This window comes from Arthrobacter sp. 05T45, from assembly GCF_056395875.1.
On record NZ_JBFTKI010000002.1, the window covers coordinates 1 to 109,438 of the forward strand.

The window sequence follows — 109,438 nt, forward strand, 5'->3', positions numbered from 1 at the left end:
AAGCGGCATTAGCGTGAGACATTGAGGACCTCCTGGTCGCTGCAGCGGTTGTCTAAGCAACTCCACTGTGCAACCGGAGGTCCTCACCTTTAGGTCAACGACTCCAGCGAGTCATTACATTCACCGAACCAACGTCCCTGGGCAGTACAGCTAGCCGCGCCCTTCCCTTCGGCGCCGGATGGCGCTTCGAATGACCGCTGGGATTGAACCGATCAAGGTGGCGAGCAGGAGGCCGAGCGCGATCAGTCCGGGAACCCGGCCAGAAGCTTCTCCGGCCGGAAGGTTGAGGTGCGCCGTCGGGTAGTCGATCATCTTAGCTGCCGATACAGCGGTTGTACGGTCGGTGTGCTGCGCCAGATACGTGATGGCGCCGTCGAACCCGAGCACCCCGCCGGCGCCAGCAAAAGCATCCACGGGAATGTCGCGGGACGCGGCCCAGCCGCGCAATTGCGGATCAATGCCCTCGTCCCCAGCCGCGCCAGGGGCAATGACGTTGTCCACCGGAGGTGCCTCGTGTTCCGGGACGGTCAGGAGAATCATCCCGTGTTTGGTGGTGACCGTTTCCGTGGCGGCAACCGCCACCGTCCGGGCAGCGAATGACATGTTGTAGACCTCGAATGCGCTGGCGACGTCGATTTCACCCACCCCGTTGAAGAGGCCGACGGCGATCGTCGGCCGGAACCAGGGGAGGAGGGCGTTGAGCCCGACGGGAATATCCGAGGCGGCGAAGGACTGGTCAGGTATCTGGGCTGCCGCCGCCACGTGCCAACCAGGGTAATTCATCAGCCGGCCGACTCGCTCGGCTTCGGCCGTGCCGGCCAGGTCCTCCAAGACTTTCAGGGCGCCGGGGATGCCGGAGGACACACCGGCCGTGGTGGTGATCCTGCCGTCCTGAACGAATCGCAGGCCTCCCATCCATTGGACCGGGGGGCGGCTCCGCTTGAGCGCACCCAGGCGGGACCAGTGGCTCGTAGCCTTACGCCCGTCCAGCAAACCGGCTTCGGCCAGGACCATTGATCCGCTGCACACGCCAAGGATGCGGGCGCCGCGCCCCGCTTGTTCCGCGATCCAGTCCCGCATGGGTGCTTCTTTTGCGCTCCCCGGGGCGCCGACGGCCGGGACCACCACCAGGTCAGGCTGCCGCGCCCTGCCCGAACGGATGTCCTCGAACGTGTACGTGGGCACAATCGCCGGACCCCCGTCGACGGCGGCAGGGACGGCCCGCGCTGCGATTGTGTAGACCGAAAAATCCGGGGAACTGGCAAACACTTCGTAGGGGGCCAGAACGTCACTTCCCACGGTGCCTGACGATCCCAGGACAACGGCGACAACTATCGCGCCGGAAGAGGAGGGCCGGTTCGTGGGCAGGTTGGTCAGTTCTTGAGCGGCGGGGCGGATGTGACTTTGCGCGTCCGCCACCACCGCGCCCGCGAAAGCCATCGCGGTCACAGCTAAGAGGGACAGGCCAACCGAGAGAGCGGCGTGAATGAGTCGTCCAGAGAGGGGAGCCATGAGTGAGTCTCGATTCCGTGTGAAGTTGCGGGGCTTGTGCCGTCCATGTCCCCAGCGTTGTTCTTTCACGCTACGGATCGCCCAATCCACACACATCGGCCCCGAGGACACTCCTGAACAGGGACAAGTGGTACCTGGGTACTACCCGGGCGCTCCATCGGATGCTTCCTGTACGCCGCAGGTTGCACGTCCCACTCCGCGGTGACCGACAAGAATCTGGCATCACCTGTAGGGCGCGCCTTTGATCCACGGCCTGTGCGCAGCTGGAAACAGGGGTACTGTGAGCCGCATGGAGATGCGCCTCGAGGTAGTGCAAGTACCGGTCAGTGATGTGGACCAGGCCAAGTCGTTCTATACGGACCGGCTCGGGTTCGTTCTGGACCACGACGTCGAATACATCCCGGGAATGAGGGTCGTGCAACTCACGCCACCGGGCTCCGCCGCCTCTATCGTCGTCGGTACCGGAATGACCAGCATGCCGCCGGGCAGCCTGGAGGGCCTGCAATTGGTGGTCCCCGATATGGCGTCCACGCGGGCTGAGCTGCTTCGGCGGGGAGCCGAAATCAGCGAAGTCCAGGACATGGGTGGAATCGCCTTCGCCTACTTCAGCGACCCGGATGGCAACCGCTGGGTGCTGCAGGAAGCCACGCGGCCGGACGTGAGGGAAGCCGGCTCCTAGGGCTGGACGATCGAGGGCAGCGCGCCCCGCCAGGGCAGGTTTTCCGAAGCACGCGTCGCGTTATTCATGTTTAGCCCCTAAAATCTAAATAGTAGGGTGACTATTTAGACTTCCGGAGGATCCATGACCCGCTGGCCCGCGCACGGCAGCAAGATGATGCCCTGGAAGTCGTCCGGGCGGCCGCCGCGCGAAGACCGGGAATTCACCGAGGTGGTGGTCTCGCTGCCACCCTTGATCGCCGGGAGCTGGTTCGATCCGGGGCGTGAGACCATCGTCGCCCTGGAAGAGGCCGCCGTCGCCATCGCGTCCCTGGACGTCACCGCCGGCACGCGGATGGCCGCCATTAGCGGGTTCCTGCTCCGCAGCGAGGCGGTCTCCTCCTCCAAAATCGAGCACGTCAACGCCAACCGCGACGACTACGCCCGGGCCATGATCGGGCTCAAGGCCAGTGACGACGCCCGCTCCATGGTGGCGGCCGCCGACGCCGTACAAGGAATGATCGACGACGCCGGGCGAACCGGCGAGATCCGGCTGGAGGCAATGCTGGCCGCCCATCGCACGCTCATGAAGGACGACCCGATGGACGGCCCACACGCCGGCCGGTTCAGGGAGGTTCAGAACTGGATCGGTGGCAGTGACCATTCACCACGCGGCGCCATCCACGTCCCGCCCCCGCCAGAGCTCGTGCCGGACCTGATGGAAGACCTGATGGTCTTCTGCAACCGCCGCGACGTGCCGATCATGGCGCAGGCGGCAATCGCGCACGCCCACTTCGAGTCCATCCACCCGTTCACGGACGGCAACGGCCGGATCGGGCGGGCACTCATCGGTGCGATTTCCCGGCGTCGTGGGCTCACCAGGAACACCGTTACCCCTATCGCGTCGGCGATGGTCGCCGACGTCGACACCTACTTCAGCCTGGTCAATAACTACCGCTCCGGTGATGCCGATCCGTTCGTGCTCTACCTGGCCCGTTCCGCTGTCCGTGCCTCGGATGCTGCCCGCGAATCCGTCGCCGCCCTCGATGCGCTGCCGGCGATGTGGCTGGAGCTGGCCAGGCCACGCAGAGGATCCGCGGACGAGAAGATCATTCCGTGGCTGCTGGAGCGGCCCGTGTTCGAGGCCCACAGCGCAGCCCACATTGCCGGCGTCGCCGAAAGCTCCGTGTACGCCGCACTGCAGCGGCTCTCCGCCGCCGGGGTCATTACCCCCGTCACCCAGTCCAAGCGCAGCCGTGCCTGGGCGGCGACCGAAGTCCTCGACGAGGTGGACCGGCTGAACAACCGGCTGGCCGACGTCGGGAAGGCTGGCTGACGCCGGGAAGACGGGCTGACCGGACGGGACGGGGCCGGCGGCCGGCACGCGGGGCCGGCGTAGGGTCTTGATCCTCACGCGGGGTGAGGATCTACGGTTGTTCCCATGACAGAGACGAGCGGTGCCGCAGATCAATGGAGCATCGGCGAGCTTGCCAAAGCGTGTGGCGTAACGGTCAGGGCGCTCCATCACTACGACGAGATTGGGTTGCTGCCGGCAGGCCGGCGGACGGCTTCCGGCCACCGCCGCTACACCGAGGACGACGTCCGGCGGCTCTACCGGATCCGGTCGCTGCAGATGCTCGGCCTTCCGCTGGCCGAAATCGGCGCCGCACTGGGAACCCCTGCCGAGGACATGGGCTCGCTGCGCACGCTCCTGGAAAGGCAGTTGCTGCACCTGCGCCTGCACGCCGAGCAGGTCCGGGCGGTGCAGGACCGGATACGCGACCTGCTTTCACGCATCGACGGGGCCGCCATGCCGGCGCCGGAACAGTTCATGGCAACTTTGGAGATGATCACTATGCTCGAAGACTACTTCACCCCAGAACAGCGCCAGGAACTGGCCGGCCGCAGGGCCGAACTTGGCAGCGACAGCATCGAGGCCGCCAAAGTCCGGTGGGCCGCATTGGTCGAGGAGGGTCTCAGGCACGTCGAAAACGGGACGCCGGCATCCGATCCGTCCATCCGGGAATGGGCCACGGCATGGGACGAGATCGGATCCATGTTCCACGCAGGCGAAGAGACCAAAGCCGCTGCCCGTTCCATGTGGCAGGACAATAGGACTGCCCTCAGTGCCGGTCTGCCCTGGACCCCTGAGCAACTGGCCGGACTCATGGCCTACCTGCAAGAGTCCAGGACGCAGCCCTGATGGCCCGTGCTCTCTGTCGGAGCTTTTCAGCGGTGCTTTTTGATGGTGGCGGATGCAGAATGGAAGGAAGCCGGGCTGATTTCTCAGCCCCCTCCAGCGTCGAGGACGGCACATCATGACGAGCAACAAGACACGGACTGCACTTGTGTTGGCGACGGTACTGATCGGGTTGAGCGGCTGTGCCGGAGGCGGCGGAACGCAGGCGTCGGCGCCCGCCACGACCGCCGGGACCTCGCCCAGCATGTCGATGGAACCGTCTGCCCCGGCCGGCTCCACCGCTTCGGGGCCGGGAAGCGGGGCGGCAAACGCCGCCGCCGCCGCAATCACGATCAGCAACTTCGCCTACGAGATACCGGGTGCGGTGGCTCCCGGCGCGGAGGTGAAGGTGATCAACATGGACACCGCAGAGCACACGGTAACCGCAGACCAGAATGCGACCCTCTTTGATGTCGAGGTCAAGGAAAACGGCGGGACGGCCACATTCAAGGCACCTTCCGAACCGGGGACCTACGCCTTTCACTGCAACTACCACCCCAACATGCACGGCTCATTGACGGTCAAATGAGCGCGACGCCGCCGGCCGGCGCGCGTCCTTGACGATCTCGAACGAGAAAGGTGCCGTGGCGTGGCTTTCGGGACCCCCGCACCGTCGCTTGACCCATCCGCCGTCGATGGCCTCGGCTCAGCGCTCCGGGGCCGGCTGTTCCGGCCCGGAGACGCCGGCTACGACGAAGCCCGGAAGGTCTTCAATGCGATGATTGACCGCCGTCCGGACGTCATTGTCCGCCCTGCCGACGCCGAGGATATTCGCCGTGCCGTGACCTTAGCCCGGGAAAATGATCTCCCTGTCTCCATCAAGGGCGGCGGCCACAACGTGGCAGGGAACGCCGTCGGCGCCCATGGGCTCATGCTGGATTGCTCCGGCATGAAGAACGTTCAGGTCGACGCCGAACGGCGCGTCGCCGTGGCCGGAGCGGGTGCGCTCCTGGCCGACCTTGACGTCGCCACCCAGGCGCACGGCCTAGCCACGCCGCTCGGAGTCGTGTCGGTTACCGGCATCGCCGGTTTGACCCTCGGAGGTGGCATCGGCTGGCTCAACGGCAAACACGGGCTCGCTTGCGACAACGTGCTGGCCGCCGACATCGTGACTTCGGATGGCAGGCTGCTGACGGCGAGCCCCGACCAACACACCGACCTCTATTGGGCCATCCGCGGAGGCGGCGGCAACTTCGGTGTTGTCACGTCTTTCACCTATCGTTTGCATCCGGTCGGACAGGTTCTTGCCGGAGCGCTCTCATTCCCGGCCGAACGGACAAGGGAGGTCCTGGGCTTTTATCCCGGATTCGCCGCTTCGTGCCCCGACGAACTCTCGATGTCGGCCAGTCTGGGGTGTGACACCTCAGGACGCCCTGTCTTCGGCGTCGGCGTCTGCTGGAGCGGCGGGCATGATGAGGCGGAGCTGGCGCTCCGGCCCCTGCGCGACCTCGGCCCGGATGTGGACGCGGTGGTGCCCGCCAACTATGGCGTTTGGCAAAGCGCCCACGACGGCGGCTTTCCGTCGGGCCGGCACCACTATTGGAAATCGAGCTTTTTGACTGACCTCACCGCCGACGCCATCGATGTCCTGCTCCAGTTTGCGGCCGAGATGCCTTCAACGGCGAGCGGCATCGGAATGCAACAACTGCACGGTGTGGCCGCTCGGGTTCCCCCTGCGGCCACGGCATTTCCCCATCGCCGGTCCCAGAGCGAACTCCTCATCCTGGCCCAGTGGTCCAATCCGGCAGAAACGGAGCGACACGTCGGCTGGGCCCGCGCCTTCTTCGAAGCGATGCAGCCCTTTGCTGCTAGCGGGGTGTACGTCAACGATCTTGGCCAGGAAGGGGAGGAGCGGGTGAGGGCAGCCTACGGCGCCAACTACGACCGGCTGGCCGCCGTCAAAGCCGCATACGACCCCATCAACCTCTTCCGGTCAAATCAGAACGTGCGTCCGACCGCATAGGAAATGATGATGATCCGACGTGTGCTCCCGGCACTGCCTGCCACGATCAGGCGTAGCTGGCTGTAACCCTCCTGGCTTCGCCGTCGAGTTGGATTCGACCGCCGTAGGGGAGGATCCACTGCGGTCGGGTGTGTCCGAAGGGGACACCGATGCACACGACGGCGTCCGGGTTGTATCGTGCGATTTCGGTGCTGACCACATCGCGCTGTGCGGTGCGGAGCCGAGCCCGTTCGGCGGCAGGCGGAACCTGCCCGTGGCTGCTGACTGGAGGCCTGGCGACCATCACGCCGTCGACCGCCCCCAGGACACCACGCTCGCCGAGCGCTCGAACCCATCGCTTGACCCAATCGGCGGGAACCAGCAGTTCGCTGGATTCGAGGATCAGGATTGTGCCCCGGAGCGCGTCGACGGAGGGCAGCCTGTCGGCGATGGCGAGCTGGTCGAGGACTTCGATGCAGCCACCCCAGGTGTATCCGGAGACCGTGCGTTCGGGACCTGTCCACGTCCAGGGTTCGGTGGGTTCGCGGTCGCCGTATTCGACGAGTGCCCGCGGCTCGAGCCAATCCGGCCCGAAGTCCTCTGACTCCCCGGGATCGGTGATCTCGAGCTCGCCTCCAGTGAGCAGCGCGGCCCGCAGGGAAGCGAGGTGGACGTCGTCAGCACCCGGTCCGGCGCCGAGGTGGACCTGGGTCGAACCGCCATAATATCCGCGTATCCCGAGTGACCACAGCCAGTTCAGCAGGTTGGTGTTGTCGCTGTATCCGACGAAGATCTTTGGATTCGCCCGGACGGCCGCCTCGTCGAGATGAGGTACGACCGTGATCTGGTCGTCGCCGCCGATCGTGGCGAGTATCGCGTGGATGCTGGGATCGGCGAACGCCGCATTGATGTCCGCCGCCCGTTCCTCGGGACTGGATCCGAGCTTGCGCGTCGTCGGGAATTCCACAGGAATCAAACCCGTAGCCGATGTAAGCCGCCGCATTGCCTGCTCATGCACGGCCGGGGCGAACCCGGGGGCGGCGAACGACGGGGAGAGAACCGCGACTCGATCGCCCGCATTGAGTTTCGGGGCGGACAGCTTCAGTTGCGAATGATCCATGCACTCATCGAACCAGACGGGACGTGGTTCGAGGCAACTCGACGACCCGACGTGTCGGTGCAGGATCCTTAACGTGCTGCGGAGAGGAGCAGACCAAATAGCGGTGCCGATGACACGCCCGATAACTCCGTGATTCAGAAATGGTGTGGGTCAAAGCCGTATCTGGCGCGCACCCATTTTCGGTATTTGGTGCAGCCAGTGCTGTAGGCTCCGATTCGAACCTTGGGGGACTGATGCTGAACTACTTTCGCGAAACGCAAGAGGCACGATTTGCAACCCGTGCACGCCGGATCTATGGCTACGTCTCCGTCGGCTTCGTTGTTGCTGTCGGGGTCTTGGTGATTGCCGGACTGGCGCCGGTTTGGACTTCCTGGACGATCCTCGGCGTTTCTTGCGTTCTGGACGCTTTCCTGGCCCGAAAGTGGATCAGAGAAGACGCACTCAGGGCTTATCGAAGCGACCGGGCCGGCTGACGCCGCCCCGGCGGTGGGCAACGGGCAATGCATTCACGGCGGCCGCAACGGCCACGGCCGACACTAAACGGGGGAAGCTATGGACAAACGTCCGTTAAGCCACAAGGGAAAGCCGTCAGTATGGTCCGTCGTCCAGCTGGCCGTCAGCCTCTGCGCGTTGGTGGCAACCAGTGTCGCGGCCATCCTGTGGAATCCGATCGACGCAGACTTCATCAATCGCGCCGACAATGCAGGGTGGGACGAATCCATGCTTCTCCCGCACCAAATGGAACTCTCGCTCGTCCTCAACGCGTCAGTTTTGGCAACGTTTGTCGTCGTCGTGACCGCGATCATTGGCGTGCTGGCCTCACGCCGGCGGACCAACGCCACGCAGCCCGGAAATCCGTCCGCTATCGCCTGATCCTTGCCACTTGGGGCTCCAGCCTGCGGCGTGCTGGTCAGCGGCAGTCCAGAATTCACCACGTAGTTTCGAGTCGACGGAGGCCGGCGCCTGACTGATTCCAGATGGCTGGAATACTGGGGAAATGACTCTCGCTGAACTGGAACTGCCTGGCGGCCCATTCACCATCAGGAAAGCTGAATCATGTGATGTGGCTTCGATTGTTGGGCTTCTGGCTGCCGACCAGCTCCGAGCCTCTGTCGACTCGATTGCAGTCGAGCACCGGCGTCCCTACGATCTTGCTTTCCAGGCAATTGATGCGGACCCCGCGCAGCTTCTTCTCGTCGTTGTCTCAACCGAAAATGAAGTGGTTGCGACCATGCAACTGACATTCATTCCCGGCCTCGCCAGAGGCGGAGCTACACGACTGCAGATCGAGGCAGTGCGGGTCCGGTCTAGCCTTCGGAGCAACGGCCTTGGAGGGGCGATGATTACGTGGGCGATCGCTGAAGGGCGCCGGCGTGGCGCAAGGCTGGTTCAACTTACGTCAGACGAGTCCAGGGTCGCAGCACACCGGTTCTATGAGCGTCTTGGCTTCGAAGCGTCGCACGTGGGCTTCAAACTGCCCCTCTGAGATTGCGTCTCGACGGTATGCGGCGCAGTTTTGGCGTGGGTAGTGGCCTAGGGGAGGGCTCTCGAACGGCCTCACTCGTCCCGCTTCACGCCTCCGCACATGGGGGCGCCCCGATGCTATTGGGGGATGCATCGGGGCGCCACCCACAACCATAGGCGGAGGCCTGTTCAAGTTCAAACATGACGGCGGCGGCCGCCGCCGTCACGTTTGGATCGCCATGGTGGACAGTCCAGGCCAGGGGTCCGTGCCGGCGCCCCCCAAAAAATGCGCGCCGACACAGCCGCTCTCCGAGCGGAGTCCCCAATGGATCCGAGACAAGAATAAATGACCACTCACCCTAAAACAAGGCGGTCATCCGGTTTATGGGAGTTGGACTCGCTGAAAGTCCCGCGGATGGCAAGCAAGGCGCCACCTGCCCGGGGCTGCAGTACTCGGTGGCCGTGTGAGCCCGTCACGGTGCCGGTGGGGTGGGATTCCACGGCGGGTTGGGGCTTCCAGCGGAAACCAGTCCGGATAGAGCATGGGGGTCACCGTTGAAATCGTCATGCATGATCCCCGGCAGCACGATCTCCCACATCTCTTCGATCCGTTGCATGACGTCCGCTCGGTCGGTAAGTACTCCGGAGACCATCTGAACCCCGGTGAACGAAGCAACAAGGTATCGGGCAAATGTCCCGGCGTCGACGGAGGGCCGGACCTGCAATTCTGCCTTGGCCCGTTCGGTAAGCTGCTCCATGACGGCGATCCAGTCCTCGTAGGGGCCGCGCACGGGCGGACCAAAAGCCGTCGCTTCAAACGTCAATCGGATGCCGGCCCTGACAACTGGCTCGTGCACGAGCTGAAGACCGAAAGCGCGGCACAGCAGGATCATTGCCGTCAGGCCTGGCCAATCCCCGGCAAGGATGCTCTCGCTTTCGGCCACGACGATCCGATGCTGCTCCTCGATGACCGCCCTGGCGAGATCTTCCTTGGACTGAAAGTGGAAATAGAGGGCGCCCTTGGTCACCCCGGCTGTCTCAGAGACCTGGGTCAGGCTGGCACTGCCGTAGCCGTGCTCCTCAAAGACCGCAGCGGCACCGACGACAATGGCACCGCGGGTGGCCTTCGCGCGATCCTGAATGACCATCTGTGAACCTCAACTTCAACTCTGGGATGTGGAAGCAGGATCTTTACCCACCCGCTGCGCGAGTTGATCGGGAGTTCCGCTGGCCTTCTCTGAAGCACCCTGGCGCGCATTTCCGGGATCCACCGGCCGCCAACTGAAAGGTAGGGGACGAAAGACTGGTCCGATCCTAGCAAAACGGTCAACCGTCTTGGTGCGCCAGCCGAGGCCCCAGCTGCCGAGGGTGTACTGGGACCGAGGTTCCACGATTTCTCCTTGACAGGTATTTAGTCCTCACTATAGGAGTTGCAGAACGTATCACTTTTAGGAAGAGGAGATGATGGGCCGCATCGACCATTGGATGAATGTCTCCGCCGAGCTGCGGGTCGAGCAAGTTCCGGGGGACAACCACGCCACCCGCGATGTAAACGAGGCCAGCTCGTGTTGAGGCAGGTCGCGGAGGGTGTCCTGATCCACGAGAGCGAGTTCTGCGAGAGTAACGCCGTCGTCATACAGGGCCGGGCTGGCGTGCTGCTCATCGACGCCGGGGTGCACGGCTACGAAATGGACTGCCTCGCGAAGGATCTGTCCGATTCGGGCCAGACCGTTGTGGCAGGCTTCTCGACGCATCCTCATTGGGACCACCTGCTTTGGCACGCCGGGCTCGGCGCGGCTCCCCGTTACGGCACCGCGCGCTGCGCGGCTACCGCCCGGGATCGGCTGTCGGGCGGAGTGGACGCGGTCGCGAAGGCGGCCGGCATCCCCGAACAGGTACCGCTGGACCTCCTCGGCCTTCTTACCGGCCTGCCCGTCGGGACGGTGCAGATTCCTTGGGATGGGCCCCAAGTCCGCATTCTCGAGCATCGAGCACATGCCCCGGGCCACGCGGCGCTGTTGATTGAGGAACGTGGGGTTCTCGTCGCCGGCGACATGCTTTCTGATGTTTTGATCCCGATGCTCGACTTGAACGACACCGAAGACCCGATCGAGGACTACCTCGCCGCGCTGCGGCTGCTCGGGGGCGTGGCGGGCGACGTCGATGTCCTTGTCCCCGGACACGGGTCCGTCGGCGGAGCTGAACAGGTACACGCACGGATCGACCAGGATCGGGCGTACGTGCACGCCTTGCGTGACGCCCATGAGCCCAGCGACCCGCGGGTCGGCCCATCGGCCGCTCCCGGGTGGGACTGGGTGAGCGGCGTTCACGCACGGCAACTCCAGCGCCTCGCCCAAAGGAAGTCGGGAAAGCTCGACACATGACCTGAGCGTTGACCGCGGTCGGCGGTTCGTTTTTCCCCTGTGGCGTTGTCTGGCATTTTCCGTTCGGGGACGCCGTTAGTTCAACCCCGACCGGGCCGGCCTTATAGGTGTCTCAGGTATCTTTCGGGGGAGTCCATGAATGATCGCCAGTTGGAAACCAGATCGAGGTCCGACCATTCCTGCTGCCGAAGTCCCCACGGGCCGACTTCGAGAATCTGCGCGCCTGGAAGCGCTGCAAGAACTGGGGAGTGCGTGGACATGATGACTTGCGAGGAGCCTTCGGCGAGGAGATCTTTCAAGACCGCAAGGAGGCTGAGGCATCCCGCGAAGGACAGCGCTGATTCCGGTTCATCGAGCACCCACAATCCGTGTCCCCGGAAACGATCCACGGCCAGCTCCAGGAACGATTCACCGTGTGACATGTCGTGGAACGAGATGTCCGGACCCGCGGTGCTCGGGTTCTTCTCGAGGTAGGTGAAGAAGCCGTGCATGGTTTCCGCGCGCAGGAAGTAGCCGCGTCTTGTGGCGCCGGCGGTGCGGACAAGCTGCAGGTGATCGGCAAGTATGGACTCCGTGGATCGGGTGCTGTGGCGGGCGCCTGTAGATCCGCCTTCTGGAGACAAGCCATAAGCCAGTGCAATGGCTTCCACGAGAGTGGATTTTCCCGACCCATTTTCGCCTACGAAGATTGTGGCCGGGGTCAGGTCGAGCCCTTGGTCCAGAACCTGTGCGACAGGGGGCAGGTTGCCTGGCCACCGACGCCGGTCGAGGACGTGGGCCGGGTCTTCGGCCAACCGTCTGATCGGAAAACTATGCGGGGGCATGCCCCATTCTTACAGGCACCTCTCGCGGTCCTGCCCCACCGGGCAGGGTCACTGGGGAGTTCGCAGCGGCTCATTACGAAAGGTCCTGGAACATACCAGTCATTTCGAACTGAAACTCCGGGACTACCGAAATAGAGCGAAGACACGCACGGGTTCCGGAGCGAAGTTCGACCCCTCCGTAAAACCCATGGCTTCGTAGAAGGCGCGTTGCCCCGGTTCATTGTCAGTGATGAGTACTGTTTGCCGGACATGCGCGTATCGTGCCGTGACGTGCTCGACCAGAGCCCGGCCTACGCCCGTGCCTTGGAAAGGCGGCCGTACAAGGATGTCCTGCAGATAGCAGATGGTCGCATCGTCGGACACAACCCTCGCGAGGCCAACAAGCTCACCATCCGCAGTCCGGGCCGTCACGACAAACGAGGAACTTCGGATCGCTCTGGCGAGCAGTTCCGGATCCCGGGTATAGGCGGCCCACCCCACAGATTCGTACAACGAGAGAACCTCGGCATCGGAAAACTCGTTGGATGTGAGGATGCTGAACGCCGGCATCCGACCAGTGTTGCATGGCCTTGCCATTTGTTCATGGACACCGTGCGCAACTCCGATTACGGCGCCGACGAGAACGATCCGAAGGTCGCCCAGATCGAGCGCGTGGACCCGCTCGGCGGGTCCGGAGCATCCACATTCTGATTAGCTGGAACCCTCGGCGCTGAGAGGCACCCGGTGGCAGACTTTCTGCCATGGAGCCCATGGATTGTCTGGTCATTTACGTCCCCACCGACGCTGCGCCCGCGGTCCGGCAGGCCATTGGCGACGCCGGGGCGGGCAGGCTCGGCAATTACTCCCACTGCTCGTTCAGCCTCGACGGCACCGGGCGTTTTACCCCGTTACCCGGCGCGACCCCGTTCGTCGGCGTCGTCGGTTCCTCCGAGGAGGTGCCGGAAACCCGGATCGAGGCAATCTTCCCCCGCTCCCGGCGTAACGCCGTCGTCAATGCCGCGTTGTCCGTTCATCCGTACGAGACGCCGGCGTTCATGACCTACCCGGTAGATGCCAGCCGGCCGGACTGAGCAACACCGGGGGTGCAGCGCGGCGGAAACTGTGAGGTCACCCGCGCCGGGTGGCACGCACGACGACGTCGTGCAGCGGCAACGCACGGTCACCGGGTCCGGGGAGTGTCCGCGTGATCTCCTCGGCACTCGTGATGCTCCATACGGCAGCGTCGAGACCCCCGGTGATGTCCGCGAGGGTGACAGTCGCTTCCGGGGGAGGGCGGTGCCCGTGCCCCGGGGAGGCGGGAGCGTGCAGGTGCCCGACGATCAACAGCGTGCCGCCGGGGGCTACCCAATCCGAGATGCGTTCGTAGAAGGCAAGCTGCGGCATCGCCGGATGAGCGTAGTGGGTGGTCACAAGGTCGAACCGATCTCCCGGTTCCCATGACGTCAGGTCCGCCTCGACCCAGGTCACCTTGCCGGACATAGGCTGCCCTTCGGCACGCTCGGCCGCTTGGGCGAGGGCAGCGCCGGAGATGTCGGCGCCGGTGACCTGCCAGCCGTGCGCGGCGAGCCAGGTCGCCTCTGCCCCTGTCCCGCACCCGGCATCCAGCGCCGTTCCCGGTGCGATTCCGCTGGTTTCGCGGATGAGATGCGGGTTCGGGGCAGCCCCTCCCGAATCTGCCTGGGCGGGATCGTGGGCATGCTCCCAGTGCTGTTGCCAGTAGTCCTTGTCGAAGCTGTGCGTCATCGCGTCACCGTCGCGTCCGCCCGCTGCTTCCCCTGGCGATGTCTTTGCCGTCCCGGCCATGTGGAACCCCTTGCGATCTGATGTGCCTTCAGATTCCATGCTCCCGGGCCGGCAGGTGGATGTGCAAGCGGTATTGCCGAATGGCAAAATAGCCTCATGAATGACGATCTCGACCACACACTCAGCGCCGTCGGGCCGCGCCTCAAGCGCCTGCGACTCCGCCGGGACGTCACCCTCGCAGACCTCGCCGAGCAGACAGGCATCTCCGCCAGCACACTCTCCAGACTCGAAGCAGGCCTGCGGCGGCCCACTCTCGAGCAGCTGCTCCCGCTGGCCCGCGTGCACGGGGTAACCCTCGACGAACTCGTCGATGCGCCGCCGACCGGCGACCCCCGGCTCAATCTGCGTCCCGTCGCCGGTCCGGACGGGTCGACGATCTTGCCTCTCACGCGCCGCCCGGGCGGCATTCAGGCCTACAAGTTCATCCTCCCCAAGGGCAGGGATGGGCAGGAGCCTCAGCTGCGTACCCACGAAGGCTACGACTGGGCCTATGTCCTCAATGGCACCTTGCGCCTGGTCCTCGGTGAACATGACCTGATCCTGAGGCCCGGCGAAGCCGTGGAGTTCGACACCCGAACCCCGCACTGGTTCGGCGCAACCAGCGCCGGTCCGGTCGAATTCCTCAGCCTTATCGGCAAACAAGGTCAGCGCACCCATGTCCGGGCGGCACCCAAGCGCGATAGCTAGGCGCATCCTCTGATGTGCTCTCCTTAGGACCCTGCCGGCGCCATTCGGAGGGCCAGCATCCCGCCTTCGAGGAGTTCAAGTTCGACGATCCGCAATGTGTGCCGGGTTCCGTCCTCCGGCAGCATTTTCTTGCCACGCCCGAGCACGATGGGGGAGACCAGCAGGACGTACTCGTCCACGAGGTTCTCCTCCATGAGCGTCTTGGTCAGCGTCGGGCTTCCCCACACGAGCACGTTCTCCCGCTCGCGAAGCTCGCGGACCTGGCCGGGTATGTCGTCGGCGATAATCGTGCTGTTGTTCCAGCCGGCGTGGTCCAGTGTGGTCGACACGACATACTTCGGCATCGCGTTGAAAGTGTCGGCGGTGAAGTCGCCCGACCGCGACGGCCAGGAGGCGGCGAAGCCGTCATAGGTGACCCGGCCGAGCAGCATCGAATCCGCCCCGGCCAGAACTTGTTCGTTGTAGGCCACGGTGGCGTCGCTGAAGAACGGGCCCGACCAGAGCTGGGGCTCCTCGGCGACGTTGTCCAGAGTGGAAAAAGCCGTCACTGTCAGCTTGCCCATGAAGATCTCCTTCAGGTTGCGGCGCCTGGCTGTTATCCGCGGTTTCGGAGCCGGAGTGTTCGGGCCTCGTGGATGGCGGCCAGGGCAACTGCGCTGGCGGCGAGCCTGAGGGCGTGGACCCTGTACCACCGCTTCAGCAGGGGGTTGCGGCGCGTCTCACTGAGCGGTTGCGGGCTGAAGAACAGGTCGGGGTTGATGGACCGGAGCAGATAGGCGGTCGCGGCCGCACCCGTCGTCGAGCTGGCCGCAGCGACTAGCAGCCATGGCCTGCTGTCGGCATGATTCCAGCCTGCCACGAGGGCACCGATTGCCGCCGGCGCATTGATCGGTGCAATCGGTGCGTAATAACGGCCCGGGCTTCCCGCCCCAAAGGGCGAGCGGGGCAGTTCACGGCTTGCTTCCGCCGCCGCGACGCGGTGCGGGATTTTGACGAGGACCTCATAGAGATTGCCGAAAAACCAATGCGCGTGACTGAACTCCGCCACGCCCAAGATCCGATCAGCGAATAAATCCCGGCGGCCCGAGGAAGCCTGTCCCATGCCCACAATCTACCGCCGATGCCCACCGCCGGGCCATGGTGACCAGCTCGCGCGCCCCGGGGCGGAGAGTGCAGAACCCCGCGCTGTTGCCGTCAGTTCTGCTGAAATTCTGGCTGGCCTCCGTGGTCGGCGGAACTCGGGGAACTGTCCTGAGAACGCGGTCAGTCTGCGACCGTGACGGTGCCGGCGTCGCCGTCAACGCGGATCCGTTGGCCGCTGGTGAGCCGCTGGGTGGCCACGCCTGTGCCAAGCACGGCCGGGATGCCGTACTCGCGGGCCACGATCGAGCTGTGGCTCAACGGCCCGCCGACGTCGGTCACCACGGCGGAGGCCATCGCGAACAGCGAGGTCCAGGCCGGGGTGGTGATGCGGGCTACCAGGACGTCCCCGGGCTCCATCAGACCGAAATCCTGCGGGCCCCTCAGGACGCGGGCCGGGGCGGTGACCCGGCCGGCGCTGGCGCCGACGCCCTTGATGGCGTCGCCGAGCTGGTCCTGTGGGCCTGCCGGCATCATTGAGCCGAAGGCCCGCTCCATCCACCGGCTCTCCGGCAACAGCTGCGGGGCAGCGGCCTTGGCCTGGCCCCGCCACAGCATCTTGCGCTCCTCGACGGCGCCGGCGCGGACGGGCCGGTCTGCCCCGGTAATTGCCACGGCTGCCGGTGTGCCCGACCCGGCAAGGCCGAACTCGACGGCGCTGCGCAACTCCCGGTGGCGCAGCCAGAAGACGTCGGCGGGCTCGGCGATGACAGCGGAGCCGACGAGCCGTCGTCCGAGCTCGAACAGCATCCGCCGCAGCAGCGGCCACGCCAGTCCGACGTCGGCAAGGGCGTCCTCGCGGATCGGAGCCGCATTTTGCGCCCACCGAAGCAGCCGGAGGAATGCGGCCCGGCGCCGCGGCCCGAGCCGGGCGATGATTTGGCTGGTTTCATCTTCGCGGCGGGCGGCCGAGAGCCGCTGGCGCTCGTATGGCTCATTGCCATGTCCCCGCAGGTAAAACTTCACGGTCTCCAGCAGCGGCGAGGGATCGTCAGCAGGCACCGGACTGACGAAGTCCAGGTTATAGACCGCATGGCCGAACCGGCCGAGGTGCTCCTGGAAGCGGGCCTGCCATTGCTGCCAGGGTGCCGGGTCCACTCCGGCAGGCGTGGACCCGGTGCGTTGCGGCCCGGCCAGCGCAGCGGTGGGGGCGTTGAGGATCGCCGGGGCCAGCCCCGGGACGTCCCGGGCCCAGGCCGCGAGGTCGTACAGCGACTTCTCTGCGCGGATGGGTTCGCTGTCGTAACCAAGGAGGAAGGTCTGGGCGGGGGGATCGCCGTCGCGCCGAACGAACTTGTCGTAGTAGGCCCGGAAGGAGATTTCGCTTGTTGCGGCGATCGGAATGATGGACTGCACGGCCGTGTAGTACACCGTGCCGGCGTCAAGCAGCGTCTGAACACCCGCCAGCAGTTCCTCTCCGGAGAGATCCCCGACGGGCTTCGCGGACCAGTCCTTGATCACCTGCTCGTAGCGGGGGTGCGAAAATTCCCGCCAGCCGGCCACTCCCATATGCGCCTTGCCACGGGCCAGCGCACGCATCGCCGTCAGCGACTTGCCCATCACCCGCCACATTCCCGAGTTGCGGTAGTAGTAATAGGCGTAGCCGTTGATAGTGGGCAGCCCGACGTCGTCCTCGCGGATGACCTCCTTGCCGACGGCGCCGGCCATCAGGGCCCTCAGCGACCGTGACACCGAGCCGTCAATGAGGTCGGCGAACAGCGGTGAGAGCGGATCGGGCAGCTGTTCAACGATGCTTGCCCGGAAGTAGAGCCCGTGCCGGTAGGGCACTGGCCAGGTGTCCGGGATGTCGGCTGCCGGTTCGGGCAGAGCGGTGATGGGCCGGGATTGCAGGATGAAGAACTCGCCACCGGCGCGTGCCCACTCGATGTCCTGCGGCGTCCCGAAATGCTCCGCGATCCGTGTTCCGTAGCCGGCCAGCTCAGCCGCCGCCGGGTCGTCCAATACGGCCTGCCGGCGGCGCGTCGCCGGCACCGGCTGCTCCAGGGTGCCGCGCTCCGCGTAGACGGTCATGACCTCCTTGTCAGCTGTCCGGCGGGACAGTACACGGCCCGTCCCTGCTTCGACGACGACGTCGTCCGTGGTGACCAATCCGCTGACAACGGACTCGCCCAGGCCCCACGCGGCACTGATCACCGTCTGGTCGCGGCGCCCGTTGGCCGGATTGGCGGTGAACATCACCCCGGCAGCCTCGGCGTCGACCATCTGCTGGACCACAACGGCGAGGCGCAACGTGTCCGGGTCGATGCCTTCACGGGCGCGGTAGGCCATGGCACGCGCCGTCCACAGGGAGGCCCAGCACTCAGTCACGGCCGCGGCCACAGCCTCCGTCCCCCGGACGTTGAGGTAGGTTTCCTGTTGGCCGGCGAAGCTGGCTGAGGCGAGGTCTTCGGCCGTGGCGGAGGAGCGCACCGCCACGGCTGTGTCTCCGTCGCCGAGCCTGCCGTAGGCGGCGCCGAGTTCCGCCGCGATGGTGTGTGGCATGGTGCCGCTGGTGAAAAGGGCGCGGATCCGTTTCGAGGCTTCCTCGTACTCCTGCGGCGCCGCGTGCGGCGACAGTACAGCCAGTTCATGGATGCCGGCCTCGAGATGGTTGGCAGCCACATAATCCGCGTAGGCTGCGGTGTTCAGCACGAACCCCGGCGGGACCGGGAGCCCTCCCTGGCTGAGGCCGCCCAGTCCGACGCCCTTGCCGCCTGCCACGGCGACGTCGCCGCGCCCCACATCGCCGAAGTTGTTGATGTAGGTCATGACCTCGAGTCCTTTCCGCCCGGAGCCAGGCTCCGTGGTTCAGCCTGATTCCCAACATACTGGCACTGCCGCAGGCGAGAGGCCATAGCCGTACCGGTGGGCAGGGGATCCAGTTAATCCAACCGGCCGAGGGGTGTGGCCGGGGGGCCACCAATCGCTCGCACCCCCGTTCCGACAACAAAATGCCCGGGGCTATGGGTCGCAGCCCTTGCCCCGGGCATCTAAAACAATCCGCATGTTCAGCCGCGGCTGGCGTCGGTTCCCTCGGAGCCCTCTGATCCCTCGCTGTCCTCGCCGTCAAAGTGTTCCTTGTGGACCTTCTCACGGATGGTGACTTCATCTGCGACCGTTTCAGTAACGATGCGGACCCGTTCAACCGGGACGGTCTCCTTGGTCACTATGACTCGCTCTTCGTGAAGGATTACCTCGTCGTCGCTGGCCGGACGGTTCGAGACCTCGTCGCGGTCTTCCTCGGCAATCGGTTCCCGCTCGATACGAACCTCTTCGCGCTGCACTGGCACCGTCCTGGTGACGGTTTCCGTCGTGACGTATTTGCGCAGGCGCCCCCGGCCCGTGGCGTCGCGGGTTTCGGCGCGGTCCTTATCGGTGTCCTGTGGTGTGGCTGGGGTAGGGGCGGTGTCGGTGGCCGGCGTGGTGGTGCCGTATCCGGCTGTGCCGGCGGCGTCGCGGGTTTCGGCGCGGTCGGTTTCGGGGGTTTCCTGCCGTGTCGTGGGTGGCGTTGCGGCGTCGGTGGTGGGTGACGCTGTGCCGTATCCCGCTGGGCTGGTGGCGTCGCGGCTTTGGGCGCGGTCGGTTCCGGTGGTGTCCTGTCGTGTCGTCGGTGGCGTTGCGGCGTCGGTGGTGGTTGACGCTGTGCCGTATCCCCCTGTGCCGGTGGCGTCGCGGGTTTGGGCGCGGTCGGTTTCGGGGGTGTCCTGCCGTGTCGTGGGTGGCGTTGCGGCGTCGGTGGTGGGTGTCGTTGTGCCGTATCCCGCTGGGCTGGTGGCGTCGCGGGTCTCGGCGCGGTCCGTTCTGGAGGCGTCCTGTCGTGTGGCGGATGCTTCGTCAGCTGTATCCGCGTCGGTGTAGGCGCGTCCGCTGTCCATCCGGTAATGCTGGTAGAGCCGGTCTTCCTCGGCAGGCTCCAGAGGCCGATCGGCGTCGATCCTTGGCGCGTCCTTGACCTGATTTTTGTTGTACGGGACGACGATGTCATTGCCCTGCAGCCGAGCACCCTCGAGGGGAACAAATGATTCGGACATCCCGAACAGGCCCGTACGGACGGTTACCCAGCTGGGCTGGCCGGCTTCGTTGTCTACGAACACCTGGCCGATGGAGCCGATCTTTTCTCCGTCTCCCGACAGGACATTTGCGCCTTGGCTGAGCAGACGGTCAATTTGTTCGGTGGTGAGCATGACGTCTCCTTGGATCTCTTAGGTTGAAATAGTGGGTCCGATCGGGAGCCCTTGATGGGTCGCCCGACCGGTACCGGACAGGTCGCTTTGGTGCTGTCCGGTGCTTGGGAAGCGTACGCGGCAATGCGAACCACGGGAGGGGGCGATGATTAGTCGGCAGTGCGCTCAGCTGAGGTTTTCCGAGGCCGACCCGCAGTTCTGGCAAGGTTGGGGTCCTGCGCGAGACCTTCGCGAGCGGGGGCCTGAAGTCGAAAGGGAGCGCAGACTGGGGATGAACGTTGTCGCCACCGCCAGTCCGGCTTGGAGCCGGTGGGAAATGTCCAATGGAATGCGCCGCCATTCGATGAGGAGGCTGGGACCGGTCCCGTTGCGCAGGGAGTTCTCCTGCGCCGTTTTTCGTGTTATATCACGAGCCCGGTTAGCTTAGGAAGCCCCCTTATGAATAGGTGGGCTCCCGGTGGTTGGGCTCCGCCGGAGGGCGCGTGGGGAAGCCCGGGCGCCCAAGAGACGGCCCGGTGAGGACACCCGCGGCGGGCATTCCGGGCCGTACAGGTGGGGTCCTTGCGCGAGGCGATGGCGGAGAGACAATGGTGAACTGGACCAGGTCTAGTCTTGGTCCAGTTCGTCGAGCAGAGACTTCGCTGCGGCGGCGACGTCATCGTAGTTATTCTGGGCGGCCCGGCTCTGGATGGCGAGAATCGCGCAGCGATGCAGCCGGCGGAAATCACCGAAGGGAAAGCTGTAGCGCCCCTTCGTGTCGTGCGTCTTCTCGGCGTCTTCGCCCAGATGCCACGTGCCGTACTCCTTGTACCCGTGCTTGTCGATGAATGCATTTTCTGTCGCAGCGTCGGGCGCGTGCTCGCTCCAATCGTCACGGGTATCCCGGGCAAACCTCGAGTCCTTGATGAGCTGCCGAGCATGACGCAGCGCCGCGTCGTTGATCTTGATAGTCATGAGATGGTTTCCGCTCTGTGGCAATTTTCGGAGGCGGGGGCTGCGGAGGCCGCGGCGAGGCTGGGCACCGGTGAACCAATACGGATCGCCACCTTTGCCATTCCAGGAGGTGCCCGCGGTCGCTGGTGGGTGCCGGGCGAGTCAAGTACCGGATATGCCGTTCAGGTCACGAAGTTCTCTGGTGCTTCCGGTGACTGGTTTCCACCGCGGGAGACGTGGACTTTCGTGGCGGACGGTCCGGACTGCTCCGGGATTTGGGCGCGGATTTCCAAGACACCGTCGATGTAGCTGGCCTCGACGGTGTCAGGGTCCGCGCCGCGGGGCAGCGGGACGCTTCGCGAATATTCGCCGTACCGCACTTCGCTTCGGTAACCCGGTTGATCCTTGTGCGGGGGCTCGGTGCGCCGGGCAGCGATATTCAGGTTGCCCTCGGTGACGGTGATATCGATGTCCTTGTCCGGGTCGATGCCGGGGATATCGGTTCTGACCACCAAGGTGTTTCCGTCCCGGTATTCTTCGACCCTGAGCCAGGTGTCCGTCTCGCCTTGCAGGAAGCGCCGGACTGGTTCGGGCACGTCGATGCCCGTGCGGCGGAATAGGTTGTCCATGTCTATCTCCTTGCTGTCTAGCATCTCTGGTCGCATGGTGTCGGATGCGCGCGGAGCAATGACTTCTGCCGCTTTGGCGACGACTACTAACGACGGCGACGCCAGAACCGGCCGCCGGAGCTGCGCTCGGAGGCTTTCAAAGCTTGTTCTCGACGAAGCATTGCGGGCGGTCGCCCGGCATGAGGTGAAACGTCATGAGGTTGGACTCGGCGGCGCGGGCCGAGAAACGCCGGGAGTTTCCTCCCGGGGTGTTCCAAGACCGGCCCGGCACCGTCTGACAGAAGTCGCAGGGCGTCCTCAGCGGCAACCCTGCACCCGTAGTGTCGAGGCTGCTACGCCCTGGTCCTGCGACCGGCAAGAGCCCCATAGATCAGGAGCACAATAACGGCCCCGAGGATGGAGAGGAGCCAGGTCCGCAGGTCAAAGAAGTCAGCGAGCCCTCCGCCGAAGATCAACGAGCCGATCCAACCTCCGAGGATTGCGCCCACGACGCCAACAACGAGTGTGATCAGCCAGCCGCCTCCTTGACGGCCGGGAAGGACCGCCTTGGCGATAGCTCCAGCGATAAGGCCGAGAATGAGAAAAGCGAGAATTCCCATCTTTGTACTTCCTTTCGGTAGACCGGTCGTGGAATGCGGCCGTAACGGCGATTTAATCAGCATGCATAGTAACGCGCAATACCCGGCTCATGGGCCTTCTGTCTTGCTCGCCCCTTGCCGGTCCGAACTGCAATGGAAGCGGCGACTGCCCGTGGGCGCCGGGCGGGGGAGGCCCAGAGGCACCCAGCCGCGGGCGGCTAGTTCATTGGCGCCGGAGGCCGTCTTGGGCAGGGGAGGGCACGTCGAGCCTGGAGTTCCCGGTCGTGGAGCCTTGGGTGCCGGGCCGTGGAGCCTGGAAGAAATCCACAAACCGGGCGAGTTGCTCAGACAGGGCCTCCCACCCGTCGAAGTCGGCAGGAACGGCTGCGCGCTCAGCCTGGGAGGCTGCTTGCAGTGCGGCTGTGCCGGCGTCGGTAATCTCGACCTGAAATTGGCGCCGATCGTCCGGGTTGCGCGTCCTGGTGACCAGACCCGCGTCCTCGAGCCGGGCAAGGACGCGGCCGAGCGTTTGGCTTTGGACATGAACTCTTGCGGCGAGCTGTTCCTGGTACATGGGGCGGGGAGCCACGGCTTCCAGTGCGATGACGGCGGCACGCGTCAATCCCAGTGGCGCCAGGGCATCGTCGTGGAGGCGTTGCACTAAACGGGCCGCTGCGGTTAGAAGCCGGTAAACGTCCCGGGCGTGGGGCTCGCGGGCGAGGATCACGAAGACGACCTTCCTGATTGGGTGGCAACGAAAGTCACGCTACCTGCGACGGCGGCACAAAGCGCCGACGCTGGACCCCCACCATATGCATGCCGGACTCCTTTTTGGCAAGTATGCTTACTATTTTTCACGCGCGGCTTGCAGTGCGCGCTGCGCGTCACCAGACGGGCGGGAGGCGGCCCGTCCGATTTTCGATCGAGGCCTTGCGCGACATATAGCAAGTGTGCTTAGTATTTAGTTAGTAACCGTGCTTACTAATTTCATCCGGTAGCGCTAGTCACGATCCCAAGCGGACCATTCCTGAAAGAGAGCAACGATGACACAGAACCCATGGGCCCAGGCAGCACCCGAAGCTTCCCCGGACCGGTACGCCGGCGTTGGAGTTGTGCCCCCACAAGGCACGGGACGCGCTGACTCCAAACAGGAAGCGGCCAAGGACGAAGCTGCGGACGTAACGCGGCACGCGGCAGATGCTGCCCAGAACGTCGCCGAGACGGCTAAGACGGAGGCAGTCAACGTTGCCGCCGAGGTCAAGACCAATGCCCGGGACCTGCTTCACCAGGCCAAGTCCGATCTCACCGAGCAGGCAGGAACCCAGCAGCAGAAGGTCGCCGAAGGTCTGCGGTCCGTCGCCGGCGAACTGCATTCCATGGCTGCCGCCTCCGACCAGCCCGGCGTGGCCACCGACCTTGTCCGCCAAGCTGCCGAGCGGTCCTCCGCTGTTGCGTCCTGGCTCGATGGCCGGGATCCGGGTTCGCTGCTGACCGAGGTTAAGTCCTTTGCCCGCCAGCGCCCGGGAACCTTCCTCCTGCTCGCGGCCGGAGCCGGTGTTCTGGCGGGGCGTCTCAGCCGCAGCTTGAGCGCCGGCGCCCCCGAAGCGACGGGCGCTACCGCTACGGGCACGTCCACTGGCGGCCGGATCCCCGATACCGGGGTAGCGGTTCCGCCGCCGCCGGTACAGATGCCCGCTCCGCAAACCACGACGGCGGGCCTAGCCGACACCTACCCGCCGAATCCGCTGGACTCCGATTTGGGAACCCCCGATCCGCTCCGCGACGCCGGGCAGGGCCGCCGGTCCTCAGAGTCCGTGGCCGGTGAGCCATTGCAGCAGGCTGATCCGCTGCGCGATGACCCCTTTGACGGTGGCCGTCGATGAGCAGCGAAATGCCTCCCACAGCCGCGCAGGCAAAGGCTGAATCGACTTCCCTGGGTGACCTCCTCGGTGAGGTCACACGGGACATGTCCACCCTGATGCGACAGGAAGTGGAACTGGCCAAGGTCGAACTTAAGCAGTCCGCCACCCGGGCAGGCAAAGGCACCGGCATGCTCGCCGGCGCCGGCGTCGCTGGCCATTTCGTGCTCCTGTTTCTGTCTTTGGCGCTCTGGTGGGCGCTGGGGATCGTGATGGGACTGGGCTGGTCCGGCGTTGTTGTCGCCGTCATCTGGGCAGTTGTAGCCGCCGTTCTGGCAGCCATGGGCCGCAAGGAACTGAACGCGATCAAGGGCATGCCGAGGACGGCTGAAACCCTCCAGGAAATCCCGCCCACCCTAAAACCCAACTCCTAGATTCAGCGAGGAAACACGATGAGTGAAAACCCGGATGTCATCCGAGCAGATATTGAAGCAACCCGTGCCCGCCTGGGCACAAACGTGGACGCCGTCGCTGACAAAGTCACGCCGTCGCATATCGTCCAGCGGCAGACGGACAGAGTCAAAGAGAACGTCAAAGACGCCGTCTTCGGAGTGAAGGATAAAGTCATGGGAGCCGCAGACCACACCGCCGACCACGTCCACTCCACCACCGGAAGCGTCGGCTCGCATGTGATCGACGCGGGCTCCGCAGTTGCGGGCGCGCCGGGCCAGCTGAAGAACAGGACACAGGGGAACCCACTGGCTGCCGGGCTGATCGCCTTTGGTGCCGGCCTGCTCGTTTCCTCCCTGATCCCGGCCAGCCAGAAGGAGCGTGAAGCCGCTGATGCCCTCAAATCGGCGGCCGAGCCACTCACCACGGAACTGACGGACGCCGCCAAGCAAGTAGCCGAAGGCCTCAAGGCGCCCGCCCAGGAAGCCATGGAGAACGTCAAGGCCACTGCCGCGGACGCAACCGATCACCTCAAGGCAGACGGGCAGGCCGCTGTGGGGGACGTCATGGATCGGACTGCCGAAGCCAAGGACAACGTTCAGCAGGCCTGAGGCCGCGTCTGAATAAGGCCGGCTGCCCTCGCTGATGCGCTGGGCGGCCGGCCATTTCCCTTAACCCCACGAAGGAATTTCCAATGGCCAAGAACCCAACCAAGGCAGAAAATGAATCCATGACCGACGCCGAAACGGACGAGAGCAGTACCGCCAAGGCCCGGACGGCACCTGCCCCGGACGACTCCCGTAAACCGGACAGCCCGGCCGACGTCACTAAGCCCTCGTGGAAGTACATCGTCAAGAAGACCCTGCGTGAGTTCACCAAGGACCAGTGCCCGGATCTCGCCGCAGCCCTGACCTACTATTCGGTCCTCTCAATTTTCCCGGCGCTGTTGGCCCTCGTGTCTTTGCTGGGCATCTTCGGGCAGGCAGAGAAGACCACGTCCGCGCTTCTGGAGATCGTCCAGGGTTTCGCGCCTGGTGACACTGTGCAGGCGATCAAACAACCAGTCGAGCAGCTCAGCAGTTCCTCCGCTGCCGGACTCACCCTGGTACTCGGCATCCTCACCGCCCTCTGGTCCGCCTCCGGTTACGTCGGCGCGTTTGGCCGGGCCATGAACCGGATCTACGAAATTGACGAGGGCCGGCCGTTCATCAAGCTTCGGGGCACGATGCTCGCGGTCACCATTGCCACCGTGCTGATCGTTCTTGTGCTTTCGGCCATGCTGGTGCTGAGCGGGCCGGTGGCCGAGGCCGTCGGCAACGCTATCGGCTTGGGCGGGGCCGTCCTGACGGCGTGGAACATTCTCAAGTGGCCGGTGATTCTGTTGCTCGTGATTCTGGCGATCGCCATCCTCTACTACGCTACGCCGAACGTAAAGCAGCCCAAGTTCCGCTGGATGAGCCTGGGTTCCGCTATCGCCTTGGTCATCTTCCTGCTGGCGTCCCTGGCCTTCGCTTTCTATGTGGCCAACTTCAATAGCTACGAGAAGACCTATGGTGCGATCGGCGGCGTCATTATCTCGCTGCTGTGGCTCTGGATCCTGAACATGTCGTTGCTGTTCGGTGCCGAGTTCGACGCCGAGATGGAGCGTGGACGCCAACTCCAGGCCGGCATTGAGGCCGAAGAGACCATCCAATTGCCGCCACGGGACACGAAACAGAGCGATAAGCTCCAGGCCCGCGAAGAAGAGGACATTCGCCGCGGGCGCGAGCTGCGGGAACGGCACGGGATGCAGCCTGAACGGCAGGAAGGCGATACCCAATCCCGGGACACGGACGGAGTGGGGCGCCCCTAACCCGCGGAAATGTCAGGCACCACTGACGGCGGCGAGTTTGACGTTGTCCTTCTGACCTTCCCAGGTGCCGGTCAGCGCGAGCGGGCCGACCGGTTGCTCATCCAGGTCCAGCCGCCGGATAACAAGCAAGTGAAGGTCAGCAGTCTCGATGGCGGTGCCGGCGTCGGTGGCGCGCGGTGCCGCTGAAGAGACGTCAGGGACTGCCTCGAGTTTCGGTCCGGTGCTTCGCACGAAGACCGTCTGGGCCAGAAGTTCCAGATTTTCCCCCTTTTGGAGGTATTGCTCTGCTTGCGGCCGGCCCAGCATGATGCTCGCCGCCAGCGCTGCCACGTAGATTGGATCGGCGCAGGCATCGTAAACCCACCTCGGGCCGAGAACCGAGTGCTGCATGGTTCCGACCAACCAGGATTCCGCTCCGGCCAAGGGCTGGGCCCTGTACGTGAGTGGGACTTGAAAAGTGGAGTTGCCCACCGACACGATGATGGTTTCTATGCCGACCTCGCCGGCGGGGTCGTCGAACCGGTAGGAGCCTACTTTGTGCAGCGCTGCCGTGCCGGGTTGCGTGAACCACGGCTGGCGGGGCAGCCACTGTGCGAGAAGTTCAAGTTTCGTCGGCTGCAGTTCTGCCTGGTGGATGATCGCCATGACTGCAAGCCTAACCGTGCACTGGCGACACGTTGATCAAATAACTAGAGGAAAGGTACTGACCACTGGTTGGCGATCGCCCGGCCGAGTGTCGTTGTTCCAGATCCACTGGCTCCCATGATGAAGGGTTGAGAGTGTTCAGCATCGTCGCAGGCTACCCCTTCACGCCCCCTGCGGTCTTGAGCACGCCGGGGTGCGGATAGCAGAGCAGCGCGTTAGGTCTCCCGGTCGATCTGGAGGTAGCTGAGTCCGCTGACATCGAGCCAGAATTTAGTCGGAGTCTCTACGAGACGCAGCAGGACGCCCCCGCAGGAACTGCAGCGCACAACCATTCCCGGGGCATCGGCATAGACCGCTGCTTCCCCGAAGACCCTGACAGCGCCACAATTCTTGCACCGACCGATCGCTGCAATGATGTCGATGCGGAACAGTTCCCACAAGGGTCCCGCTGCCGCGTTCCCGTCAAGATGAGGTATTGGATTGCCGCCGGTCCCGGCGATGTCCTGGTCCTCGAGGCGCGGGTCCTCAGCACCAGGGGAAGCGGAGCCGTTGTTGCCAGTCACCGTATTCCTCCCGTTCCGCCAAAGCGTTCGGTCTTGATCGAGGCGGCCGGATAGCCCGCCTGCACCATCCACTCTGTGACCGTTTCGACAAACATCGTCTGACCGCAGATGAAGATGTCGGGTGCCATGTCCGCCGGCAGGATGCTTGCCAACAGTGTTTCAGCGGTGAGTCGCTGCGGGACCATTGGCCAGCCCTCCGGGACTTTGCGTGTATAGACATAGTCGACCGTCAGCTTGGGAGATCCCTGGTTCAAGGTGAGCAGCTCCTCCCGATAGAACCCTGCCTCGGGCGATTTCAGCGAGTACAGCAACCGGAACTGTGAAGGATTCCCGGATGCCTCGTGGGCGCGGATCATGGACATGAGCGGGACAATGCCGGATCCCCCGGCGATCAGCTGAACCGGGTTGGGGTCGGTCGGAAGCCAGACGAACCAGCCGCCGACGGGCCCCCGGATCTCCAACTGGTCCCCGACCATCAGGTCTCTGACCAGGTAGGGGGAGACCTCCCCGTTGGCCAGTTCGTCGACCGTGATCTCCAGGAGTTCGTCCATGCCGGCTGTGGCCACTGAGTAGGACCGCACTGCCGTGTATCCGTCGTCCGCCGTGAGCCGGATATCGATGTGCTGGCCGGGAAGGTTGCCGTTCAGCCCGTCCACGCGCAGGCCGATGGTTCTGGAGGATTCCGTTTCTGGAACGCCACGAATCACCTCGGCGACGCGCCACAGGGTGCTCATCTGTCCTGCCTCATGAGTAACGCTCCTCGCGCCACGGGTCGCCATAGATGTGGTACCCGTTCGATTCCCAGAAGCCGGGAACATCGTGCGGCATCAGCTCGATGCCATTGATCCACTTCGCACTCTTCCAAAAGTAAAGATGGGGTATCAGCAGGCGGGCAGGGCCACCGTGGGCCCGTTCCAATGGCTCACCGTCGAATTGCCAGGCCACCCATGCCTGGCCGTCCAGCAGGTCCTGCAACGGGACATTGGTCGAATAGCCGCCGTAGGAGTGAGCGGTAGTGAACTCGGACGTTGTTTCCACATCCGCGAACAAGGTGTCCAGGGACACCCCGCGCCACGAGGTGCCTAGCTTGGACCAGCTGGTCACGCAATGAATATCGGTCCGGATATCAATCTGCGGTAGCGCCAAGAGCTCGTCCCAGGACCAGGCGCGGCGCTGCCCAGTCTCCGTTGTAATAAAGAATTCCCAGTCAGCCCGGGCGATATAAGGTGCAGGGCCCGCCGTCAGTACGGGAAAGCTTGGCGTCTCGTATTGGCCGGGTGGTAAGGCTGGATTGCCGGTGCGCCGTTTTCCATGAAAACCAGACGAGATGATTCCCATCATGTACCTCCGATGCGGAGCTCCGCCGGTCGAATGTAATCGGTGCCCCAACGATAGGGCAACGGCGGGACAGAGACCAGACATAAAAATATACTCCGGTGCCGCCAGGATACGCCGAGTACGTAAACGCAGCCGACGGCGTCGTCTGTCGCCAGAGCGACGGGCTGAACGTCCTTCCATAGGTGAGTCCGGCAACCGCCGGGGCGGGTGTAGCTTGAAGGATGAGTTCCCTACCGTCGGCGCGTACGCAGAGGCTCGTGCTGTGGATCGCGATTCTCGCTTCCTTTGTGTCGTTTCTCGACGGCAGCGTCATCAATGTAGCGCTGCCGGCCATTTCCCGTGAACTGGGCGGCGGACTGACAACGCAGCAATGGGTTGTCGATGCCTACCTGATCACCCTGGGTTCACTGATCCTTGTCGCCGGTTCGCTCTCTGATTTGCTGGGCCGGGTTGTCGTTCTCCGGGCAGGCCTGATCGGGTTCGGCGCGACATCAGTGATGTGTGCGCTGGCACCGACAGCGGACTGGCTGGTCCTGGCCAGGGCGCTTCAAGGCGTCGCGGGCGCCTTGCTGGTGCCCAGTTCCCTGGCTCTGATCACATCAAACTTCGACGAAGCGCCCCGGGCGAAGGCAATCGGCCAGTGGACTGCCGGTACAACCGTGGCTTTCATCGCGGGACCCCTGCTCGGCGGAGTGCTCGTTGATTCGGTGGGCTGGCGTTGGATCTTCGGAATCAACGTCCTGCCCATTGCCGTGACCTTGTACCTGCTAGCCGTGTTGCGGGTCAAGGATGTTCGCAAGGAGGGCGTGCGGATCGACTACGCGGGTGCCGTGCTCTGTGTGCTCGGGTTGGCGGGGCCGATCTACGCGTTGATCGAACAGGGCAACTATGGCTGGGGGAGTCCGCTCATTCTGATGCCCCTCGCCCTCGGTATCCTGTGCCTCGCCGGGTTCATTTGGCGGGAAAAGACCGCGAAGTACCCGCTCCTGCCGCTCAGCCTCTTCTCCGTCCGAAACTTTGCCGTAGGCAACGTGGCTACGGCCTTCGTCTACGCCGCGCTGTCGATCGGCGGGTTCATCATCGTGCTTTTCCTGCAGCAGGTTGCCGGGTTTCCGGCGACGTCGGCCGCTCTGGCCTTGCTTCCCGTCAGCCTCGTCAACATCCTCTTGGCGTCATGGTTTGGCTCACTGGCCGGGCGGTTCGGCCCGAGGTGGTTCATGGCCTTCGGACCTGCCCTCGCCGGGGGCGGCTATCTCCTGATGCTCGCGTCGGAAATCCCGGTCGATTACTGGACCCAGCTGATGCCCGGGATCCTCCTGTTCGCAGTCGGGCTCTCGGCGACAGTCGCGCCGCTAACCGCCGCCATTCTCGGTTCGGTGTCGGAACAGCAGGCAGGTATCGGTTCGGCAGTGAATAACGCCGTCAGCAGGGTTGCCGGTCTGGTCGGCATCGCGCTGGTGGGCCTCGTCATGGGCGGCAAACTTGATCTCGACGGATTTCACCGGGTGGTGACCGTGACGGCGGTGTTGCTCATCCTCGGGGGCATCGTTTGCGCCGTCGGTATCCAGAACCCGCCTAAGCGGCCTGCACTTCGGGCCAGGCAGAAAGTCCCATCCCAAGGCACCCGGAGCTACCGTATTTTCAGACCGGGCCGATAGGGCTAAGGGATTCCATCGGACCGACCGAACGTACCGGCCGAGGCCCTCGGGTATCTGTGCCGTCCAGGGCAGTGGGTGATGTAACAGCTGTTACTTACCTTGTTGTAGCAGTATATGATTGGCGCATGGATTGGTTGGTTCTTGTTGTCCGGTTGACTGGTGAGGCCTCACGGACGAGGGTCGGTGTGTGGCGGGAGCTCCGGAGGATCGGTGCTGCGCCAGTGGCCTCAGGGGTGTGGACCGTTCCGGACACGCCGTTCTTCTCGGAAGCCGTGCCGAGGGTCGTGGAGCTGGCCGGCCGCGGAACCGGCAGCGTCCTTGTCCTGCCCACGCCGGGCAGCGGCGATGCGGGAGTGGAAGGCCTGCGCTCGGCATTCGAGGAGCTCAGGTTGGATGAGTGGAAGGAATTCTCCGGCGATTGCGGGGCGTTCGAGGCCGAAATCGCCAAGGAAACCCGAAGCGGCAAGTTCACTCTGGCGGAGCTGGAAGAGGAAGAGCAGAGCCTGGACCGCTTGCGGCGCTGGTACCGTGATCTGAAAAGCCGTGACGTTCTGGAACTGCCGGAAGCGCAGGCCGCCGACGAGCGGTTGCGCGAGTGCTCCGCTGTATTCGACGAGTACGCCGAGAAGGTCTACGCGACTCTGCATGCCCCGGCAGGCCATGGCCTGCCTGAGGCCGGGGAGTAGGGGCCGTGCAGTGGTGGCAGACGGCGCTGGGTATCCTGGCCGGGCTCGTTGGCGTCTACGCGGTTCTTCTGCTGGGGTTGTGGGCCTATGCGAGGTCCCATCCGGAGACGGTGGGTATGCGGGACGCGTTGCGGCTGCTGCCGGATGTGTTGCGCGTGCTGAGGCGTTTGGCGGCCGACCCGGCGGTATCCCGCGGCGCCCGGATCAAGCTGTCGCTTTTGCTGGGATATCTGCTCTTGCCGCTGGATCTAGTCCCGGACTTCCTCCCGCTGATTGGCTATGCCGATGACGTGATCGTTATAGCCCTGGTTCTTCGTTCCGTGATCCGCTCCGCGGGTCCGGAGTCTTTGCGGCGGCATTGGCCGGGCACCCCGGCCGGGCTTGCCGTCATCGAACGGCTGGCCGGCCTGCCGGCACCCATCGCCGGAAACGCCGGGGGCGCCGGGGGCGCCGGGAAAGAGAGCACGGATGCTGCCTGAAATCTTGAAGCGCCCTGAGATCGCGCGCCTGAGACGTCGCGGGTTCATCCTTGAGGGCATCACGCTGGGCTGGAACGTCGTCGGCGTGGCAGTTCTTGCCGTCGCTTCCATCACAGCCGGATCGGTGGCGCTGGCCGGCTTCGGCCTGGACAGCCTTATCGAGATCGGTGCCAGCACCGTGGTGATCTGGGAACTCTCCGGGGCCGGGGAACGGCGTCAACGGTTCGCGTTGAAGCTGATCGCCGGGGCGTTCGTTGCCCTGGCCCTCTATCTGCTCATCCAGTCCGGACTTGCCTTGGCGGCCGGGCACCACGCACGGCCGAGCCCCGCCGGAATTATCTGGACGGCTGTCACGGCAGTGGTCATGTTCGCTCTCTCAGCCGGAAAGGCCCGCACGGGCATGGCGCTGGGCAATCCCGTTCTGATAGCAGAGGGCAAGGTGACGTTTATCGACGGTCTTCTGGCGGCCGCCGTGCTGGCCGGTATCTTGCTGGACACCTTTGCCGGTTGGTGGTGGGCCGACCCCGTGGCCGGTATGGTCATCGTCTACTACGCGGTCCGCGAAGCCGTGGCCATCTTCCGCCACGATCACTGATCGTTCGGAAGCAGCCACCTGGGTGGCTTAGGCTTTCCGTATGGGACTAATAATCACACTGCTTATCATTTGGCTTATTCTTTCGATCCTTGGCTTCGCTGTGAAGGGTCTGCTCTGGTTGGCCATCATCGGACTGGTGCTCCTGGTGGCTACGGCTGTATGGGGCTGGGTGAAGCGCAAGGCCAAGGCCTGACGCAACCCTGATCTTCATTCGGCGGCGGCCGGTCCTCTTCAGGACCGGCCGCCGTTTTCGTGAAATTCGCGGAGTCAATGAGCCAACTCGGGGGTGGCGTCCTCAACAGGAGTGGGTTGGCTTTCTGCCGCATAGGGAACGGCACGTGTCCGTCGAGGTCCGGCGCGCCGCTACGAGCTGGTGCTGGATGCCAGTACACCCAGGCCGAGCGCGGCGATGATGCCGCTGCTGCCGCGTTCGAGCCAACTGCTCACCCGGGGGCGCTGCAGCCAGGCCATTGCCTTCGCTGCCGCGACGGCTACAGCCGCCAGGTAGAGGAATCCAATGGCGCTTTCGATGGCACCGAGCACCATGGCTGTGTCCAGCGTGTTGCCGCCGTGTGGAATGAACTGCGGCACGACGGCGAGGTAGAACAGGCCGACCTTGGGGTTGAGCAGTGTGGAGAACGCGCCGGCGCCGAAGCCGGTCCTTCGGCTGTAGCTCCGGCGGGGAGCGTGCCCGGCCGCCGGGGATGCAGTTGTGCGGCGCGCCCGGATCAGCGACGAGATTCCCAGATACAGCAAGTACAACCCGCCTGCGATCTTCAGCCAACGGAACACTTCCGCCGAGTCCTCCAGCACGGCGGCGAGCCCCACTCCCACCAGCGCGGCCCAGACCAGGGATGCCAGAGCTGAGCCCAGCGCCGCCGCCAGGCCGGCCCCGGCACTTTGCAGCGAGATCCTCAGCACCAGGAAGGTATCCGGGCCGGGGGTAACGGAAAGCAGCAGGCACAGCCCGGCAAAGGCCAGGAGGGTCACGGCGGTCATGGGCACCATTGTCCTTTCGCTGGCCGCCCGACTGCAATCCGTCGCGATGGTTTGCTGCTTACCGGGCATTGCATGACGCCGGTTGGACGCCGCGGACGCATCGCCTTGCCCTTCTTCGGCGGAGCCATGACACAGGGATTCCGTCCGCATGCGGGCGCCACTGCCCGCTAGCTTTTGTCGTCTGACGCCTCACGCACGCGCATGAGCCAGTCGGCGGCAAGGGCTCGCACGAGGTTGGGTTGCTCATGGATCAAGGCGTGGCCGGCGCGGTCGAGTACGGCCAACGTAGCGCGTGGGTAGTGCAGGATCAGCTCCGACGGTCCTGTGTGCCCGGCGGTGGCATCCTGTCGCCCGGCAACGACCAACACCGGATGAGGATAGGCTTTCGCGGCTTCCGGCCGATCCCGCAACTCCCAGTGCGAAAAGATCCGCATCAGGCTCGACTCGTCAGCCAGGGACGTTGCGGGAGCCACATACTCCTGGAACCGACGCAGCGTTTCAGGCGTCTGCACAACGAAGTAGCTGCGGTAAGTAGCCTCGAGATCCGAGCCGAGTGCACCGGTCAGATCGACCGACGAAACAAGGACCTCGTGCTGAGGCACGTCGCGCGTCTGTTGGCCAACAGGGCAGATTAGCGCCAGCCCGACGGCCTGATCAGGTCGCAGACTCGCAATCGCACGGGCCAGGTAGCCGCCGTAGGACTGACCCACGATAAGAAACGGTTCATCACCAATAGTGCTGGCGATAAGGCCGAGCAGAATGTCCACGACGTCGTCATTGCTCGTGATCGTCTCAGGCGCCGGGGTCCGGCCCATCCCGGGCAGGTCCGGATACAGGCGCCGGTAGCCAGGCACGTCGTCGAAAATCGGTTCAAGGGCACCGGCGATCTCGCGATGATCCACACCGGCGCCGTGCAGAGCGAGAACCGGCGTGCCACTGCCGTACTCGGCGTAATGCACAGAAACTCCGCTAACCGTGGTCTCCATCACGCTATGGTAAAACGCGTTCCGACGATACCCGCCATCATCGACGGCACCTGAGACCGCTCCAGATAAAGCTGCGCTGTGGTGGGAGGATGATCTGATGACGCCAAGTGTGGACGTATTTCTGCGGGGGCCCCGGGGGCGCCGTCTGTGCCTCGAACTGGCGATGCAGCTGGATCCGGAGGTCAAAACGGCGGCCTTCTGGTTGGGATACGAACTTGATAGTGGACCGGGGACCTCGCGGGTCCTGCTGAGCGCTGCTGCCTCCGGGGAGACCGCGATGCCGGCCTTTGCCGCGTCACCAGAACAGCTGGCTGCCAGGCTCGCCTCACTGGATTTTACCGACCTTGACAGCGACCTGGTGCAGGCGGCCCTCGAGCGGTCCGTGGACGCTGCAAGGTACTGGCAGGCACCCGATGGAGAGGACGTGCTCGCGGATCTCCCGGGTGTGACGGCGGCCCTGTCGCCCGTCGCGGAACAGGTCATGGCGCTGCCCGACATCCAGTGGTTCTGGCAGCCTCGCCGGGCGGAGCAGTGGGCCATCGACTGGCGATCGACAGACGGCCAGGCACTGCTGCCGAAGAATCCGCGACAAACACTGGCTGGGTGGGGCCGAGACGAACGAGCCGGTGAATTGCGGGCCGCGCGCGAACGCCCGGGCGACCCTCGCGCCAACTGGTCAGGAACCTGGTGGTCGATACCGCACGGGCTAGTCCACACCGTTGGGCAGGTCCCGGCCGCACTGAGCCTCGTGGAAGATTCCCTGGGGTGGGAGCAGGCGACCACGGTTCCAGTTCAGGGAGCGGGCCGGACACTTGAGATCGGCACAGCAAAAGACTGGATAACGCTGTGCCGCAGGTTCCCAATGGAGGTCACTGCATCCCGGCGACACGACTGGTTCCGCCTGACTGGACGCGACGGCCGGTGGGTCATCCCGGATTGGGAACAAGTGGCAGGGGAGTGGGACGCCGCGCACCTCTCCGTCCTGGGTTACCTCGACGGCGCGACGCGCCCACTACAGGTCGACGCCGAAACGGCGACGGTCATCGCCGGATGGGCCCCGGACAGCACGATCTGGCTGACAGATGTCTCGCACGAATCGGGTGGCCCGCGGCAGGCATGGCACCGCGCCTCGCACGGCGACCCCTGGACTCTCGCGCCGTAACAGTCGAACACCGACAGGTTTCGGCCGTCACCGCCAGATTTCGGCGACCAGCTCCGCGAGGGCTCTGCCCTGGCTGTAACCAGCTCGAGCCGCAGGCGGACGCAAGGACAGATCCATCGCATTGGCGCCGAACATGTGCTCGGCGGCGCTATCCGGGAAGATAGTTTGGACCCTGCTGCCCCCGGCGCGCAGTTCGTCGACTTGGGTGGCGAGATCCATGCCCCACTCGAGCGGCATCCGCGACCTGCCGCCGAAGGGTGACAGCACCAGCACAAGCCCGTATCCCGCCGCCAGGTCGGCGTTCTCACTGCGTCGATAGCCGCCGTTAATGTACCGGCTCCCGCCGATGCGGTAGCCGTTGCTGGTGCTGGCGGCGACGGCGTCCACCAGATCGATTCCGCTGTGGCGGTCGAACACGACCGGTGCCCCGGTATCCGCATCAACAGCCGCGATCAGCACGGGCTGTTGCGGCCAGTGCCGGCTGGGAAGCCGGGCCGCGACGATGTCGCGCCAGCGCATCTGGGCAGAGCCGTCCGAAGCTTCCATCTCGAGTGCCGCGGCGCCCATCCTGCGGCGCATGTCGGTGGCATCCGCAGCAGAACCAATGATTCCGTTGGACCAGTCCAGATAGGTCTGCCCCGAGAAATTCGGAGCGCGTCCCCTGTCCGGTCCGGAGTGGCCGGCTTGTGGCCGAGGCACCTCGGCGAGGATGGCGGCGTACAGTTCGGCCGGCCGTGTCCCGCTGGTGATCTGGGCAGCCACTGTCGATCCTGCCGATGTCCCGATGATGAGATCGGCCTCGGTGACATCGATGCCGGCATCGGACAGGCCGGCGATGAGACCGAGTTCCCACGCATTGCCTGCCGCTCCGGCGCCGGCGAGCACCAAGGCCCGCGTGTGTGTGTTGCCGGTCCGTCGTGCGGCGCCGGTCTGTTGGCCGGGAACGGGCCAATTTCCGGGCTGTGGTGTCCGCGTCACTGCAACGGCACCGGATGCGGTCGTCGAACGGATGCGCGGAGTTGAAGAAGATGTTGTGTTCATGGGAGTCGCCTTTCGCGAATTTGCCTTGCGGCACTCCCGGAGACGACTACTTCAGTCGCGCGACCGTGGACTTCGGGGGAGCGCCCATTACGGAAACTGCGTTCATGGGTCTCACCTCCTGAAGATTGATCACGATCACCGGAAAGCTATCACGCCGGCAAGGCGGGGCACAACGGGCTTCAAGCCGCCAGAGCGAGCACCGGCTGAGTCGCCACACGCACCGGCAGCAAGTCTTGCCGGCGTAAGCGCGATGTGCTCACCACCCGGCCGTGCCCGGGCCGCCCTTGAAAGGACCAACGATCTGCGTGGTGATCCAACCGCCGTAGAAGTCACCTTCCTGGAAGGTCACCTGCTCGCCGTCGACTTGGCAGGAGTCCATGTGAGCCGGGTAGAGGGCCACCCGGGAGCTGAGCGCCCCGAAACCCAGGGTGGGTTCGGGATAGGTCCACCCGCCACGGGGAACGACGACTCCGCCGGCAACGACGTCGAAGTAGTGCGCTTCTCCCTTGAACTCGCAGAAGCTGGTGCCCCCGACCGGGACGAGTACACCGGCAGGGAATGAGTCCAATGGCAAGTAGTAGACAGGCGGGTGACTTGTCTCCAGGACGCGCACCGCATCGGTGGTGTCGGCAATCACCTGCCCGCCAAGCCGCACGATAACCCGTTCGGATCGGGGCTCCACCCTCGGCGGCCGCGGATAGTCCCACACCGATTCTTGGCCCGCCTTGGGTTTGATGGGCTGGGGACGCCGGAAAAGGCCTGAAGAACCGTGTGCAGGAGTCATGTCCCCATGGTGCCATCTTCTGCTGGGATCCCACCGTGAGCGCGACGCAGCCGTGCGTTCGCGCATCCGCCGACCGCGAGCCAGCCGCTAGTCGCCGGCGGCTTCGCGGCCGCGGCGCACGATCAGCCGGTCGGGGCTGTGGACCACTGACGTGTCCTTGTCCTCGTAATCGAACTGGTTGAGGAAGTAGCGCATGGCGTTGATCCGACCCCGCTTCTTGTCGTTGAACTTGATGGTGATCCACGGCGCATGGTCCGTGTCGGTCCGCAGGAACGTCTCCTCCTTGGCGGCCGTGTACTCCTCCCACCGGTCCAGGGAGGCGAGATCGATGGGCGAGAGTTTCCAGCGCCGCACCGGGTCGATCTGCCGGATCGCAAAACGGGTGCGCTGCTCGTGGCGGGTCACCGAGAACCAGAACTTGGTCAGGTGGATCCCGGAATCCACCAGCATCCGCTCGAAGAGCGGGGCCTGAACCATAAAGGTGTCGAACTCCTGCTCCGTGCAGAAGCCCATGACCCGCTCCACATTTGCCCGGTTGTACCAGGAGCGGTCGAACATCACGATCTCCCCGGCCGTCGGCAGGTGCTGGATGTAGCGCTGGAAATACCACTGGCCCAGTTCACGGTCAGAGGGTTTACTCAATGCCACTGCCCGGGCCGAGCGGGGATTCAGGTGCTCGGTGAAGCGCTTGATTGTTCCGCCCTTGCCGGCCGCATCCCGGCCCTCAAAGACGATCACGTGCCTGAGCTCCTGGTCCTGGCCCCAGTACTGGAACTTCAGCAGTTCAACCTGCAGCCGGTATTTCTCCAGCTCGTACTCTTCGCGGGACATCCGTTGCTCGTAGGGGTAGTCTTCCCGCCACGTCTGGACGGCCGAGCCGCCGGGGTGAATCAGTTCCGGATCTTCGCCTTGCCCCCCGCGCACCGTGTACCCCATCTCCACCAGGTGGTCGATGGCCTCACGCAGGTTTTCCCGGAGCCAGCCCTGGTCCTCGGGTGTCCATGTCCTGTCCGCCGGCGTCATCCCGGCCCCCTTCCGGCCCCCTCGAACCAGCTGCCGGCCTTCCAGATGCCGGCGGTGTTCGATGCTCAACTGCGTTCATAGAATGCGACCAGCCTAAGCCGACAAGTGGAGCTCACGATAGGGACGGGCTGGGGGATACTTTCCGCCACCTGACCCGCCGGCAGGGACTACCTACCCTTGCGTGCCGGTCGGGCCGGGTCGATGGTTCGCTTCAGAAGAGCGTGATGCCGGTGAGTTCGGCCAGTTTGTCGGTGAGCTTGTCCTGGAAATCAGCGTCGGTGACCTCCGGGGCCGGTTTCCGCGGCCGGCGGTGGTGCCAGTACATTCCGGAGACCTGGGCGACCGGGTCAGGGCTGACGGCGAGCCAGCCCTGGGTGTCCTGGCCCAGGGCGAGGTCGTCGGGGGCGCCGGCGCCGCCCATCTTGGTGGGCACCCAGCCGGGGTCAACGGAGTTGCTGAGCACGTTGGTCCACTGCCGGGCGACGGCAGCGGAGAGCGCGGAAACGTAGAGCTTGCTCTCGGAGTAGGCGGCGCTGGCGTCCCAGCGCCGTCGGGTCCAATCGATGTCCTGAAGGTTTCCGCCGGCCGCGCGGTGCATCCCGCTGCTGAGGTAGATCAGGCGGTGCGGCCGCTCGATCAGCGCGGTGAGAATGTAAGGGGCCAGAACGTTGATGGCCAGGGTGCGGGAGTGTCCCTCCGGGGTCGCGACGCGCCCCGGCGAGAGGTAGACGCCCGCGTTGTGGATGACGGCGTCCATCCGCCCGTGAGCGTTCACCTGCGCGGCCAGTTCCCGGGTTTCGGAGGCCCTGCTGAGGTCACCGATCACGATGCCGATGGCAAGCGGCGCGAGTTCTTCGAGGGTGGCGGCGCGTTCCCTGGAGCGGGCGTGCAGCAGGACCTCGTCGCCGCCGTTCAGGAGCGTCCGGGCGGTGGCGAGGCCAAGTCCGTCGGTGGAGCCTGTGATGAAAATGCGAGCCATGAGGATGGTCCTTTCTTCACCGTTACGTATGAAGGTTGCTGCTTGCCACTTGATGGCCTTAGCTGGGACGGGTCACACTCAAGAATGAACGCCCTGCGCCCTCATCTAGGCGGATTCGAGAACGTTCTTGAGATTGGTCAACTGAGCGACCTCGGCATTCATGGTGCGGACAATCACCGGGCCCACGAGCTTCATGAGTCCCTTGGGCTCCAGGTCCAGGCTGAAACGAACGGTCGTTCCGCCCGGCGCTTCACTGAGCCGGTACGCACCGGCCGGACGGGCCGGACCGGCCACCACCTGGAAGCCCAGGAGCTTTCCGGGGTCCGCCGCGGCGATTTCATAGTCCCCGACGATCGGCCGGCCGCCGGGGCCCGAGAGGGTCTGGCTGTACACGGCACCGAGGTCCCCGGGTGTTCCACTCTTCAGTGCTATGTCCTGAACCCCGGAGCGCCATGCGCGGTTATTCAGCCCATCCGCGAGGAACGCATAGACGTCCTCCGGTGATCGGGTGATGGTGGTCTCGTTCTCGGCGTGAGCCATTGCTACCCCTGCTGGTTTTAGTCCGGACGCGTCCAGGCCGGTCGATCGATGTTGTCCATACAGTCCGGCGTGCGCCGGCATTTAGCGGATTGCTTCTTCAGGCTCTTCAGCCATGGGGCTCAGGGTCATCCGGGTGGTGACCAGGAGAGATCCGAGCAGGGATCGGGCGGCCGCGAGCAGCACATTAACCTCAGGGCTGGCCAGTTCATAGAACAACCTGCCCTCGCGCCGTGAGGGGACAATCAGGCGCTGTCGGCGGAGAATGCTCAAATGTTGGGAGAGGTTCGACGGCTCAAGGCCCGTGTTGTCGCGCAGTCGGCTTACGGCAACTGGTCCGTCGGCGAGCATTTCCAGCAACTGGATTCGGGCAGGGTGGCCCATGGCCTTGAAAAGTTCTGCCTTCACATCGGTCTGGACCGGACTTGCAGGAAGATCATCCGGCATCGGGGCCTCCCTCCTTCACATTCAACTATTCTGAACCGCGCGTCTGTGCAGACCCCGGCGACAGGAAAACTAGCACGTGCAAGACAGAAAAGTCTGTCTTGCACACCCCTGATTTGGTCAGCCCGCTTACATATCGTAGCGCCGGACCGCTGCAGTGTCGTCGCCGCCGCCGGACAGGGTGGTACCTCTTGCGCAGGTGAGTTGCATAGTTCAGACTTTCATGAATTCATCAATTCGATTCGGCCGGTACGAGTGACTGGCATCGTTCGGGTGGATTCAGGCTGTTCCCGGTGACAACGGTGTCGCCGGGAACAATCGGGTCCCGGCTTCCAGGAGGGTTCTATGACAGGCATGTTCGAACTGTTCACCGATTCCGACACGTCCTACCGATTTCGACTGACGGCCCCGGACGGGACCGTCATGGCCCTCTCCAGGCCCTTTCCAGACCTGCCGGCGGCGGTGGCCGGGATCGCAGCAGTGCGGGAGTACGCCGGCATGGGGCTGGTCTCGGAAATTTCGGCACCGCGAGATGACGCGCTGCTCCAGTCCGCAGCCGAGGGCATTCCCGTGGAACCCAGCGCGCAGAGGCGCGGAGTTCACGAGGCGCACGTGAAGGGCCAGCGCGCCCGGGCGAGACCGGCCCGCGGCTGGGCGCCCAGGTCTCCTGAAGGGCCGCCGCGCCTCCGCATCCCGTCCGCAGCGCGCTTCTTGGGCCGACTCGCAGGGACCCGGAACCAGCAGCTGATCGTGCGGTGGCGGCAGGCGTTGGAGACGCGGACTGCGCAGGTTGGGCTCAGCTCGTGCTGACCGTGTCCCGGGACAGGGCGCCCGCCGCCGCCGGCGGGCCGGGCAGGCAGGCCCGACCATGACTGAGTTGAAGGCGTTGCAGGCCTATTCCAGCGCGCTGGCCACCGAGGGCTGCCTCGCCGGGACCTTTCGCTACGATGCTGCCTCGGCGGAGCTGCAGTGGTCCGAGCAGATGTACCAGATCCACGGTTATCACCGCGGCGAGGTGGTGCCCACGGTGGGTGTTCTTATGCAGCACGTGCATCCTGACGACCGGAAGCCGTGCAGGGAAATCTTTGAGGATGTGTGCCGTGGCGGAGGTTTTTTCGCCAATTATCATCGTCTCTTCGACGCACGCCGGCGTGAACGCCGCGTCCTGACGGCGGGGGAGGGCGTGCTGGACAGTGACGGGAAGCTGCTGTTCGTCGACGGGTTCATCCTGGACCTCACCAGAACAGTTCAACTTGAAACGGACCGGTCCGCCCGCGAGGCCGTCGCCGGAGCCATCGGCACCCGAGGCCTTATCGAACAGGCCAAGGGCATCCTGATGGGAATACTCCACATCGGTTCCGACGACGCCTTCGAACGGCTTTCCGCCTACAGCCAGCACCACAACATCAAGTTGGCCCACACGGCTTCGGCCATCGTCCGGCTGGCCAACAGCACGCACGAATCCGCGACCCTCCGCAGCTTCGTCCACGCACTGGACGGTCGTTTCTCACAACGCCGCGATGGCGACCGGGTTCTGCATCCCTAGGTGGGGGTAAGGCGCCGGGCGGATCCTCGGCCGGCCCGCCGGCGTCGTGCTGGCCGAAAGCGCCGGGGGGAATCCTGGGGAGACTGATAGCACACTCCGAGGCAGACCGGTCTGTACGCCTCGGTCCGGTGTAAAATTTTTTTATCATGACTGTCAACGACGCCGAGGGTCCTACGCTGCTGCCCGCCACAGCCATGGCCGGACGCGACGAGCCGGTGGACCGTATCCTCGCCACTGCTTACGAGTTATTCTCCCGCCGCGGCATCCGCGACGTAGGGGTCAATGAGCTGATCAGCAGTTCAGGGGTATCCAAGGCAACCTTCTACCGGCACTTTCCGTCCAAGGACGCCCTGGTGCTGGCCTTCCTGGAACTCCGCGACCAGGTGTGGACCGTGGACCTGATCGTGGCCGAGGCCAGCCGGCGGGGCAACACCCCCGAGGAGAGGCTGCTCGCCGTCTTTGACGTGTTCGGTGACTGGTTCCAGCGCGAGGATTTCGAGGCGTGCTCGTTTATCAATGTGCTGCTGGAAATGGGCGCCGGGCACCCGCTGGGCAAGGCGAGCATCGATTACCTCAGCCGCATCCGCGGGCATATCCAGGCACTGGCCGAGGAAGCCGGGCTGGACCGCCCCGAGGAATTTGCCCGGTCCTGGCACATCCTGATGAAAGGCTCCATCATTTCCGCCACCGAAGGGGACGCGCTGGCCTCCAAGCGCGCCCAGCAGATGGCGCGATGGCTCATCGAGCACCACCGGGGCCTCTAGCCGCTGCGCCCGGGGGAGTCCCCGTCCCGGTTACCGGCATCTCTTTAACCCGGGACGCGGTAACCCGGCACGCGCCATAGCGCCCTGACAAACCGCTCCGACAACAGCTGCGCCATGCCCGGGCCGCGATCCGCAAGAGTGCCGGCCTGCATTCCCTGACCCCTCTGACTGCCGGGCACTTGCGGAATACGTTAGTGATCACTAACGTATTAGTTGTGTTGGATGCCTTGGAGATTGCTGCGGAGCCGAATCGGCGACGCCTGCTGCATCTTCTCGCCAGCCACGAACAGGCTGTCGGGGAGCTGGCCGCCCATTTCACGGTCAGCCGCTCCGCGGTGTCCCAGCACCTGCTGCTCCTGGAGCAGGCCGGCCTGGTATCTGCCCGCAAAGAGGGCCGGAACAGGTACTACCGACTCGACCCGGGCGGCATGGGCCGGCTGCGTGACCTTGTCGAACAGTTCTGGACCTACGAACTGGACCTGCTGGCATCAGATGCGGCCGCACTTGCCGCCCAGCGTCACCGGCCCCCTCAACATCACACGACCACTTTCGATGCTTCGCCTCAAGACAAGGGACCACTCTCATGACGTTCGATAAAACCATTCACCTGCCCGTCAGCGCCGACGAGGCCTTTGCGCTCATCACCGAGCCGGAACGTCTGCGCCGCTGGCAAACGGTGGCGGCCCGCGTTGACCTTCGGATAGGCGGCGACTACCGCTGGACCGTCACTCCCGGCCACCACGCCGCCGGCACATTCCAGGAGATCGAGCCGGGCAAGCGCATCGTCTTCACTTGGGGCTGGGAGTCCGGAATGGACCTGGCGCCGGGCGCGTCCACCGTGACCATCACGCTGGAGCCCGACGCCGGGGGCACCACGCTCCGCCTGGTCCACGCCGGCCTCAACGCCGAACAGGCCGCAGCACATGCCGAAGGCTGGAACCACTACCTGGACCGCCTGATCGCCGAGACCTCCTCCCCGGACGGCGCCGGTCCGGACGCATGGTCGGCCGCCCCGGACCCGATCGATCACCTCAGCTCGGCCGAGGCTTCGCTCGCCCTGCTCCTGGGCGTGCTGCGCAAGCTCACCCCGGAGGACCGTGAGAAAGCCACTCCCTGCGAAAATTTCACGGCCCACGAGTTGCTGGAGCACCTGGCCGGTTCGCTGAAGCAGATCGGCGGGGCGCTGGGCGCGGACGTAAGCGACGACGCCGGGGCGGGCCCGGAAGTTCGCATCGCCGGACTCGCGCAGGCCACCCTGGAGGCGTTCAGCCGCCGCGGCTTCGAAGGCACCATCGACATGGGCTTCGCCGAGCTGCCCGCGACCGTCGTCGCCGGGATCGTCAACCTCGAGCTGCTCGTCCACGCGTGGGACTTCGCGAAGGCCACCGGCCAGGAACTTGTAGTTTCCGACGTCGTCACGGATCACGTTGAGGCCCTGGCCTTGGTGACCATCTCGGACCAGGTCCGCGCCAGCGGCAGCTTCGCCGCTGTCCAGCCGGTCGCGGAGACTGCGAGCAGCCTGGAGCGCCTGATCGCGTTCACCGGCCGGACCGTCGCCGTCTGAAGTTTTCCAACCTAAGCCCGTCAAGACCGCCAGGAAAGCAGGAGCAACATGACCAAGTTCGTCTTCCTCTATCACGCCCCGATGACCCCCGCCGAGGCCGCGCCGCCCGCGCCGGATGACATGGCAGCCGCCATGGAACAGTGGAACAACTGGGCCGCCAAGGTCGGCAACGGCCTGATCGACTTCGGAACGCCGCTGGCCAACGGTGTCCGCGTTTCCGCGGGCGGAGCCACTGCGCCAAGCCAGCGTGAAGTCGCCGGATACAGCATCATCGAGGCCGACAGCCTTGAGGCGGCCGTGGAACTGGCCAAGGTGCACCCGCACCTGAACATGCCCGGCGGCTGCGAAATCGAGGTTCACGAGGCGCAGCAGATCCCCGGAATGTAAGCAGCGGCTCGGCCCGATGATCAAGGCGTGTTCGCCGCTGCTTAAGAGCAGCGGCGGACACGCCTTTATTCGTCCTGTTGTGCGCCTGGTCGTGCTGGGCCCTGACCGCCGGTACCGCGCCGGCGCGCAACATTCGGCCACATCTCCAGCAATCTTTCGTCCCATGCACGACAGTGGCGCGGCGCCGGCCCCTTCACGCGCCGTCGCCGGGCGTCACCAAGACTTCACAGTGCCGGGCCGGTGTGGCACGGGTGTGTCCCAGGATGGGCGCAAATGACCGCGTGAGTCTTGCCCTGTTACGGACTGCTTCGCGCTGCGTCCGATCGGGTACCGGGGGTGCGTCCATGGCTGTTTCCGTCGCCGGATTACGCGCGGTTTCCTCGGGTGTCGAGGCACCTGCGGAACGGATTCGACTCTGCTCTGATGGTGGGCACGGTCCGGTAGCCCCGGTCCGCACCATCGAATCCAGAAAGAATCCGCTATGAAAAACCGACACTTACCCGCAGGACTTTTCTCCACCTTGGGCGTTGCTGCCGCCGTGGCGGTCTCGCTGGTGGTCTCCGGTTGCGGCGGCCCTGCGAGCGCCCAGTCCCCGGCCGGAAATACCCCCGGGGCACCCGAAGTGACCGAACTCCGCTACGAGGGCTCGGCCAACAACGTGAGCCTGCCGGAGCTGGCCGAGGACCTCGGCTACCTCGGCGACGTCAAGCTGAACTGGGTGGGCAACACCATCAGCGGGCCGGCGAGCATCCAATCAGCCGCCACAGGAGCCACCGACTTCGGCGGCGCCTTCTCCGGGGCCGTGGTCAAGCTCATCGAAGCCGGCGCGCCGGTCACTGCGGTGATCAACTACTACGGCGAGGACGAGAAGACGTTCAACGGCTTCTACGTCACCCAGGACAGTCCGATCCGGACGCCGCGGGATCTGATCGGCAAGAAAGTCGCCGTCAACACCCTGGGCGCCCATGCGGACGCCGTGATCAACAGCTACCTGAAGAAGAACGGACTGTCGCAGGAGGAAATCAGGCAGGTCCAGCTCGTCGTCGTTCCGCCCAATGACACCGAAGAGGCCATCCGCCGCGGCCAGGTCGACGTCGGTGCGCTCGGCGGAGTGCTGCAGGACAACGCTGTCGCCACGGGCGGCCTGCGGTCCCTGTTCAGCGACTTCGAACTCTTTGGAACCTTCGCCGGCGGCCAGTACGTCCTGCGCAAGGACTTCATCGAGAAAAACCCGGAAACCACGAAGATCTTCACCACCGGTGTGGCCAAGGCCATCGAATGGGAACGCACCACCCCCCGCGACGAGGTGATCGCGCGGTTTACGAGCATCATCAACAAGCGTCAGCGCTCCGAAAGCACCGCGGCGTTGAAGTACTGGAAGAGCGTCGGAGTCCCGTCCAAGGGGGCCATCAGCGACCAGGACTTCACCCGCTGGTCAGCATGGCTGAACGACACCGGCATCGTCAGCGGCGGGATCACCCCGTCCAAGTACTACACCAACGATTTCAACGGACTGCTGAACGGGGCGGCATCATGACCCGCGGTACCGGACCGACGCCGAAAATCAGCCTCCGCAACGTCGGGAAACAGTTCACCGTCCGGCCCAGCAAGGACCAGCCCGAGGGCTCCACCCTGACGGCGCTGGAGGGCATCACCCTGGACGTCGCCGCAGGCGAGTTCATTACTCTGGTCGGACCGAGCGGCTCCGGCAAAACCACCCTCCTGGACCTCCTCGCCGGGCTCACCCGGCCGGACGCCGGCCAGGTGCTCGTGGACGGCAAGGAGGTGACCGGGCCAGGCCGCGACCGTGCAGTCGTCTTCCAGCAGTACGCCCTTTTCCCATGGCGCACCGCGGCCGCCAACGTCGCCTTCGGCCTCGAAGGAACCGGCAGCGACGGGCGCCGCCCGAGCCGGAGGGAACGTGCCGACAAGGCCCGCCACTACCTCGAGCTCGTCGGCCTCTCCGGGTTCGAGGACCGGTATCCCCATGAGCTATCCGGCGGCATGAAGCAGCGGGTTGCCCTCGCACGGAGCCTCGCGTACGAACCCGACGTCCTGCTCATGGATGAACCGTTCGCAGCGCTGGATGCCCAGACCCGGGAACAGCTCCAGGAGGAACTCCTGCGCATCTGGCGCTCCACGGGCAAGACCATCATCTTCATCACCCACGGCATCGACGAGGCCGTGTACCTGGGCCAGCGGGTCGCCGTGCTTAGCTCCCGACCCGGCCGGCTCAAGCAGATTGTCGACATTGACCTGGGGGAGCGGAGCGGTGACCGGGACGTCCGCTCCGACGCCGTCTTCGTCGAACACCGCCACGAAGTCTGGTCGCTGCTGCACGACGAGGTCCGGAAGGCCCAGGAAGCCGGGCACGCCAAGATCCGGCCCGACGGGTCCGCGCCCGACGAGGCACCCCAGCTCAGCAAGATCGAGCTCAGCAAGGGAAGGGCAGCCTGATGACCGCACCAACACTGACCAAAGAGACCACCGCGCCTGCCGCTCCTACCACCCCTGCCGCGCCCGCAGCCGACGCCGGGCGGCCCTTACAGCCCGCCGCAACCCGACGCCTTCCCGCCCTGGCCCGTTCCGGCGCCCGCAGGGTCGGGCGCGGGATCTGGGCCTCGGGCGCCATTGTGCTGTTCCTCCTGCTCTGGGAACTGGGGCCCACCTACCTCGCCTCGGCCTCGACCAGGGTATTCCTCCCGCCGCTGCACGAGGTCCTGCGGGCACTGGGCTCCCTCATCGACAAGGGCCACCTGCAGAACCATCTGGCAGCCAGCCTGACCCGCTCCGCCAGCGGCTTCGGCATCGCCGTCGTGGCCGCCGTCGCCCTTGGCCTGCTGGTCGCCTGGTACCGGTCCCTTGACCGGTTCCTCAACCCACTGCTGGAGGTCTTCCGGAACACCGCAGCACTGGCGCTGCTCCCGGTCTTCACCCTCCTGCTGGGGATCGGGGAGACCTCCAAGATCAGCATCGTCGCTTACGCTGCGTTCTTCCCCGTGCTGCTGAACACCATCGCCGGCGTCAGGACCGTCGACCCGCTGCTCGTCCGGGCCGCCCGCTCGCTGGGACTCTCCAACTTCCGGCTGTTCCAGAAGGTCATCCTTCCCTCGGCGGTGCCGACAATTTTCACCGGAATCCGGATGGCCGGAACGTCCTCGATCCTGGTGCTCATTGCGGCGGAGATGGTCGGTGCCAAGGCCGGACTCGGGTACCTGATCGTCAACGCACAGTCCAGTTTCCTGATCCCGGACATGTACGCCGGGATCCTCACCGTCTCGCTGCTCGGCCTGCTGGTCAACTACCTGCTGGTCGCCGTCGAACGGCACTTCTCCCGGTGGCGGACCGCCGTCGGATCCCAGTCCAATTAACCCCCACAGACCAAAGGACACAACCACCATGTCGACAACCACCGAAACCCGGCTCGAATTCCGGCAACTCAGCGCCCGCATCGGCGCCGAGATCCGGGGCCTGGACCTCAGCAATGACCTCAGCGACGCCACCATCGCCCAGATCCGTGCGGCCCTGAACACCCACAAGGCCCTGGTCTTCCGTGACGCCAACGTCCACGACGACGAAGCCCAGGTCCGCTTCGCCGCCCGCTTCGGCCCGCTCACCCAGGCACACCCAACCGTGGCCTCCGTCGAGGGCAAACCTGCCGTCCTGCCGGTGGACAGCGAAAACGGCAGCGCGAACAACTGGCACACCGACGTCACGTTCGTCGTGAACCCGCCGCAGGCCTCCACCCTGCGCAGCATCACCTTGCCGGCCTACGGCGGCGAGACCCTGATCGCCTCGGCCGCCGGAGCCTACACCGATCTGCCGGAGGAGCTGCGGAACTTCGCCGACACCCTGTGGGCCATCCACACCAATGATTACGACTACTCCGTGCCGAAAAACCTCGAGCACGCCAACGCCGGTGAGCGGCGGAAGGAATTCACCCGGATCCACTTCGAGACTGCCCACCCCGTGGTCCGGGTCCACCCACTGACCGGCGAGCGCGGCCTCTTCATCGGCGGCTTCGCCCAAAGGCTGCGCATCGTGGGACTGTCCAACACCGAATCCAAGGACATCCTGCGGCTGCTCCAGGCCTACGTCACCCGTCCCGAGAACGTGGTCCGCGTCAACTGGGAACCGGACCAGCTGGTGCTGTTCGACAACCGCATCACCCAGCACTACGCCCCGGACAACTATGACGGCCAGCCCCGGCAGCTGAACCGGGTCACGGTGGCCGGCGACGTACCCCGCGGCGTCGACGGACGCAGCAGCACGTCCATCCAGGGCGATTCATCCGTCTATTCCGAGACGGTGGAACTGCGGGCCGACGTTCCCGGAGTTCAGCTGTGAGCGGGGCACGGCAGTTGCACCTGAACGCGTTCCTGATGAGCACCGGTCACCACGAGGCCTCGTGGCGGCTGCCGGAAAGCGACAGTTTCGCCGGGACGGACGTCGCGCATTTCCAGCAGCTGGCCCGAACGGCGGAACGCGGCACGTTCGATTCGATCTTCTTGGCGGACTCACCGGTGCTGCACGGCGACGTCGGCCAGCGGCCCTACGGCACACTCGAGCCGACCGTCCTGCTCGCCGCCATCGCCGCCGTCACCGACCGCATCGGGCTGATCGCCACGGCGTCCACAACCTACAACGACCCCTACAACCTGGCCCGCCGGTTCGCTTCCGTGGACCACATCAGCGGCGGCAGGACCGGGTGGAACGTGGTCACCACCGCCGGAGACGCCGCCGCGAGGAACTTCTCCCTGCCGGACCAGCCGGCCCACGCGTTGCGGTACGAGCGGGCCGCGGAATTCCTCGACGTGGCCCGCAAACTCTGGGACAGCTGGGAGGACGACGCCGCTCTCGGCGACAAGGAAGCCGGGACCTGGGGAGACAACACCCGGGTCCACCCGGTCAACCACTCCGGCACGTACTTCAGCGTCCAGGGGCCGCTGGACGTGCCACGCTCCGCCCAGGGCCACCCGGTGATTGTCCAGGCCGGCTCCTCAGAGGACGGCAAGGACTTCGCCGCCCGCTACGCCGAAGCGGTGTTCACGGCGCAGCAGACGCTGCCGGACGCTCAACGCTTCTATGCCGACCTGAAGCGGCGAACCGCCGCCGCCGGCCGTGACCCGGGAACGATCAAGGTGCTCCCGGGCATCGTTCCCGTCATCGGCTCCACCGAGGCCGAGGCGCGGCGGCTGGAGCAAGAACTCGACGAGCTTATCCACCCGGAGCACGCCAGAAGGCAGCTTGCCGGGGTGCTGCGGGTCCCCGCAGCATCCCTGGCCCTGGACGCCGAGCTGCCGGACGACCTGCCCTCCGAGGACGAGATCGAAGGGGCCAAGAGCAGGTACACGCTGATCGTAGACCTCGCGCGGCGGGAACGGCTGACCGTGCGCCAGCTCATCGGCAGGCTCGGCGGCGGCCGCGGCCACCGCACCTTCTCTGGCACCCCTGGGCAGGTGGCCGACGCAATCCAGGAATGGTTTGAGGCCGGGGCGGCGGACGGCTTCAACATCATGCCGCCCGTGCTTCCGTCCGGCCTGGACGCCTTCGTGGACCACGTCATCCCGATCCTGCGGGACCGCGGACTCTTCCGGCGCGCATACAGCGGACGGACGCTCCGCGAACACTACGGGCTGCCCCGGCCGGCCAACACCTTCGCCTCGGCTGCCCGCAGCAGTCCGGCGGGCCCGGGCCCGGCGGGATCCCAGGACCCCACGCCGGTGCCGGTCGACGAGGTCCCGGGACTCCGTTCGGCCTGAAGGACTTGGTTCACATGAGGCAGCGACGCGCGCAATGGTGTACGTTGGCTTCCCGTCAGAACTAAACACAGGAATGAGAGTCACCCCCGTGGCAACCGATTACGACGAAGTCCGATCCGACGTCAAGGAGTCGCAGGATAATTCCCTGCAGGCACTGCAATCCGCCAACGCCCCGGATGCCCGCAGCGTTGTCCGTGAACTGGATGAAGCCGACGCTTTTGACGATGCGATCAGCCCGGGCGGGGAAATTGTCGCCGAGGAACTCGTCGTGCAGGTCATCCCGCAGGCGCAGGACGAATTCACCTGCTACTCCTGCTTCCTGGTCCGGCACCGGTCCCAGGTTGCACGCGAAAAGAACGGCCACGCTTACTGCGTCGAGTGTGTTGGCTAGGGCCATGGCCTCCCGCGTGTCCGGCGCCGGGGCGGTTTTCCGTGCCGCGCCGGACACGCGGGCCAGCACCGTCGCCGGCCGGCCCGCTTAGTCCATGCTCCGTCTGAAACGCCTTGCCGTGCTCGGCCTGTTTGTATTTTGCGTCATCACCGGGTTCTTGTTTTGGGTCTTCCGGTTCTCCGGGGCGGAGACCCGCGTGGCCCTGCCTGCGCCACCGCGGGCAGAGGCGAAACTCGAATCGCTGTCCGCCGGCATCACCTCCGCCGTGAACATCACCCGGAGCGCGGACGCCGAGTGGCTCACCCATGCCGCCGCGCAGACCGGCATCCCCGCCCGGGCGCTCCAGGCCTACGTGGCGGCGGCCACTGCGGCCAACACATCGGCCCCCACCTGCGGGATCGGCTGGAATACGGTGGCAGCGGTGGGCTTCGTCGAATCCGGCCACGGAACGTACGGCGGCGGCAGCCTGACCGCCACTGGTCAGGCGAGCGGGCCAATTGTCGGTCCGAGCCTGAACGGTGACGGCTTCGCCGCGATCCCTGATTCGGACGCCGGAGCCCTGGACGGTGACGCCCGGTGGGACCACGCCGTCGGACCCATGCAGTTCATTCCCTCCACGTGGCAGATCGCAGGCCGGGACGGGAACGGGGACGGAACAGCCGACCCGTTCAACATCGATGACGCCGCGCTAAGTGCCGCCTCGTACCTGTGCGCACACGGTGGTGACCTGACCACCGCCGCGGGCTGGGCCGACGCGATCTACTCCTACAACCAGTCCGATCCGTACGTGGACCATGTCCGCGACCGGGCCACTGCCTACGCAGCACAGTCGGGCACTCCCGGATAGCGCCACCGTGCAACTCGACTTAGTCTCCGGACACCTTGCCGGCTCCCATAGTGATTGGCAGCGGCCGGCCGCGGTCCGGCCGGGCCCTAAGCCCATGCCCTGGCAACCAGGTCTCCTGTAGGACCGAGAATGAAGTCCACATTGAGGGATGCGCTGGGCCCCTCACCCATAGAGATCTTCTGGTCGAAAGACCCAAAGGTTGCCGGCAAGAAGTACCCCACGTTGTCCCAGTAATACTGGAAGACATACAGGAGGGGATCTTCGATCGTATCCAGGTCCTCCCCAAGGCGGTACACAACAATGGCCTTCCGGCGGACCTCTTGCGAATTCGAGCACCAGGGCAGAATCAGCCCTCCCGCATTAGCCATATTTCCAGGCGGAACCTGATCCGTTTCCCTTGGAATGATCCCCGAGGGATCGCCCGGGCCAAAGAGGGGATTCCACTCAAGGTCCTCGTAGAACAGGTTCACGCCCACATCGGCTGGCTGTCCCGGCAGACGGGTTCGGTTGGTGAGCCTTTCCAAGCCTGAATTCCACAGTAGTGGTCCTCTGCGGTCCTGGGCACCGTACGAAACTTTCTTCCGCGACGCGGAAGTGGACGCCAGCGCCGCCTCTTTGGCGGCCCTGGCCGCAGTTACCGTCTTTGGGCCTGGGGGCGGTTGCTCGAGATCCATCCTTACTTCTCCTGTCCAAGAGGTGACCGGAGCGCTCCCGTTGTTGACCGCAAGCGGCTCCGCCTGGGAGGGGCTCAAGGGATGCAATATGCTCCGCCGTGCAGCGGTTGTTGCGGCATGAGGGCTGGGCCCGGACGGCTATCGGCCATCTGAGGAATGACTCTCGTGTGAACTTTGCGTCCGGTGCTTGCCATGCGTCAAGGGACTATGCGAAGTGGCGGTGTATTGTGATCGCTCTTTGCCGCTCTTTGCCGATGACGAGGATGCTCGCGGCGGCTCCCAGACCGGCGCCTCTGTCATCGCCAGCCTGCCGTCAGGGCAGAATGGAAGGCATGACATCTACGACGTTCGCCCTCATCCGCCATGGCCAGACGGACTGGAATGCACAGCGCCGGCTGCAGGGATCCACCGACATTCCTCTGAACGACGTCGGCCGCGGTCAGGCTCGCGACGCCGTCGCCGTCCTGTCCGGCTATGAATGGGACGCGATCGTGTCGTCACCGCTGAGCCGTGCCGCGGAAACCGCCGATCTCATCGCCGCCGGGCTCGGCCTCAGCGTGGCCCGGCGCGTGCCGGAGCTCGCCGAGCGCAGCTTCGGACCCGCGGAGGGCCTTCAGGACGGTCCTGAACTGGACGCACTGCGCATCCCCGACGGGTTCCGCGGCGCAGAGAGCGAGGACGAGGCCGCCGGCCGAGGGTTGGCCGCGCTTGAGGCGCTGGCCGAGGAGTTCCGTGGCCGCCGCGTCCTGGCCGTCGCCCATGGCACGCTCCTGCGCGTGAGTCTCAGCCGCGCCGTCGGCCGCACCCTGGACAGCATCGACAACGCTGTGCTCAACCTGGCCCACCACCATGCCGTCGACGGCTGGCAGCTCGAATACTTCAACGGCGAGCGGGCCATGGCTGCCGTTTAGGGCTGCCGCTCAAGGATATGTTGGTATCGCGATGTACTGGTTGATGTTCGTTGACTGGAAGGTCGCAAAAGCCAGCGTGGTGTGGCCACCCTCCGGGTCACCTACCACAACCGTTTGGTCGGAGGGATTCAGACCCAGCAATGCGTAGGAATGGTCGGAGACCAGCTCGCCGTCGGAGTTGGACGTCCCAAAGGTCACGAGGCCTTTCGTGAAATCCTGCTGCATCTGCTCAAAGCTCACTCCCGTCATGGGGCCGCCGGGGTTGCGGTCGACGCCCACTTCGCCGGTGATGGCATAGAGGGCATTGTGTACATCATGATCCTGGGCGTTGCTGAGGTCGGTGCCATCGATGCCGTTGTAGCTGTTGCCGTTCGCGGCCGCCCACCCTTTCTCGATAATCGCGGCCCATGACACGTTTTTGCCATCGATATTTTCGATGCCGTTTTCGAAGGGCTTGCCGCGGCGGTACGGAAGATCACCGTTGACCGTGACCGTCACCGGATTGGACACCCCGTCGTACTTGCTGTGGAAGGAAATGGTGTAGGTGCCGTTGCCGTTGTCATGGACCATGTTCAAGACGGTCGCAGGGGCCCGTGACGCCACTGTCATCAACGCTGCGAGGAAATAGCAATCGCCGGCGTCACCCTGCTTGATATTCGTCAAGTCTCCGGAGAGATCCGGGTTTCCGGAATCATCAAGCGCAAACAGAACCTGATTCGGGACCTTCTGGAAAGCCGCACGTCCCGATACCGAAGGATTACTCACCGGGGCCCCGGACGCTCCCGGAGGCGGCGTGACCGGTGACCGGGTAGTCACGATCCACGCAATTCCAAGAATTACCATCACCGCCACCACTGAGAAAATGACGGCGGCGCGAATTTTTGCCGGCCTGGATCCTGCACGTTCCATGTTCCGAGCCCTCCCGTCCTGCGGGGTTCCAGCCCCGCAACGGCACCGCCGCGGCAACCTTCCGGGGGCTGCCGCCGTCGGGTCTCTCCCGGTTGATCAATTCATCAGCTGATCAACAGCTTGCCGCAGGCAACCAGTCTGGGGCAAGGGGCAGCGGGCGATTCACAGGTGAGCACCGGACGCTCACCGGCGTGCGCGGCCACGGTGCAGTCGTCTGTTTTCGTCGCCAAGCCGCTTATTGCCGCGGGCGGCCGAACCGCCGACGTATGCTGAATCGCACAAGCAACGGACAGGAGGCCGAGGTGGCCCAGACGATGGAAACCGGAACGACGGCGGCCGAGGTGATGGCCGAGCTGGCTGACCTCGAGGACCCGAGGATCCGGGACGTGAACGCCAAGCACGGTGACGACCACGGGGTGAACCTCGGCAAGCTGCGGGCGTTGGCCAAGCGGCTCAAGACGCAGCAAGAGCTGTCCCGTGAGCTGTGGGGGACCGGTGATACCGCGGCGCGGCTCCTGGCGCTCCTGATCTGCCGTCCGAAGGCTTTCGACCGTGATGAGTTGGACGCCATGTTGCGCCAGGCGCACACTCCCAAGGTGCAGGACTGGCTCGTCAACTATGTGGTGAAGAAGAACCTGCATGCCGAGGAACTGCGCGTGGCCTGGTTCGCCGATCCGGACCCGCTGGTGGCAAGTGCCGGCTGGGCGCTGACCACCGACCGCGTTGCGAAGAAGCCGGAGGGCCTCGACCTGCCAGGACTGCTCGACATCATCGAGGCGCAGATGAAGGACGCCCCGGACCGCTTGCAGTGGGCGATGAACCACTGCCTGGCCCAGATCGGGATTGAGCACCCCGCACACCGCGCCCGCGCGATCGGCATCGGCGAGCGCCTCGAGGTGCTCAAGGATTACCCGACGCCGCCGAACTGCACCTCTCCGTTCGCGCCGATCTGGATCGCCGAAATGGTGAACCGACAGGACGCCAACTAGGACTCAGGGCGGGGGGCCTTTTACCCGCTCACCCTCATCGAGCCGCCGCACCAACCTGCGGATCACCCGTGACACCACGAAGGCTTGACGTGACACCACCGTGGTGTCACTATGGTGGCATGGAACTCGGACAATACGTCAACGACCTGCAGCGGCAGCTAGTGGATGCCGCGGAGAACGGCTCGGAGGACACCCGCGCCGTGGCCGAGCGGCTCGCCGCCGGACTGGACGCCGCGACCCGGCTCGTGCTCCTCGACGTTCTCTCGGCTGCAGTCGGCGAGATCACCCGCGACCTCGCACCCGGATCAGTCGACATGCGGCTGCGCGGACGCGACGTCGAGTTCGTGGTGACCCAGCCGAACCCGGAATCTGACACCGACGAGCGGCCGGCCGCACCCCTCGACCTCGACGACGCGAGCACCTCGCGCACGACGCTCCGCCTGCCGGATGCCCTCAAGACGCGGGTGGACGAGGCCGCGGCCGCTGACGGCCTGTCCGTCAACACCTGGCTGGTCCGCGCGGTCGCAGCCGCTCTCCAGCCCAAGCAGCGACGATCCGCGCAGCGCACGCTGCGCACCGGCGACAACTTCGCCGGCTGGGCGCGCTAAACCGCCCACCGCACCACACCCACCAACCACGCGGACCCGCGGGGTCGATCAAACACACCCAAAAGGAAGGCGCCAGCATGCCCACCTACGACACCCCCACCCCCATCGACCTCGCCATCAAACTGCAGGTCGGCGCGATCGAAATCATCGCCACTGACCGTGACGACACGGTCGTGACCGTCTCGCCGACGAACCCCGCGAAGGCAGTCGACCGCCGGGGCGCGGAAGAGACCAAAATCGACGTCGACGGCCAGCGGCTCATCATCACCGGCCCCCGGCCCCGCATCAGCTGGATCGGCCCAACCGAGTCGGTCGATGTGAAGGTCGAGCTGCCTGCCGGGTCGCGGCTTACCGCCGAGATCGGGGTCGGCGGCGTGCGCGCCGTCGGACGCCTCGGCGCAACCCGGATCAAGAGTTCGATGGGCCGCGTTGATCTCGACTCCACCGGCGACCTGTGGCTGCGCGCCTCGCACGGCAACGCGACCCTCGGCACCGCCGAGGGCGGGATCGAGATCACGGCCGACCACGGTCAGATCCGGATCGGCAAAGTCACCGGCGACGCGATCCTCAAGGCGTCGCACGGCACCATCCTGATCGGGGAGTCCGGCGGCGACCTTGAAGCGAAGCTCTCCTACGGCGACCTCGAGATCTCGAAGGCACTCGGCTCTGTCGCGGCGAAGACCGCCTACGGCAGCATCCAGCTCGCAGAGGTCTCGAGTGGTTCCATCCAGGTCGAGAGCGGCTTCGGTCAGGTCACCATCGGCGTGCGGCCCGGCGTTCCCGCCTGGCTCGATCTGTCCTCGAAAGAGGGGCACGTCCGCAACCAGCTGGACAGCGACCGCGCTCCGGACGCGTCCGAACAGACCGTCGCAGTGCGTGCACGCACCCAGCACGGCGACATCAGCATTCAGCGCGCTCAATGACTCCGGGCCACCAACAGAAGGGAACCAAGCACATGAACACGCCAGCAATCGACGTCCGCGGGCTGCGGAAGTCCTACGGCGCAAAGGCCGTGCTCGACGACGTCGACCTCACCGTGGACGCGGGCACCGTCACCGCGCTGCTCGGCCCGAACGGCGCCGGCAAGACGACGACCGTGCACATCCTGTCCACCCTGGTGCGGCCCGACGGCGGCACGGCACTGGTGAACGGATGCGACGTCGTGCGCGACCCTGACGGCGTCCGCGCCGCGATCGGCCTCACCGGCCAGTTCTCCGCGGTGGACAAGCTGCTCACCGGCGAGGAGAACCTGCTGCTGATGGCCCGGCTGCGCCATCTTGGAGCGAAGCGCTCGAAGGCCCGGGTGGCCGAGCTGCTTGAGCAGTTCGACCTCGTCGAGGCCGCCCGTAAGCCGCTCGCCACCTACTCGGGTGGGATGCAGCGCCGCCTCGACCTCGCCATGACCCTCGTCTCGGCGCCCAGCGTCATCTTCCTGGACGAGCCCACCACGGGCCTGGACCCGCGCAGCCGCCACACCATGTGGGACATTGTCCGCAGCCTGGTCGCGGACGGCACCACCGTGCTGCTCACCACCCAGTACCTGGACGAGGCGGACGAACTCGCGGACCGCATTGCGGTGCTCGACGGCGGCCGGCTCGTGGCCGAGGGGACGCCGGACGAGCTCAAGCGCCTGGTGCCCGGCGGACATATCCGGCTCCGGTTCGCCGACGCCGGGCGGCTCGACGCCGCCTCCCGCCTGCTCGGCGAGTCCGCCCGCGACGACGCCGGGCTCTCGCTCACCGTGCCGAGCGACGGCGGTGTCGGCGCGCTGCGGACCGTGCTGGACCGCCTCGACACGGCCAACCTGGAGGTCGACGACCTCAGCATCCACACCCCGGACCTCGATGACGTGTTTTTCGCGCTCACCGGCCGGGTCGAGACGAAGGGAACCGAATCATGACCACCATCGCCGCCAAGCGCCGGACGGCCCCGGGCACCCGCCAGCAAGCGCACGTCATTGCCGACTCGGTGACGATGCTGCGCCGCAACCTGCTGCACATGCTGCGCTATCCGGGCCTGTCGGTGTTCACCATCGTGGGGCCGGTAGTCCTGCTGCTGTTTTTCGTGTTCGTGTTCGGCGGCACGCTCGGGGCCGGCCTGCCCGGCGCGGATCCGTCCGGCGGGCGCGAGGCGTATGTCGCCTACGTCATGCCGGGCATCCTGCTGTTGACCATCGCCGGCAGCGCAGGCGGCATCGCGACGACCGTGTCGATGGACATGACCGAGGGCATCACCGCGCGGTTCCGGACGATGGCGATCTCGCGGGCCGCGGTGCTCGCCGGGCACGTGCTTGGCAATACCATCCAGGCGATTATCGCCGTCGTGCTTGTGCTCGGCGTCGGCCTCCTGATTGGCTTCCGCCCGACCGCCGGGTTTGTCGAATGGATCTCCGCCGCAGGTCTGATCGTGCTCATCGCGTACGCGATCAGCTGGCTCGGGGTGGCCATGGGCATGCAGGCGAAGTCGGCCGAGACCGCCAGCAACCTGCCCCTCGTGCTGACCTTCCTGCCCTTCCTCAGCAGCGGCTTTGTGCCGACCGAGTCGATGCCGGAATGGCTGCAGTGGTTCGCGCAGTACCAGCCGTTCACGCCGTTCATCGAGGCCATCCGCGGGCTGCTGCTCGGTACCCCGCTCGGCTGGAGCCCGGTGCTGGCAATCGGGTGGTGCGTCGTGATTGTGGTCGCCGGGTACGCCTGGTCGATGGCGATCTACGAGCGCAAGTCGGTGCGCTGAGCCCGGGTGCCCCCGTACCGGCGGGCGGTCGCGAGCGCATCGCGGCCGCCCGCCCTGTGCTTCAGCCGAGGTGGCGTTCGGCGTCAAGGCTGCCGCGCTGGTGAGTGCCGGCCGGGCCGTCGTCGTCGCACTGGCGTTGCAAGGCTGGATCCCGCAAGTGTCGACGGCGCGGTGCCCGGGGAATCTGTCACGAGGGGTCAGCGCCAGCCGAGCTGCGGCGCCACATACTTCAGGATCGACTCGATGACGTGGGCGTTATAGTCGACACCGAGCTGGTTCGGGACCGTGAGGAGTAGGGTGTCTGCCGCGGCGATCGCCTCGTCCTCGGCCAGCTTCGCGGCCAGCTCGTCCGGGGCACCGGCGTAGGAGCGGCCAAAGACCGCGCGCGTTTTCTCGTCGATGTTGCCCACCTGGTCGGAGCTGTGGCGGTCGCGGGCGAAGTATTGCCAGTCGCGCTCGTCCGTCAGCGCGAAGATGCTGCGGCTGACCGAGACGCGCGGCTCCCGCTCGTGCCCCGCCTCCTTCCAGGCCTGCCGGTAGAGCTCGATCTGCTCGGCCTGCTGGACGTGGAAGGGCTTGCCGCTCTCATCATCCTTGAGCGTGGAGCTCTGCAGGTTCATGCCGAGCTTCGCAGCCCAGATGGCCGTGGCGTTCGAGCCGGAGCCCCACCAGATGCGCTCGCGCAGCCCCCTCGAGTGCGGCTCCACGCGCAGCAGGCCCGGAGGGTTCGGGAACATCGGGCGGGGGTTCGGCGCCGCAAAGCCCTTGCCAGTGAGCACCTCGAGCAGACGCTCGGCGTGCCTGCGGCCCATGTCGGCGTCCGACTCGCCCTCGGCGGGGGCGAAGCCGAAGTAACGCCATCCGTCGATGACCTGCTCGGGTGAACCCCTGCTGATGCCCAGCTGCAGCCGGCCGCCCGCGATCAGGTCGGCCGCGCCAGCGTCTTCCGCCATGTAGAGCGGGTTCTCGTAGCGCATGTCGATCACGCCGGTGCCGATCTCGATGCGGCTTGTCCGGGCCCCGATCGCAGCGAGCAGCGGGAACGGGGAGGCGTATTGCTGCGCGAAGTGGTGGACCCGGAAGTAGGCGCCGTCCGCACCCAGCTCCTCGGCCGCGACCGCGAGGTCGATCGCCTGCAACAGCGCGTCCGACGCGGTGCGCGTGCCGGAATCCGGGTGGTCGGTCCAATGGCCGAAGGACAGGAATCCGATGTTCTTCACACCGGAAACGAACATGATGGCGGCGGTTCTTATTCCCACTGGATCGTGTCAGGTATTTCTGGCCCCCAGCCTCGCACCCCTCCCGCGGCACGCCTGGCGCCCTTAGGCGGGACCGGGGGATCAGCCGGCCGAGTAGGGGGTCCGGAACGGGGTGATTCCCCATTCCGGGTTGTGCAGCACGATTCCAGTCTCCCGCTGTGCAAACTGAAACGGAGCCTGAAGGTATCGATTCATCCGCGCCTGTTCCTGGTCCCACGGGAAGTTGCACGTGCCCAGGGAACTTTCCAGTGTCCCCACATCCGGCGTGATCGTTTCGCCGGCAATGCTGACCGTGACCGCATACGAAGCGCAGGGGATACGCACGGACATCACCGTGCGGCCGCCAACGCTGCCGAACCGTACCGCGTAATCGCCGGAGCTCATTCCCGGATCACGGGGCACAGAAGCCGGCGTCATGGAACCGGATGTGAAGTACTGGCACTCCAGCGCTCCATTGCCTACGACTTTCTCTGCACGCTGTGGCCGGCATTCATCTAAACCGTGCCCGGGGGCAGGCGGAATCGGCGGAGCCGGGGCGAGGGTCATGCCTGGTGACAGTCCGGCGCCCGTCGATGGTGCGGCCGTGGCGGCGGGCGGTTTGGTGACGGTTTGCTCGCCTGCCGACGTGCTGAGTGGGGGAGTTGACGCGCGGGCCGCGGTTAGCGCGACGACGGCGAGGCATACTACGGACAGCAGTGTCGGCGTCGTGTGCAATCCATAACGAGCGGGTCCCCCGGGCGCGGCCATGATCCGAACCCTAGGGGTTCGGGGCTTGTCCGTGCAACAACCCCCAGGCTAGGGGACCGGGGCCGGTGAGCTCTGCTGAACGTGCTGGTCCAGGACGTCCCGGGCGGTGGTCCACGTCCGGCTCCCGTACCGGTCGTTGCTGACGTAGTTCAGGGTCGCGTCGCCGCTGAACATGCTGGCGAAGTACTGCATGCCCTGCCACGGCGGGAACGGCTTGTCAGAGGCCGGCATGAGGGCTTTGACGGCCCGGCTCATAGCAGTCAAGGAGCCGACGCTGCCCGCGTAGAGGAGCCCGAATTGCGTTCCGGTCAGGTCGGACATGGTGGCTGCCAGGGTCCTTGCCGTGACCTGGTCTCCGGCGATCTGAAGGACGCGGGGCGCCCGCTCGTCGAGGGCGGCGGCGGCGGTGTAGGAGGCAGTGTCATCCTTCGTGGTGAAGTCGAGCACCTGGTCGGCGTCGGACCAGAAGAGCACCCGACGCCGCGAGAACAGGATCATGGGAGCCTGCCCGGAGAGCATGTCGGTGAAGGCGCCATTGAGGATGGAAGTGGCCCGGATTTCGGTGGCATCCAGCCGCTGTGCAAAGTCTCGGCGGAACTGTAAGTTCCGGTTGCTTCGGGGGCGGATTCCGCGGTAATCGATGGAGTAATCGGAAGGGATGAAACGCGGTACGCCCACCGCGGCCGCCGCCTCCAGCAAGCGCGATTGGGCGTCGAAAATTGCGCTGTCCACGCCGTTGATCGCGGAGACTACGCAGTCAACATCCGCGCAGGCCCTTCGGAGGGCCACCGGATCGTCGTAGCCCGCCTGGATCACTTCGACGCCTTGGGCGCGGAGCTGCGCAATGCGCTCCGTGCTGGTCCCAGGCCGTGTCAGGACCCGAACGGTGGCCCCCAGGGCGACCAAATTCTGCAGGATACGCCCGCCGAGATCGCCGGTGGCGCCGGCCAGAAGGACAGTGCCCGGAGTGGGAGTCGTCGGGATCATGGTTCGCACCTCAAGTGTCGGGCGGAAAGGGATGGTGGGCTAAAGACTACCAACGGCAGGGCAGCTGCGATTCCCGCGTGTGACTCAATGCATCCCGGGCCGGACTGATCAGCGGAACCGTTGGACGTCGGTTCGCGGGTCGGCCTCTACTGCCAGCGGTGGGATTCCAGCGCGCGAAACAGGGGAGCGCGGCCGCTTTTCAGATGGTCAACGGGGCGGGACCCGCCGAGTTCCCGGCAGGGTGTAACCATCCAGGCCGTGAAGTAGTTGTGCGGAACCTTCAGTTCTATGGCGCGCTGGAAGAGGTCGACGACGGTCGGGTGGAGGTGGCCGCCGGCGACGAATTGGAATCCCGGGCAGAACGTGCCGTCGTCGATGAAGACGCGGACGAGCTGCTGCATTACAGGGTCGGGGTCGTCCATCAGTTCGGCGAGGCGGCGGCGGACCTGTTCCAGGGCGGGCAGCGTGAATTCTTCCCTGATCCCCGCCCAGATCTGGTCGTTGATCGGCTGACGGTTCAGTGTCACCGTTGCCTAGCCGCCGTCGCTGATGTCGTCCAGGAGCCACTGGACGGAGCGTGGATTCCGGCGCAGCGTGAAGGTGCGCAGCGCTGAATTAGCCCCCAGCCGGGCCTCGACGCGCCAGTATTCGGTACCGGCCGGGTTGGCGCCAGCGGCGGCCGTGCATCGGGTGCCCCGCCCGGCGTCACCGCCGATCCAGTGCCGGGATTCGGTGGCCGGATCGACAAGCCAGATCCGTCCGTCGTGCCGGATGGCAAGGGGCTTGCCTGCCGGGTCGAGCCGGACTTGAAGGTCAAGGGTTCGTGTGGGGTTTTCGGTGCTGAGGGTCATGGGGGTGGTCTTTCGTGGTGCGGTGCTGCGGGGGCGTGTTGGCGTTAGGCGGCTTTGACGAGGGGGAGTTCGTCCCAATGGGTGGTGTAGCGGGGGGAGAGCATGTCCCGTTTCATGGTCCAGTCCGGCCCGCCCCGTATGCCGGCGTGGCCGAGGCCGATGGAGCCGCGCCCGTATCGGCGGGTCACATCTTCCAGGAGGGTTCCGATGTGGCGTTCCTCGTGCGGATTTTGGAACAGGGCCAGCGGTGCCTGGTTGCCGGTGGGCCGCAGGTCGGTGACCATGATGCCGGCCCGGGCGTATTTGATGCCTTCCTGGATGTGGGGCAGGAGGGCGTGGGCGGCCCGGGTGAGCAGGACGGGATCGGCGGTGGGCATCGGCAGCGGCACGCACACCGAGGGGTAGGAGGTGTCGTTCGGGTTGAAGTGCGAGGTGCCGGCGAAGGCGGTGAGGACCTTGGCCTGGAGGCTGTATTTGGCCAGCCGTGCCGATGCCTGCTGGCCGTAGACGGACAGGACCTGCCGCATGCCGGCGGCGGTGGTGATGGGGGTGGCGAAGGAGCGCGAGAAGATGAGCTGGTCCCGGCCGATCCGTTCTTCCTCCATCGGGATGCACGGCGTGCCCTGCAGCTCCAGGACGGTGCGCATCATGACCACGGAGAAGCGGTCCCGGATCATCACCGGGTCGGCCCGGGACAGGTCAAGGATGGACTGAAGCCCTAAGGCGTTGAGGCGTTTGGTCAGGCGCGTCGCGACGCCCCAGATTTCGATCACAGACAGCCGGCCCATCAGCGCTTCTCTGGTGGCGGCGGGCACGGAGTCCCAGTGGCAGACCCCGTCGAAGGCCGGGTTGTGCTTTGCCCATTTGTTGGCCAGTTTCGCGAGGGTCTTGGTCCCGGCGATCCCGACGCAGACCGGAACCCCCACGTTGCGCCGCACGGCTGCCTTCATGGTCTGGCCCAGGACCAGCAGGTCCTCCGGCGCGCCTTTGACGCCCAGGAAGGCCTCGTCGATGCTGTAAACCTCCAACCAAGCGCTGTAGCGGCCCAGCAGTTCCATCACCCGGGCGCTGATGTCCCCGTAAAGCTCGTAGTTGCTCGAGAGGGCAACAAGTCCCCACTCCTTCGCCCGCGGGGCGAGTTTGAACCATGGTTCACCGAGGCCGATGCCGAGAGCCTTGGCTTCCGGGGACCGGGTGACGGCGCACCCGTCGTTATTGGACAGTACGACGACGGGCCGGCCTTCGAGGGACGGGTCGAATGCCCGCTCGGCCGAGGCGTAGAAGCAGTTCACATCCACGTGCGCGATCTGCGGCATCCGCCGCATCGGGGAGGGCTTAGACATGGTGTGCCTCAAACATGGTGCAGGCAGCGGGTCGCGACGCCCCAGATGACCAGATCCGACAGGGACGGAACGCGGATGTCCGGGTAGGACGGATTCTCCGCCTGCAGCACGACGCCGGCGGCCGTGATCCGCAGCCGCTTGATGGTCAATTCTCCGTCCAGGACGGCTATGACTACGGACCCGTCCTTGGGTTCCACGGCCCGGTTGACGATCAGTTCATCCCCGTCGCTGATGCCGGCGCGTTCCATCGAGTCTCCGGAGACCCGCACGACGTACGTGCTGGTGATGTCCTTGATCAGATGCTCGTTCAGGTCAATCCGCCCATCAAAGTAGTCCTGCGCCGGCGATGGATACCCGGCCGCGACGGGGACCGGAGAGATCAGCACCGACAGCAACGACATGCCCGCGTCTATCACGCGGGGACCGACAACAACGCCCACAACACACCCTTATTCGAATATATGTTCGATACATTCAGTGTAGCCGGATGGGCCGACAAAAGTTGGACTCTGCCCATATCCCTCGGCTGCGTGGGCAGCGCGGTTTCTCCTCAACATCGCAACACCTGACTGAAGGGGTGCTGTATATGGGACGCTCGGCGCGTCGTCTGCGGAAGGTGGGGCCTGCGGGCTTGGTTGAGCGTAGGCGCTGTTATCGGCGTTTGGGCAGCCAAATTTTGACAGTTGAGCCGCAATTCCCTTAGAACAGCGGCCAGGGCACCGCCGACATCTCACCGCTCGGAGCCGGAAACCGCCCTGCCAAGCGCAACCGTGCGCAGCGCGCGGCGAGCGATGCGATTTCTTCGGCGCTGAGCAAGTCCGCCAGGTTTCGGCCCAGCCCACCGTGCAGTCCTTCGCTGACACGATCGATGCCGTCGCGTTCCTCGGCGGTCAGAGCGTCTCCCAGCCATCCCCACAGCACCGTGCGCAGCTTGTGGTCACGGTGAAAGGTGAGCCCATGGTCCACGCCGTGCCGGTGTCCGTCCGTCATGGCAAGAATGTGGTCGCCTTTGCGGTCGGCGTTGTTGACGACCATGTCGAACACCGCCATGCGTCTGAGCGCTGGCGAGTCTTCGTGAACGAGGGCGACCATCCGTCCGTTCTCATCCCGTCCCTCGAGAACATGTTTCCAGCCCGTCTCCGGCACCTGGTCCGTCGCGACCAGGTTCACGGCGCTTTGGGCGGGGTCTTGCTCCTGCCAGAGCTGCACCATTCCTTCGCCCAAAGGACCATCGCGCAGCCAGGTGCGCGGCACCACGTCCCAGCCTAAGACTTGCGAGACCAGGTAGGCGGCCACCTCCCGGTGAGCCAGGGTGCCGTGGGGAAAATCCCACAGCGGACTTTCGCCTGCTATCGGCTTATAGACGACCACCACGTCGCCGATGCTGCCCAGAAATGTAGCGTTTGAAGCCGTCGTGATGCGGCCGGTGAGCGTCAGCTCGGCGGTCACTAGGTCCGGCGCTGGCATCAGACCTCGGGAAGGGTGCAGATGTGCCCGTCGGCGTCTATGGGGTAACCGCAGAGCGGACACGTCGGACGCCCGGCGCCCACGATCTCACGGGTGCGCTTGGCGAATGCGCGGGCGGTGCCGACCGGCATTCGCACCAGCAGCATTTCGGACTCGTTAGCGCCGCCCTCATTAAGCGGTTCCTCGTTGTCATCAGCATCGACATCGGCGATGGGGTAGGCCTCTATTACGACCTGGGCCGTGGTTGGGTCCCAACCTAAGCTCATGGCGCCGGTGCGAAACTGCTCCTGAACGGCCTCGAGCTGGTCATTGTCGACAAGTTCAATGGGAGTGCTCGTGGGAACGCTGAAGGGGTTGCCCTCGACGGTGATGAGCTGGTCGAGAATTTCGTCGATCTTCTCCGCGAGCAGAGCCGACTGCTGCTTCTCCAGGGCAATACTCACGATCTGCGTCCCTGCGCGCACCTGCAGGTAGAACGTGCGCGCCCCTGGAAGGCCAATGGTGCCGACGACGATTCGATCAGGCCAGGCAAACTCGTGAACACGTGTAGGCATGTCAGTATTTTAGGCACATGAGGTTCATGGCGCCTTTTGCCCTGCACCGCCGCCCACCGGCGCATCGCCAGAGTGGATGCCGTTCGACAGCCACGACAGGTCACCCGCGTCGGTGTTGGTCGCGTAGACGCTCGGCCGACTAGCGCCGTAGCGCACGATCGATACGGAGGCGGGGCCTACGTTAATACGCTGGAACAGGTCAAGGTGCATGCCGAGCGCGTCGGCGAGGATTGACTTGATGATGTCACCGTGACTCACCGCCACCCACACGGCCCCTGGCCCGTACTCGGCTTCGAAGGCTGCATCGTGGCGTCGAATCGCTGCCACCGACCGAGCCTGCATCGCGGCCATGGATTCACCGCCGGGAAAGACGACGGCGGACGGTTGCGACTGCACAACCGGCCACAAATCCTCGGTCGCGAGATCACTGAGCGTGCGGCCCTGCCACTGGCCGTAATCGCACTCGGTGAGATCGAGATCGACCGGCGCGTACGGCGTGCCAGCCTGGCGATCGAGGATGAGCTGGGCGGTCTGCTGACAACGCTCAAGAGGGCTCGACACCACCCCGACTACGGGCACGGCCGCGAGCCGGTCTCCGGTCAGAGCCGCCTGGTCGCGCCCGATCTGGTCCAGGCTGACGCCGACGGCCCGCCCGGCCAGCAGTCCAGTGGCATTGGCTGTGGTGCGGCCGTGCCGCACGAGAATAACTGTCGCCATCCACCCAGCCTAACCACCCGATCGACGGCGGTGTGCACCGTACCGGGTCGCGCGCCGAACAGGCAGATAAAGCCCTGGCGGAACTCTTCAGGCGCGCCGACGCGCTCAAAGCCGCCCAGACGGACTCGGCACGCAGTGAACAGCTCATGGCCGACGCAGCAAAACCGGCGGAACCGGGACAGCCAGAACCCCCGGCCGAAACCGCCCCCCGCATGGAGGACGTCCGGTACCCGCTCCGCGCCGGATCCAGTAGTTCCCGCCCTCTCAGAGTGGTTGCGTCAAGTAATTCTGGCCCCCGTAGGACGGTTATCGCTGGCCCCATTTCGTGCATGGAAAGAGACAGTTCCGGCAACGTCAAGTAGCGCGGTCAGATGGTTCGCGGTTCGACGGGGATGCTTCGTTGTCCGGACAGAATGCCGATCGTCAAATTTTGATGAGAAGCAGTCCTGGGACCATGGTGGCGCTTTGGTCAGGCCCACTTGGACAGGAGGGCCGCGTTGGCTTCTCGCAGGAAGATTAGATCCTCTTGTGGTGGGGCTTGCGGAGGGGCTGTCCACCACTCGGTGAGGTTGTCCGCAGTCACTAGCCTCCGCCCAGCATCGAGAGGAGTTACACGCCAGCGGTCGGTGGGCTGGAGGTCTGGGTGGTCGGGTCCGAGGACCTGAATCGCGAAGATGCCGGGCAGCTACCCGTCGATGCCCGACGCGCTCGCGGTCCACCAGGGCGCGAACGGCGCTCCCAACCGGCTGGCAGCCAAGTCGGTGGACTCCGCGTTCTCTCAGGTGTTCGTGCAAACCGGTGTGACCGGGTTGCTAGTGGGTCTCGCGGCGGCCACCTTCCACAGCCGGCCCGACCTCGACCCGGCGCGCCCGCTGGCCTCGGCGCGCTGGTACCGGCAGTACATGTCACTGGGCGTCAAAGCGCTCCTCGGGCTGGTCGCGATGATCGACGTGGGGATGCTGGGCTCGTCGCCGTTGATGTGGACCGGGACGGTCACGCCGTGGGCAGTAGGCGGGACTGGTGGTCACGCTCCCGATCCCGGCCGCCGTCGTGGTTGCCGTCGTGGTCCTGGCCAGGAACAACCGCGAGCGCGATGAGGGTGAGAAGGACACAGTGCTGACCCACCGGGACGACGACAAGTACTGGCGCGGTGGCCTGGTCTACATCAACCTCGAAGACCACTCGCTGATGGTTCCGCGACGGTTCGGACTGGGGTGGACGCTCAACTTCGGCAATCCAAGGTCAGCGATGCTTCTGGACGGCGCCGCGGGCGCCCCAGCGTCCGGCGAGTGACCTCCGAGAACTAAGGGTCAGCCTGTCAGCGGATTACCCGATAGCGCACGTGGGTGACGAGGCGGGAACCGCTCACGTCCGTGGGCTCAAGTTTGAGGTCCGTCACGCCGTCCAGCAACCGCTCGCCCGCTCCCAAAACTATGGGCGCAATGTGGAGCCGCAGTTCGTCGATCAGCCCCGCCGAAAGGAATTGTCGGGCGGTCTGCGCTCCTCCGGCTATGGCCACGTCCTTACTGCCAGCGGCCTTCCGCGCCTGGGCCAACGCCGATTCGATCCCATCGGCCACGAAGTTGAACGTTGTGCCGCCCTCCATCTCCAAGGGCTCGCGGGGGTGATGGGTGAGAACGAACACAGGTGCGTGATAAGGCGGGTCCTCACCCCACCATCCCCGCCACTGCTCATCCCATGCCCCGGGACCGGCGTACATGTTCCGGCCCATGATGTAGGCGCCAGCGGCGAGGATGCCTTCGAGCTCCGCAGCGTTGGACTCGGCTTCTTCGAACATCCACCTGTGGAGGAGTTCTCCGCCCCGGCCCAAAGGCTCCGTCATGCTTTGGTTTGGGCCCGCAACGAATCCGTCGAGGGAAATAGTCAGATCGCATGTGACTCTGCTCATGCGCCCATCATGCCAGCACTCGGCGGGGCCCTGACATATCAAGGCGCAGGCGTGCTAGCGGGTTTGGAGTTGGCGGGTCAGCCGATCCGCTCGGCCAGGGACACGATAATCCCCTCCGGACCGCGCACATAGGCCATGCGCCAGATATGCTCGTACTGGCCGATGTCGCCGACCAGCCCGTAGCCGTCCGCGGCCAGCCGGTCGACGACCGCCTGGAGGTCGTCGACCTCGAAGGCGACGCTGCGCAGCCCCAACTCATTTGCCATCGCCGCGGGCGATCCAGGCTGGTGGTCGGGCCGGACAAAGCTCGAAAGCTCCAGCCGGGTACCTCCGTCGGGCGGCCGGAGCATGACGATTTCCGTACGGGAGTCGGGGATGCCGATCACCGTGTCGAGGAACTCGCCCTCGACGAACATCGGCGCGCCCTCGACCTCGAGGCCCAGCCCGACGAAGAACGCCGTCACCTCTTTGAGATCGGCAACGGTGATACCAACATGATCGAAACGCCGTACCTGTGACATGAGATCAATCCTCCGTTGTTCATCTTGTCGATCCATCGGAATTGCTGAGCCGACGGGGATTCTTAGCACAATCATCGTCGAAATCCTTCAGCGCCCCGATTGAACAATCCCAAGGGTTGGCAGAGCGGGTCAACGTTGTCCCGGGTCGAGGAGGCCATCGACCATGTAGGGAATTCAGGTCCAGCGCCTCTTTGGCCGGCGGCCGTACGATATTTTCGCCGCCGCATCGCCGTCGTCCTCTGCGATGAAGCACTGACCGTTGATGAAGCACTGACCGTTGGGGAGGAAGCCGTCCAGGTAGCCGGGGTCCCGTTTCCACCCTGAGGGGAACATACTGGGGTGGTGAGCATCGACGCCCGGTCAGGGGCGGAGGGGAGGCGGCGGCCCGGGGCCGGCACGAGCCCGTATCCGCCGATCGCCGACTATGGGTTTTTGTCTGACTGTGAGGCCAACTGCTTGATTGCATCGAGCGGGCAGGTCGAGTGGATGTGCGTGCCGCGTCACGACTCACCGAGTGTGTTCTCCACTATCCTCGACCGCGCCGCGGGTGGCTTCAAGGTGGCACCCTACGGCGTCCGGGAGCCCACTGCGCGCCGTTATCTCCCCGGCAGCTTGATCTTGGAGACCACCTGGCAGACCAGGACGGGCTGGCTGATCGTGAGGGATGCCCTGGTGATGGGTCCGTGGCACCACACCGACGAGAGGGCCGGCCGGTACCGCCGCCCGCCGACGAACTACGAGGCCGAGCATTGCCTGCTGCGCACCGTCCGGTGCGTCAACGGTGCGGTTGAGCTGTCCGTGCTGTGCGAGCCGGTCTTCGGCTACGGCCAGCGCCGGGCACGGTGGGAGTTCTCCAGCCCCGCATACGGAGAGGCCGTGACCGTCAGCGGCGATGAGGGGGATCCGGTGCTGCATCTGACTACCGACCGCCGGCTGGGCATCGAGGACTCCATCGCGGTCATTCGCAGCCGGATGACCGAGGGCGAGCAGGCCTTTATCGCGCTCTCCTGGGGGTCGCTGCCCCCGCCGCGGACGTGGGAAGAAGCCACACGCAAGCAGTGGCAGACCACTGAATTCTGGAGGCAATGGATCACCGGGGGCGAGTTCCCGGACCACCCGTGGCGGGAGCAGCTGCAGCGCAGCGCGCTGACGTTGAAGGGCCTCACCTACGCGCCGACTGGAGCTCTGGTCGCGGCGCCCACCACCTCGCTGCCCGAGACACCCGGGGGAGAGCGGAACTGGGACTACCGGTACACATGGGTGCGCGATTCCACGTTCGCGCTCTGGGCCCTCTACACCCTCGGCCTGGACCGGGAAGCCGACGACTTCTTCGCTTTCATCCGCGACGTCGCCGCCGAGGACGACCTGCAGATCATGTACGGCATCGACGGCGAAAGGGACCTTCCCGAGGTTACTGTCGAGGGACTCGGCGGCTACGACGGCGCCCGCCCCGTCCGGATCGGCAACGCTGCCGCCCACCAGCGCCAGCTCGACGTCTGGGGCATGATGCTGGACTCCGTCTACCTCCACGCCAAATCCCGTGACCAGCTTCCCGAGCCGCTCTGGCCCGTCCTGCTCCGCCAGGTCGAGCAAGCCGCCGCCCACTGGCGGGACCCCGACCACGGGATCTGGGAGGTCCGTGGCGAACCGAAGCACTTCACCTCCTCAAAGCTCATGTGCTGGGTCGCCCTGGATCGTGGTGCCCGGCTGGCGCGCCTGCACGGTCAGGCTGATTACGCCCGAAAGTGGGACGCCATCGCCACGGAGATTCATGAGGACATCTGCCGCAATGGTGTCGACGACCGAGGCGTGTTCGTCCAGTCCTACGGCACAACGAACCTCGATGCCTCGCTTCTCCTTGTTCCGCTTGTCCGATTCTTGCCCGTCAACGATCCTCGCGTGCGCGCCACGGTCGTGGCCATCGCCGATGAACTCACCCGGGACGGACTCGTCCTGCGCTACCGTCCCGAGCAGACCGACGACGGTCTCACCGGCGACGAAGGGACCTTCACGACCTGCTCGTTCTGGCTCGTCTCGGCCCTTGTCGAGATCGGGGAGGTGGTACGCGCCAAGGCACTGTGCGAACGTCTGCTGTCCCTTGCCAGCCCCTTGGGCCTCTACGCTGAGGAGCTGGATCCGGTGAGCGGCCGTCACCTCGGCAACTTCCCACAGGCGTTCACCCACCTGGCCCTCATCAACGCGCTCGTGCACCTCATCCGCGCCGAAGAAACCAACCGCGCGGCGCAGTTCGCCCCGGCCCACCGCACGCCCTGAGACGCAGACGAAGGTCAAGGTACGGATTGCAACGACGGGCTCAAGCTTCCACGGGAAGCCGCCCTGACGCGGGTCCCGGAACCGGATGTTCTGCCCCGCCGCAGCCGTGCGGAGACGTGACCCATTCGGAGAGGCAAGGAGCAGCCCATGTGGAGTGACGTGCAGGAATCCGAGCCCTCAGCTTCCTGGCTGGACCTGCCCGAGAATGGCTGGGGGGCGCTCATCGGCTGGGCAGCCGGCCTGGACAACTTACGCCGCCGCCCGTCCTCGGACGCCGGCAGGACAATCACCGGTTACACCGAGCGCGGGGGTAAGCAACAACCCTTCGAGGAACCGTTCACAGCTGCCGACCGGCTGGGAATCGACGATGACATCGACCGGTACCTCCGGGATGCCGGCCTCCCGCCGCGGCCGAGGGGCTACGTCTGGATGATCCGCGTCCCGGAAGGGCACGCATCATCCGAGGCCTTCCTGGCTGAGGTGGACACCGCAATCATTCGAACCGCCGAAGGCACTGTCAATCCGAAGCAGCTGCGGCCGATCTTCGCGGCTAGTCTCCGCGATTTCTATGCGAAGGACATTTGATCAACCAATACGGAGACCTGAGAACGGGCGGTGGGGGAGCTGGGCTGACAGGACCTGGAGCGATCTAGGGGAGTCCGCTCAGTCGTGGCCCGGCAGTCCAATGGCAGCCGTGCAGGGAGCCTCCCGTGGATTCGGCGCCTATCCGGCAGCTCATTTGTCGCCGTCGGGGCCGGGCAAGGAAGCGGACCGCCCAGGGACGTCCGCAATGTTCTCGAACTGTGGTTACTTAGCTTGGAAGCTGAGCGTATTTGTCCCGCTCGTCCAGGTCAAAGTGTCTTGTGTATAGGTCATTGCAATGGGACGTTTCAGGAATTCATGAATCCATGCTTGATATTCGCCGGCAGTACCGATGCAGCCGCTGGCGCCAGTGGCGATCTTCCCGAGGGTCATGATGTTTCCAGCAATTGTGACTGGGCCGCCAATGGGGGAGCAGTCCGTTTTCATGGCCAGCTGCAGGGTACCTTCGACGGAGCTCAGTCGAACCTTGATGGTCCCGGCCGCTGCCCAGGGTAGAGCCATACCGTTTGATGTTGCGGCGACGCTGCTGTAGGTGGAGCAAGGCGCGGTGGGCAGGAAAGCTGCGCACGTTTCCTGCGGCGGGCCTGAGGTGGCCGGGACGGGGCTGTTACCCACGGAGCTGGTCAGGGCCCCCGGTGATGTTGCTGCGATTCCGGAAGTGGTGGGCGTGGAGGCTGCTGATCCCGGCACCCCTGATGGGGTGGCTGCGCATGATGTCATGAGCAATGCCGCCAGAACCGAAATTCCTATTCGAAGGCGCCAGGCGCGATCCATTGTTCCCCCTTGAGAATGAACGCTGAACCCGAGCATAGGCTCCCAAACCTAGGTTGTCTTTGGCTTCTGCTGATGAATTTGACGGTCAAGATTCACGCCCATACCCCAGTCAAGGGACAAGAAATTGACATGGCGTTTCCCGAGGCGGCCCAGACGCCCGAAACGGAGGCTGACGGGGTGGCCATTTTCTTGCCATGAACCCTGGTTCGTCCTTACATACCGCCTACTGGCATCTCTGCGATCAAGTTCGGGCGTATTTGATATGGAATAGCGCCCAACTTCTGGGAATTTCGCACGTGGGCCGCGAGTATCTCCGCTAATGTCACGTTATGCAACATCTTCGTCGATTCCCGCCGGCTCTCTATGCCGAGGCTCTCGAGTCCTGGACGTTCCTCGATCTTGCCGACAAGCGTCCGCTTTTCACTTCGCCGTTCGGAGACGTGTTCTTGCAGACGGAGAGCGGATTCTGGTTCCTCGACGTCATTGCCGGTGAACTTACTCGGCTGTGGTCGAGCGAGGGTGACCTGATCGCGGTACTGAACTCTCGCGAGGGGCAAGCCGAGTACCTCATGGTCGGTTTGGCCGACCAGGCAGAGAACGCGGGCCTCCAACCGGGCGAGGCCGAAATCTACGGTTTTCGCATACCACCAGTTCTCGGAGGTCCAACCGCACTTAGCAACGTCGAGTTAGGCGAATTTGTCGTGACCCTGAACATTGCTGGCCAGATTCACGATCAGGTCCGAACTCTTCCCCCCGGAACACCGATCAGCGGAATATCCCTGGCCTAAAGGCGATGCACTAAGACGCATTGGCTGCATGGTCCGAATGGTCGGGGGAGAGGGGGCTGCCTGATGCATCTGATGAGATGCAGACTACAAGCGCGAAAGTGACTTACCGGTCTGAGTCCAGTTCGTCGGAGTTGGGTGGCTAGATCAGTCGGATGTTAGCGGCGAGAGGTCATGGGAATCCCATGCGGGCTGTTTCATGCCTTCCCCTGCCTAGCAGCGACAGGTACGCTCACGGTGAGAAACACTGGGGGAAAATTCCGCATGGACGTTGAGGGCACCGGCAAGGCTAGGTCCAGCAAGGCGACGTGGCAGTCCGTCTACTCCATGCTCGGGCCCTTGAAAATCGCCAATCTCACGATGCTGGTAGCCATCATCGTGGCCGTCGTGTTCCAACCCAAAGCTAATGATCCGAGCACCTACTGGGCAGCAGCTATGGTGGCCGTCGTTATGCTTGTGGCCGGCTTTTTCCTGGTTCGGGGAGGGCTCCGGTTGAAGCGCGTCCGGACATCGGCCGCGGAGGACCGGCGGCGTATCGCGGCGGGTCTTCCCCTGGACCCAGAAGACCCCGAAGACTAAATAGGCAGGGGCAGATAAGCCGCCCCGGGGGAGAATCATATTCGTCGAACTCTGCCCCCGGTTCCGCCGATCGATTGCCCCTACGTCCCGAGGCCAGGACCCGTTCAACTTCGAGGTCGGCCAGATCGAAGACGCCTTGCAGCTCTGCCCGGGTGAACGCCAGATTCAGGATCGAGCGCTCATGGGCGAAGAACCCGTCGGCATCATCGACGGTCCAGTTCTAGCTGCACGGTACCTCGAACCAGTTGACCTTTACACGCCCGGGCTGTTGCCCGGCGCGGCGCCGGTCGGGCCCGGATCCCTGTAACGGCGAGGACTTCGGCGTCCAGTCAGTCGAAACCGGGGAGTGCGTATCACCGGGTCCTAATCTGCAGATTCTGCACTTGGATTGATTCAACTTGACATAATGTTGATTATCGGCACTTAAAGTACGGCGGTAGCAGTGGACATTGCCGCAGCAAGAACGGTCAAGAAAAACACTAAATACGCCGTCGTCGTCTGTGTTCTCTGCGAACTCTTCCCAGTCCATGTTGGCAGTATTCAGGTTGTTATCGATTCCCCAAAGTTCACTGGCGACGCACCGGAACGGTTCATGTGACAATTCGTCCAAGTCAACCAAGCTTTGTCATCGGCGAAGCTCGTGCGGACCAAGAGTGAATTTTCTGTCCTTGGAAGAATCGGCATGCCGCTATCCAACCATGCGAATCAGGGCCGTATCTGTCAGCTTGCCTGGCCGCAGCCTGAGTACGGCAGTCTCAGGTGGTCAGAACCGAACTGCATAGAGCCACTGGGCGACTTGTTTTCGTACAGGGATGGCCTACATATTCTCCCTGCAGGAGCTCCTGCGGCTTTGCGGGATGTGGCGTCTGATAGTGTGATATCAGTTTCATCAGTTTCACCAGTTTCACCAGTTTCACCTACTTTCACCCTGGAGGTCCCGGTGCGGAACCCGTTCAAGCCCACCGCAGGAGCCACGCCGCCGGACTTGATTGGGCGGGCCGGGCTCTTGGATGAATTCGAGTACGGCCTGCAGTAAGGCTCGGGAGCGCCCGGGCTTTTGACCATCATCACCGGATCCAGAGGCATCGGCAAGACAGTCATGCTGAGCGCCGCGGAACGGATCGCGGGGACTCACGGCTGGGCGGTTATCTCCCGAACAGCAAACCCCGGTTTCCTCGCCGGAATCGGCGACGACATGCTCCGGCTTGTCGAGGAACTCGGAGACGGGCCCCCAACACGGAAAATCACAGCATTCTCGGCGGCAGGGTTCGGACTAACAACGCAACTCCCCCAGGAACGGAATGCCGACTGGCGACGGACCGGGAACGAACTTCTGCGGCTGTTGGACGCAAAAGGTACAGGACTCGTTATCACCATCGACGAGATACATGCGGTCGACCGCACAGAAATTTCCCAACTGGCCGCTGAAGTGCAGCATTTCATCCGCGACGGACTGCCCATCGGCCTCATCTTCGCCGGCCTGCCATCCGCCGTCTCCGACCTCCTAAATGAAGGAGTGGCGACCTTCCTGCGACGCGCCGACAGGATCAATCTCCATGAGGCAGCCATCGCCGAAGTCACCGCGTCCTACAGCGAGCTCTTCAGTGAGGGAGGAATAGTCGTCTCCCCCGGCCTCGTCAGTGAAGCCGCGGAGGCTACCGAGGGCTACCCCTTCCTTATTCAGCTTGTGGGCTACTACCTCTGGCTGGAGGCGGGAAAGGCCAACTGGAACCTGGATGAGAGCAGCGTGCACAGCGCCATCACCGCCGCCCAAAGACGAAACACATTAGTAGTCGTCGAGTCAGCACTGTCGGATATCTCGGACAAGGACCGCGAGTTCCTCGACGCCATGGCCCTTCAGGATGGACCATCGGCAGCGGGCCTGATCGGAAACATCATGACAGCCAAGCCCAACGTGGTGTCCAAGTACCGAAAGAGACTCATCGCCGCGGGACTGATCGAGTCAGCCGGCTACGGCAGGGTGGACTTCGCAATCCCCGGGCTCCGCCAATACCTCCGCGAAACAGCGTCGGCCTGAAGCAGTGACATAACGTCAGCGGAGCTCCTCGACCAGCCCGATGATGATTCCGGCGGGGCCGCGGACGTAGCCCAGCTTAGGGGGCCGGGAATTCTTGCCGTTGACGAACACCGTGCGTCGACCACATTCAGGAATCGGCGGAAAGTCCGCCCTGGATCATGACGGAAGAAGCTCCGGGCCGGCTCCTTGAAGAAGCCGGCCCGGAGCTCGTAACGGGTCACCCAAGGACGGCGCCTCGCCCGGAGCCCGGATTAGGCGGAGATCTTGTCCGCCATGCCGGAGTGTGCCGCGCGGGCCGCCGGCACGCCGTCGCCGTCCTGGCCGTACAGCCAGTCGTTGTACCGGAAATCGTTGTCCATCCGGCTCTTGAAGAGCAGGTTGCGCAGCGTCCGGGCCAGCCCGGAGACGTGCCAGGATTCGCCCCAGACGCGGGCGGTGCGCTGGACCCTGGCGGTGCGGCCGGCGCGGAGGTTGTTGAATTCCTTGATCGCGCCGTCCCAGGCTTCGGGGTGGACGCCGTCGGCGGTGAACACGGTGCCGGTGGTGACGTCCTGCAGCACTGCCGCGTCCTCGAGCGCCTGGCAGGCGCCCTGGGCCAGGTACTGCAGCATCGGGTGCGCGGCGTCGCCCATCAGCACCATCCGTCCGGCCACCCAGTTTTCGATCGGATCGCGGTCGTACATGGGCCAGCGCATGCTGGTGCCCAGGTTTTTCAGCGCAGCCTGGACGGCGGGGACGCAGTCCTTGTACGCGGCCTCGAGCTCGTCGACTCCCCCGTACTGCTCCTCGCCGCGCTCAAAGGAGGCGGACTTGAAAACGGCCACGGTGTTCAGCAGCTCGCCCTTGCGCAGCGGGTACTGCACGAGGTGGCAGTCCGGTCCGAGGTAGACAATGACGTCCTCGAGGTCCGCCTTGGGTGTGTGTTCGGTAATGGGCACGGTGCCGCGGTAGGCGACGTAGGCCGAGGGGACCGGCTCGTCGCCGGCAACGAGCGGGCGCAGGGTGGACTTGAGCCCGTCGGCGCCGATGACGACGTCGGCCTCGTAGTCCACACCGGCGGCCGTGTGGGCCACTCCCCTGCCGTTCACGGTCTCCACGCTCTCGACCATGACATCGTTGACCAGTTTCACGCCCGCCGCTTCGCAGCCCTCGAGCAGGACCCGGTGCAGGTCGCTGCGGTGGATCACCACGTAGGGCGCACCGTAGCGTTCCTCGAATTCCCCGCCGAGGCTCTGGCGCGTGAGCTCCTCGCCGGTGACGGCGTCGCGGAAGACCAGGTGCTTGGGCTGGACGCCAATCTCCAAGGCCTTGTCCAGCAGGCCCCAGCGTTTCAGGACGCGGGAGGCGTTGGGCGCCATCTGCAGCCCAGCGCCGACCTCGCCGAATTCGGGCGCCCGCTCCACGAGGGTGACGTCGGCGCCGCTTTCCCGCAGCGCGAGGGCTCCGGCCAATCCGGCCATTCCCCCTCCGATGACGAGGACATCGGTGGACCGGCCGTCGGTGGACAGGAAACTGGTGGACGGGACGTGCTCAGACATTGCTTGCTCCTGTTAGTGAAGGGGAGGTTGAGAGTTTTGATTTGAGTTTGAGCCCGACGGCGGCCAGCAGGACCGCTGCTATCGCGGCTGCACCGGCGAAGGCCAGGAAATTGGAATTGACGCCCAGACCGGCAGCCAGCAGGAGGCCACCGATCTGGGGTGCGGCGACGGCGCCGATGCGGCCGGTCCCCAGTGCCCAGCCCAGCGCGGTCCCGCGCAGGTGCCCGGGATAGTGGCTCGCGACGGCGGCGATGATGAGGCACTGCGTGCCGTGGGTGCCGACGCCGGCGAGGACCAGCATGAGGTACACGACGGTGACCGGCGGTCCCGCAACCAGGACCACGAGGGCGCCGGCGGCGACGGCGGCCGCGGCGATCGCCGTCGGAATCGGACCGAAGCGGGTCCCGGCCCAGGCCGTGATCACCGAGCCGGCCACCGCACCCAGGTTGAGGGCCAGGGCGAAGGTCAGGGCGGAGCCTAGGTTGTAGCCGGCCAGCTGCATGAGGTTGGGCAGCCAGGTTCCCAGCCCGTACCAGGCGAACAGGGTAGCGATCGTCGCGAGGGCGAACAGCAGGCTCACCCCCAGGTAAGGGGCGCGGAGCAGGGACTTGAAGCCGATCGGCTCTTTGAGGTTGCGAGTTCCCCTGTCCGCGGCACTGACCGGGGCCAGCGTCTCGGGCAGGTATTTCAGTCCGAGGGGCACCACGATCATCAGTGCGAGCACGGCCACGAGGAACATGGACTCCCAGCCGAAGGCAGGGATCAGCTGGATGCCGACGAGGGCGGCGATGGACCCGCCGATCGGGACGCCGGACATCATCAGGGTGGCGATGGTGGACCGCCACTTAGTGGGGACCAGTTCGGCAACGAGGGCGTTCGCCGAGGGCACCAGGCCACCGAGCCCGATGCCCGCCAAGAGCCGCAGCCCCCCGAAGGCGGCCGCATTGGGGGCGAAGGCGCAGAGGATGGTGAAAATCGAAAAGACGATGGCACAACCCAGGATGGTGCGGCGGCGGCCCCACGAGTCGGCCATCCGGCCGGCGAAGATCGCCCCGATCATCATGCCGACGAAAGCCATGGAACCAATTGTCCCGGCGGTGGCCTTGGTCAGCCCCCATCCGGTCTCGGAGATCAGGGAGGACTGGACCGTGCCGTAGACGATCAGGTCGTAGCCATCGAAGACCACCAACAGCCAGCAGACCAGGACGGCGGCTGCCGAGCCTTTGGAGAACCGTGATGCAGGCCCACCAACGGTTGAGGGAGCAGGGGCCCCCGGCGAAGACCGTTGCGGCACTGCAACAGATTGTGTGTGATTCATGCCACTCACTGTCCTAGCCGCCGCAGGTGAACCACAATACAATTCTGATGTGCAGAACAACCCATCCGGCAGAGCGGCCCGCAAGCCCGTCCAGAAACGGCCCACCTATTCCATCGAGGCGGTGGACAACGCGCTGCAGCTCCTCCAGTTGCTCCGCGACGGCGGAGCACTCCGGCTCAAGGACGCCGCCGAGGAGCTGGGCGTGGCGCCGTCCACCGCCCACCGCCTGCTGGCGATGTTGGTCTACCGGGGATTCGCCGTGCAGGATGAAACGCGCCGCTATGTCCCCGGCCCGGCAATGGGCGTCGGGCCGGCCGGCCTGAGCTGGACCCGGCTGCTCCGATCCCTGGCCCAGCCGCACATGGAGCTTCTCTCTGCACGGCTCAACGAGACGGTGAACCTCATGGTGCGGGTGGGGACGAAAGTGCGCTTCCTGGCGACGGTGGAAGGGAGCAATGTGCTGCGGGTTGGTGACCGGCAGGGGACGGTGATGGCCGCCAACAAAACGTCCGGAGGCAAGGCCATGCTCGCCGAACTGGAACCGCCGATGATCGATCAGCTCTTTCGCAGCAACAATGCCGAAATTGGCGGGGACACCATTGCGGCCGCGGAGTACCCGGCGTTCCTGCGTGAGCTTGAATCCGTCCGCAGTAACGGATTCGCGGCCAATTTCGAAGGCACGGAAGAGGGCGTGAGCGCGCTCGGGATGGCCCTGCACAACCGGCACGGGCACGTGGTCGGCGCACTCAGCGTCGCCACCCCCGCGACCCGCTTCCGCCGCGTGTTTGACGCCGGACTGGTTCCCGCCCTGCGGGAAACCTGCCGGCAGCTGGAGATCGACATCGCGGCCAACCCGGCCGAGCCGGACTGAGCGCCGCGGGAGCCCGGTTCCGGGAATTCTGACCAGCAGAATATGTTGGGGGTCACACACCGGCATCCGTAGAGTCGAACTACGCCAACGAACTGTTCTGACCTACCGAGGAGGCCCACGTGTCCATCAGCGCCGAGAACACGACTCACGAATCAGTGGCCGCGGGGCACACTGCTCCGGAGCCGACGCCCGAAGAAGCGGCCCAGCTCAAAGAGCTGTACCGGGATTTTGACCGCGAAAACCTGATCCCGCTGTGGACCGAGATCGCAGACCTCATGCCGATGGTCCCGACCCCCAAGGCGGTCCCCCACGTCTGGCGGTGGAGCGACCTTTACCCGCTGGCTGCCCGTGCCGGCGATCTGGTCCCGGTGGGCCGGGGCGGGGAACGCCGGGCCATCGCCCTGGCCAATCCCGGCCTGGCCGGGACGCCGTACGCCACACCCACGCTGTGGGCAGCCATCCAGTACCTCGGCGCCCGCGAAACGGCGCCCGAACACCGTCACTCGCAAAACGCCTTCCGCTTCGTCGTCGAGGGCGAAGGGGTCTGGACTGTGGTGAACGGGGACCCGGTGCGGATGTCCCGCGGCGACTTCCTGCTGACCCCGGGCTGGAACTTCCACGGGCACCACAACGACACCGATGAGCCGATGGCCTGGATCGACGGCCTGGACATCCCGTTCGTGCACTACGCTGACGCCGGCTTCTTCGAATTCGGCACCGAGCGCGTCACCGACGAGGCCACCCCGGACATCTCCCGCTCCGAGCGGCTCTGGGCGCACCCGGGCTTGCGCCCGTTGTCGGGCCTGGATGACACCACGAGCTCCCCCATCGCGGCCTACCGCTGGGAACACACGGACCGTGCCCTGTCCGAGCAGCTGCTGCTCGAGGACGAGGGCCATCCAGCCACTGTGTCCCAGGGCCACGCCGCCGTCCGCTACACCAACCCCACCACCGGTGGGGACGTGATGCCGACCATCCGCGCCGAATTCCACCGGCTCCGCGCCGGGGCCAGCACCGAAGCGGTCCGCGAGGTGGGCTCCAGCGTCTGGCAGGTCTTTGAAGGCTCCGGCTCGGTGGTCCTCAACGGCGAAACCCGGACCCTGGCCAAGGGCGACCTCTTCGTGGTCCCGTCCTGGCAGGAATGGTCGCTGCAGGCCGGAACCCAGTTTGATCTGTTCCGCTTCAGTGACGCCCCCATTTTTGAACGGCTGAACTTCAACCGCACCTACATCGAAGGACGCAACAAGTAATGAGACTTCTCACCCTCCGCACCTCTGTTGGAGACAAAACAGCTAATAAGGCTGTCCGCCAGGACGGCGACACCCTGACCGAGATCGACGGCTTTGCCGACGTCGGAGAACTGCTCCGCACCCAGGACTGGGAAGCAACCGCTAAGGCGGCGGCCGGCGCCACGCACCCTCTCGAGGGCGCCGACCTGGACGCCGTCGTGCCCTCCCCCGGCAAGATCATCTGCGTGGGCCACAACTACCGCAACCACATCAAGGAAATGGGCCGGGAAGTCCCCGAGTTCCCCACCCTGTTCGCCAAGTACCAGGAATCCCTGATCGGCCCCAACGATGACCTGGCGCTGCCGCAGGAATCCGACGCCGTCGACTGGGAAGCCGAACTCGCCGTCGTGATCGGCAAAAAGGGCCGCCGGATCAGCGAAGCCGACGCCGCGGACCACATCGCCGGCTACGCCGTCCTGAACGACGTGTCCATGCGCGACTACCAGTTCCGCACCATCCAGTGGCTGCAGGGCAAGACCTGGGAGAAGTCCACCCCGTTCGGCCCCGCCTTGGTCACCAAGGACGAGTTCACCGCCGGGCCGCTGATGACCTCCGCGGTCGACGGCGAAATCCAGCAGAGCACCCCGACCGGTGACCTCGTGTTCACCCCGGAGTTCCTGGTCTCCTACATTTCCACGATCATCACGCTGAACCCGGGCGACGTGATCGCAACCGGCACCCCGGGCGGCGTGGGCCACGCCCAGGACCCGAAGCGCTACCTGCAGGAAGGCCAGATCCTGGTCACCACCATCGAGGGACTGGGCCAGCTGAAGAACCGCGTCATCAAGGAAGCCTGATGGTTGCCCGCCAGGACCAGACGACGGACCCGGAACTGCTCGCGGCGCTGCTGCAGGCGCGGCGCGGCACGGCGTTCTTCGCCCGCAAGCTCAACGAGCTCTCCGACGCGGAACTCGACGGCGACTCGCTGCTGCCGGGCTGGACCCGCCGCCACATCACCGCGCACATCGGCTACAACGCCCGGGCCATCGCCCGGCTCATCGAATGGGCTGCCACCGGGGTAGAGACCCCGATGTACCCGTCCACGGAGGTCCGGGACCACGAGATCGACTTCGGCGCCACGCTGAGCCCGATCGCGCTCCGGCACCTTTTCGACCACTCCGCCGTGCACCTGAACGTCGAATGGCGCGACCTGCCGGGGGGCGCCTGGCACCACAAAGTCCGCACCATCCAGGGCCGGGAAGTGCCCGCCACGGAAACGGTGTGGATGCGCAGCCGCGAAGTCTGGATGCACGCCGTCGACCTCGCCAACGGCGCGAGCTTCGCCGACATCCCGGCACCGGTGCTGGAACGGCTCCTGACGGACATTACCGGCGCCTGGCACACCCGCGGCACCGATCAAGGCCTCGTCGTCGCGGTCACCGACCGCGACCTGACGTTCGGGGACACGGCGACGGCGACCCCCACCGTGGTCTCCGGACCGCTGGCCGCCGTCGTCGAATGGGCCGCCGGACGCGGCAATGGCGGCGTCACCGCCACCGGGCCCGGCACTGAAGCGAACGACGGGACGGTTCCAGCCGCCCCGAAGTGGATTTGAGCACTGGCTAAACGGCCGTAAAAGCGGAAGGCCCCCTCGGCGAGGGGGCCTTCCGCTTTTCGTGCCTGGTTGGCTCAGCCCGGGTGCACGACTGGAGTGTCGCCAGCTGATCCGGTGAACGTCTCGCGGTCGATGTTGATGAGCAGCAGGGCTACCGGGGCAATCAGGATCGCGACGCCTGCGGCCCAGAGAAACACCATGGCATAGCCTGCAGAGAGGGCCGACAGCGTCGCGCCACCGGCCGTGGCTGCTGCGGCGATAGTGCTGAACAAGGCGATGCCAAGGGAGCCGCCGATCTGCTGCGAGGCGTTGACCAACGCACTGGCCACACCGGAGTCATCCTTGTCCACGCCGAACAGGGCAAGGTTCTGCATGGGCACGAACACCATGCCCAGCCCGATGCCAAGCAGAAGCAGGGCGGGAAGCATGTTGACGAAGTAGCTGCCCTGGGCGCTGACCCGGGTGAGCCACAGCATCGCAGCCGCCATGAAGACCGGCCCCGCGGCCGTCGGGATTTTGGCCCCCAGTTTCGGCAGGTTCTTCGCGACGAGCGCTGCCGTGATGATTACCGCAACGGTCATCGGCAGCGAAGCCAGCCCGGCGAGGAACGGAGCGAAGCCCAGCACGATCTGGATGTAGAAGTTGATGAACAGGATGCCGCCAATGAGGACAGCGCCGGAAAGGAACGACGCCAGGAAGGCGGCCGCGCGGTTTCGTTCGGTGGCCACGCGCAGCGGCAGGAGCGGATGCCTGACTTTCGTCTCGACCAGGACGAAGAGTGCCAGGAGAACTGCGCCGCCGGCAATGAAGCCCCAGGCTTCGGGGGCACCCCAGCCGTGCTCGGCGTTGGTGAAGCCGTAGACAAGGGATCCCAGGCCGAGGGCTGCCAGAATGACCCCGGGCCAGTCGTACTTGGTGGACCCCTGGGCCTTGCTTTCACTGACCAGGGACCACACGCCGAAGAGGGCGATGGCGGCAATCGGCACATTTACGAAGAAGCACCAGCGCCAGCTCACGTGTTCGGTCAAAAACCCGCCCAGCAGGACACCGGCGGCCGCGCCGACGCCGGTAATGGAACCGAAAATCGCAAACGCCGTGCCGCGGTCCTTTCCGACCGGAAAGGCGACGGTCAGCAGCGCCAAGGCTGCCGGGGCCAGCAGCGCAGCGAACACGCCCTGCAGCGCTCGGGCGCCGATCAGCTCCCAGGGCTGCTGCGCGATGCCGCCGACCAGGGACGCGGAGGCGAAGCCGACGGCGGCCACAAGGAACGTCCGCTTGCGGCCCCAGAAGTCTGCGATGCGTCCGCCGAGCAGCAGGAAGGCGCCGAAGGCCAGCGCGTAGGCCGTGACCACCCAGGAGCGGGTCGAGTCGCTGATCCCCATCTCGAGCTGGAGGCGCGGAAGCGCCAGATTCACGATCGTGCCGTCCAGCACCACCATGAACTGCGCGAGGGCGAGGAACACCAGCGCCCACCAGCGTTTCCCTGGCCTGCTCCCCCGCCGGACGACTGCCTCTTCCAACTGCGTTGCCATACCCATGTCCCATCCTCCAAAGTAGTAATACTTATAAAAGTATAACTATCGGGGGCGACGGGTCATGACCGTTGCAGGGGGTGATGTGGGTTACTCGGGTTCGGAGAGTATCGAGGCGAGGCGCTGCAGGGCCGGGAGGCTGGCGGCAATTTGCTCGCGCTCTTCAGGCAGCAGCCGGGAACTTGCCGACTCCAGCGCCTCCGCCCAGGCACCCTCCAGGAGCGCCTTGATCCGCTGGGATTCGGCCGTGGGGTGGAGGGCGACGTAGCGCTTGTCCGCGGCGTCGCGGATCCGGGTGACGAGGCCGGCGGCGACCAGCTCACGCAGCTGGACGCTGACGTTGCTGAACTGCCGCCCCAGACGGGAAGCGACTTCCGCGACGGTGATGCCGGGGTGGCTTTCGATGACGCGGAGGATTTCCAGGACGCCGTTGGACAGCGGCCGGACGCCGGTGTCATTGTGCGACTTCCGCCGGACGTCGGCGGAGATGTCGATCACGGCGACGGCCAGGGCCCGGTGGTCGACTGCCTCGTCCAGCACTTCGCCTGCGCCAATACTTTCCATTCCATAAGCATAGGCGTCCGTCTGCGAGGGCAGGCTTAGCCCTCGTCGCAGAGCAGGTGATACCAGTTATCGGCGAGCACCTCGAGGGCGTGTTCCCGGTTTGGTTCAAACTTCCGTCGGGTCCAGAGCGTGGCCACGTAGTCGAGCGAGGTGAAGGCCAGGGTGCCGCGAATGTGGTGCGTCTCCTCCGGGAAGCGCCCTGCCAGCTCCATTCCGCGCACGAGGTCCGAGATGACCTCTTCATGCCATCCCTCGACCAAGGCGCGCACTTCGCGATCGATGGCGGCGGCCTCCTCGAGCACGTCGAGGTACGGGCGGAAGACCGGCCAGAGCGCCGCCCGCGACTCCAGCCAGGCCAGGATGCCCGCCAGTTCGCCCGCACGCACGACGTCGACGAGCTCGGCCGCGGTCGATCCCCGTTCGGGGCCGGCCGCGCGGTCCAGTACGGCGTTGACGCGGGCCATGAAGTCCCGCATCAGGTCGCTGCGCGTGGGGTAATAGGCGTAAAAAGTCACCCGGGTGGTACCGGCCGCAGCGGCGATCTCATCGATCGTCGTCGCGGCGTAGCCCTTCTCGGTGAAGAGCTCCAGCGCCCGTTCGACGATCACGTCGCGGGTCAGCTGCTTCTGGGCTTCTCGCAACGACGACATGGATCAATCCTAACGGTGTTGTGCGGCGTCAGGTTAGAGCGGGCGCGCCGCACGCAGCGCGGCCGGACCGGCGTCGGCGAACCGGCGCAGCTTGGGGACGGGGATTCGGTAGTTAAGCGCGGCGGCGGTGCCGGAACCGTCCGTGTTGTCCCAGCGAAGCAGCATCGAGCCCGCGCCCCCGCCGGGCTCGCAGTAGTCGGGAGGCCCGACAGCCGGCGCGAAGCCCGCCGACTTGAGCGAGAGGCCGAAGCCCTCCGTCCAAAAGTAGGGCTGGAAGTCGAACTCGGGCGCCGCGTCACCCTTCAGGAGGCCGACGCCGGCGACCCTGGCCTGGTCGATGGCGCTGGTCCAGAGGGGCACCCGTTCCACCCCGCGGCGGGTCGGGAAGGACGCCACATCGCCGGCGGCGACGATGTCCGGCCGGAGCCTGCCGCGCGAATCGACCCGCAGCTCTCCGTCGACGAGAAGGTTCGAGCCGGCGAGCCAGCCGATGTTCGGCTCATCGCCGATGGCGGTGACCACCAGGTCAGCCTCCAGCACGGTGCCGTCGGCCAGGACGACCTTTGCCCCGGCACCGTGATCGACAAGCCGGGCCTTCCCGCCGCCAACCACGCGCAGTCCGCGCCGGATGGCGGCGGCGGTGAAGATGTCCGCCAGATGGTCGCCGAGCTGACGCGCCAGGGGCTTGCCGTCGGAGACGAGGGTGACCTCGCAGCCCACGTGCACGCAACCGGACGCGACCTCCATGCCCAGCGCTCCGCCGCCGATCACGATAACCGACGGGCGCGATGCGACGCGTTCCTTGAGGAGGATCGCATCCTCGATGGTGCGCAGGGTGAGTTCCCGGTGGGAGCCGTCCCGTTGCGGTCCGGCTGTTCCCTTCTTCTGCGTCTCTTGCGCACCCGCCCCGAGTCGCTTTGCCCGGGAACCCGAAGCGATGACGAGGCCGTCATACGGCAGCTCCCCTCCCTCGTCCAGGCGCACCAGCCGGGCCCCGACGTCCAGGCCCGTGGCGCTGACTCCGAGCAGCTCCGTTGCTTCGTGGGTCGGCTCGGGGAGCACATGGGGTTGGAGTCCGCCGTCGCTGTTCCCGTCGCTTTGCCCGTCGACAGCGTGCAGCAGCGCCTTGGAGAGGGCCGGCCGGCTGTAGGGCTGGTGGCGCTCCGCGCCCACAACGGTGAGCTCGCCGTCGAAGCCGGCCGAGCGCAGTGAGTCGCAGGCCGTGAGCCCGGCGATGCCGTTGCCGACCACCACGATCTTTCGCATCGTCATGCCGCGGCCAATCGCAGTGCGGCAACCGGGCAGACCCTTACCGCCGCCTTCGCGGCGTCCAGGTCAGCCCCTTCCACGTCCGGGACGTCGAGTACCAGCTCGCCTTCATCGTCGAGGTGCATCAGCCGGGGCGCGGCCTCTTCGCAGAGGCCGTGACCCTCGCAGCGCGGCCGGTCAAGTTCGATCCTCATGCTGCCACCACCTTGGCGACCTGGAGCGACTCGAGGCTCCGCGTGATGTTGCTCGGCTCCCGGACCTCATCGGAGATCGTCAGCGTTCTCACCCTGCGGGCAAGCGCCTCAATAATCGCATGCGCTTCCAGTTTCGCCAGGCCCTGGCCGGCGCAGCCGTGCGGTCCGTAGCCGAAGGACAGGTGGTCCACCGGGTTCCGCATCACGTTGAAGGTGTCGGGATCCCCGTAGTGCCGCGGGTCGCGGTTGCCGGCCCCAAAGAGGATGCCCACCTGGGCCCCTGCGGGAATCGTGACGCCCTCGATCTCCACGTCGCGCATTGCCTTGCGGCCCCAGATGTGGACCGGGGCCCAGTAGCGCAGCACTTCGGCGAACGCTGCGGGGACCAGGTCCGGGTTCTTCCGGACCAGGTCGAACTGCTCGGGGTGGCGGCCGAACAGCGCAATGATGTTCCCGATTGACGCGATTGTCGTGTCAACGCCCGCTCCCAGGTACTGGTGGATGATGTGCCCCGCAGAACCCTGGGGTATGTCGCCGCGTGTCTCGGCATCGAAAATACCTCGGCCGATCGAGCCAGGCGCCAGGTCTTCTGCGGTGACCGACGAGCACCAGCCGTAGAGCTCGCCGGCGATCGGGAAGCTCTCCTGGGTGCGCTGGTTCAGCGGGCCGAGGACCTGCATCGCGGCCTGGCCCCAGCGCAGCATGTTGTCCTTGACGTGTCCCTGGAAGCCAATGAGGTCGGCAACGATTTCGATCGGGAAGGCCCGGGCCAGGGAATCGATGGCCTCGAAGCTGCCGCTGGCGGCGAGTTCGGCGACGAGCTTGTCCGCCTTTTCGTCGATGACGACTTTCAGGCCGCGGAGCGCCCGGGGGGTGAGGTTTTGGGACAGCGTGGCGCGGAGCTGGGTGTGGACGGGCGGGTCGGAGGCAAGCGAGGTGCCCTGCAGCGCCTCGTTCACCATGGGGTTGAAACCGATGCTGGTGGACGAGAAGGTCTCCGGATCGCCGAGCGCGTCGCGGATGACGTCGTAGCGCGTCAGGACGTAGAGGTCGTTCTTGGGGAGGTGGACCACTGCGGCCTGCTCGCGGAGCGCGGCGTAGGTAGGGTAAGGGTCGACCAGGATGTCGTCGTCCCAGATGTCGATGCCGGATTCGGTGGGTGCAGTCACGGTGTTCTCCTTGCGGAAGGTAGGTGGTCAGGTCAGTGCCGGAGGCCGTCAGGCTTAGACGGCGGCCTCGGCGTTTACTTCGGTGGTCTCGGCGATGGCCTCGGGCGCGGGCGCCGAGGACCGTGCAGAGATGAAGAGGGTGAGAGTGGCGGAGAGGATCGCCGCGATGCCCGCGGTGAGGTATACAGCCTGGAACCCCTGGCCCAGTGAGGTCCCTGCCACACCCTGGATTTGCGGCTGTGCGGCGTTGAGGGCCTGGACCATACCGTCAACCGCCGGGGTGGGCGCGCCGCCGGCCAGTGCCTGGCCGGAGAACTGGGCGATGACCCCGTCCCAGCCGGCGAGGAAGCCCAGCGGCGGCACGTTCGCCAGCCCGCTGACGGCCTCTGCGGGCAGTCCCGCCCCGCCGAGGATCCCGGCAAGGGGACCCGCGAAGGCCGTGGCTCCGATGCCGAAGGCGATGGCTGAGCCGACAACGGGGCCGAGGGCGAAGCCGAGGTCGCGCAGGAGGTTCGTCGTCGCCGAAGCCATGCCGATCTGCTGGGGCGGGACGGTGTTGATGGCAACAGCGGTGACGGAACCGACGGTGAGCGCGAATCCGATACCCAACAGCAGGAGCGGCGGAATGAAGGCCGTCCAAGGCGTGCCGCCGAAGGCCTCCGGAGTGCCGAGGGCGAATGTAGAGAGCCAGAAACCGGAGACTGCCATGAAGACGAAGCCCGCGGTGAGCACCCAGCGCGGTGCTACGTGGTGGATGAGCCACCCCACCACCGGGATGAAGGCGAATGCCGGGCCCTGGATGAAGACGAACAGCACACCGACCTTCCAGGTCTCGGCCAGCGCGAGTCCACTGACGGCGACGCTGGTGCTGAAGCAGATCGCGAGGAAGGCGAACATGCCGGTGACCGCCACAATGCCGGTGATCGAGTAGGCGCTGTTCTTGAACAGCGACAGGTGAATCAGGGGCTGCGCGGTGCGTGATTCGATGACGACGAAGGAGACCAGGAGGATTCCGCCCGCGACGTAGCTTGCAATCACCTGGGCGCTGCCGAAGCCGGCATCAACCGCTGTCACCGTGGCGTAGAGGACGGCGATAAGTCCGAGCGCGAGCGTAATCTGGCCAGGGATGTCCAACTTGCGCCCCTCGGCTGCTGCGGAGTCCTTCGCCCGGAGCGCGACGAGGAGTACGAGCACGGCAATTGCGGCCGCAACCAGGTAGGCCGCCCGCCAGCCGCTGAACCCGTTCGGCGCACCCGGCGCAGCACCCGGCACGGTGAAGAACTGCGCGGTGAAGCCAGCGAGCACTGGGGAGATCACCGCGCCGAGGGACAGGAACCCGGCCCACGTGGCGATGACCTTCGCCCGTGCGCGGTGATCCGGGGTGATCGCGGCGATCATGGACAGCGAGATGGGGAACAGGATGCCCGCCCCAATGCCGCCGACGGCCTGGGCGGCGATCATCATCTCGGTTGTCGGCGCCAGCGCAGCCATGACGGAGCCGACGATGCTGACCCCGGCTCCGATGTACAGAAGCTTCTTGCGTCCGAACAGGTCGCCCAGGAGGCCCCAGCTGAGTTCGAACACGACAATACCCATCAAGAACATGCCCGCGATCCAGGTCAGGCCCGCGCCTGAAGTATGGAATTCCGCGGCGAACGTGCCGCTGAGGGCGCCCGGCAGCGCGTTGGTGATCTGGGCCAGTGTGACCGCGCTGTAGGCGGCTATGAAAGTGGCTCGCACCGAGCTGCGGCTCGGTACCGAAATGGTCTGACTCATCGATGAAACTCCTTTGTTCCGGGTCGATCCTCCGGTGACGCGCCATGACTGGTGCCCTGCCGGAGCAAGAGCCGGCAGGCGGAGGTGGATGTGGCGCTCACCACAGTCTGATATCAATCTTTACGAGATGTCAAGAAAACATACTCAACGTTTGCTTCATGAACGCATCGACACCCAAAGGACGTGTACGGCTCGTCTGTTTTCTTGACACACTGTAAAGAAAGATGTGATGCTGGCTACACCGCAACGGGGCTACGGCACGGTCAGGCACCCCGGCGCCCCTGTATTCAGCACCCGATCTTCAAGGGAGAAGCCAAGTGAGTCACACCACACCCGTCGATAGCGGGGACGCGTTCCTCGCCCCCACCGGGCAAACCGTCAATACGGTATTGGGTCCCGTCCCTGCCTCGGAACTGGGCGTAGTCGCGCTCCATGAGGCCCTATTGTCAGTGGTCCCGGGCGCCCAGTACGCACCAGAGATCTCCATGGACAGGGCACAGATCTTCGAGGCCCTGGCGGCCAAGCTCGCGGACTTCCGCGAGCACGGCGGGCAGACGATCGTCGACAGCACGGGCATGTTCCACGGCCGCGACCTCAAGCTCTACGAGGCGTTGTCCCGCACCACCGGCGTCCACATCGTCGCCTCCACGGGCCTGGGCCCGGAGGAAGAACTCGGCGGATACTTCCTGACGCCGCAGACCAACCCGCCCACCCCGTGGCCGGCCGAAAAGTTCGCCGATCTCTTCGGCAAGGAGGTCACTGAGGGGATGGTGGTTCCCCGGGTCGAGCGCCGCGCCGCCGCCGGCATCGTCGCGACCATTGCCGACCGCGCCGGCATGACCCCGACCGAGGAAAGCCTGTTCCGCGGCTCCGCCCGCGCCGCCAGGAACACCGGCGTCCCGGTCTCTATCCGCTTTGGCGCCGATGTCCTGCACGATCTGGACATCGTCCTGGACGAGCAGCTCGGGGCCGACCGGGTGCTCGTCGGCGACCTCGACCGCAGGGACGCTGCCGGCTCCGCCATCGAGGTGGCCGCCCGGGGAGCCTTCGTCGGCATCGACCATGTGGGCCTGAACGACCACGCGGACTACCTCACCGACCATGGCCGCGCCGAACTGGTGTTCGGGCTCGTCAAGGCAGGCCATGCCGACCGGATCATCCTGTCGGGCAACTCGATCGGCGTTGCCAAAGGGCTGCCGGAGTACAACCTGCCCTACAGCCACGTCCTGACGACGTTCGTGCCGTACCTCAAGGCCCACGGCCTGAGCGACGAAGACGCCCGGCGCATCCTCGTGGATAACCCGCGCAACCTGCTGACCGTGCGCTAAGCACCGCTCGGTCCACACACAACAAGCTTTCGAAACCCTGAGGTGAACGAATGACCAAGGTCAACACCGTGCTGGGAACCATCCCGGCCGAAGAACTGGAAATCGTGGCGGTCCACGAGCACATTGGCTACGGCATGCCCGGGTCCGAACTGGATACCAAGTGGTGGAAGTCGCCGGAGCAGGCTTACGAGGAAACCGTGCCGAAGCTGCGGAAGTTCCGCGAATACGGCGGCGGTACCTTCGTGGACGCCACGGGCATCTGCAACGGCCGCGACGTCGACTACTACAAGTCCCTGTCCCGGAAGACGGGCGTGCACATCGTTGCCTGCACCGGCTTCGTCGGCGGCGACACCGCCCTGCCGCACTTCTCCCGCGCAAGCGTGGACTACCTCACGAAGGTCTTCATCCACGAGATCACCGTCGGCATCGGCAACACGGGCGCCAAGGCCGGCGTCATCAAGGTCGGCGTGAGCCGCGGCGGACGCATGACGGATCTGGACAAGCGCATTTACCGGGCCGCGGCCCGCGCCGCCGTCGTCACCGGCGCTCCGGTCCTGACCCACCTGGCCATCGACCCGGAACCGGCAGTGAACATCTTCAACGAAGAAGGCCTCCCGCTGGACCGCGTGCTCTTCGGCCACGCCGACGACGGCCTGAACGCTCCGGTCACCCCGCACGATTGGATCTACGAGCAGGGCGGCCGCATCGGCTTCGACACTTTCGGCTACGACCTCGAGCTGCCTGATCCACCGTTCTGGGGCCGCAAACGTGCCGAACGCATGGAGCACTTCGTCAACCTCGTGAACAAGGGCTATGCGGACAAGCTCCTCGTCTCGGCGGACGCAAACTGCAGCCCGCTGGGCTGGCCGGGCGTGAAGGGCCACACCATCAACTACATCTTCGAGGACATGATCCCCGACATGCGCGCGGCCGGCATCGACGACGCCACCCTCAAACTTCTGCTTGAGGACAACCCGGCCGGCTTCCTGTCCCTTCACGCCTGACCGGACAGACCCCCACAACTTGCCCGTTCCGCCAGACATGGCCCGGGCCCAGAAAGAGTCAAGAAAGAGATGAAACCATGAAGGCTGAAGACATCAAGAACCTCAAGATCGCCATCGTCGGCGCGGGGTACGGCGGCGCAGCGGCGGCCAAGGCCCTGAGCCTGCTCGGTGCCGACGTCAGCGTGTACGAACAGGCATCCCAGATGCGGGAGGTCGGCGCCGGCATCGGGCTGCGTCCTGCCACCATGCACCGGTTCAGCCAGTGGGGCATCTTCGACACGATCGCGAACGTAAGCTCCCCGAGCGACTACTTCGAAATCCTCACCGCCACGGGTGAGCCGATCATGAAGGACACCTGGCCTGAGTTCGGCGGGCAAAGCCAGACCCACCTCATCCACCGCGGCGACTTCATCGACGCACTCCTGAGCGTGCTGCCGCAGGGCATGGTGCACCTTGGCCACAAGCTGGAGACCATCGAGGACAAGGGCGGCCGCCCCGTCCTGACCTTCACCAACGGCACGACGGTCGAGGCGGACCTGGTGGTCGGCGCCGACGGCATCAAGTCAGTGGTGCGCGAGCAGCTCTTCAGCGACAAAGGCCCGGTGTTCTCCGGCGAACACGCCTACCGCGCTGTGATCTCCGCCGACGACGCCCACGGCATGGTGGTGGACGACAACCTGCGGATGTACATGGGCAGGGGCACGAAGGTCTACCTGCTGCCGCTGCGCCACCGCAACCAGATGTCCTTCGATATCACCGCACTGTGCCCGGACAGCACCTGGGCCCCCACCATCACGAAGGATGACCTCGTGGCGACGGTGGAGGGCTTCGACGAGCGGATCGTCAACATCGCCCGCGGCCTCGACATGGACACCGTCAACATCCGCGCCGTCTACGACATCGACCCGGTCGACACGTGGCACACGGACTCCGTCGTGCTCATGGGCGATGCGGCCCACTCGATGCTGCACCACCAGGGCCAGGGCGCCAACTCGGCCATCGAGGATGCCGGTGCGCTCGCCGATGCCTTGGCGGAGGCCGGCTCTGTCAAGGATGCACTGGCCCTGTTCCAGGCAACCCGCAAGCCGGTAACGGACGAGCTGCAGCGCATCTCGCGTCAGGGGTGGACCGAGGACGAGGTCAATGACGTCTTCCCGGGGCAAAAGCCCACGTCCCAGAAGCCCGCCGCCGTCAACGCACCAGCAGAGTCGAAGGCCTGACTCATGACCATCCATCCCGAAATTGCCAAGATCCTCAGCACCCTGCCGGCGCCCGACGGCTCGCCGCTGAACCCGGGGGCCATGCGCGCCGGCGAGGCCGCGCAGGTTCCCGCATTGGAGGACCGTCTGCCGCTGCACTGCGTCGAGGACGCCACCGCAGTGACGCCATCGGGCGAGGTGCCCGTGCGGATCTACACGCCGGCCGGGGCCGACGCTCATGGGCTTCTGGTGTACCTCCACGGCGGGGCGTTCTTCCTCGGCAGCCTGGACACGCACGACCACGTTGCCCGGGCCCTGGCCAAGGAGACAGGTCATAAGGTCATCTCTGTCGGCTACCGCCTGGCGCCCGAGGCTGCTTTCCCTGCCGGCCTCGACGACTGCTACGGGGTGGTCCGGTGGGCCGCCGAGCAGGGTACGAGCCTGGGCTGGGACGGCAAGAACCTTGCCATCGCCGGCGACAGTTCGGGCGGCAACTTCGTCGCCGCCGTCGCAGCGATGGCCCACGACGACGGGTTCGACCGGATCACCCATCAGGTCCTCTTCTACCCGTCCCTGGACCTGGACTTCGACGTCGACCGCTACGCCTCGCTGCGGGAGAACGCCGAAGGATTCGGCCTGGAGACGGCGGGTCTCAAGCCATTCAACTCCTTTTACCTGGAGAACGGGGCGGACCCGGCGGACCCGCTCGTCTCCCCCATCAAGCGCGATGACCTCACAGGCCTGCCGGCGGCGCTCATCATCACCGCCGAGCACGACCCCCTGCGCGATGAGGGCGAACTTTACGGCCAGCGACTGGCGGAGGCCGGCGTCGTGGCAACCGTCAGCCGCTACGCGGGGGCCAACCACGGCTTCGTCCAGAACTTTTCCTGGATCCCGGAGTTCTACCGGGCCTTCGAGGAAGCAGGCGACTTCCTGAACGCGGGGGCCGGGCAATGACGGGGCCAGTCGCTGTTCATCCCCTGGTCTCGCCGTGGGGCCGGTTCGGGCTCTACAGCTTCTTCATCGACGCTCCCGAACCCGCCATCGTCGACACCGGGATCGCGTCCTCGCCTGCCGAAGGCATGGTCCCGGCACTGGAGGCGATCGGCCGCCGGATCGAGGACGTGCGCTGGATCCTGCTGACCCACGGCCACATCGACCACCTCGGCGGTGCGCACGCCCTATGGGAGCTCACCGGACGGCGTGCGAAGGTCGTGATCCACGAGGCCGACGCGCCTCTGCTGCGCTCCCGGCGCGCGCACGTCGACCAGTACGTGGACGTGCGCCAGCAGTACATCGACAATCCGAATGCCGTCGAGGAGCAGACGAAAGCCGCGAACCACGTCATCTCCGGCGAGATGGAGCCGACCATGCTGGTTAAGGGCGGCGAGACCCTCGCCCTGGGCGGGGACGTCACCGTTTCGGTCCACCACATCCCCGGCCACACGGCCGGGTCCGTCGCCTACGTCGTGGACGGGCAGCAGTCGGTCTTCGTCGGCGACGCCGTGCAGATCCACGGAGCGGCCAACGGCTTCCCCGGCTACGAGGATCCGGCCGCCTACCGCTCAAGCCTGCGGTACCTGCGCGACGACGTCCGCCCGCAACACCTGTACCTGGGCCACCCGTACCGGGGCGCTGACGGCGTGCCGTACGGCGTTGAACTGGACCGTGAGGCGGCCCGGAATGCCCTGCAGGGAAGCCTGGACCTCGAGACCCGAATCGACGACGCCGCCCGCCGGTACCTTCGCGACGGCCTCCAGGAGACGGACTCGCCATACTCGCCCTTCGCCCGCGTCGCTGCAGAACTCGGCTACGCGGGCGACCCCAGCCTCGAGCCGTCCCCGTTCTTCACGACGCTCCACGGCTACCGCACGGCCTTTGACCGCCTGACCAAAGATGAGGAGCTTCGCACCCATGGATGACCTGAAGATGTTGGATGCCGGCGCGGAGAAAATCGCCGTCCGCAAGGACCTCCGGGTCCCGATGCGGGACGGCGTCGAGCTCGCCGCGGACGCCTACCAGGGCACTGAGGACAAACCGCGCCCCGCCCTCGTAGCCCTGAGCCCCTACGGCAAAGAACTGCAGGCGCTGGCCCTCACAACCCCGCCACAGCGGCGCCCCAGCCCGATGTGGGACGGCTGCATCGAGGCCGGCGACATCGCCCGCATCGTCAAGGAGGACTACGTCCACGTCATTGGCGACCTGCGCGGCTCGGGTCACTCCGGCGGCGAACATATCGGCAATTACAACGCCGGTGGCGTGTCGCTTGGCCAGGACGCCTACGACTTCATCGAGTGGGTCGCCGCGCAGCCGTGGTGCGACGGCAACGTCGGCATGGTCGGCATCTCCTATTTCGGCTCCATGCAGGTGCTGGCAGCGGCCGAGCGGCCGCCGCACCTGAAGGCGATCTTTGTCTCCGGCGGCCACTACGACTTCTACGAGACCACCTACCATGGCGGCATCATGTGGTTCATGCCGCGTGCTGCACGCGAGGGCCGCGGCGGCGATTCCGGCTGGGCGTTCACGGACAACGTCAAGTCCCGCATGATCGAGAAGTACTCCCCCGGGGAATTGACGAAGCTGGTTGCCACGCGTCTTGCGGACCCGGACGTGGCCGCCTGGCCGAACCTGGTCCATGTCCTGAACTACCCGAAGAACCACGAGGCCTGGTTCGACATTGTGATGAACGAGCTCGACGGGGACTGGTACGAGGAGCGCAACCCCATCACGCTGGCCTCGAACATCGACATCCCGGTCTACCTGCAGATCGACCAGGGCCGCGGCTGGACGATGGACGGCACGATTGAGCTGTTCAAGGAGCTGAAGGGCCCCAAGAAGCTGGACATCGGCCCGTACCCGCCGATGCAGTCGCGTCCCTTCATCGAAGAACACGACAAGATGTTCCGGTGGTACGACTACTGGATCAAGGGCATCGACAACGGCGTCATGGACGAGCCGGCCGTGAGCGTCTTCGTGGAGGGCTCGCGTGAGCTGGTAACTGCGGAGGCGTGGCCGCCGAAGGACGTCGAGTACAAGTCCCTCTATCTGCGCCCGCGGCACAAACTGTCGACCGAGCCCGAGCTGATGGGCGCGGAGTACGCCGCCCCGGACGGCTTCTACCAGGCGCCGCTGACAGTGACCGACAAGGTGGAGATCATCAGCTGGTCCACCCCTGTCTTCGAGGAGGACACGGAGATGATCGGCACCGGCGCCGCGCACATCTTCGCCGAGATCGACCAGCCGGACACCAACTTCATCCTCCGCCTGTGGGATTACGCGCCCACCGGCGCGCGCCAGCTGATCACCAGCGGATACCTGAAGGCCTCGCACCGCGAACTTGACGACCGCAGCACCGAGGGCAACCCGCTCCACCCGCACACCCGCAGTGTGCCGGTGGAGCCGGGGACGATCGAGGAGTACGTCCTGCGCCTCTATCCGTTCGCGAACACTTTCAAGCCGGGCCACAAGCTCATCGCAGAGCTCTCGAACGGCGAGCCGCTGGCCGACGAGCACAACGCGCTGCTGCCGCCGGATGCCTTCCATCTGCCGGTGGGCCGGCCCGTCACCCACAAGATCTACCGCGACGCCGCCCACCAGTCCAGGCTGGTCCTGCCGTTCACCTCCCGCCAACCGGCGGAGGGCCAACCGGCGGAGGGCCAGCCGGCGGGCGTCCAGGCGCGCTGATGCCGTGCGGCAGCTGACAACACCAGGGCGCAGCCAACAGGCTGCGCCCTGGTGCCGCCTGCTCACTCAGCCAGCAGGAAGCACCAGTTCTCGACCATCAGATCCAGTGAAGTATCGCGGTCCACGGTCCAGCCGAGCCGCATCCAGCGGCGGGAAAAGAACTCCAGCTCGCCGAAGGCCAGCGCGCAGCGGACCCGGCGGCTGGCCGGGTCAAAACGCCCGGCGCTGTCGAGGCCCGCCTGCATGTCGTCGATCGCCGCGTCGAACCACTGGTCCAAAGCCGCCTGGATGTCCGGTTCGCTGGCCGCGGCCTGGTGAGCCGCCACAACATAGGGGCGGATGTCGGCCCACTGGTCAAATTTCCGGGCCAGCCAGACCCTGATCAGCTCGCGGTCCCCGGACTCCACCACCGAATGCAGCGGCGGGACATCGGCCTCCGTCAGCATCTCGTTGGACCGCTCGACGAGCGAGCGCATGAGCTGGGCTTTGGACGGAAAATGCGAATAGAAGGTTGCCCTGGTGGTGCCTACGGCAGCCGAAATGTCATCCACCGTGGTGGCGGCGAACCCTTTCTCCTCGAAAAGCTCCAGCCCCTTGTCGAGGAAAAGCCGGCGGGTCATCTGCCTTTGAGCGTCTCGAATGCTTGCCACGCCCCCAGATTAGTCCCCCGATTCACCGCACTCGTTCACTTGATGCTGTTTTCAGCCACTGAACCGACGTAAGCCGCGAGGTGCTCGCCGGTGAGGGTGGAGCGGGCGGCCACAAGGCTGCCGGGCGTGCCCTCGAAAACGATCCGGCCGCCGTCGTGACCGGCGCCGGGACCAAGGTCGATGATCCAGTCGGCGTGCGCCATGACCGCCTGGTGGTGCTCGATGACGATGACCGATTTGCCGGAGTCGACGAGCCGGTCCAGGAGTCCCAAAAGGTTCTGGACGTCGGCGAGATGCAGGCCGGTGGTGGGCTCGTCGAGGACGTAGACATCACCCTTCTCCGCCATCTGGGTGGCGAGCTTGACGCGCTGCCGCTCGCCACCGGACAGCGTGGTGAGCGGCTGGCCCAGGGTGAGGTAGCCCAGCCCGACGTCGACGAGCCGGTCGAGGATCTTGTGGGCCGCCGGGGTGCGGGCCTCCCCTTCGCTGAAGAACACCGCGGCTTCGGTCATTGACATGGCCAGCACCTCGGCAATATTCCGGCCACCCAACGTGTACTCCAGAACTGCCGCCTGGAACCGCCGGCCCTCGCAGTCCTCACAGGTGGATTCGACCGTGGCCATGACACCGAGCTCGGTGAAGATGACACCCGCGCCGTTACAGGTGGGGCAGGCACCCTCCGAATTGGAGCTGAACAGCGCCGGCTTCACGCCGTTGGCCTTCGCGAACGCCTTGCGGATCGGCTCGAGGAGGCCCGTGTACGTCGCAGGGTTGCTGCGCCGCGAACCCTTGATGGCGCCCTGGTCGATCACCACCACACCGTCCCGGCCGTCCACCGAGCCGTCGATCAGCGAGCTCTTGCCCGAACCTGCAACACCCGTGACGACGCAGAGCACGCCGAGCGGGACGTCGACGTCCACGTCCTTGAGGTTGTGCGTCGAGGCGCCCCGCACCTCGAGCGTGCCGGACGGGGTACGCACGGAGTCCTTCAACCTGGCCCGGTCGTCGAGGTGCCGCCCGGTGATGGTGTCGCTCGCCCGCAGGCCCTCCACGGTTCCCTCGAAGCACACGCTGCCGCCCGCCGTACCCGCGCCGGGGCCAAGGTCAATGACGTGGTCGGCGATGGCGATGGTCTCCGGCTTGTGCTCGACGACGAGCACGGTGTTGCCCTTGTCCCGCAGCTGCAGCAGCAGCTGGTTCATCCGTTCGATGTCATGCGGGTGCAGGCCGATCGTCGGCTCGTCAAAGACGTAGGTGATGTCGGTAAGGGACGAGCCCAGGTGCCGGATCATTTTGGTGCGCTGGGCCTCGCCGCCGGACAGGGTGCCCGCCGGACGGTCCAGCGAGAGGTAACCCAGCCCGATTTCGGCGAACGAGTCGAGCAGGTGCTGCAGGCCTTTCAGCAGGGGTGCGACGGAAGGGGCGTCAAGCTCGCGGATCCATGCGGCGAGGTCGCTGATCTGCATCTCGCAGAGGTCCGCGATGTTCTTGCCCTGGATCTTCGCGGACCTAGCCTCCGGGCTCAGCCGGGTGCCGTCGCACTCGGGGCAGGCCTGGAACGTGATGGCGCGTTCCACGAAGGCCCGGATGTGCGGCTGCATGGCGTCGACGTCCTTGGAGAGCATCGACTTCTGGATCTTCGGGATCACGCCCTCGTAGGTCAGATTGATGCCCTCGACCTTGATCTTGGTGGGCTCCTTGTAGAGGAGGTCGTGCATTTCCTTCTTGGTGAACTTCGCGATCGGCTTGTCCATGTCGAAGCCGGCGCCGCTGAAGATCCGGCCGTACCAGCCGTCCATGCTGTAGCCGGGGATCGTCAGGGCACCCTCGCTGAGCGATTTGCTGTCGTCGTACAACGCAGTGAGGTCGAAGTCCGAAACCGAGCCCATCCCCTCGCAGCGTGCGCACATGCCGCCCAGGTAGACCACATCGCGCACCACGCTCCGCTCGACCCGGCCGCCGGCTTTCTCGGTACTCATCACCCCGCTCGCCTTGCGCGTCGGGACGTTGAAGGAGAAGGCAGTGGGTGGCCCGATGCGGGGCATGCCCAGGCGGCTGAAGAGGATCCGGAGCATGGCGTTCGCGTCGGTGGCGGTGCCGACGGTGGATCGGGGGTTGGCGCCCATCCGCTCCTGGTCAACGATGATCGCCGTCGTCAGCCCCTCGAGGTGGTCCACCTCGGGCCGCGCCAGGTTGGGCATGAAGCCCTGCACAAACGCGCTATAGGTCTCGTTGATCATCCGCTGCGACTCGGCGGCGATGGTGGCGAAAACCAGCGAGCTCTTGCCCGAGCCGGACACGCCGGTGAACACCGTCAAGCGGCGCTTCGGGATCTCGACGCTGATGTCCTTGAGGTTGTTCTCCCGTGCGCCCTGCACGCGGATCAGGTCGTGGCTGTCCGCTTCATGCAGCGCGGGCGGCTGCGTGTCCGTGCTCGTGGCAATGCTCATCGTGTCTCCATCTGTTGGGCGGGGCAGCCCCAAGCGTCCCCGTCGTCGTCGACTGGCTCTATCTAACCAGCTGGTGGCCGGCCCGGCGGTGGCCGGCGGCCACCTTAGATCGGCTGCTGGATGCGGATCAGGTTGCCCGCGGGATCGCGGAAGGCGCAGTCGCGCACCCCGTAGGCCTGCTCTGTCGGTTCCTGGACGACCTCGGCGCCGCTGGCCTGCAGCCGCTCGAAGGTGGCGTCGACGTCCTTGGTGGCCAGGAGGATGCGCGCATAGGTGCCCTTGGCCATCATCTCGTCGATGGTGCCGCGCTCTTCGTCGGTGACGCCGGGATCGGCAGCCGGCGGTTCCAGGACGATGGATGTGTCCGGCTGGCCGGCCGGGCCGACCGTGATCCAGCGCATCCCGCCGTAGCCGACGTCGTTGCGGACCTCGAAGCCGAGGGTGTCCCGGTAAAAGGCCAGGGCGGCGTCGGGATCGTTGTGTGGGAGGAAACTCGCGTGAATGGTGATGTCCATGGACTTCATGCTAGTTGCGGTTCGGGGGCCGGGACTTCTCGATTCCTGACCGGTCTGGTGACCTGTTTCGCGACGCATGAGGGCATCCCTGCGGTTGCCCTGGCTGCCTCGCGCCGGTAGACGCTGGGCGGCACGCCAACCAGTTCGGTGAAGCGGGTGCTGAAGGTGCCCAGCGACGAGCAGCCGACCGTAAAGCAGACCTCGGTGACGCTCAGGTCGCCGCGGCGCAGCAGGGCCATCGCGCGTTCTATGCGCCGTGTCATGAGATAGCTGTACGGCGACTCGCCGTACGCCAGGCGGAACTCGCGGCTGAGGTGCCCGGCGGACATGTGGGCGCCGCGGGCGAGGGCCTCGACATCCAGCGGCTGTGCGTATTCCCGGTCCATTCGGTCGCGGACGCGGCGTAACAGCGCGAGGTCGCGCAAGCGCTGCGCCCGGTCGGGTTTGCTGGTCACAAGTGCGATCGTGCTACGTCGTGCCGGAGTTGTCCAGCCCGGAGGTGTTCCTGAATCTCCGGCCGTTCCATTGTCTTTGGCGGCAGGCTCGCTGAGAATGAACCATGACGGTCTACCTGAGGTCTCTGGAAACTGCAGTCCCGCCAACCATCCTGGTCCAGCCCGAGGCCAGGGCCGTGTTCGCCGCCCAGCCGGGCCTCACCCGGCTCGGATCCCGGCTCGTCAACACGTGCTTTGACTCTGCAGCCATCGACACGCGGCACACGGCGGTGGAGGAACTCACCGCGGACAGCAAGGCGGAAAACCCCCAGTTCTTCGACCCCGCCACCGGCCTGGTGCTCAGCCCCAGCACCAAGACCCGGAACGGCATTTTCGCCACGGAAGCGACCAAGCTCTTCATTGAAGCAGCCCAAAAAGCCCTCGATGCCTGCCCGGGCGTCGAGGAGCGGGACATCACCCACCTGATCACGGTTTCCTGCACCGGATTCTTCAATCCCGGCCCGGACTACAAGATTGTCCGGGCCCTCGGCCTGAATCCGGCTGTCCAGCGGTACCACCTCGGCTTTATGGGCTGCTATGCAGCCTTCCCGGCGATGCGGGCGGCGAAGTCCTTTTGCGAGGCGGATCCGCAGGCGACGGTGCTGGTGGTCTGCGCCGAACTCTGTTCCCTTCACGTCCGGACCTCCAATGATCCGGACACCATCATGGGGTCGGCGTTGTTCGCCGACGGCGCTGCCGCGGCCATCATCACAGCGCGGGACGTCCCCGGGGAAACGCCCCTGCTGCGGCTGGACCACTTCGAAACCGTCCTGACGCCCGTCGGGGAGGACTCGATGGCCTGGAACATCGGTGACGAGGGCTTCGAGATGGTGCTGGGCAACTATGTCCCGCACATCATCGATGATCACATTATTGGCGCGCTGGAACCGCTCCTGTCCCGCGACGGCTCGCTGAAGGGGCTCCCCTACCGGGAGATCGAGCACTGGGGCATCCACCCGGGCGGCCGGAGCATTCTGGACAAGGTCCAGTCCAGGCTGGAGCTCAGCGACGAGCAGCTGGTCCCGGCCCGCGAAACCCTCCGGAACTTCGGCAACATGAGCAGCGCCACCGTCCTGTTCGTCCTCAAGCACATCCTCGAACTGCCGGCAGCGGACGATGCAGCAGACGACGCCGGGGCCGGCCCGGGCGCGGAACGGATCTGCTCCATGGCCTTCGGTCCGGGCCTGACGGTCGAGACGGCGCTCTTCACCCGGGTGGCGGCCACGCGGACCGCCGCAGCTCCGCGGCAGGAGCCAACGGCGGAACCGGCGGAACCTGCACAGTCCGTAGCGGTGCGGGTCTGAAAGCGGCCACGCTGAAACCGTTCAGCGCGAAGCGGGGCACGGAACACCTTCGGCCGGCCCTCCTGCGGGACCGCGCATCCGACGCCGTCGAGGAAATGGACCTGCCGGGCTGCGACCCCGGCCGCCTGGAACGCACGTATGCCCAGTTTGCGCTTGTCAACCGTGCCGTCGCCGGCTGGCGCGGCATCTACCGGTCCCGGATCAGGCCCCGGCTGTCCACTGCTTCCGTCACGTCCCTGCTGGATATCGGGTGCGGCGGGGGCGACGTTTCCGTGCTGTTGGCCCGGTGGGCGGCCCGGGACGGACTGCGTCTCGAGGTCACCGCCATTGACCCGGATCCGCGGGCGATCCTGTTCGCCCGCGCCCGCCACGCGACGGCGGACGTGACGTTCCGCCAGGCGGCCAGCGCGGAGCTGCTCGAAGAGGGCCACCGGTACGACCTCGTGGTATCCAACCATGTCCTGCACCACCTTGACGGGCTGGAAGCGTTTCTCGCCGAGTCGGCCCGGTTGTCCCGCGGCACAGTGGTCCACAACGACATCCGCCGCAGCCCCGCCGCTTACGCGCTGTTCTCTGCCGGCTCCTGGGTGCTCACCGGCTCCTACATCCGGCAGGACGGGCTGACCTCGATCCGCCGAAGCTACACCGCCGCGGAGCTGGCCGCCGCCGCTCCCCCGGGCTGGACCGTCGCCCGCCACGCCCCCTTCCGGAACCTGCTGCTGCACGGCACTCCCGGCGGCGGCTACCAGTCAGGGTCCGGCGCCAGTGGCTGAGGTTCTGATCATCGGTGCCGGTCCGGTGGGGCTGTTCATGGCCGCGCTGCTGCTGCAGGACGGCGTGGATGTGCAGGTGCTGGAACAGCGGGGCGCACCGGAGCCGCAGTCGCGCGCCATCGGCATCCATCCGCCGGCGCTGGCCGCGCTCGCGGGAACCGGAGTTGCCGAGGCCATGATTGCCGAGGGGGTCCAGATCCGCCGAGGTATGGCACTGGCCGGCGGAAAATGCCTCGCCCGGATGTCTTTTGCCGGCGTCTCGGACCGCTTTCCGTTCGTCTTGTCCCTGCCCCAGGCCCGTACTGAGGCGCACCTGGAACGGCGGGTCAACGAGCTCGGCGACGGCGCCCTGCACCGCGGCGTCCGCCTCACCGGACTGTCCGACGACGGCGGCCGGGTCAGCGTGGAAGCCGACTCCAAGAATGGCACCCTGCGCTATTCGGCGCCGCTGGTCATTGCCGCCGACGGCGTGCGTTCCACGGTGCGGGCGCTGCAGGGCGCCGACGTGCGCGTGAAAGAGTACCCGGACAGTTACCTGATGGGTGACTTCGCGGACGGCACCGGGTTCGGTCCGGACGCGGCACTGTTCCTCTCCGGCGCCGGCATCGTGGAGTCGTTCCCCTTGCCCGGCCAGCTCCGCCGCTGGGTGGTCCGGCTCGGTACCGGCGACTCAACGGCCGGCTGCTCCCCGCCCGGCGGACCTGATGCCGGCGGACCCGGCGTCGACGCCCGGTGGCTCACGGGCTGCGTGCGCGAACGGACGGGACTCGCCATCGACGCCGGGACCAACAGCATGCTCAGCCGCTTCGGCGTCCGCACGCGCCTGGCCCCCCGGATGGTGGCCGGCCGGGTGGTGATGATCGGGGATGCGGCCCACGAGGTGAGCCCCATCGGCGGGCAGGGCATGAACCTCGGCTGGCTGGACGCGGCGGCGCTGGCACCGATCGTCTCGGCGGCCGTGCGCGGCCAGGATGTCGCGGATCGCCTCCGGACCTTTGAGCGGACCCGGTTGCGGGCGGCGGCGAGAGCCGCACGCCAGGCGGAAATCAACATGGCCCTGGGCCGGCCCCTCACGGACCGTCTCCTGGCGCTGCGGAACCGTGGCATCGCAGGCGTCGCCGCGGTTCCGCCGGTGAATTCCCTGATCGCCCGCCGTTTCACGATGCACTAGGCAGCGCATTGGCACGGGTTTGCCCCGGAATAGACTGTGCGCATGGACGGACTTCCCGGGATGCGCGGCGCCGCATCGTATTGGGCGTTGCGGGTAGCGGCCGCCACGCTGCTGCTCGGCGCGGCGGCGTCATGCAGCCCCGGAACCGCCGGTGGCACCGCCTCCCCGGCAAGCGCGACGGCGTCGGCGACCCCGATCCCCACAGGCCCCGTGACCGCGGAAATCAGCCAGTTCCGCGACAACTACAGCAAGCAGATCATCGAAATCCAGCTCACGAACACCACCGGCCATGCCCTGACGGTCCTCGGCGCAGAACTGACCAGCCCTCTCTTCGCGGCCCCGATCATCTGGTCCGCCCGCACCGGCGGGATCGAGCTTCCGCCCGGACAGCCCAAGAGCCTGCCGGCACCGTTGCCCGCCCCGGATTGCGGCAACCCGGCCGGACCGGGAGCCACCTCCGGGGCTGCGGGCGACGCCCGTGTATCCCTGCGGCTGGCCACGCCGGAAGGTGCCGTGCCGGTCCCGGCCATGGCTCCGGCAACAGACCCGTTCGGCGTCCTGGCGCGGAACAATTCGGAGCTGTGCCTGACCCGGGAAGCCTCGGCCGTCGCCACGATCGCGCTGGATCCCGAGCTCGAGGTCGCCGCGGACGGTCAGACCGCCGTCGTGCGTCTGCTGCTGCAACCGCGCGCCGCCGGCGCCGGTGAACTGGTGATAGACCGGATCGAGGAAACCACGCTGCTGGCGGAGGCCTCACAAGCCCCGTGGCCCCGGTCGGTGACGGTCCGCGCCGGCGGTGCCCCGGCCCAAGTGCGCCTCGGCATCAGGCCCTCCCGCTGCGATCCCCATGCAGTGGCCGAAGACAAAGTGGGCACACTCCTTCCCCTGCAGGTCAGGGTGGCGGGCCGCGAGGGAATTGTGAAGATCGACGCCGGCAGCCAACTTCGCGCCCGCATCTACGACTTTGTTACAAAGGCGTGCGGGCGCCAGTAGTGTGGGGGCATGCCCTATGACGCCAGGCCCACTGACTACAGCGCCGCCCGGATAAGCGAGACCGTCCAGGAGATCCTGAGCGCCGGCATCCTCCCGCCGATTGTCCAGGCCGGACACCCGGTGCTCCGGCACGTGGCGGCGCCGTACGATGGCCAGTTGACTGATGCCGACCTCGGCCACCTCATCGACCTCATGCGCAGCGTGATGCACAAGGCCCCAGGCGTGGGCCTGGCGGCCCCGCAGCTGGGGATTCCGCTGCAGATCGCTGTCCTGGAGGACCAGTTCGACGTCGATCCCGACGTCGCTGCCGTCCGCGGGCGGGAGGCGCTGCCGTTCTTTGCCATGCTGAACCCGGGCTATCGTCCCCTGGGCGCGAAGTCCGCGGCGTTCTACGAAGGCTGCCTCTCCATTAGCGGCCTGCAGGCGGCGGTCGTGCGGCCGGAATCAGTCCAGCTCGATTTCACGGCGCCGGACGGCACGAAACTCCAGCAGACTTTCTCCGGCTGGCAGGCCCGGATTGTCCAGCATGAAACCGACCACCTCCAAGGGATCCTCTTCCTGGACCGGGCCGAGCTGCGCTCCATCAGCAACAATGCCGAATACTCCGCCCGCTGGGCCCAGCCGGACATCAGCCGCGCCCGGCAGGAACTCGGGTTCCTGCCGGACCCGGCCGCGGACTAAGCCTGCGAGCCAGGGCCAGGGCCAGGGCTAGGGCTGCGGCGCCGGATTCGACGCGGACGGCAGGTAGCGGGCCCACCACTTCAGGATTTCATCGAACCGCTGCTTCCGGTGGTGCGGCGTGCCGGAGCGGGACAGCTCATGGTTCTCGCCGGGGAAGACCAGGAATCCGGTCTCGACGCCCTGTTGCTTGAGGGCGGTGAAGTACCGCTGGCCCTGCTCCACGGGACACCGGAGGTCCTCCTCGCTGTGGATCACCAGCGACGGCGTCCTTACGTGCTGCACGCGCGCCATGGGACTCTGGGCCGCCATTTGCTCCGCCGCCGGGCCGGTGTATTCGCCACCGAAGAACCAGCCGATGTCGGACGAACCGGTGAAGCTCACGGGGTCCAGGAAACCACGCTCGACTATGGCGGCCCGGAAACGGTGGTCGTGGCTGATGGTCCACGCCGTCAGGTAGCCGCCGTAGGATCCGCCCATGATGCCGACATTGGCGGCGTCCAGATCCTCGAACTTCCCCACAGCCCCGTCCAGGAACGCCAGGACGTCCTGCATGTCCACGGTTCCCATCCGCTCCTTGATGGACCGGCCATGTGCCTGGCCGTAACCGGCCGAACCCCGCGGATTGCACATCAGCACGGCGTAACCGGCCCCTGCATAGACCTGCGCTTCGTCGAACAACGCCACCCCGAACTGGGCAAACGGGCCGCCATGGATGTTCAGCAGCACCGGGTGCGGGCCAGGGCCCGCCGGCTTCACGAGCCAGCCATGGACCGGGTACCCGTCGTCCGAGGGCAAAGTCAGTTCCTGCGGCTCGCTGATCCCCGCCACGCTCCGCAGCTGGGCCGAGAAGTCCGTCAGGCGGCGCACCTGCCCGCCGTCGAGCACGGCAACATCACCGGCCGTCGTCGAATCGCTGAAACTCACCACGAGCGTTCCGCCACCCTCCGCGGCGCCGGTCACCACCCGGTTGCCTTCCAGGAGGACGGTGTGGCCGCCCGTCGCAACGAATTCGTGCAGCTCCACGGTTCCCCGCGCATTGTTCAGCACCAGGGCGCCCGCGCCGCCGCGCAGCTCCAGCCGGCTGCCGCCGGACAGGTCCAGCGCCTCGGCATCGCTGAGCGCCGTGGCGTGTCCGCCGTCGGCAGGCATCGCATAGAGGACGGTGTTCCTGGCCACGAAGTCCAGCCCGGATGCGACCAGGTCCTGGGCCAGGAAGAAGAGCCACTGCCCATCGGCGGATTGGCGCACGGCGCTGATGCTCTGCCGTCCGGCGTTGGCCGGCACCACAGCCTGCGGCTGCCCTCCGGTAACAGGCAGCGCGTAGATTCCGCTGACGAGGTCAGTATCCCGCCCATCGTGCAGGGCTGCGGTGAAGTAGATGGTGCCGCCGTCGGCGCTGAAGCCGGCGCCGTTGTGGTCCGCTGGTGCGGTGGTGAGTTGTTTGGCGGCCAGCAGCAGCCCGGCAGCATTCTCCGCGGGATCGGCCGCGGTGCCGAGGGCCTTCAGGGCGCGTCCGGCCGGCGCCACCTTCGGTTCGGCGTCAAGCTGCGGGACCTCGAGGATGAACAGCTGAAGCGGCTTGTCAGCGGTGTAGCCAACACCGTTCATCCGGTACTGGAAATCCGTGATCAGCCGGGCGTCCTCGCTGCCCGCACTCACGCCGTCGATGCTGCCATACCGGCCCTCGTCAGGCGTCCTGGCGCTGAAGAGAATACTGCGGGAATCAGGCGACCACGTGAAGGAGCTGACCCCCAGTGGGGCCGCCGTCAACAGCTGGGGTTCGCCGCCGGCGGCTTCCACCACGAACAGCTGCGGCTTTCCGTCCGCTGCCGCACGCAGGAAGCCAAGGGCACGGCCGTCAGGTGAAAAGTCCGGTGCTGTGTCACGGAAGCCCCGGGTCAGCCGGCGTGGCCTCTGGTCCGGGTCGTTGAAGTCCGGGTGGGTCGGGTCCTGGCCCAGGGGCACGGTCCACAGCTGGCCCACGTAGGCATCGGCATCGAAGTCCGGGCGGAGCACGGAGACCACGGCGCGGGAACCGTCGGGGTGCACGGCAGGGGCGGACACGGAATTGAGCAGCGGAAGATGTTCAGATTTCACGATTGCGAGCCTAGCCCGTGGCGTGCCCGCTGTGAAACACCTCACGTTGCGCCGGTGCGGCGAGGCACGCCGCGGCGTGCCCGGTGCCCGGCGCCCCTGTAGCCAATGTCCCGTCCGCGCGGCGGGCCGGGGTCCGCGCATAGGATGAAAGCTATGCCCGCCGCCGATCTCCCCCTCCTGTGCCCGGTGTGCCGCCAGGGCCTCCGTTTCACTGGCGGCGCCCGCACCCTGGTGTGCGGGGCCGGCCACAGCTTTGACGCGGCCAGGCAGGGCTACTTCAACTTCCTGGTCGGCAAGGGGACGGTTTTTGAAGCCGACAGCGCAGAAATGGTGGCGGCCCGCTTCGACTTCCTCTCCGCGGGGCATTACCAGCCGCTGGCCGATGCCGTGGCCGGGCTCGCCACACCGGCGCTCCGGGAGGCCCCCGCCGGCCGGCCCCTCGTGCTCGACGCCGGAACGGGCACCGGCCACTACCTCAGGGCCGTGCTGGACCGGGCCGCGGACAGTGGTCCGGCCGCGGCAATCGGCCTGGACATTTCCAAGTTCGCCCTGCGCCGCGCGGCCAGGCTGAATCCCGAGGCTTTGAACGTCGTCGGGGACGTCTGGCAGCCGTTGCCGGTCGCGGAGAACGCCGTCGACGTCGTCACCGTGGTCTTTGCGCCGCGCAACGCGCCAGAGTTCGCACGGGTCCTCCGCCCCGGCGGCCGCCTTGTCGTGGTCACACCGCGGCCCGGCCACCTGGCGGAGGTTGCCGGGCCGGCCGGGATGCTGGGGATCGAGCCGGCCAAGGACGAGCGGCTCGCCGCGTCCCTGGGCCAGCACTTCGCCCCCGTCGCAGCATCTGATCTGGACCTGGCATTGACCCTTGGCCCGCGCGACGTCGCCAACCTGGCCTACATGGGACCGGCCGGCCACCACCTGGACCGGGCCACACTGGTAGCCCTCGAGGCCGCGCTTCCGGAGCGGACCTCCGTCTCTGCCCGCTTCCGGATCAGCGTCTTTCAACCCATCCGCTGACCATTCCCGCTCCCGCCGCTTCGCGGGTGCCGTCAGGTACGCCCTGAAACCACCCCCGGGAGGGGAGGGGGGCGGAAGGCCAGGCCGGGGAATCGACCCGCGAAATAACGACTTGGCCACTTTGGCCATCAATTCCCTACCGCCGGTCCCAGCTATTGCCTTTCCGCTTAGGATGGAATCACAGTTACTGGGGACCTGTGCCTGCAGCTCCCGGAACTCTAGGGGGAATTGATGTCTGAATGGCTGATCGAGAATTGGTGGGCGTTGTGGCTCACGCTCTTTCTCCTGTTTGCCGTGGTCGAGATGATCACACTCGATCTGTTCTTCATCATGCTCGGCGGCGGCGCCCTCGCCGGGCTTGTGGCGGACTTCGCCGGCGCCGATCCGTGGCTGCAGATCATCGCCTTCTGCGTGGTGTCCCTGCTCATGATCGGCTTCGTCCGGCCGGTGGCCCTCAAGCATCTCCACCGGGGACCGGCGGATCAGCGCACCAACATTGAACGCCTCATCGGCGAATCCGCCGTCGTCATGGAGGCTGTGAGCGAAAACGGCGGGCTCGTCAAGATTGGCGGGGACGTCTGGAGTGCGCGGTCCGAATCGGGAGTGCTGGCGCCCGGACAGCAGGCTGTGGTCAGTGCCATCGAAGGGGCCACCGCGATCGTGGCTCCGCAACCGGAATCCGCC

118 protein-coding genes and 2 pseudogenes (1 of these 120 cut by a window edge) are annotated in these 109,438 nt (G+C 65.8%); 64 read left to right on the forward strand and 56 right to left on the reverse strand.

What is annotated here, in order from left to right; all coding sequences use genetic code 11:
- Positions 1-150: 150 nt before the first annotated feature.
- Complete coding sequence (locus AC1DGD_RS02575) at positions 151-1,512, reverse strand: DJ-1/PfpI family protein (RefSeq protein WP_476855788.1); 1,362 nt, start codon at positions 1,510-1,512, stop codon at positions 151-153.
- Between the two features lie 289 nt (positions 1,513-1,801).
- Here AC1DGD_RS02575 and AC1DGD_RS02580 point away from each other — a divergent pair, with 289 nt between their 5' ends.
- The 5 genes from AC1DGD_RS02580 (at position 1,802) to AC1DGD_RS02600 (ending at position 6,371) form a co-directional block, all read left to right on the forward strand.
- Positions 1,802-2,191 carry a VOC family protein gene (locus AC1DGD_RS02580; RefSeq protein WP_476855789.1) on the forward strand — a complete coding sequence of 130 codons (390 nt, stop codon included), beginning with the start codon at positions 1,802-1,804 and terminating at the stop codon, positions 2,189-2,191.
- A gap of 123 nt (positions 2,192-2,314) precedes the next feature.
- Complete coding sequence (locus tag AC1DGD_RS02585; RefSeq protein WP_476855790.1) at positions 2,315-3,505, forward strand: Fic family protein; 1,191 nt, start codon at positions 2,315-2,317, stop codon at positions 3,503-3,505.
- A gap of 105 nt (positions 3,506-3,610) precedes the next feature.
- A complete protein-coding gene (locus AC1DGD_RS02590) occupies positions 3,611-4,372 on the forward strand; it encodes a MerR family transcriptional regulator (protein ID WP_476855791.1) in 762 nt (253 codons plus the stop codon).
- 115 nt (positions 4,373-4,487) lie between these two features.
- On the forward strand, positions 4,488-4,937 hold the full coding sequence (locus AC1DGD_RS02595; RefSeq protein WP_230009278.1) for a cupredoxin domain-containing protein: 450 nt from the start codon (positions 4,488-4,490) through the stop codon (positions 4,935-4,937).
- A 60-nt stretch (positions 4,938-4,997) separates the two neighbouring features.
- On the forward strand, positions 4,998-6,371 hold the full coding sequence (locus tag AC1DGD_RS02600) for an FAD-binding oxidoreductase (protein WP_476855792.1): 1,374 nt from the start codon (positions 4,998-5,000) through the stop codon (positions 6,369-6,371).
- Positions 6,372-6,417: 46 nt separating this feature from the next.
- Here AC1DGD_RS02600 and AC1DGD_RS02605 read toward each other — a convergent pair whose 3' ends face one another.
- Entirely contained in the window at positions 6,418-7,470 is a 1,053-nt protein-coding gene (locus AC1DGD_RS02605) for a S66 family peptidase (RefSeq protein ID WP_476855793.1), read from the reverse strand.
- 140 nt (positions 7,471-7,610) lie between these two features.
- Between AC1DGD_RS02605 and AC1DGD_RS02610 the strand changes: the two genes are divergently transcribed.
- The 3 genes from AC1DGD_RS02610 (at position 7,611) to AC1DGD_RS02620 (ending at position 8,956) form a co-directional block, all read left to right on the forward strand.
- Positions 7,611-7,943 carry a hypothetical protein gene (locus tag AC1DGD_RS02610; protein WP_476855794.1) on the forward strand — a complete coding sequence of 111 codons (333 nt, stop codon included), beginning with the start codon at positions 7,611-7,613 and terminating at the stop codon, positions 7,941-7,943.
- A gap of 160 nt (positions 7,944-8,103) precedes the next feature.
- On the forward strand, positions 8,104-8,343 hold the full coding sequence (locus AC1DGD_RS02615) for a hypothetical protein (protein ID WP_476855795.1): 240 nt from the start codon (positions 8,104-8,106) through the stop codon (positions 8,341-8,343).
- 124 nt (positions 8,344-8,467) lie between these two features.
- Positions 8,468-8,956 carry a GNAT family N-acetyltransferase gene (locus tag AC1DGD_RS02620; protein WP_476855796.1) on the forward strand — a complete coding sequence of 163 codons (489 nt, stop codon included), beginning with the start codon at positions 8,468-8,470 and terminating at the stop codon, positions 8,954-8,956.
- A gap of 451 nt (positions 8,957-9,407) precedes the next feature.
- Here AC1DGD_RS02620 and AC1DGD_RS02625 read toward each other — a convergent pair whose 3' ends face one another.
- Complete coding sequence (locus AC1DGD_RS02625; RefSeq protein WP_476855797.1) at positions 9,408-10,082, reverse strand: ScbR family autoregulator-binding transcription factor; 675 nt, start codon at positions 10,080-10,082, stop codon at positions 9,408-9,410.
- A 417-nt stretch (positions 10,083-10,499) separates the two neighbouring features.
- Here AC1DGD_RS02625 and AC1DGD_RS02630 point away from each other — a divergent pair, with 417 nt between their 5' ends.
- The gene (locus tag AC1DGD_RS02630; protein WP_476855798.1) at positions 10,500-11,318 is read left to right on the forward strand and encodes an MBL fold metallo-hydrolase; all 819 of its coding nucleotides are present in this window, start codon (positions 10,500-10,502) and stop codon (positions 11,316-11,318) included.
- Between the two features lie 101 nt (positions 11,319-11,419).
- Here the strand turns inward: AC1DGD_RS02630 and AC1DGD_RS02635 are convergent, their stop codons facing one another.
- Positions 11,420-12,142, reverse strand: a complete 723-nt coding sequence (locus tag AC1DGD_RS02635; RefSeq protein ID WP_476855799.1) for an AAA family ATPase — start codon at positions 12,140-12,142, stop codon at positions 11,420-11,422.
- Between the two features lie 123 nt (positions 12,143-12,265).
- Positions 12,266-12,691 (reverse strand): GNAT family N-acetyltransferase, encoded by a 426-nt coding sequence (locus tag AC1DGD_RS02640; RefSeq protein ID WP_476855800.1) that lies wholly within the window; start codon positions 12,689-12,691, stop codon positions 12,266-12,268.
- Positions 12,692-12,882: 191 nt separating this feature from the next.
- Here AC1DGD_RS02640 and AC1DGD_RS02645 point away from each other — a divergent pair, with 191 nt between their 5' ends.
- Complete coding sequence (locus tag AC1DGD_RS02645; RefSeq protein WP_439954074.1) at positions 12,883-13,212, forward strand: YqfO family protein; 330 nt, start codon at positions 12,883-12,885, stop codon at positions 13,210-13,212.
- A 37-nt stretch (positions 13,213-13,249) separates the two neighbouring features.
- Here the strand turns inward: AC1DGD_RS02645 and AC1DGD_RS02650 are convergent, their stop codons facing one another.
- Positions 13,250-13,945: a class I SAM-dependent methyltransferase gene (locus tag AC1DGD_RS02650; RefSeq protein ID WP_476855801.1), complete on the reverse strand. Its 696-nt coding sequence runs from the start codon at positions 13,943-13,945 to the stop codon at positions 13,250-13,252.
- Between the two features lie 96 nt (positions 13,946-14,041).
- Here AC1DGD_RS02650 and AC1DGD_RS02655 point away from each other — a divergent pair, with 96 nt between their 5' ends.
- On the forward strand, positions 14,042-14,632 hold the full coding sequence (locus AC1DGD_RS02655) for a helix-turn-helix domain-containing protein (RefSeq protein ID WP_459384676.1): 591 nt from the start codon (positions 14,042-14,044) through the stop codon (positions 14,630-14,632).
- Between the two features lie 23 nt (positions 14,633-14,655).
- On the opposite strand, the gene AC1DGD_RS02660 is transcribed toward AC1DGD_RS02655, so the two are convergent.
- The 8 genes from AC1DGD_RS02660 to AC1DGD_RS02695 form a co-directional block, all read right to left on the reverse strand.
- Positions 14,656-15,195, reverse strand: a complete 540-nt coding sequence (locus tag AC1DGD_RS02660; protein ID WP_476855802.1) for a dihydrofolate reductase family protein — start codon at positions 15,193-15,195, stop codon at positions 14,656-14,658.
- A 32-nt stretch (positions 15,196-15,227) separates the two neighbouring features.
- Positions 15,228-15,680 (reverse strand): hypothetical protein, encoded by a 453-nt coding sequence (locus tag AC1DGD_RS02665; RefSeq protein ID WP_476849232.1) that lies wholly within the window; start codon positions 15,678-15,680, stop codon positions 15,228-15,230.
- A gap of 215 nt (positions 15,681-15,895) precedes the next feature.
- Entirely contained in the window at positions 15,896-18,541 is a 2,646-nt protein-coding gene (locus tag AC1DGD_RS02670; protein WP_476855803.1) for a PEP/pyruvate-binding domain-containing protein, read from the reverse strand.
- A 239-nt stretch (positions 18,542-18,780) separates the two neighbouring features.
- Complete coding sequence (locus AC1DGD_RS02675; protein ID WP_476855804.1) at positions 18,781-19,956, reverse strand: PRC and DUF2382 domain-containing protein; 1,176 nt, start codon at positions 19,954-19,956, stop codon at positions 18,781-18,783.
- A 606-nt stretch (positions 19,957-20,562) separates the two neighbouring features.
- Positions 20,563-20,910 carry a hypothetical protein gene (locus AC1DGD_RS02680; RefSeq protein WP_476855805.1) on the reverse strand — a complete coding sequence of 116 codons (348 nt, stop codon included), beginning with the start codon at positions 20,908-20,910 and terminating at the stop codon, positions 20,563-20,565.
- Positions 20,911-21,071: 161 nt separating this feature from the next.
- Positions 21,072-21,518 carry an Hsp20/alpha crystallin family protein gene (locus tag AC1DGD_RS02685; RefSeq protein WP_459384681.1) on the reverse strand — a complete coding sequence of 149 codons (447 nt, stop codon included), beginning with the start codon at positions 21,516-21,518 and terminating at the stop codon, positions 21,072-21,074.
- Positions 21,519-21,850: 332 nt separating this feature from the next.
- Positions 21,851-22,117: a GlsB/YeaQ/YmgE family stress response membrane protein gene (locus AC1DGD_RS02690; RefSeq protein ID WP_028276267.1), complete on the reverse strand. Its 267-nt coding sequence runs from the start codon at positions 22,115-22,117 to the stop codon at positions 21,851-21,853.
- Positions 22,118-22,319: 202 nt separating this feature from the next.
- Positions 22,320-22,823, reverse strand: coding sequence for a MarR family winged helix-turn-helix transcriptional regulator (locus tag AC1DGD_RS02695; RefSeq protein WP_476855806.1), 504 nt, complete (start codon positions 22,821-22,823; stop codon positions 22,320-22,322).
- A 316-nt stretch (positions 22,824-23,139) separates the two neighbouring features.
- Here AC1DGD_RS02695 and AC1DGD_RS02700 point away from each other — a divergent pair, with 316 nt between their 5' ends.
- The 4 genes from AC1DGD_RS02700 to AC1DGD_RS02715 all read left to right on the forward strand — a co-directional run bounded on the left by AC1DGD_RS02700 (position 23,140) and on the right by AC1DGD_RS02715 (position 26,257).
- Positions 23,140-23,979, forward strand: coding sequence for a hypothetical protein (locus AC1DGD_RS02700; RefSeq protein ID WP_476855807.1), 840 nt, complete (start codon positions 23,140-23,142; stop codon positions 23,977-23,979).
- 8 nt (positions 23,980-23,987) lie between these two features.
- On the forward strand, positions 23,988-24,389 hold the full coding sequence (locus AC1DGD_RS02705; RefSeq protein ID WP_043435594.1) for a phage holin family protein: 402 nt from the start codon (positions 23,988-23,990) through the stop codon (positions 24,387-24,389).
- Positions 24,390-24,407: 18 nt separating this feature from the next.
- The gene (locus tag AC1DGD_RS02710) at positions 24,408-25,016 is read left to right on the forward strand and encodes a DUF3618 domain-containing protein (RefSeq protein WP_476855808.1); all 609 of its coding nucleotides are present in this window, start codon (positions 24,408-24,410) and stop codon (positions 25,014-25,016) included.
- An 83-nt stretch (positions 25,017-25,099) separates the two neighbouring features.
- Entirely contained in the window at positions 25,100-26,257 is a 1,158-nt protein-coding gene (locus AC1DGD_RS02715) for a YihY/virulence factor BrkB family protein (protein ID WP_476855809.1), read from the forward strand.
- 12 nt (positions 26,258-26,269) lie between these two features.
- Here the strand turns inward: AC1DGD_RS02715 and AC1DGD_RS02720 are convergent, their stop codons facing one another.
- From AC1DGD_RS02720 to AC1DGD_RS02735, 4 genes are all read right to left on the reverse strand, one after another.
- Entirely contained in the window at positions 26,270-26,902 is a 633-nt protein-coding gene (locus tag AC1DGD_RS02720) for a CG0192-related protein (RefSeq protein ID WP_476855810.1), read from the reverse strand.
- Positions 26,903-27,117: 215 nt separating this feature from the next.
- Complete coding sequence (locus tag AC1DGD_RS02725) at positions 27,118-27,465, reverse strand: DUF6510 family protein (RefSeq protein WP_476849216.1); 348 nt, start codon at positions 27,463-27,465, stop codon at positions 27,118-27,120.
- The gene (locus AC1DGD_RS02730) at positions 27,462-28,199 is read right to left on the reverse strand and encodes an FAD-binding oxidoreductase (RefSeq protein ID WP_476849215.1); all 738 of its coding nucleotides are present in this window, start codon (positions 28,197-28,199) and stop codon (positions 27,462-27,464) included. The genes AC1DGD_RS02725 and AC1DGD_RS02730 overlap by 4 nt, the downstream gene beginning before the upstream one ends.
- A 10-nt stretch (positions 28,200-28,209) precedes the next feature.
- On the reverse strand, positions 28,210-28,803 hold the full coding sequence (locus tag AC1DGD_RS02735; RefSeq protein ID WP_476849338.1) for a sulfite oxidase-like oxidoreductase: 594 nt from the start codon (positions 28,801-28,803) through the stop codon (positions 28,210-28,212).
- Positions 28,804-29,024: 221 nt separating this feature from the next.
- Here AC1DGD_RS02735 and AC1DGD_RS02740 point away from each other — a divergent pair, with 221 nt between their 5' ends.
- The 5 genes from AC1DGD_RS02740 to AC1DGD_RS02760 all read left to right on the forward strand — a co-directional run bounded on the left by AC1DGD_RS02740 (position 29,025) and on the right by AC1DGD_RS02760 (position 32,414).
- Complete coding sequence (locus tag AC1DGD_RS02740) at positions 29,025-30,461, forward strand: MFS transporter (RefSeq protein ID WP_476855811.1); 1,437 nt, start codon at positions 29,025-29,027, stop codon at positions 30,459-30,461.
- 125 nt (positions 30,462-30,586) lie between these two features.
- Complete coding sequence (locus AC1DGD_RS02745; RefSeq protein WP_476849213.1) at positions 30,587-31,147, forward strand: Chromate resistance protein ChrB; 561 nt, start codon at positions 30,587-30,589, stop codon at positions 31,145-31,147.
- A gap of 5 nt (positions 31,148-31,152) precedes the next feature.
- Positions 31,153-31,626: a DUF1232 domain-containing protein gene (locus AC1DGD_RS02750; protein WP_476855812.1), complete on the forward strand. Its 474-nt coding sequence runs from the start codon at positions 31,153-31,155 to the stop codon at positions 31,624-31,626.
- Positions 31,616-32,221, forward strand: coding sequence for a cation efflux transmembrane domain-containing protein (locus tag AC1DGD_RS02755; RefSeq protein WP_476855813.1), 606 nt, complete (start codon positions 31,616-31,618; stop codon positions 32,219-32,221). The genes AC1DGD_RS02750 and AC1DGD_RS02755 overlap by 11 nt, the downstream gene beginning before the upstream one ends.
- A 40-nt stretch (positions 32,222-32,261) precedes the next feature.
- Positions 32,262-32,414, forward strand: coding sequence for an LPXTG cell wall anchor domain-containing protein (locus AC1DGD_RS02760; protein WP_028276278.1), 153 nt, complete (start codon positions 32,262-32,264; stop codon positions 32,412-32,414).
- Positions 32,415-32,584: 170 nt separating this feature from the next.
- Here AC1DGD_RS02760 and AC1DGD_RS02765 read toward each other — a convergent pair whose 3' ends face one another.
- Both AC1DGD_RS02765 and AC1DGD_RS02770 read right to left on the reverse strand, forming a co-directional pair.
- Positions 32,585-33,220, reverse strand: a complete 636-nt coding sequence (locus AC1DGD_RS02765; protein WP_476849211.1) for a LysE family translocator — start codon at positions 33,218-33,220, stop codon at positions 32,585-32,587.
- Positions 33,221-33,387: 167 nt separating this feature from the next.
- Positions 33,388-34,206, reverse strand: coding sequence for an alpha/beta fold hydrolase (locus AC1DGD_RS02770; protein WP_230011720.1), 819 nt, complete (start codon positions 34,204-34,206; stop codon positions 33,388-33,390).
- A 97-nt stretch (positions 34,207-34,303) separates the two neighbouring features.
- Between AC1DGD_RS02770 and AC1DGD_RS02775 the strand changes: the two genes are divergently transcribed.
- Positions 34,304-35,368, forward strand: a complete 1,065-nt coding sequence (locus AC1DGD_RS02775) for a hypothetical protein (protein WP_476855814.1) — start codon at positions 34,304-34,306, stop codon at positions 35,366-35,368.
- A gap of 27 nt (positions 35,369-35,395) precedes the next feature.
- On the opposite strand, the gene AC1DGD_RS02780 is transcribed toward AC1DGD_RS02775, so the two are convergent.
- The 6 genes from AC1DGD_RS02780 to AC1DGD_RS02805 all read right to left on the reverse strand — a co-directional run bounded on the left by AC1DGD_RS02780 (position 35,396) and on the right by AC1DGD_RS02805 (position 40,179).
- Complete coding sequence (locus tag AC1DGD_RS02780) at positions 35,396-36,409, reverse strand: patatin-like phospholipase family protein (protein WP_476855815.1); 1,014 nt, start codon at positions 36,407-36,409, stop codon at positions 35,396-35,398.
- Between the two features lie 256 nt (positions 36,410-36,665).
- Positions 36,666-37,193: a DUF427 domain-containing protein gene (locus AC1DGD_RS02785; protein ID WP_476855816.1), complete on the reverse strand. Its 528-nt coding sequence runs from the start codon at positions 37,191-37,193 to the stop codon at positions 36,666-36,668.
- Positions 37,194-37,280: 87 nt separating this feature from the next.
- Positions 37,281-38,216, reverse strand: a complete 936-nt coding sequence (gene ppk2, locus AC1DGD_RS02790; RefSeq protein ID WP_028276283.1) for a polyphosphate kinase 2 — start codon at positions 38,214-38,216, stop codon at positions 37,281-37,283.
- Positions 38,217-38,427: 211 nt separating this feature from the next.
- Positions 38,428-39,195: an SDR family NAD(P)-dependent oxidoreductase gene (locus tag AC1DGD_RS02795; protein WP_476855817.1), complete on the reverse strand. Its 768-nt coding sequence runs from the start codon at positions 39,193-39,195 to the stop codon at positions 38,428-38,430.
- 105 nt (positions 39,196-39,300) lie between these two features.
- Positions 39,301-39,735, reverse strand: a complete 435-nt coding sequence (locus tag AC1DGD_RS02800) for an SRPBCC family protein (protein WP_476855818.1) — start codon at positions 39,733-39,735, stop codon at positions 39,301-39,303.
- An 81-nt stretch (positions 39,736-39,816) separates the two neighbouring features.
- The gene (locus tag AC1DGD_RS02805) at positions 39,817-40,179 is read right to left on the reverse strand and encodes an ArsR/SmtB family transcription factor (protein ID WP_028276286.1); all 363 of its coding nucleotides are present in this window, start codon (positions 40,177-40,179) and stop codon (positions 39,817-39,819) included.
- Between the two features lie 342 nt (positions 40,180-40,521).
- On the opposite strand from AC1DGD_RS02805, the gene AC1DGD_RS02810 reads away from it, so the two are divergent.
- The 13 genes from AC1DGD_RS02810 (at position 40,522) to AC1DGD_RS02870 (ending at position 51,437) form a co-directional block, all read left to right on the forward strand.
- Positions 40,522-40,986 carry a YegP family protein gene (locus tag AC1DGD_RS02810; RefSeq protein ID WP_476855819.1) on the forward strand — a complete coding sequence of 155 codons (465 nt, stop codon included), beginning with the start codon at positions 40,522-40,524 and terminating at the stop codon, positions 40,984-40,986.
- 58 nt (positions 40,987-41,044) lie between these two features.
- A complete protein-coding gene (locus AC1DGD_RS02815) occupies positions 41,045-41,722 on the forward strand; it encodes a PAS and ANTAR domain-containing protein (RefSeq protein ID WP_476855820.1) in 678 nt (225 codons plus the stop codon).
- A 146-nt stretch (positions 41,723-41,868) separates the two neighbouring features.
- The gene (locus AC1DGD_RS02820) at positions 41,869-42,486 is read left to right on the forward strand and encodes a TetR/AcrR family transcriptional regulator (protein WP_018772833.1); all 618 of its coding nucleotides are present in this window, start codon (positions 41,869-41,871) and stop codon (positions 42,484-42,486) included.
- 194 nt (positions 42,487-42,680) lie between these two features.
- Positions 42,681-43,073: an ArsR/SmtB family transcription factor gene (locus AC1DGD_RS02825; protein ID WP_476855821.1), complete on the forward strand. Its 393-nt coding sequence runs from the start codon at positions 42,681-42,683 to the stop codon at positions 43,071-43,073.
- Complete coding sequence (locus AC1DGD_RS02830) at positions 43,070-44,050, forward strand: TIGR03086 family metal-binding protein (protein ID WP_476855822.1); 981 nt, start codon at positions 43,070-43,072, stop codon at positions 44,048-44,050. The genes AC1DGD_RS02825 and AC1DGD_RS02830 overlap by 4 nt, the downstream gene beginning before the upstream one ends.
- A 48-nt stretch (positions 44,051-44,098) precedes the next feature.
- Complete coding sequence (locus AC1DGD_RS02835) at positions 44,099-44,437, forward strand: YciI family protein (protein ID WP_476849201.1); 339 nt, start codon at positions 44,099-44,101, stop codon at positions 44,435-44,437.
- 481 nt (positions 44,438-44,918) lie between these two features.
- Positions 44,919-45,974: an ABC transporter substrate-binding protein gene (locus AC1DGD_RS02840; RefSeq protein ID WP_476855823.1), complete on the forward strand. Its 1,056-nt coding sequence runs from the start codon at positions 44,919-44,921 to the stop codon at positions 45,972-45,974.
- A complete protein-coding gene (locus AC1DGD_RS02845) occupies positions 45,971-46,894 on the forward strand; it encodes an ABC transporter ATP-binding protein (protein WP_476855824.1) in 924 nt (307 codons plus the stop codon). The genes AC1DGD_RS02840 and AC1DGD_RS02845 overlap by 4 nt, the downstream gene beginning before the upstream one ends.
- Positions 46,894-47,808 (forward strand): ABC transporter permease, encoded by a 915-nt coding sequence (locus AC1DGD_RS02850; RefSeq protein WP_476855825.1) that lies wholly within the window; start codon positions 46,894-46,896, stop codon positions 47,806-47,808. Before AC1DGD_RS02845 ends, AC1DGD_RS02850 begins: the two co-directional genes overlap by 1 nt.
- Before the next feature lie 28 nt (positions 47,809-47,836).
- Positions 47,837-48,784, forward strand: coding sequence for a TauD/TfdA dioxygenase family protein (locus tag AC1DGD_RS02855; protein ID WP_476855826.1), 948 nt, complete (start codon positions 47,837-47,839; stop codon positions 48,782-48,784).
- The gene (locus AC1DGD_RS02860; RefSeq protein ID WP_476855827.1) at positions 48,781-50,199 is read left to right on the forward strand and encodes an LLM class flavin-dependent oxidoreductase; all 1,419 of its coding nucleotides are present in this window, start codon (positions 48,781-48,783) and stop codon (positions 50,197-50,199) included. Before AC1DGD_RS02855 ends, AC1DGD_RS02860 begins: the two co-directional genes overlap by 4 nt.
- A gap of 88 nt (positions 50,200-50,287) precedes the next feature.
- Positions 50,288-50,590 carry a DUF4193 domain-containing protein gene (locus tag AC1DGD_RS02865; protein ID WP_028276296.1) on the forward strand — a complete coding sequence of 101 codons (303 nt, stop codon included), beginning with the start codon at positions 50,288-50,290 and terminating at the stop codon, positions 50,588-50,590.
- Positions 50,591-50,684: 94 nt separating this feature from the next.
- On the forward strand, positions 50,685-51,437 hold the full coding sequence (locus AC1DGD_RS02870) for a lytic transglycosylase domain-containing protein (protein ID WP_476855828.1): 753 nt from the start codon (positions 50,685-50,687) through the stop codon (positions 51,435-51,437).
- 86 nt (positions 51,438-51,523) lie between these two features.
- Here AC1DGD_RS02870 and AC1DGD_RS02875 read toward each other — a convergent pair whose 3' ends face one another.
- Positions 51,524-51,961 (reverse strand): hypothetical protein, encoded by a 438-nt coding sequence (locus tag AC1DGD_RS02875; RefSeq protein ID WP_476855829.1) that lies wholly within the window; start codon positions 51,959-51,961, stop codon positions 51,524-51,526.
- A gap of 482 nt (positions 51,962-52,443) precedes the next feature.
- Here AC1DGD_RS02875 and AC1DGD_RS02880 point away from each other — a divergent pair, with 482 nt between their 5' ends.
- Positions 52,444-53,022 (forward strand): histidine phosphatase family protein, encoded by a 579-nt coding sequence (locus AC1DGD_RS02880; protein ID WP_230009858.1) that lies wholly within the window; start codon positions 52,444-52,446, stop codon positions 53,020-53,022.
- 9 nt (positions 53,023-53,031) lie between these two features.
- Here the strand turns inward: AC1DGD_RS02880 and AC1DGD_RS02885 are convergent, their stop codons facing one another.
- Complete coding sequence (locus AC1DGD_RS02885) at positions 53,032-53,931, reverse strand: C2 family cysteine protease (RefSeq protein ID WP_476855830.1); 900 nt, start codon at positions 53,929-53,931, stop codon at positions 53,032-53,034.
- Positions 53,932-54,245: 314 nt separating this feature from the next.
- On the opposite strand from AC1DGD_RS02885, the gene AC1DGD_RS02890 reads away from it, so the two are divergent.
- From AC1DGD_RS02890 to AC1DGD_RS02910, 5 genes are all read left to right on the forward strand, one after another.
- Entirely contained in the window at positions 54,246-54,920 is a 675-nt protein-coding gene (locus AC1DGD_RS02890) for a DNA alkylation repair protein (RefSeq protein ID WP_476856037.1), read from the forward strand.
- Positions 54,921-55,039: 119 nt separating this feature from the next.
- Positions 55,040-55,528, forward strand: coding sequence for a histidine kinase (locus AC1DGD_RS02895; RefSeq protein ID WP_476849190.1), 489 nt, complete (start codon positions 55,040-55,042; stop codon positions 55,526-55,528).
- Between the two features lie 77 nt (positions 55,529-55,605).
- Complete coding sequence (locus tag AC1DGD_RS02900; RefSeq protein WP_476855831.1) at positions 55,606-56,451, forward strand: DUF4097 family beta strand repeat-containing protein; 846 nt, start codon at positions 55,606-55,608, stop codon at positions 56,449-56,451.
- Between the two features lie 32 nt (positions 56,452-56,483).
- Complete coding sequence (locus AC1DGD_RS02905; protein ID WP_476855832.1) at positions 56,484-57,428, forward strand: ATP-binding cassette domain-containing protein; 945 nt, start codon at positions 56,484-56,486, stop codon at positions 57,426-57,428.
- Positions 57,425-58,261, forward strand: a complete 837-nt coding sequence (locus AC1DGD_RS02910; protein WP_476855833.1) for an ABC transporter permease — start codon at positions 57,425-57,427, stop codon at positions 58,259-58,261. Before AC1DGD_RS02905 ends, AC1DGD_RS02910 begins: the two co-directional genes overlap by 4 nt.
- 197 nt (positions 58,262-58,458) lie before the next feature.
- Here the strand turns inward: AC1DGD_RS02910 and AC1DGD_RS02915 are convergent, their stop codons facing one another.
- The 10 genes from AC1DGD_RS02915 to AC1DGD_RS02960 form a co-directional block, all read right to left on the reverse strand.
- Complete coding sequence (locus AC1DGD_RS02915) at positions 58,459-59,481, reverse strand: LLM class flavin-dependent oxidoreductase (RefSeq protein WP_028276305.1); 1,023 nt, start codon at positions 59,479-59,481, stop codon at positions 58,459-58,461.
- Between the two features lie 120 nt (positions 59,482-59,601).
- On the reverse strand, positions 59,602-59,904 hold the full coding sequence (locus AC1DGD_RS02920) for a hypothetical protein (RefSeq protein WP_476855834.1): 303 nt from the start codon (positions 59,902-59,904) through the stop codon (positions 59,602-59,604).
- 411 nt (positions 59,905-60,315) lie between these two features.
- Positions 60,316-61,254, reverse strand: a complete 939-nt coding sequence (locus AC1DGD_RS02925; protein ID WP_476855835.1) for an NmrA family NAD(P)-binding protein — start codon at positions 61,252-61,254, stop codon at positions 60,316-60,318.
- 146 nt (positions 61,255-61,400) lie between these two features.
- Positions 61,401-61,781 carry a hypothetical protein gene (locus AC1DGD_RS02930; RefSeq protein ID WP_476855836.1) on the reverse strand — a complete coding sequence of 127 codons (381 nt, stop codon included), beginning with the start codon at positions 61,779-61,781 and terminating at the stop codon, positions 61,401-61,403.
- A gap of 6 nt (positions 61,782-61,787) precedes the next feature.
- Entirely contained in the window at positions 61,788-62,105 is a 318-nt protein-coding gene (locus AC1DGD_RS02935) for a hypothetical protein (protein ID WP_476849183.1), read from the reverse strand.
- Between the two features lie 44 nt (positions 62,106-62,149).
- Positions 62,150-63,448: a Y-family DNA polymerase gene (locus AC1DGD_RS02940; RefSeq protein ID WP_476849182.1), complete on the reverse strand. Its 1,299-nt coding sequence runs from the start codon at positions 63,446-63,448 to the stop codon at positions 62,150-62,152.
- An 8-nt stretch (positions 63,449-63,456) separates the two neighbouring features.
- On the reverse strand, positions 63,457-63,888 hold the full coding sequence (locus AC1DGD_RS02945) for a LexA family protein (RefSeq protein ID WP_476855837.1): 432 nt from the start codon (positions 63,886-63,888) through the stop codon (positions 63,457-63,459).
- Positions 63,889-64,147: 259 nt separating this feature from the next.
- Entirely contained in the window at positions 64,148-64,915 is a 768-nt protein-coding gene (locus AC1DGD_RS02950) for an SCO1664 family protein (RefSeq protein ID WP_476855838.1), read from the reverse strand.
- Positions 64,915-65,469, reverse strand: a complete 555-nt coding sequence (locus AC1DGD_RS02955; RefSeq protein ID WP_476855839.1) for a DUF3090 domain-containing protein — start codon at positions 65,467-65,469, stop codon at positions 64,915-64,917. The genes AC1DGD_RS02950 and AC1DGD_RS02955 overlap by 1 nt, the downstream gene beginning before the upstream one ends.
- A 24-nt stretch (positions 65,470-65,493) precedes the next feature.
- Positions 65,494-66,186, reverse strand: a complete 693-nt coding sequence (locus AC1DGD_RS02960) for a histidine phosphatase family protein (protein WP_243177522.1) — start codon at positions 66,184-66,186, stop codon at positions 65,494-65,496.
- Positions 66,187-67,206: 1,020 nt separating this feature from the next.
- Here AC1DGD_RS02960 and AC1DGD_RS02965 point away from each other — a divergent pair.
- Positions 67,207-67,479: a DUF5808 domain-containing protein gene (locus AC1DGD_RS02965; protein ID WP_459384719.1), complete on the forward strand. Its 273-nt coding sequence runs from the start codon at positions 67,207-67,209 to the stop codon at positions 67,477-67,479.
- Between the two features lie 25 nt (positions 67,480-67,504).
- Here AC1DGD_RS02965 and AC1DGD_RS02970 read toward each other — a convergent pair whose 3' ends face one another.
- The gene (locus AC1DGD_RS02970; RefSeq protein ID WP_476855840.1) at positions 67,505-68,095 is read right to left on the reverse strand and encodes a dihydrofolate reductase family protein; all 591 of its coding nucleotides are present in this window, start codon (positions 68,093-68,095) and stop codon (positions 67,505-67,507) included.
- Positions 68,096-68,172: 77 nt separating this feature from the next.
- Positions 68,173-68,616, reverse strand: coding sequence for a VOC family protein (locus tag AC1DGD_RS02975; protein WP_476855841.1), 444 nt, complete (start codon positions 68,614-68,616; stop codon positions 68,173-68,175).
- Between the two features lie 342 nt (positions 68,617-68,958).
- Between AC1DGD_RS02975 and AC1DGD_RS02980 the strand changes: the two genes are divergently transcribed.
- Together AC1DGD_RS02980 and AC1DGD_RS02985 are read left to right on the forward strand one after the other, a co-directional pair.
- Entirely contained in the window at positions 68,959-70,890 is a 1,932-nt protein-coding gene (locus tag AC1DGD_RS02980) for a glycoside hydrolase family 15 protein (RefSeq protein WP_476855842.1), read from the forward strand.
- Positions 70,891-71,037: 147 nt separating this feature from the next.
- Complete coding sequence (locus AC1DGD_RS02985; protein ID WP_476855843.1) at positions 71,038-71,475, forward strand: DUF5956 family protein; 438 nt, start codon at positions 71,038-71,040, stop codon at positions 71,473-71,475.
- Between the two features lie 222 nt (positions 71,476-71,697).
- Here the strand turns inward: AC1DGD_RS02985 and AC1DGD_RS02990 are convergent, their stop codons facing one another.
- On the reverse strand, positions 71,698-71,865 hold the full coding sequence (locus tag AC1DGD_RS02990; RefSeq protein WP_476855844.1) for a hypothetical protein: 168 nt from the start codon (positions 71,863-71,865) through the stop codon (positions 71,698-71,700).
- A gap of 731 nt (positions 71,866-72,596) precedes the next feature.
- Here AC1DGD_RS02990 and AC1DGD_RS02995 point away from each other — a divergent pair.
- The 3 genes from AC1DGD_RS02995 (at position 72,597) to AC1DGD_RS03005 (ending at position 73,938) form a co-directional block, all read left to right on the forward strand.
- On the forward strand, positions 72,597-73,055 hold the full coding sequence (locus tag AC1DGD_RS02995) for a T6SS immunity protein Tdi1 domain-containing protein (RefSeq protein WP_476855845.1): 459 nt from the start codon (positions 72,597-72,599) through the stop codon (positions 73,053-73,055).
- A gap of 261 nt (positions 73,056-73,316) precedes the next feature.
- Entirely contained in the window at positions 73,317-73,631 is a 315-nt protein-coding gene (locus AC1DGD_RS03000; protein ID WP_476855846.1) for a hypothetical protein, read from the forward strand.
- 181 nt (positions 73,632-73,812) lie between these two features.
- Positions 73,813-73,938, forward strand: coding sequence for a hypothetical protein (locus AC1DGD_RS03005; protein WP_476856046.1), 126 nt, complete (start codon positions 73,813-73,815; stop codon positions 73,936-73,938).
- 183 nt (positions 73,939-74,121) lie between these two features.
- Here the strand turns inward: AC1DGD_RS03005 and AC1DGD_RS03010 are convergent.
- A pseudogene (locus tag AC1DGD_RS03010) lies at positions 74,122-74,250 on the reverse strand (DUF6924 domain-containing protein); the annotation flags it as partial.
- Between the two features lie 435 nt (positions 74,251-74,685).
- On the opposite strand from AC1DGD_RS03010, the pseudogene AC1DGD_RS03015 reads away from it, so the two are divergent.
- A pseudogene (locus AC1DGD_RS03015) lies at positions 74,686-75,669 on the forward strand (ATP-binding protein); the annotation flags it as partial.
- Between the two features lie 251 nt (positions 75,670-75,920).
- Here AC1DGD_RS03015 and AC1DGD_RS03020 read toward each other — a convergent pair.
- Together AC1DGD_RS03020 and AC1DGD_RS03025 are read right to left on the reverse strand one after the other, a co-directional pair.
- Positions 75,921-77,207, reverse strand: a complete 1,287-nt coding sequence (locus AC1DGD_RS03020) for an FAD-dependent oxidoreductase (RefSeq protein WP_476855847.1) — start codon at positions 77,205-77,207, stop codon at positions 75,921-75,923.
- Positions 77,200-78,525 carry an MFS transporter gene (locus tag AC1DGD_RS03025; RefSeq protein WP_476855848.1) on the reverse strand — a complete coding sequence of 442 codons (1,326 nt, stop codon included), beginning with the start codon at positions 78,523-78,525 and terminating at the stop codon, positions 77,200-77,202. The genes AC1DGD_RS03020 and AC1DGD_RS03025 overlap by 8 nt, the downstream gene beginning before the upstream one ends.
- A 49-nt stretch (positions 78,526-78,574) precedes the next feature.
- Here AC1DGD_RS03025 and AC1DGD_RS03030 point away from each other — a divergent pair, with 49 nt between their 5' ends.
- The 4 genes from AC1DGD_RS03030 to AC1DGD_RS03045 all read left to right on the forward strand — a co-directional run bounded on the left by AC1DGD_RS03030 (position 78,575) and on the right by AC1DGD_RS03045 (position 82,240).
- The gene (locus AC1DGD_RS03030; RefSeq protein ID WP_476855849.1) at positions 78,575-79,396 is read left to right on the forward strand and encodes an IclR family transcriptional regulator; all 822 of its coding nucleotides are present in this window, start codon (positions 78,575-78,577) and stop codon (positions 79,394-79,396) included.
- Between the two features lie 119 nt (positions 79,397-79,515).
- Positions 79,516-80,646, forward strand: coding sequence for a cupin domain-containing protein (locus AC1DGD_RS03035; protein ID WP_476855850.1), 1,131 nt, complete (start codon positions 79,516-79,518; stop codon positions 80,644-80,646).
- Entirely contained in the window at positions 80,646-81,482 is an 837-nt protein-coding gene (locus tag AC1DGD_RS03040; RefSeq protein WP_476855851.1) for a fumarylacetoacetate hydrolase family protein, read from the forward strand. The genes AC1DGD_RS03035 and AC1DGD_RS03040 overlap by 1 nt, the downstream gene beginning before the upstream one ends.
- Positions 81,482-82,240, forward strand: coding sequence for a maleylpyruvate isomerase family mycothiol-dependent enzyme (locus tag AC1DGD_RS03045; RefSeq protein WP_476855852.1), 759 nt, complete (start codon positions 81,482-81,484; stop codon positions 82,238-82,240). The genes AC1DGD_RS03040 and AC1DGD_RS03045 overlap by 1 nt, the downstream gene beginning before the upstream one ends.
- 74 nt (positions 82,241-82,314) lie before the next feature.
- Here the strand turns inward: AC1DGD_RS03045 and AC1DGD_RS03050 are convergent, their stop codons facing one another.
- The 7 genes from AC1DGD_RS03050 to AC1DGD_RS03080 form a co-directional block, all read right to left on the reverse strand.
- Entirely contained in the window at positions 82,315-83,772 is a 1,458-nt protein-coding gene (locus tag AC1DGD_RS03050; protein ID WP_476855853.1) for an MFS transporter, read from the reverse strand.
- A gap of 90 nt (positions 83,773-83,862) precedes the next feature.
- Positions 83,863-84,336: a MarR family winged helix-turn-helix transcriptional regulator gene (locus tag AC1DGD_RS03055; protein ID WP_476850889.1), complete on the reverse strand. Its 474-nt coding sequence runs from the start codon at positions 84,334-84,336 to the stop codon at positions 83,863-83,865.
- 35 nt (positions 84,337-84,371) lie between these two features.
- Positions 84,372-84,986: a TetR/AcrR family transcriptional regulator gene (locus AC1DGD_RS03060; protein WP_223916318.1), complete on the reverse strand. Its 615-nt coding sequence runs from the start codon at positions 84,984-84,986 to the stop codon at positions 84,372-84,374.
- Positions 84,987-85,019: 33 nt separating this feature from the next.
- Complete coding sequence (locus AC1DGD_RS03065) at positions 85,020-86,258, reverse strand: NAD(P)/FAD-dependent oxidoreductase (protein ID WP_476855854.1); 1,239 nt, start codon at positions 86,256-86,258, stop codon at positions 85,020-85,022.
- Positions 86,255-86,449, reverse strand: coding sequence for a ferredoxin (locus AC1DGD_RS03070; RefSeq protein ID WP_476850891.1), 195 nt, complete (start codon positions 86,447-86,449; stop codon positions 86,255-86,257). The genes AC1DGD_RS03065 and AC1DGD_RS03070 overlap by 4 nt, the downstream gene beginning before the upstream one ends.
- Entirely contained in the window at positions 86,446-87,618 is a 1,173-nt protein-coding gene (locus tag AC1DGD_RS03075; protein WP_476855855.1) for a cytochrome P450, read from the reverse strand. Before AC1DGD_RS03075 ends, AC1DGD_RS03070 begins: the two co-directional genes overlap by 4 nt.
- A gap of 54 nt (positions 87,619-87,672) precedes the next feature.
- Positions 87,673-89,394, reverse strand: coding sequence for an MFS transporter (locus AC1DGD_RS03080; RefSeq protein WP_476855856.1), 1,722 nt, complete (start codon positions 89,392-89,394; stop codon positions 87,673-87,675).
- Between the two features lie 317 nt (positions 89,395-89,711).
- Here AC1DGD_RS03080 and AC1DGD_RS03085 point away from each other — a divergent pair, with 317 nt between their 5' ends.
- The 6 genes from AC1DGD_RS03085 (at position 89,712) to AC1DGD_RS03110 (ending at position 96,609) form a co-directional block, all read left to right on the forward strand.
- Positions 89,712-90,722, forward strand: coding sequence for a phosphotriesterase family protein (locus tag AC1DGD_RS03085; protein WP_476855857.1), 1,011 nt, complete (start codon positions 89,712-89,714; stop codon positions 90,720-90,722).
- A gap of 50 nt (positions 90,723-90,772) precedes the next feature.
- The gene (locus tag AC1DGD_RS03090; RefSeq protein ID WP_476855858.1) at positions 90,773-91,726 is read left to right on the forward strand and encodes a phosphotriesterase family protein; all 954 of its coding nucleotides are present in this window, start codon (positions 90,773-90,775) and stop codon (positions 91,724-91,726) included.
- 77 nt (positions 91,727-91,803) lie between these two features.
- Entirely contained in the window at positions 91,804-92,946 is a 1,143-nt protein-coding gene (locus AC1DGD_RS03095; RefSeq protein ID WP_476855859.1) for an FAD-dependent monooxygenase, read from the forward strand.
- Between the two features lie 3 nt (positions 92,947-92,949).
- Positions 92,950-93,882, forward strand: a complete 933-nt coding sequence (locus AC1DGD_RS03100) for an alpha/beta hydrolase (RefSeq protein ID WP_476855860.1) — start codon at positions 92,950-92,952, stop codon at positions 93,880-93,882.
- Entirely contained in the window at positions 93,879-94,847 is a 969-nt protein-coding gene (locus AC1DGD_RS03105; RefSeq protein ID WP_476855861.1) for an MBL fold metallo-hydrolase, read from the forward strand. Before AC1DGD_RS03100 ends, AC1DGD_RS03105 begins: the two co-directional genes overlap by 4 nt.
- Positions 94,840-96,609, forward strand: a complete 1,770-nt coding sequence (locus AC1DGD_RS03110) for a CocE/NonD family hydrolase (RefSeq protein WP_476855862.1) — start codon at positions 94,840-94,842, stop codon at positions 96,607-96,609. The genes AC1DGD_RS03105 and AC1DGD_RS03110 overlap by 8 nt, the downstream gene beginning before the upstream one ends.
- Positions 96,610-96,671: 62 nt before the next feature.
- On the opposite strand, the gene AC1DGD_RS03115 is transcribed toward AC1DGD_RS03110, so the two are convergent.
- From AC1DGD_RS03115 to AC1DGD_RS03130, 4 genes are all read right to left on the reverse strand, one after another.
- Entirely contained in the window at positions 96,672-97,259 is a 588-nt protein-coding gene (locus AC1DGD_RS03115) for a TetR/AcrR family transcriptional regulator (RefSeq protein WP_476855863.1), read from the reverse strand.
- Positions 97,260-97,294: 35 nt separating this feature from the next.
- Entirely contained in the window at positions 97,295-99,709 is a 2,415-nt protein-coding gene (locus AC1DGD_RS03120; RefSeq protein ID WP_476855864.1) for an ATP-binding cassette domain-containing protein, read from the reverse strand.
- Between the two features lie 104 nt (positions 99,710-99,813).
- Positions 99,814-100,233, reverse strand: a complete 420-nt coding sequence (locus AC1DGD_RS03125) for a VOC family protein (RefSeq protein WP_476855865.1) — start codon at positions 100,231-100,233, stop codon at positions 99,814-99,816.
- Positions 100,230-100,679, reverse strand: coding sequence for a helix-turn-helix transcriptional regulator (locus AC1DGD_RS03130; RefSeq protein WP_223916339.1), 450 nt, complete (start codon positions 100,677-100,679; stop codon positions 100,230-100,232). The genes AC1DGD_RS03125 and AC1DGD_RS03130 overlap by 4 nt, the downstream gene beginning before the upstream one ends.
- A 104-nt stretch (positions 100,680-100,783) precedes the next feature.
- Here AC1DGD_RS03130 and AC1DGD_RS03135 point away from each other — a divergent pair, with 104 nt between their 5' ends.
- The 5 genes from AC1DGD_RS03135 to AC1DGD_RS03155 all read left to right on the forward strand — a co-directional run bounded on the left by AC1DGD_RS03135 (position 100,784) and on the right by AC1DGD_RS03155 (position 105,640).
- Positions 100,784-102,022 (forward strand): type III polyketide synthase, encoded by a 1,239-nt coding sequence (locus AC1DGD_RS03135; RefSeq protein ID WP_476855866.1) that lies wholly within the window; start codon positions 100,784-100,786, stop codon positions 102,020-102,022.
- A 62-nt stretch (positions 102,023-102,084) separates the two neighbouring features.
- On the forward strand, positions 102,085-102,795 hold the full coding sequence (locus AC1DGD_RS03140; RefSeq protein WP_476856038.1) for a class I SAM-dependent methyltransferase: 711 nt from the start codon (positions 102,085-102,087) through the stop codon (positions 102,793-102,795).
- Positions 102,788-103,966: an FAD-dependent oxidoreductase gene (locus AC1DGD_RS03145; protein WP_476855867.1), complete on the forward strand. Its 1,179-nt coding sequence runs from the start codon at positions 102,788-102,790 to the stop codon at positions 103,964-103,966. The genes AC1DGD_RS03140 and AC1DGD_RS03145 overlap by 8 nt, the downstream gene beginning before the upstream one ends.
- Before the next feature lie 42 nt (positions 103,967-104,008).
- A complete protein-coding gene (locus AC1DGD_RS03150; protein WP_476855868.1) occupies positions 104,009-104,959 on the forward strand; it encodes a hypothetical protein in 951 nt (316 codons plus the stop codon).
- A gap of 9 nt (positions 104,960-104,968) precedes the next feature.
- Positions 104,969-105,640, forward strand: a complete 672-nt coding sequence (locus tag AC1DGD_RS03155) for a peptide deformylase (protein WP_476855869.1) — start codon at positions 104,969-104,971, stop codon at positions 105,638-105,640.
- Between the two features lie 27 nt (positions 105,641-105,667).
- Here the strand turns inward: AC1DGD_RS03155 and AC1DGD_RS03160 are convergent, their stop codons facing one another.
- A complete protein-coding gene (locus AC1DGD_RS03160; protein WP_476855870.1) occupies positions 105,668-107,737 on the reverse strand; it encodes a S9 family peptidase in 2,070 nt (689 codons plus the stop codon).
- A gap of 153 nt (positions 107,738-107,890) precedes the next feature.
- Between AC1DGD_RS03160 and AC1DGD_RS03165 the strand changes: the two genes are divergently transcribed.
- Positions 107,891-108,754: a methyltransferase domain-containing protein gene (locus AC1DGD_RS03165; protein ID WP_476855871.1), complete on the forward strand. Its 864-nt coding sequence runs from the start codon at positions 107,891-107,893 to the stop codon at positions 108,752-108,754.
- 231 nt (positions 108,755-108,985) lie between these two features.
- Positions 108,986-109,438, forward strand: partial view of an NfeD family protein gene (locus tag AC1DGD_RS03170; RefSeq protein ID WP_028276336.1) — the 5' portion only. The gene runs 9 nt beyond the window's last position; the window shows 453 of its 462 coding nt (coding positions 1-453); it begins with the start codon at positions 108,986-108,988; its stop codon lies off the right edge, out of view.

Excerpts from the sequence above, each read along its gene's own strand:
- AC1DGD_RS02690 (WP_028276267.1), bottom strand. The coding sequence starts at position 22,117 with ATGGGAATTCTCGCTTTTCTCATTCTCGGCCTTATCGCTGGAGCTATC.
- AC1DGD_RS02810 (WP_476855819.1), top strand. The coding sequence starts at position 40,522 with ATGACAGGCATGTTCGAACTGTTCACCGATTCCGACACGTCCTACCGA.
- AC1DGD_RS02955 (WP_476855839.1), bottom strand. The coding sequence starts at position 65,469 with ATGCCTACACGTGTTCACGAGTTTGCCTGGCCTGATCGAATCGTCGTC.
- AC1DGD_RS03050 (WP_476855853.1), bottom strand. The coding sequence starts at position 83,772 with ATGGCAACGCAGTTGGAAGAGGCAGTCGTCCGGCGGGGGAGCAGGCCA.
- AC1DGD_RS02820 (WP_018772833.1), top strand. The coding sequence starts at position 41,869 with ATGACTGTCAACGACGCCGAGGGTCCTACGCTGCTGCCCGCCACAGCC.
- AC1DGD_RS02605 (WP_476855793.1), bottom strand. The coding sequence starts at position 7,470 with ATGGATCATTCGCAACTGAAGCTGTCCGCCCCGAAACTCAATGCGGGC.
- AC1DGD_RS02815 (WP_476855820.1), top strand. The coding sequence starts at position 41,045 with ATGACTGAGTTGAAGGCGTTGCAGGCCTATTCCAGCGCGCTGGCCACC.
- AC1DGD_RS02715 (WP_476855809.1), top strand. The coding sequence starts at position 25,100 with ATGGCCAAGAACCCAACCAAGGCAGAAAATGAATCCATGACCGACGCC.
- AC1DGD_RS02995 (WP_476855845.1), top strand. The coding sequence starts at position 72,597 with ATGCAACATCTTCGTCGATTCCCGCCGGCTCTCTATGCCGAGGCTCTC.
- AC1DGD_RS02805 (WP_028276286.1), bottom strand. The coding sequence starts at position 40,179 with ATGCCGGATGATCTTCCTGCAAGTCCGGTCCAGACCGATGTGAAGGCA.
- AC1DGD_RS02745 (WP_476849213.1), top strand. The coding sequence starts at position 30,587 with ATGGATTGGTTGGTTCTTGTTGTCCGGTTGACTGGTGAGGCCTCACGG.
- AC1DGD_RS02900 (WP_476855831.1), top strand. The coding sequence starts at position 55,606 with ATGCCCACCTACGACACCCCCACCCCCATCGACCTCGCCATCAAACTG.
- AC1DGD_RS02780 (WP_476855815.1), bottom strand. The coding sequence starts at position 36,409 with ATGAACACAACATCTTCTTCAACTCCGCGCATCCGTTCGACGACCGCA.
- AC1DGD_RS02775 (WP_476855814.1), top strand. The coding sequence starts at position 34,304 with ATGACGCCAAGTGTGGACGTATTTCTGCGGGGGCCCCGGGGGCGCCGT.
- AC1DGD_RS02910 (WP_476855833.1), top strand. The coding sequence starts at position 57,425 with ATGACCACCATCGCCGCCAAGCGCCGGACGGCCCCGGGCACCCGCCAG.
- AC1DGD_RS02970 (WP_476855840.1), bottom strand. The coding sequence starts at position 68,095 with ATGAGCAGAGTCACATGCGATCTGACTATTTCCCTCGACGGATTCGTT.
- AC1DGD_RS02625 (WP_476855797.1), bottom strand. The coding sequence starts at position 10,082 with ATGGTCATTCAGGATCGCGCGAAGGCCACCCGCGGTGCCATTGTCGTC.
- AC1DGD_RS02680 (WP_476855805.1), bottom strand. The coding sequence starts at position 20,910 with ATGACTATCAAGATCAACGACGCGGCGCTGCGTCATGCTCGGCAGCTC.
- AC1DGD_RS03040 (WP_476855851.1), top strand. The coding sequence starts at position 80,646 with ATGAGACTTCTCACCCTCCGCACCTCTGTTGGAGACAAAACAGCTAAT.
- AC1DGD_RS02650 (WP_476855801.1), bottom strand. The coding sequence starts at position 13,945 with ATGGCCGGGACGGCAAAGACATCGCCAGGGGAAGCAGCGGGCGGACGC.
- AC1DGD_RS02870 (WP_476855828.1), top strand. The coding sequence starts at position 50,685 with ATGCTCCGTCTGAAACGCCTTGCCGTGCTCGGCCTGTTTGTATTTTGC.
- AC1DGD_RS02880 (WP_230009858.1), top strand. The coding sequence starts at position 52,444 with ATGACATCTACGACGTTCGCCCTCATCCGCCATGGCCAGACGGACTGG.
- AC1DGD_RS02730 (WP_476849215.1), bottom strand. The coding sequence starts at position 28,199 with ATGAGCACCCTGTGGCGCGTCGCCGAGGTGATTCGTGGCGTTCCAGAA.
- AC1DGD_RS03165 (WP_476855871.1), top strand. The coding sequence starts at position 107,891 with ATGCCCGCCGCCGATCTCCCCCTCCTGTGCCCGGTGTGCCGCCAGGGC.
- AC1DGD_RS02575 (WP_476855788.1), bottom strand. The coding sequence starts at position 1,512 with ATGGCTCCCCTCTCTGGACGACTCATTCACGCCGCTCTCTCGGTTGGC.
- AC1DGD_RS02940 (WP_476849182.1), bottom strand. The coding sequence starts at position 63,448 with ATGTCTAAGCCCTCCCCGATGCGGCGGATGCCGCAGATCGCGCACGTG.
- AC1DGD_RS03105 (WP_476855861.1), top strand. The coding sequence starts at position 93,879 with ATGACGGGGCCAGTCGCTGTTCATCCCCTGGTCTCGCCGTGGGGCCGG.
- AC1DGD_RS03000 (WP_476855846.1), top strand. The coding sequence starts at position 73,317 with ATGGACGTTGAGGGCACCGGCAAGGCTAGGTCCAGCAAGGCGACGTGG.
- AC1DGD_RS02795 (WP_476855817.1), bottom strand. The coding sequence starts at position 39,195 with ATGGCTCGCATTTTCATCACAGGCTCCACCGACGGACTTGGCCTCGCC.
- AC1DGD_RS03155 (WP_476855869.1), top strand. The coding sequence starts at position 104,969 with ATGCCCTATGACGCCAGGCCCACTGACTACAGCGCCGCCCGGATAAGC.
- AC1DGD_RS02640 (WP_476855800.1), bottom strand. The coding sequence starts at position 12,691 with ATGCCGGCGTTCAGCATCCTCACATCCAACGAGTTTTCCGATGCCGAG.
- AC1DGD_RS02655 (WP_459384676.1), top strand. The coding sequence starts at position 14,042 with ATGAATGACGATCTCGACCACACACTCAGCGCCGTCGGGCCGCGCCTC.
- AC1DGD_RS02890 (WP_476856037.1), top strand. The coding sequence starts at position 54,246 with ATGGAAACCGGAACGACGGCGGCCGAGGTGATGGCCGAGCTGGCTGAC.
- AC1DGD_RS03135 (WP_476855866.1), top strand. The coding sequence starts at position 100,784 with ATGACGGTCTACCTGAGGTCTCTGGAAACTGCAGTCCCGCCAACCATC.
- AC1DGD_RS03095 (WP_476855859.1), top strand. The coding sequence starts at position 91,804 with ATGAAGGCTGAAGACATCAAGAACCTCAAGATCGCCATCGTCGGCGCG.
- AC1DGD_RS02975 (WP_476855841.1), bottom strand. The coding sequence starts at position 68,616 with ATGTCACAGGTACGGCGTTTCGATCATGTTGGTATCACCGTTGCCGAT.
- AC1DGD_RS02735 (WP_476849338.1), bottom strand. The coding sequence starts at position 28,803 with ATGGGAATCATCTCGTCTGGTTTTCATGGAAAACGGCGCACCGGCAAT.
- AC1DGD_RS02720 (WP_476855810.1), bottom strand. The coding sequence starts at position 26,902 with ATGGCGATCATCCACCAGGCAGAACTGCAGCCGACGAAACTTGAACTT.
- AC1DGD_RS02935 (WP_476849183.1), bottom strand. The coding sequence starts at position 62,105 with ATGACCCTCAGCACCGAAAACCCCACACGAACCCTTGACCTTCAAGTC.
- AC1DGD_RS02765 (WP_476849211.1), bottom strand. The coding sequence starts at position 33,220 with ATGACCGCCGTGACCCTCCTGGCCTTTGCCGGGCTGTGCCTGCTGCTT.
- AC1DGD_RS03055 (WP_476850889.1), bottom strand. The coding sequence starts at position 84,336 with ATGGAAAGTATTGGCGCAGGCGAAGTGCTGGACGAGGCAGTCGACCAC.
- AC1DGD_RS02895 (WP_476849190.1), top strand. The coding sequence starts at position 55,040 with ATGGAACTCGGACAATACGTCAACGACCTGCAGCGGCAGCTAGTGGAT.
- AC1DGD_RS02905 (WP_476855832.1), top strand. The coding sequence starts at position 56,484 with ATGAACACGCCAGCAATCGACGTCCGCGGGCTGCGGAAGTCCTACGGC.
- AC1DGD_RS02705 (WP_043435594.1), top strand. The coding sequence starts at position 23,988 with ATGCCTCCCACAGCCGCGCAGGCAAAGGCTGAATCGACTTCCCTGGGT.
- AC1DGD_RS02710 (WP_476855808.1), top strand. The coding sequence starts at position 24,408 with ATGAGTGAAAACCCGGATGTCATCCGAGCAGATATTGAAGCAACCCGT.
- AC1DGD_RS03120 (WP_476855864.1), bottom strand. The coding sequence starts at position 99,709 with ATGAGCATTGCCACGAGCACGGACACGCAGCCGCCCGCGCTGCATGAA.
- AC1DGD_RS02985 (WP_476855843.1), top strand. The coding sequence starts at position 71,038 with ATGTGGAGTGACGTGCAGGAATCCGAGCCCTCAGCTTCCTGGCTGGAC.
- AC1DGD_RS02960 (WP_243177522.1), bottom strand. The coding sequence starts at position 66,186 with ATGGCGACAGTTATTCTCGTGCGGCACGGCCGCACCACAGCCAATGCC.
- AC1DGD_RS02660 (WP_476855802.1), bottom strand. The coding sequence starts at position 15,195 with ATGGGCAAGCTGACAGTGACGGCTTTTTCCACTCTGGACAACGTCGCC.
- AC1DGD_RS02585 (WP_476855790.1), top strand. The coding sequence starts at position 2,315 with ATGACCCGCTGGCCCGCGCACGGCAGCAAGATGATGCCCTGGAAGTCG.
- AC1DGD_RS02635 (WP_476855799.1), bottom strand. The coding sequence starts at position 12,142 with ATGCCCCCGCATAGTTTTCCGATCAGACGGTTGGCCGAAGACCCGGCC.
- AC1DGD_RS02770 (WP_230011720.1), bottom strand. The coding sequence starts at position 34,206 with ATGGAGACCACGGTTAGCGGAGTTTCTGTGCATTACGCCGAGTACGGC.
- AC1DGD_RS03150 (WP_476855868.1), top strand. The coding sequence starts at position 104,009 with ATGGACGGACTTCCCGGGATGCGCGGCGCCGCATCGTATTGGGCGTTG.
- AC1DGD_RS03125 (WP_476855865.1), bottom strand. The coding sequence starts at position 100,233 with ATGAAGTCCATGGACATCACCATTCACGCGAGTTTCCTCCCACACAAC.
- AC1DGD_RS02610 (WP_476855794.1), top strand. The coding sequence starts at position 7,611 with ATGGTGTGGGTCAAAGCCGTATCTGGCGCGCACCCATTTTCGGTATTT.
- AC1DGD_RS02685 (WP_459384681.1), bottom strand. The coding sequence starts at position 21,518 with ATGGACAACCTATTCCGCCGCACGGGCATCGACGTGCCCGAACCAGTC.
- AC1DGD_RS02950 (WP_476855838.1), bottom strand. The coding sequence starts at position 64,915 with ATGCCAGCGCCGGACCTAGTGACCGCCGAGCTGACGCTCACCGGCCGC.
- ppk2 (WP_028276283.1), bottom strand. The coding sequence starts at position 38,216 with ATGACGCCGGCGGACAGGACATGGACACCCGAGGACCAGGGCTGGCTC.
- AC1DGD_RS02885 (WP_476855830.1), bottom strand. The coding sequence starts at position 53,931 with ATGGAACGTGCAGGATCCAGGCCGGCAAAAATTCGCGCCGCCGTCATT.
- AC1DGD_RS03025 (WP_476855848.1), bottom strand. The coding sequence starts at position 78,525 with ATGAATCACACACAATCTGTTGCAGTGCCGCAACGGTCTTCGCCGGGG.
- AC1DGD_RS02645 (WP_439954074.1), top strand. The coding sequence starts at position 12,883 with ATGGAGCCCATGGATTGTCTGGTCATTTACGTCCCCACCGACGCTGCG.
- AC1DGD_RS02670 (WP_476855803.1), bottom strand. The coding sequence starts at position 18,541 with ATGACCTACATCAACAACTTCGGCGATGTGGGGCGCGGCGACGTCGCC.
- AC1DGD_RS03005 (WP_476856046.1), top strand. The coding sequence starts at position 73,813 with ATGGGCGAAGAACCCGTCGGCATCATCGACGGTCCAGTTCTAGCTGCA.
- AC1DGD_RS02590 (WP_476855791.1), top strand. The coding sequence starts at position 3,611 with ATGACAGAGACGAGCGGTGCCGCAGATCAATGGAGCATCGGCGAGCTT.
- AC1DGD_RS02990 (WP_476855844.1), bottom strand. The coding sequence starts at position 71,865 with ATGACCCTCGGGAAGATCGCCACTGGCGCCAGCGGCTGCATCGGTACT.
- AC1DGD_RS02830 (WP_476855822.1), top strand. The coding sequence starts at position 43,070 with ATGACGTTCGATAAAACCATTCACCTGCCCGTCAGCGCCGACGAGGCC.
- AC1DGD_RS03090 (WP_476855858.1), top strand. The coding sequence starts at position 90,773 with ATGACCAAGGTCAACACCGTGCTGGGAACCATCCCGGCCGAAGAACTG.
- AC1DGD_RS02840 (WP_476855823.1), top strand. The coding sequence starts at position 44,919 with ATGAAAAACCGACACTTACCCGCAGGACTTTTCTCCACCTTGGGCGTT.
- AC1DGD_RS02855 (WP_476855826.1), top strand. The coding sequence starts at position 47,837 with ATGTCGACAACCACCGAAACCCGGCTCGAATTCCGGCAACTCAGCGCC.
- AC1DGD_RS03070 (WP_476850891.1), bottom strand. The coding sequence starts at position 86,449 with ATGAGGATCGAACTTGACCGGCCGCGCTGCGAGGGTCACGGCCTCTGC.
- AC1DGD_RS03065 (WP_476855854.1), bottom strand. The coding sequence starts at position 86,258 with ATGACGATGCGAAAGATCGTGGTGGTCGGCAACGGCATCGCCGGGCTC.
- AC1DGD_RS02620 (WP_476855796.1), top strand. The coding sequence starts at position 8,468 with ATGACTCTCGCTGAACTGGAACTGCCTGGCGGCCCATTCACCATCAGG.
- AC1DGD_RS03020 (WP_476855847.1), bottom strand. The coding sequence starts at position 77,207 with ATGTCTGAGCACGTCCCGTCCACCAGTTTCCTGTCCACCGACGGCCGG.
- AC1DGD_RS03110 (WP_476855862.1), top strand. The coding sequence starts at position 94,840 with ATGGATGACCTGAAGATGTTGGATGCCGGCGCGGAGAAAATCGCCGTC.
- AC1DGD_RS02755 (WP_476855813.1), top strand. The coding sequence starts at position 31,616 with ATGCTGCCTGAAATCTTGAAGCGCCCTGAGATCGCGCGCCTGAGACGT.
- AC1DGD_RS02785 (WP_476855816.1), bottom strand. The coding sequence starts at position 37,193 with ATGACTCCTGCACACGGTTCTTCAGGCCTTTTCCGGCGTCCCCAGCCC.
- AC1DGD_RS02580 (WP_476855789.1), top strand. The coding sequence starts at position 1,802 with ATGGAGATGCGCCTCGAGGTAGTGCAAGTACCGGTCAGTGATGTGGAC.
- AC1DGD_RS02595 (WP_230009278.1), top strand. The coding sequence starts at position 4,488 with ATGACGAGCAACAAGACACGGACTGCACTTGTGTTGGCGACGGTACTG.
- AC1DGD_RS02920 (WP_476855834.1), bottom strand. The coding sequence starts at position 59,904 with ATGAGCTCCGGCGATTACGCGGTACGGTTCGGCAGCGTTGGCGGCCGC.
- AC1DGD_RS02845 (WP_476855824.1), top strand. The coding sequence starts at position 45,971 with ATGACCCGCGGTACCGGACCGACGCCGAAAATCAGCCTCCGCAACGTC.
- AC1DGD_RS03100 (WP_476855860.1), top strand. The coding sequence starts at position 92,950 with ATGACCATCCATCCCGAAATTGCCAAGATCCTCAGCACCCTGCCGGCG.
- AC1DGD_RS03045 (WP_476855852.1), top strand. The coding sequence starts at position 81,482 with ATGGTTGCCCGCCAGGACCAGACGACGGACCCGGAACTGCTCGCGGCG.
- AC1DGD_RS02740 (WP_476855811.1), top strand. The coding sequence starts at position 29,025 with ATGAGTTCCCTACCGTCGGCGCGTACGCAGAGGCTCGTGCTGTGGATC.
- AC1DGD_RS02700 (WP_476855807.1), top strand. The coding sequence starts at position 23,140 with ATGACACAGAACCCATGGGCCCAGGCAGCACCCGAAGCTTCCCCGGAC.
- AC1DGD_RS03060 (WP_223916318.1), bottom strand. The coding sequence starts at position 84,986 with ATGTCGTCGTTGCGAGAAGCCCAGAAGCAGCTGACCCGCGACGTGATC.
- AC1DGD_RS02925 (WP_476855835.1), bottom strand. The coding sequence starts at position 61,254 with ATGATCCCGACGACTCCCACTCCGGGCACTGTCCTTCTGGCCGGCGCC.
- AC1DGD_RS02835 (WP_476849201.1), top strand. The coding sequence starts at position 44,099 with ATGACCAAGTTCGTCTTCCTCTATCACGCCCCGATGACCCCCGCCGAG.
- AC1DGD_RS02850 (WP_476855825.1), top strand. The coding sequence starts at position 46,894 with ATGACCGCACCAACACTGACCAAAGAGACCACCGCGCCTGCCGCTCCT.
- AC1DGD_RS03080 (WP_476855856.1), bottom strand. The coding sequence starts at position 89,394 with ATGAGTCAGACCATTTCGGTACCGAGCCGCAGCTCGGTGCGAGCCACT.
- AC1DGD_RS02760 (WP_028276278.1), top strand. The coding sequence starts at position 32,262 with ATGGGACTAATAATCACACTGCTTATCATTTGGCTTATTCTTTCGATC.
- AC1DGD_RS02675 (WP_476855804.1), bottom strand. The coding sequence starts at position 19,956 with ATGCTCACCACCGAACAAATTGACCGTCTGCTCAGCCAAGGCGCAAAT.
- AC1DGD_RS02800 (WP_476855818.1), bottom strand. The coding sequence starts at position 39,735 with ATGGCTCACGCCGAGAACGAGACCACCATCACCCGATCACCGGAGGAC.